The following is a 115,343-nucleotide window of genomic DNA, read 5'->3' on the forward strand; positions in this document are numbered from 1 at the left end:
GTCAGCCAATATCAATGGTGACTGACACGACGTCTTCGCGAGCAAGCTTCGCTCCTACAGGGGGGATTTTAGTGTGGCGGGGATTTTTGTTTCACTCCACGGAATTATCGCCCCGGCCCTCCACTCTGTTGCATGTCCCCCATCCCGACTATCTGTTCAAGGCTGCTGTGCATGCTCATCGCGTCGTTGATTTTTCTGCTGACCATTACCCTGGTGATCTGGCAACCCAAAGGCCTCGGCGTCGGCTGGAGCGCGGTGTTTGGCGCAGTACTGGCGCTGCTCTTCGGGGTAGTGCACCTGAGCGATATCCCGCTGGTGTGGCAGATTATCTGGAACGCTACCGGCACCTTTGTGGCGCTGATCATCATCAGTCTGCTGCTGGACGAGGCGGGGTTCTTTGCCTGGGCGGCATTGCACGTGGCGCGCTGGGGCAGGGGCAGCGGGCGCAAGCTGTTTGCCTTTATGGTGCTGCTCGGGGCATTGGTGTCGGCGCTGTTTGCCAATGACGGCGCGGCGCTGATCCTCACGCCGATTGTGATTTCGATGCTGCTGGCCCTGCGTTTCTCGCCTGCCGCGACCCTCGCCTTCGTGATGGGCGCCGGGTTTATCGCCGACACGGCGAGCCTGCCGCTGGTGGTGTCGAACCTGGTGAACATCGTCTCCGCCGACTTCTTCCACATCGGCTTCAACCGCTATGCGGCGGTGATGATTCCGGTCAACTTCGTCAGCGTTGCCGCCACGTTGGGCATGTTGATGTGGTTCTTCCGCAGGGACATTCCCAAGGCCTACGACCCCGAACAATTGGAAGACCCGGCCACGGCAATCCACGACAAAGCCACGTTTTATGCCGGTTGGGTGGTGTTGGTGATTCTGCTGGTCGGATGCTTCGCCCTGGAACCACTGGGTATTCCAATCAGTGCGATTTCTGCGGTGTGCGCGGCATTACTGCTGGCCATCGCCGCCCGTGGCCACAAGATTTCCACGCGCAAGGTGATGAAAGAAGCACCGTGGCAGATCGTGATTTTCTCCCTGGGCATGTACCTGGTGGTTTATGGCCTGCGCAACGCCGGGCTCACCGACTACCTGGCCGGTTGGCTGAACGGCTTTGCCGGTTACGGCGTATGGGGCGCGGCGATGGGCACCGGGGTGCTGACGGCGCTGCTGTCGTCGATCATGAACAATTTGCCGACGGTGTTGATCGGCCTGCTGTCGATTGATGCAAGCCAGGCTACGGGCGTGGTCAAGGAAGCGATGATCTACGCCAACGTCATCGGCAGCGATCTGGGGCCGAAAATCACCCCGATTGGCAGTCTGGCGACGTTGTTGTGGTTGCATGTGCTGGAGCGCAAGAACATCAAGATTGGCTGGGGGTATTACTTCAAGGTCGGGATTGTGCTGACGGTGCCGGTGTTGTTGGTGACGTTGGCGGCGTTGGCTTTGCGGTTATCCATTTAGACCGTGGCGGCCCCATCGCGGGCAAGCCTTGCTCCTACAGGGTTTGTGTCGTTCACGTCATTCCCAAACGGCACAAAACCCGTAGGAGCAAGGTTTGCCCGCGATGGCGTCCGCCCATGCGCTACATTTCTTAACCGGTACCCGGCACATTCGGCCAAAGATCCGCCACCAGAAACAACCGCTCAGCCTCTTCCCATTCGCCATTGGCATTCTCGACCAGCCGCACCATCAACTGCGCCGGCGCCAACGGCTCCAACCCACTGATCCACGCATCCAACTGCTCAATGCTCCAGGCCTGTTCCGCCGGATAGTGCGCCGGCGCGAGCCAGGCATGGCGGGGCAGGGGCTGCCAGCGCCCGGACGGCCGCTGCACGACAAAGTCCGCCCAGTCTTTCTGATGCAGCCAGCTACCGCGCAAATGCTGGGGATGTGCGCCATTCGGCGAGGCGGATTGCCCCGGCCACGGATACAACAGGTAACCGCCCAGCCACAAATGCGCACTGAATTCCTGAATATCCAGCGCTGCCAGTACTTCGCGGCTTTCCGGGCGGGCGGAAATCGGTAGTTGATGCTGGCTCAAGTGCGCCAGTTTGCGGTCCAGCCGATCGTGACAGCCCGGCCCCAGCCACATCGCCGTGTCGTGACCATCGCCGTTTTGTGGACCGAGGTAGAGCTTGATCGCCAGCTCCAGGTGATGCACGCCGTCGCGATCACGCAGCAGCATGTCCAGCTCACCCAACGTGTGGCCTTCGCGACGAATCGGCAGGTTGGCGGCGATCAACTCGATGCCCGGCGCATGCTTCACCGCGTATTGCCACAGGCGTTCGTAATACAGGCCCAGGCGCCGGGTCCGCGATTGCGCGAGCCAGTGCAGCAAGTCGTAACTGTCGCGATCCAGTTGCCGCAACCAACGCTCCAGACCTTCCGGCGCCTGCACCCAGTCGCTGCCGGCCAGCGGATGACGCTGCGGCCACGGCGGTTCCCCGAGCATCGGCGGTGCAAGAATGACCCATGCCAGGTCACGCACTTCCGGGTGGCGTAACTGGTGGGGTAACTGGAGCAAGTCCGGGAATAAGATCATTCTGCGAGCATAGCCTCTTAAGTCGCGGCTGAAAGGGTTTTGTCTACGCCGCGCTTTCGCCCATAATCGGGTTTTTCACCGTCGCGCAGGAACCTCATGGAGCAATTTCGTAATATCGGCATCATCGGTCGCCTGGGCAGTTCGCAGGTGCTGGATACCGTCCGCCGACTGAAACGGTTTCTGCTCGATCGTCACCTGCACGTGATCCTCGAAGACACCATCGCCGAGGTCCTGCCGGGCCATGGCCTGCAAACCTCGTCGCGCAAGATGCTCGGCGAAGTGTGTGACATGGTGATTGTGGTCGGCGGTGACGGCAGCCTGCTCGGCGCTGCACGGGCGCTGGCCCGGCACAATATTCCGGTGCTCGGGATCAACCGTGGCAGCCTGGGGTTCCTCACCGATATCCGCCCCGATGAGCTGGAAGTCAAAGTCGCCGAAGTGCTCGACGGCCACTACCTGGTGGAAAACCGCTTCCTGTTGCAGGCCGAAGTCCGACGCCATGCCGAGGCCATTGGCCAGGGCGATGCGCTGAACGACGTGGTGTTGCACCCCGGCAAATCGACGCGGATGATCGAATTCGAGCTGTACATCGACGGCCAGTTCGTCTGCAGCCAGAAGGCCGACGGCCTGATCGTCGCCACACCGACCGGTTCGACCGCGTACGCGCTCTCTGCAGGCGGCCCGATCATGCATCCCAAGCTCGACGCTATTGTGATTGTGCCGATGTACCCCCATACCTTGTCAGGCAGGCCAATTGTGGTCGATGGCAACAGTGAGCTGAAAATCGTCGTGTCCAAGGATATGCAGATCTACCCGCAAGTCTCCTGTGATGGGCAGAACCATTTCACCTGCGCGCCGGGCGACACCATCACCATCAGTAAAAAAGCCCAGAAGTTGCGGCTGATTCACCCCCTCGACCACAACTACTACGAAGTGTGCCGGACCAAGCTCGGCTGGGGCAGTCGGTTGGGTGGTGGAGGCGACTGATGCTCGATCCCGCGCGTAGCTACGACCTGATCGGTGACGTGCACGGTTGCGCTCTGACCCTTGAGCACTTGCTCGACCGACTCGGTTACCACAAACACGCTGGCGTCTGGCGGCATCCGTCGCGCATGGCGGTGTTCGTCGGTGACATCATCGACCGCGGCCCGCGCATTCGCGAGGCGCTGCACATCGTTCACGACATGGTCGAAGCCGGCCAGGCGCTGTGCATCATGGGCAACCATGAATTCAACGCCCTCGGCTGGAGCACCCCGGCGCCGCCCGGCAGCGGCAAGCAATTCGTGCGCGAACACACGCCACGCCATGCGCGCCTGCTGGGGGAAACCCTGACCCAGTTCGAAGATCATCCCGGTGACTGGCACGACTTCCAGCAATGGTTCTACGAATTGCCGTTGTTCGTCGATGCCGGACGTTTCCGCGTGGTGCACGCCTGCTGGGATTCGGGCCTGATCGAACCGTTGCGCGCGCTGTTCCCCGACGGTTGCGTTGATGAACACTTCCTCCAGGCCTCCGCCGTGCCCGGCAGCTTCGCTTGCACGGTGTTCGATCGCCTGCTGCGCGGTACCGACATGCGCCTGCCGGATGGCCAGACCATGACCAGTGGCGACGGCCTGACGCGTTCGTTCTTCCGCACCAAATTCTGGGAAGACGACCCGCAAACTTACGGAGACATTGTGTTCCAGCCCGACGCCTTGCCCGAGCCGGTGGCCCGCACGCCGCTGTCATCCACCGAGAAAAACACCTTGCTGCGCTATGGCATCGATGAGCCTTTGCTGTTCGTCGGCCATTACTGGCGCAGCGGCAAACCGGCGCCGATCCGGCCGAACCTCGCGTGTCTGGATTACAGCGCGGTGTTGTACGGCAAACTGGTGGCCTATCGCCTGGATCAGGAAACCCGTCTCGATCCGCATAAATTTGTCTGGGTCGATGTTGAACGGCCGGAGGCGTTGCAATGAGTACTGTTGCGGTTTTGCGTTTGCCATTGGCCGTGGATTTGAGCGGCTTCGTCAAACTGCTGCAACGCATGCAGGTGCCCCATCGCGTCAGCGAAGAGGCGGGCGAGCAGGTCCTGTGGGTACCGGCCAACATCAGCGAGGATGTGCGTTCGCTGTACGAGCGTTTTCCGGCGGGTGATCCCGATCAACAACTGGACATTCCGGTGGCGCAGACCCCGCGCCGTCCGGGTTTCGTCGAGCAGTTGCGCCACAGCAAGGCGACCGCCGGCATTCTGCTGTTGTGCCTGATTGTCGGCGCCATCACGGTGCTCGGCGAAAACCTCAACACCATGCACTGGTTCACCTTTCTCGATTTCCGCGTGATCGGCGACTACATCGAATTCACGCCCCTGGACGAAGGTCTGGCGGCGGGGCAGTGGTGGCGTCTGGTGACGCCGATGCTGATCCACTTCGGCTTCCTGCACCTGGCCATGAACGGTATGTGGTACTGGGAACTGGGGCGGCGCATCGAGGCGCGCCAGGGCAGCATCAACCTGATTGGCCTGACCTTGCTGTTCAGCCTGGTTTCCAACTACGCCCAGTATTGGTTCAGCGGTGCGACCCTGTTTGGCGGGTTGTCCGGCGTGCTTTACGGCTTGCTCGGGCACTGCTGGATCTTCCAGCTGCTGTCGCCGAACCCGGCCTATCGCCTGCCACGCGGTGTATTGGTGATGATGCTGGTCTGGCTGGTGTTGTGCATGTCCGGGCTGATCTCGATGATCGGTTTCGGCGAAATCGCCAACGCTGCCCATGTCGGCGGGTTACTCATCGGATGCTTCACCGGTTTGTTGGGCGGTTTGTACAACCGCCGTAAACTCGCCGTCTAAAACAGTTATTGAATAAAGAGCGCGGAGACCCTGATGTCCTCTTTTAACGAAATGATCAAAAACATCACCCCCGACATCTACCAGAGCCTGAAACTGGCGGTAGAAATTGGCAAATGGTCCGACGGCGGCAAACTCACCGCCGAACAGCGCGAATTGTCCCTGCAAGCGATGATCGCCTGGGAAATCCAGAACCTGCCCGAAGAACAGCGGACCGGCTACATGGGCCCGCAGGAATGCAGTTCCAAGTCGATCAGTGTGCCAAACATCCTGTTCAAGTCGGATGCCATCCATTGATCGAGATTGGCCGCGGTGCAATCAACAAAATGTCGGCACGCCTGGACGGGTCGAACGTGCAGTACGCTTTTCGTCTGGGCGACACCGAGGTGCCGGTCAATCCGTTGATCGGCAGCACAGTGCGCCTGGAATATTTGGGGGCGATTTTCTGCTCCCATTGCGGACGCAAGACCAAAACCAGTTTCAGCCAGGGTTACTGCTACCCGTGCATGACCAAACTGGCTCAGTGCGACGTCTGCATCATGAGCCCGGAGCGCTGCCACTTCGACGCCGGCACCTGCCGTGAGCCAGAGTGGGGCCAGACGTTCTGCATGACCGATCACATCGTCTATCTGTCCAATTCGTCGGGGGTGAAAGTCGGGATTACCCGCGCCAACCAGATGCCGACCCGCTGGATCGATCAGGGCGCCCGTCAGGCCTTGCCGATCATGCGCGTCTCGACCCGTCAGCAGTCGGGTTTCGTCGAAGATCTGTTTCGCAGCCAAGTGGCTGACAAGACCAATTGGCGTGCTTTACTCAAGGGCGACGCAGTATCGGTGGACCTGGCGGCTGTTCGTGATCAGCTGTTTGATAGCTGTGCCGAAGGTTTGCAAGGTTTGCAGGAACGATTCGGACTACAGGCAATCCAGACTATTGCCGATGTCGACGTCCTCGAGATCCGATATCCGATCGAGCAATACCCGGCCAAAATCGTCAGCTTCAACCTGGACAAGAATCCGATTGCCGAAGGCACGCTGCTGGGGATCAAGGGCCAGTACCTGATCTTCGACACCGGCGTGATCAATATTCGTAAGTACACGGCCTATCAGCTCGCCGTGCATAGTTAAGGACTCCAGTATGCGCACCGAACAACCGAAGATGATCTACCTGAAGGACTATCAGGCGCCTGAGTACCTGATCGACGAGACGCACCTGACCTTCGAGTTGTTCGAGGACCACAGCCTGGTCCATGCGCAACTGGTGATGCGCCGCAATCCTGAACGTGGCCCGGGCCTGCCGCCATTGGTGCTGGATGGTCAGCAACTTGAGCTGCTGTCCGTGAACCTGGCCGACATCGAACTGACCGCTGCCGACTATGTGTTGACCGATGACCACCTGACCCTGCACCCCAAGAGCGAACGCTTTACGGTCGACACCAGCGTGCGCATCCACCCGGAAACCAACACCGCGCTGGAGGGTTTGTACAAATCCAGCGGCATGTTCTGCACCCAGTGCGAAGCCGAAGGCTTCCGCAAGATCACCTATTACCTCGACCGCCCGGACGTGATGAGCAAGTTCACCACCACGGTGGTCGCCGAACAGCACAGCTATCCGGTGCTGCTGTCCAACGGCAACCCGATTGCCTCGGGTCCTGGCGAAGACGGCCGGCACTGGGCAACCTGGGAAGACCCGTTCATGAAACCGGCTTACCTGTTCGCGCTGGTGGCCGGTGATTTGTGGTGTGTCGAAGACACGTTCACCACCATGACCGAGCGTTCCGTGGCGCTGCGCATTTACGTCGAGCCGGAAAACATCGACAAGTGCCAGCACGCCATGAACAGCCTGAAGAAGTCGATGCGCTGGGATGAAGAGGTCTACGGTCGTGAATACGATCTGGACATCTTCATGATCGTTGCCGTCAACGACTTCAACATGGGCGCCATGGAGAACAAAGGCCTCAACATCTTCAACTCCAGCGCCGTGCTGGCACGGGCCGAAACCGCCACCGACGCCGCGCACCAGCGGGTCGAAGCGATCGTCGCCCACGAATACTTCCACAACTGGTCAGGCAACCGCGTGACCTGCCGCGACTGGTTCCAGTTGTCGCTGAAAGAAGGTTTCACCGTATTCCGTGATTCCGGCTTCTCCGCCGACATGAACTCGGCCACCGTAAAACGCATCCAGGATGTGGCTTACCTGCGCACCCACCAGTTCGCCGAAGACGCCGGCCCGATGGCCCACGCCGTACGCCCGGACAGCTTCATCGAAATCTCCAACTTCTACACCCTGACCGTGTACGAAAAGGGTTCGGAAGTGGTCGGCATGATCCACACCTTGCTCGGCGCCGAAGGTTTCCGTAAAGGCAGCGACCTGTACTTCGATCGCCACGATGGCCAGGCCGTAACCTGTGACGACTTCATCAAAGCGATGGAAGATGCCAACGGCGTTGATCTGACCCAGTTCAAACGCTGGTACAGCCAGGCCGGCACACCGCGATTGGCGGTGAGCGAGTCCTACGACGCGGCGGCGAAAACTTACAGCCTGACCTTCCGCCAGAGTTGCCCGGCGACCCCGGACAAGGTTGAAAAACTGCCGTTCGTGATCCCGGTGGAGTTGGGTCTACTGGATTCCAAAGGCGCAGCGATTGCGCTGCGTCTGTCCGGCGAAGCTTCGGCACAAGGCACTTCTCGGGTCATCTCGGTGACTGAAGCCGAACAGACCTTCACTTTCGTTGACATCGCTGAACAGCCGTTGCCTTCGCTGCTGCGCGGCTTCTCGGCGCCGGTGAAGCTGAGCTTCCCGTACAACCGCGATCAACTGATGTTCCTGATGCAGCACGACAGCGATGGCTTTAATCGCTGGGATGCCGGTCAGCAACTGTCGGTGCAAGTGCTGCAAGAACTGATCGCCCAGCAACAGAAAGGTGAAGCGCTGGTGCTGGATCAGCGTTTGATCTCGGCCCTGCGCACCGTACTGTCCGACGAGACGCTGGATCAGGCCATGGTCGCGGAAATGCTGTCGCTGCCGGGTGAGGCGTACCTGACTGAAATCACTGAAGTGGCTGACGTTGACGCCATCCACATCGCCCGAGAATTTGCCCGCAAGCAATTGGCGGAGGGGTTGTTCGAAGCGCTGTGGCTGCGTTATCAGGCCAACCGCGACCTGTCGAAGAAAACCCCGTACGTGGCTGAAGCCGAGCACTTCGCCCGTCGCGCGTTGCAGAACATTGCGCTGTCGTACCTGATGCTCAGCGGCAAGCCGGAAGTCTTGGCGGCGACGCTTGAACAGTTCGAAACCAGCGACAACATGACTGAGCGCCTGACGGCGCTGGCGGTGTTGGTCAATTCGTCGTTCGAAGACGAGAAGGCCACGGCCCTGGCCAGTTTTGCCGAGCACTTCAAGGACAATCCGCTGGTTATGGACCAGTGGTTCAGCGTTCAGGCTGGCAGTACGTTGCCTGGCGGTTTGGCGCGGGTTCGTCAGTTGATGGAACATCCAGCGTTCAACATGAAGAACCCGAACAAGGTGCGGGCACTGGTCGGCGCGTTTGCCGGGCAGAACCTGATCAACTTCCATGCGGCTGATGGTTCCGGGTATCGGTTCCTGGCGGATCTGGTGATTGAGTTGAACGGGTTTAACCCGCAGATTGCCTCGCGCCAACTGGCACCGCTGACTCGCTGGCGCAAATACGACGACGCGCGTCAGGCGTTGATGAAAGGGGAGCTGGAGCGGATTCGCGCTTCGGGTCAACTGTCCAGTGATGTGTTTGAAGTGGTCAGCAAAAGCCTGGCCTGAGTCTAGTGGTCCACTCGGACCTCTGTAGGAGCGAGGCTTGCCCGCGAAGGCGGCCTCACTGCTAACCCGCCTCTCGCGGATGTACATCGATCAACATTGTGGGAGCTGGCTTGCCTGCGAAGGCGGGCTCGTTGGCGACCTATCTCTTGCGGGTGTACATCGATCACATTGTGGGAGCGAGCCTGCTCGCGAAGGCTTTTTCGCGGCTGGTCGAGATTTTTGATCGCGTACATATCCATTGCTGCGGTAACGGCGACTTATGGTTTCGCCCTTACGGCGACTCACTTTTTTTTCAAACGCCAAAAAAAAGTAAGCAAAAAAAGGCTCGCCCCGAGCGTCCGGCCCCTCGCTTAGGCTCGGCGTTCCTTCGTTCCGGTATCCATCTGGGGGCATTGCCCTCCGGTCTGCTTCGCTACGACCTACATGCAATGTGTTCGACTGCGTCGAACGGCGCTGCGCGCCAATCCCCAGATGAACACCTCCACTCAGCCTTCCGAAGGGGCGGGTAGATCAAAAGCCAAAGCAACGGCAACGGCAAGATCAACAGCTTCGCGGGCAAGCCTCGCTCCTACAGGGGGGATTGATCGTTCCTACGCTCTGCGTGTGATCGTTCCCACGCTCCGCGTGGGAATGCCGCCGGGGACGCTCTGCGTCCCGCTGTCGACGCCAGGCTTGAGTCCTGCGCGCTGGTGACGCGGAGCGTCACGGGATGCATTCCCACGCGGAGCGTGGGAACGATCAGTAACTGGCGTACGCGCACAACCCCCGAGCCAGGCCGGCCGGTAGGCCGCCTCGCCGTGCGATGTACGCCCCCTCGAGAGGCCGAGTGGAGGTTCTGCGCAGTGGGCAACCCGGCATGGATGCCGGGTTAGCCGCCCCCGGCCATGGATGGCCGATGGCGGCGGGCCCACGGAGCAGGACCGGAGCGAGGGCATGCCGAGCCTTAGCGAGGCACCGAACGAAAGGGGCAAAAGCGCTTTGGTTACTTTCGCGCTTTTCGAAAGTGACCCGCTGTAAGAGCGGAACCAATATCCGCAGCGCCCGAAGAAACGGATATGTACACCGAACCCCAAAGCCCCAAACCCGCAAACCCGCAAACCCGCAAACCCGCAAACCCGCAAACCCAAATCACCCCACCTGATACCCAACCATTCACCGACACCCCATACCCCCTCCAGTTAACAAAACATAACGTGGCGTCGATTGTCAGACCTTTCCAAAGCCCGATAGGATAAGCCAGCTTCCGAAGGGGCTCTAGATTGCAGGTTTCAGGACTATGCTCCAACCAGCCAATCACCCAGAGCATCCTTACGGCGCCCTGAAAGGTTGAACGACCTAACAATAATAATGGGGGAAGGTCTATGAGTGAGCCTGTCATGGGTGTGGGTATCTGCCGCCCGCCGGCATTACGCAAGTACGCGTTGCTGGCTACAGCGCTCTCGCTGTTGGGCTGTGCCGTGTTGTCGGCACCGGTGCTGGCCGCCGATGCGCCGGCAGCCGACGTGGTGTATTCCGTTGAATCCGCCAAAGCCGCCAAAAGCCTGATGCTCGATGTGGTCCACGCTGGCAAGCGCCTGGTGGCAGTCGGGGATCGTGGGCACATTCTGTATTCCGATGACCAGGGCGCGACCTGGACCCAGGCCAAGGTGCCGACCCGGCAACTGCTCACCGCCGTATTCTTTGTCGATGACAAACACGGCTGGGCCGTCGGGCATGACGCGCAAATCCTCGCCAGCGAAGACGGCGGCGTCACCTGGACCAAGCAATTCGAAGACCTCAAACGCGAATCGCCGCTGCTCGACGTCTGGTTCAAGGACGTCAACAGCGGCTTTGCCGTGGGCGCGTATGGCGCGTTGATGGAAACCACCGACGGCGGTAAGCACTGGGAAGACGCCAGCGACCGCCTCGACAACGAAGACCAGTTCCACCTCAACGCCATCGCGGCGGTCAAGGATGCCGGCCTGTTCATCGTCGGCGAGCAGGGCAGCATGTTCCGCTCTGCCGATTGGGGCCAGACCTGGGAAAAACTCGAAGGTCCGTACGAAGGTTCGCTGTTCGGCGTGATCGGCACGGCTCAGCCCAACACCCTGCTGGCCTACGGCTTGCGCGGCAATCTCTACCGCTCCACGGATTTCGGCAGCACCTGGGAGCAAGTTCAGCTCCAGGCCGCACGCGGCACCCTGGAGTTCGGCCTGTCCGGCGCCACGTTGCTCGATGACGGCTCTATTGTGATCGTCGGCAACGGCGGCTCGGTGATCAGCAGCAGCGACAACGGCGAAAACTTCACCGTGTTCAACCGCCCGGACCGGATTTCCGTGTCGGCGGTCACCGCAGCAGGTAACGGCAATCTGATTCTGGCAGGACAGGGCGGCGTTCGCGCCACTTCGCCAACCGGCGCCGAGCTCAGCAAATAAGCCGGGCCACATAATAAGAAGGGCGGAGACATGACATCCATGACAAGTCATCACCAAGACAAGGCGACGTTTCTTGAACGCCTGATTTTCAACAACCGCCCGGCAGTGATCGTCATCTGCCTGCTGGTGAGTATCTTCCTGTTCTGGCAGGCGACGCTGATCCGGCCGTCCACCAGTTTCGAAAAAATGATCCCGCTGGAACATCCGTTCATTCAAAAGATGATGGAGCACCGCAACGATCTGGCGAACCTGGGCAACACCGTACGGATTTCCGTGGAAGCCACCGACGGCGATATCTTCTCCAAGGAGTACATGGAGACCCTGCGTCAAATCAACGACGAGGTGTTCTACATCTCTGGCGTTGACCGTTCCGGCCTCAAGTCGTTGTGGAGTCCGAGCGTGCGCTGGACTGAGGTGACGGAGGAGGGCTTTGCCGGTGGTGAAGTGATCCCGCAGAGCTATAACGGCTCCCAGCAAAGCCTCGACCTGCTGCGCAACAACGTACTCAAGTCCGGCCAGGTCGGGCGTCTGGTGTCCAACGACTTCAAGTCGAGCATCGTCGACATTCCGTTGCTGGAGTCCTACCCGGACCCGCAGGATCAAGGCAAGTTGCTGGCCCTGGACTACCGCAAGTTCTCCCACGAGCTGGAAGACAAGATCCGCGACAAGTTTGAAAAACAGAACCCCAACGTGCAGATCCACATCGTCGGTTTCGCCAAGAAAGTCGGCGACCTGATCGATGGCTTGGTGATGGTGGTGATGTTCTTCGGCATCGCCTTCGTCATCACCCTGATCCTGCTGTACTGGTTCACCAACTGCATGCGCAGCACCGTGGCGGTGTTGAGTACGACGCTGGTGGCGGTGGTCTGGCAGTTGGGTTTGATGCACTTCTTCGGCTTCGGGCTTGATCCGTATTCGATGCTGGTGCCGTTCCTGATCTTCGCCATCGGTATTTCCCACGGCGTGCAGAAGATCAACGGCATCGCTTTGCAATCCAGTGAAGCCGACAATGCCCTGACCGCCGCCCGGCGAACCTTCCGCCAATTGTTCCTGCCGGGAATGATCGCGATTCTGGCGGATGCGGTGGGCTTCATCACGCTGCTGATCATCGACATCGGCGTGATTCGTGAACTGGCCATCGGTGCGTCCATCGGCGTGGCGGTGATCGTGTTCACCAACCTGATCCTGCTGCCGGTGGCGATTTCCTACGTCGGCATCAGCAAACGCGCGGTCGAACGCAGCAAGAAAGACGCGCACCGCGAGCACCCGTTCTGGCGCCTGCTGTCGAACTTCGCCAGCCCCAAAGTCGCACCGATTTCGATTGTCCTGGCCCTGATCGCCTTCGGCGGCGGCCTCTGGTACAGCCAGAACCTGAAGATCGGCGACCTTGATCAGGGCGCGCCGGAATTGCGTCCGGACTCGCGCTACAACAAGGACAACAACTTCATCATCAGCAACTATTCCACCAGTTCCGACGTGTTGGTGGTGATGGTCAAGACCAAGGCCGAAGGCTGCTCGCGCTATGAGGCCATGGCGCCGATCGATGAGCTGATGTGGAAGATGCAGAACACCGAGGGCGTGCAGTCGGCGATCTCGTTGGTGACCGTGTCCAAGCAGATGATCAAGGGCATGAACGAGGGCAACCTGAAATGGGAAACCCTGTCGCGCAACCCGGACGTGCTGAACAACTCCATCGCCCGGGCTGATGGCCTGTACAACAACAGCTGTTCCCTGGCGCCGGTGCTGGTGTTCCTCAACGATCACAAGGCTGCAACGCTGGACCGTGCGGTGCATGCGGTGCAGGACTTCGCCAAGGAAAACAACAAGGACGGCCTGGAATTCATCCTCGCCGCCGGTAACGCCGGGATCGAAGCGGCGACCAACGAAGTGATCAAGGAATCGGAGCTGACGATCCTGATCCTGGTGTACATCTGCGTCGCGACCATGTGCATGATCACCTTCCGTTCCTGGGCGGCGACCCTGTGCATCGTGCTGCCACTGGTGCTGACCTCCGTACTCGGCAACGCCTTGATGGCCTTCATGGGCATCGGCGTGAAAGTCGCGACCTTGCCAGTGGTGGCACTGGGCGTGGGGATTGGCGTGGACTACGGCATCTACATCTACAGCCGTTTGGAAAGCTTCCTGCGTGCCGGTTTGCCGCTGCAAGAGGCGTACTACCAGACGCTGAAGTCCACCGGTAAAGCCGTGCTGTTCACCGGTCTGTGCCTGGCCATCGGCGTGTGCACCTGGATCTTCTCGGCGATCAAGTTTCAGGCCGACATGGGCCTGATGCTGACCTTCATGCTGCTGTGGAACATGTTCGGCGCACTGTGGCTGCTGCCAGCGCTGGCACGGTTCCTGATCAAACCGGAGAAACTGGCGGGGCAGAAGGGCAATTCGTTGTTCGCTCACTAAAACCCGGCAGATACACAGAAGCCGCAACCTCAGGTTGCGGCTTTTTTATGGGCGTCCGACAGGCTTAACGCGGTTCCAGTGGCAGGAAATACTGGTTGGCCAGGGTCGGGTTAATGGCGCCGTGGTAGATCTGGATTTTTTGTGCCGGGTTCGTCGCCTTGGCCAGGGCCGACTCGTAGGTTTCGAAGCGTTGCGCCTCGGTTTTCAAATGCGCCGTGGTGAACGTGGCCTTGTCATCCGTCAGCGCGGCGTAGTGAAAATGTGCGTACCACAGCGCCTGATCGTTGCGGTTGAACAAGGCATATTCCTGCATGAAGTTCTTGCGCCCGGTTTTCAGCTGGAGCCGACGGCCGATGGGCCTGACGTAGAGTTCCTGGTGTTGCAGGAGGAACTGCACACCATCGCTGGTCGGTGCCTGCGCGAGGGTCAGGCGGATGCGCGATTGTGTGGCCTGGTCCTCCAGGCTCTGGGCCTTATTGCGCAATTCGGCAATCAGTGCGGCATCCTTTTCACTGGCCGGCGAAGCGTCCTCGTGTTTGTCCAGACTGTCGGCATAGCGGCTGAGCGTTTGTGCCTCGCGTTGCAATTGTTCTTCGATTTCCCTGGGTGAACTCCCGCCCTGTGCGTAACCCTCGATCTTGCGTACCTGATCATCGACTTTTGCCAGCGCCTTGCGCGCATCACCCTTGAGTTGTGGCAGTGGAGTCGAGGCGGGCCTTGAGGCTGATGGCTGGGTGTCGACGATCTCGACCCAGACATTGGGCTCGTGTTCATGGAAGGACACCAGAGGCTTGTCGTCCATGGGGCCTTTGATGTCGATGATGTCTGCGCCCTGATCGGGAACACGCGGACGCAGATCACCGATCAATGCACCCTTGGGCGTTTTGATGACTCGCTTTTTGCCGGTGGGCGTGACGGGTACCTTGGGTTTTTTCTTGCTCGCCTCTTTGGACGTTCCGGGGGCTTGGGACGAGGCTTCATCGGCTGGCGGTTCCTGTTCCGAGGCGAGTCGCTCGATTTCCTCGACCAGGCGCTGCTCGGCGTCGACACGCAATTCGTCAATGAGTACCCGCAGGCGGTTGAACGCCGGCATCTGTAGCTCATCGGCATTGAAGATAGAGATACCGCCGAGCGCGCTCTGGGCGTTTTTATAGCGCTCGACCAGGTTGTCCAGCACGGCGATACGATCACCGCGCTCGTAGACGTGAGTCGTCTGCAACTCGGCATGGGATCGCGCCAGGATCTGCAATGGATTAATGACGGACTCCATGGCCGGGCTGACGTCGCTGGCTATGACCTTGACGCTCAGGATGCGCAGAATCACCAGGTGATAGACCTTGACCCGCAGCCCCGTCAGTTCGTTTTCCGGCCGGTCCTTGTTCAGCGCCTCCAGGGTTTTTGCGCCCAGAAGGGGGATTTGCCTGAGTTCTTCTACACGCCTCTCGATCTCCTCGAACGAGCTGATCATGGTTTCATTGATTTCACGGTTTTTCTCCATGAACTCAAAGTAACGGGTCACGACCACGTCGCCTTCAGCTTTCAGTAACTCATGGATTTTGTCCGGGCCGCTGCTGTAGTCGCTGTAGTCCGTATTCGCGGTGTCACGCTCCATGTCCGCGATGACGACCCGTTTGCGGGCATTCCTGATGATGTTCCCCAGTAATCCGCTGATCAATGTCAGGTCCAGAGGCAGGTCGGTCAGTGCGCTTTTTTCCCGGGTTCCGGCAATCAACGCACTGTAGCTTTGCGTCTGCTTATCCAGTTCTGCTACGTAGCGCTGCCGGAACGCGGTACGTTCAGCCGAGGAACTGGCCGGGCTGCTTTCTTTGATTATTCTGAGGTTGTCGGCGATGTCGACACGCTTTTGCACGTGCTCCTGCTGCGCGAAGAACTCAATGGATTGCAGCTTCAGTTCTTCGATGCGCTGGCGTCTTTTTTCCTTTTCGGCAGCGATTCGACTTTTGCGGCCACCGCCGACCAGTTTCAGCCCCTGGTCCAGGGACCAGCGGCCGCGGCCATCGGTTTTAAGCTTGATGCCGGGGTGGTCCGGGTGTTCAGGATGGACCAGGAAGACTTCGCCGAAGCCCGGCACGATCTGCACTCGAAATAGCAGGCCGGCAATGGTGGCGTGCCAGGTGTCGTTGATGCGATAGAGGCCTTTGAAGGGGCCGATGGCCAAGGGTTCCGGCAGTGTCGCGGGCCAGGCCACCCGTACGGCGCGCAGCTGTTCGAACAAGCGGGCGGATGCTGAATCTCGGGCGGTCGACAGGTTGAAGTCAAGCAAGGTGTGGCCACTGCCCGGTGGCTCGGACGGAAATCCGGGTGCGGCTTCGGTCACCGGGATCTCTCCCGGGACATGGGCCTGGGACAGGGCGCGGCGCAGTGGCGCAAGGGTGAGCTGGGGTTCGTTGGGCGCGTTCGGTGCACGTTGACTGTCGAGCCGGTTTTGCCCCACATGCAACAGCACCAGGCCCAGGTTCAGCAGCACATCGACCCAAGCCTGTTCCCGGGCGGTGACGTCGTCGCTGTCCAGGGCGGGCAGATCCTGGATCAGGCTGTGGGTGAGTTGCAGCATCCAGCCCACCAGCATGGCCGGGCCGCGCAACATCGGCAGCACCAGGTTGTTGAACACCAACCAACCACCCTCGAGGATGACCGCCCAGCGGCTTTCGGCGTTGGAGATCGACTGTCGGTCCGCCAGTTCCACCAGTGCCCGGGCGTTGCTGTCGAACAGTTGCTGCAGGAGCCGGCCCTGTTTCAGCGCCACGAGCCACTCACCGGTGGCGTCGTCGCCGGACAGGGTCGCGGGCGCTGGTTTGGTCGGGGGGCTGAACTCATCGCCCAGGTGCATGTGCACAATGTGCGGTTCGTTGAAACCGTTATTGGCGTAGATCGGGCGGGCGCGGTCCGGCAGCCAGGTCAGCACGCTGGTTTGCAGGGCCCCGGGTTGGGCGATGGCGTTAAACAGCGCTGCGCGGTCGGCGAATTGCTGCAACGCTGGCGTGTATTGCGGTCGGTAAAGAATGCGCGGGCCTGCGGCGTTCAGGTCCAGAGGCTCGATGATGAACAGGTTGCTCGCAACATCGCCGTCAGCGCCCGTTTTTCTTTGAAACGCCAATGGCCGCAGGACAATTGCCTGCTGATCGACACATCGTTCAGCCTGGGTGCGCTGCACCACGGCATCGACGTAGCGATAGCCCTGGCGGGTGAAGCCATGCTCAGCCTTGATCGATTGTTCCAGTGCCAACAATGGCAGGCGCACCGACAGTTCCAGGCCAAACAGGCGACCACGCTCGCGGGCCTGGTCGGTATCGGCCAGCAACTCGCGGCGAATCAGCTCGGGATAGTGTCGGCCAACGTCAACCCGGTGAACCAGGTCCAGCAGATAGGCCTCGGTGGTCCAGTCCTGGATCAATTGCCCGCCGGTATGACGGACCGTCATCCGGCCTTTGGGGCGACCGGCGAGGTTCTTGATGGCCAGTTCCGTCAAGGTCATTTTCACTGGTTCGAGGTATCCGCTGCCCAGGTCGCCGACGGGCACATGGAAGGTCAGCTCCAAATCATCGGCGTTGTAACCGGGGGCCAGTGGCTGATCGGCCAGCATCTGTTGGTGCAGGGCTTTTTTGGCGAAAGTATGCAGATCATCAAGGCCGGTCTGGAAGGTGCGACCACCGGTGCGTTGCTTGATGCCCGCGAGCGTCAGCACGTGCTTGCGGTACGCCATGCGATCAATCGCGTCGGCGGTTTGCAGCCATTCGGGCATCGTTGTCTGGATGCGTTGAACGTGCGTGTGCACCCCGGCGGCTTGAGCACCGACGAACAGCGCCGCGACATCGGTGATCGACTGGAAGCGTTGCTCCAGCACGTCAAGGCGCTGGTCGGCGGGCAGTTTCAGCGCGGCCAGGTCTTCCAGTTGCTGGTTCAACAGCAGGGCGGCCTGGGTGTCGAAGATATTGCCGTCAGGTTCGTAGCGTTTCCAGGAAATGGTGTCGGCCATGAAGACCTGTTCGAACCGCTCGCCCCAGGCCTGTCCGAACGCCTCCAGGGACGGGAACCACTCGATGCTGCCGGTCACGCTGCACAACAACACCGTTTCACCACAGATCAGCAGAATGTCCGGACTTTGCAGATTGACCGATAGCTCTCCGATGTTCAGGGTTGTTTGAAGCGTGCAGGCCTGGATCAGGCCTTTTGTCCAAGGTGCCTCAAGGCGCTGCTGTTTATCGGGGTGTTGGCACAGCTCAGTGAGAATCTCGGCGTGCAGCGGATTGATGGCCGCTTGGCGTACTGCCGAGGTTTTCAACACGCCGCCCAGCAAGTCGCCCAGCCATTGCCAGCGACTGTCGCCGAGTAATCACTTAGCACTTCCTGGAAAGCGACAAACACAATGGCCGGCAGCTCACGGATGATGTCGGCGATGAGCTGCATGTCCGGTTCATGTTGGCCGGTGCTATCCAGGGTCAGGTGGGTGGGGGGATTGTTGGTGAGGAAACAGGCACGGCCAAATTGTTCGTTGAGCGCCGGCGGTTTACCGCTGGCCAAATAATTGAGCGCCACGTCCAGTAATAACGTGAGACGCCAGCCACCGTCAGGCAGCGGTTGGGCGACTTGAGTGCGGTACGGGTCAAAATCCAGCGGCGGGTATTTTTCCAGCAACTCGTCCTTGAGCAGGCTGGCGGTGACCGAACGCAGGGTCGGGCGGGTGCTGAAGCGGGCACTGATGGAGTGCGCAATGATGTCGGCGTACCCGGCCGGGGCGGTCGACGATGAAGCGGTTGGCATGTTGCAGTCCTTTGCATGGTTGATGCGTGGACCATAACGCCTGGATAAATGAGGTGTGCGGTATATAGATACCGCACATTTTTTGATTCACACCGAACCCACTGTGGGAGCGGGCTTGCTCGCGAAGGCGGCCTGACATCCAGCATCGATGTTGACTGACCCTCCGCTTTCGCGAGCAGGCTCGCTCCCACATTGGGGGTTAGTGGTTGTTCGTGGGATCGCTGCCCAGTACCACATTCAGCGCACTGCGCGCATCGTCGAGCTGCACGAGGGTCGCATGCCGCGCACCCAGCGCATCGCGATTTTCGATGGCGGTGAGAATCGCTTTGTGCCGTGGCAGCGCCAGTTCATGCAGGTTCGGTCGCTGGTTGGAATGCTTCAGCGCCTCGGCAATCGCCACCGAGAGCATGTTGCACAGGTTGGCCAGCAAGTCGTTGTGGGTCGCGTCGGCGATGCGGCTGTGGAAGTCCAAGTCAGGTTGCAACAGGGCTTCCGGCGTCGGTGCGGCTTCCATCCGTTGGTAGGCTTCGCCGATGGAGGCGATGTCCGCGTCGGTGGCGTACTGCGCGGCGAGGGCGGCGGCGGCCGGTTCGATGATGCTGCGCACGCTGGTCAACAGGCCGAAGAATTCATTCTGCGGGCTGCTTTGCATCAACCAGTGCAGCACGTCCGGGTCGAGCATGTGCCATTGCTTGCGCGCCTTGACCACCGTGCCGACTCGCGGACGGGAATACACCAGGCCCTTGGCGACCAGTACGCGAGTGGCTTCGCGCAACACCGGACGGCTTACCGCGTACTCTTCGCACAACAGGGCTTCGGCGGGCAGTTTGTCGTCGGGCTTGAAGCGTCCGGAGACGATCTGCATGCCCAGTTCCTGGACGATGCGCGAGTGCATGCTTTTGCGGTCGGAGGGTTTGCGGTAATCCATGGGGAACGGCGCGATCCTGGGCGGGTGGGGTGGGGCGCATGATAGCAGGCGTGCAGTGATCGTTCCCACGCTCTGCGTGGGAATGCCTCTAGGGACGCTCCGCGTTCCAATGGGACGCGGAGCGTCCCGGGCTGCATTCCCACGCAGAGCGTGGGAACGATCGGGCGAAGGGGTCAGTGGGAGTGGCGCGGGACTTCGGAGCCGCGGCATCCGACCAGGAAGTCGAAATCGCAGCCCTGATCCGCTTGCAGCACATGATCAATGTAGAGCTGACGATAGCCGCCCACGATCAACTTCTCTGGTGGCCGCAGATCCGCCATTCGCGCCGCCAGTTCAGCGTCCGGAATGTCCAGGTGCAGACGCCCGCTGGCGCAATCCAGCTCAATAAAGTCACCTTCCTGCACCACCGCCAAAGGTCCACCGGCCGCAGCTTCCGGCGCCACGTGCAAAACCACCGTGCCATACGCCGTGCCGCTCATGCGCGCATCGGAAATCCGCACCATATCCGTCACGCCCTGGGCCAGCAGCTTGGCCGGCAAACCCATGTTGCCGACTTCAGCCATGCCCGGATAACCCTTAGGCCCGCAGTTTTTCATCACCAGGATCGAGTTGGCATCCACGTCCAGTTCCGGGTCGTTGATCCGTGCCTTGTACATGTCGAAGTTCTCGAACACCACGGCCCGCCCGCGATGTTGCATCAACTCGGCACTGGCGGCGGAGGGTTTCAACACCGCACCCAGTGGCGCGAGGTTGCCACGTAGCACGCAGATGCCGCCGTCAGCGCGGATCGGGTTGTCGAGGGTGCGGATCACTTCGTCCTGGCCGTAGATCGGCGCGTCCTTGGTGTTTTCGCCAAGGGTCTTGCCGTTGACGGTCAAGGCGTTCGGATGCGGAATCAGATTGGCTTCGCCGAGGCGACGCAGCACCGCCGGCAAACCCCCGGCGTAGTAGAACTCTTCCATCAGGAAGCGCCCGGACGGTTGCAGATCGACGATGGTCGGCATGCCGCGACCGATGCGGGTCCAGTCGTCGAGCTCCAGTTCAACGCCGATGCGCCCGGCGATGGCTTTCAAGTGAATCACCGCGTTGGTCGAACCACCGATGGCGGCGTTGACCCGAATCGCATTTTCGAAGGCTTCTTTAGTGAGGATTTTCGACAGCCGCAGATCTTCGCGAACCATCTCCACCGCACGCATGCCGGACATGTGCGCCAACACATAACGTCGTGCATCCACCGCCGGAATCGCCGCGTTGTGGGGCAGGGAAGTGCCCAGTGCTTCTGCCATGCAAGCCATGGTCGAGGCGGTGCCCATGGTGTTGCAGGTGCCGGCCGAGCGGGACATGCCGCCCTCGGCCGCGAGGAAATCGTCGAGGGTGATCGTGCCTGCTTTCACTTGCTCGCTGAGCTGCCACACCACCGTGCCCGAACCGATGTCCTGGCCCTTGTGCTTGCCGTTGAGCATCGGTCCGCCGGTGACAACGATCGCCGGCACGTCGCAACTGGCGGCGCCCATCAACAGCGCCGGGGTGGTTTTGTCACAACCGGTCAGCAGCACCACGCCATCAATCGGGTTGCCGCGAATGGCTTCTTCAACGTCCATGCTCGTCAGGTTGCGGGTGAACATGGCGGTGGGGCGCAGGTTCGATTCGCCGTTGGAGAACACCGGGAATTCCACCGGCCAGCCGCCAGCCTCGATCACCCCGCGTTTGACGTGCTCGGCAATCTGGCGGAAATGCGCGTTGCACGGGGTCAGTTCCGACCAGGTGTTGCAGATACCGATGATCGGTTTGCCGTGGAACTGATGGTCGGCGATGCCCTGATTCTTCATCCAGCTGCGGTACATGAAGCCGTTTTTGTCGGCAGTGCCAAACCATTGGGCGGAGCGCAGGGTGGGTTTCTTATCAGACATGATCGATTCTCTTATTGTATGACTATATTGTTGCATCTGACGGATAACATAAGCGCAAAACTGACGCTTTGGAAGCGTTGTTGCTTAATTAGTAATACTATATAGTCGGTTTCAACGGAGGGATTGGCCCTGGCGGTTTTCCGCGAGAGGCGTCCCCCGAGGTTCTATAACAACAACAATCGGAGACCGATCTCATGAGCCAGGAACTGCGGCTTATTCGCCGCATCACGTTGAAACTGATTCCCTTCCTGATCCTTCTGTACCTGATCGCCTATGTGGATCGCTCCGCCGTCGGCTTCGCCAAGCTGCACATGGGCGCCGACATCGGTATCGGCGACGCGGCTTACGGCCTCGGTGCCGGACTGTTTTTCATTGGCTACTTCCTGCTGGAAATCCCCAGCAACCTGATGCTCGAACGCTTCGGCGCCCGGCGCTGGTTTGCGCGGATCATGGTCACCTGGGGCGCGATCACTATCGGCATGGCGTTCGTCCAGGGGCCGCACAGCTTCTATGTCATGCGCTTCCTGCTCGGCGCCGCTGAAGCCGGGTTCTTTCCGGGCGTTCTGTACTACATCACCCAATGGTTCCCGGTGCGCCATCGCGGCAAGATCCTCGGGCTGTTCATCCTTTCCCAACCCATCGCGATGATGATCACCGGCCCCGTGTCCGGCGGCTTGCTCGGCATGGACGGCACCCTCGGTTTGCACGGCTGGCAGTGGTTGTTCATCGTCATCGGTACCCCGGCGATCCTGCTGACATGGCCGGTGCTGCGTTGGCTGCCGGATGGTCCGCAACAGGTGAAATGGATGGATCAGGCCGAGAAGGACTGGCTCACCGGTGAGCTGAAAAAAGACCTCGCCGAGTACGGCCAGACTCGCCATGGCAATCCGCTGCATGCGTTAAAAGACAAGCGGGTTCTGCTGCTGGCGCTGTTCTATCTGCCGGTGACGTTGAGCATCTATGGTTTGGGACTGTGGTTACCGACCTTGATCAAACAGTTCGGCGGCACGGATCTTGTCACCGGTTTTGTGTCATCGGTGCCCTATATCTTCGGGATCATCGGTTTGCTGATCGTGCCGCGCAGCTCCGACCGCTTGAATGATCGCTACGGCCATTTGGCGGTGCTTTATGTGCTGGGCGCCATCGGCCTGTTCCTCAGTGCCTGGCTGACCCTGCCGGTGGCGCAACTGGCGGCGCTGTGCCTGGTGGCGTTCGCGCTGTTTTCCTGCACGGCGGTGTTCTGGACCTTGCCGGGGCGTTTTTTCGCCGGCGCCAGTGCGGCGGCGGGGATTGCCCTGATTAATTCGGTGGGCAACCTTGGTGGCTACATCGGTCCGTTTGTGATTGGCGCGTTGAAGGAATACACCGGCAACCTGGCGTCGGGGTTGTACTTCCTGTCCGGGGTGATGGTGTTTGGATTGGTGCTGACGGGTGTGGTTTATCGGTTGTTGGAGCGCAAGCACGTATTGCCGGCGGATCAGTTTGCGGCGAGTGCCCGAGGTGCGACCCGTACCTGAGGCATCACCCAAATCCCCTGTGGGAGCGAGCCTGCTCGCGAAAGCGGAGTGTCAGCCGCCAGAGATGTTGGCTGTGAAGACCTCTTCGCGAGCAAGCTCGCTCCCACAGGGGCCTGCATTGGATTTGAGATTTGTTACAGGAGAAAATCATGCATTTAGTTCAGTTCGAATTGATTAACGGCGAGCGCCGGGTGGGCGTGGTCGAGGAAGGTCTGGTGCGTGAAGTGCAGGACGCGCGCTCGGTCCGGGATCTGGCCCTGGCGGCGATCGAGGCCGGCGTCAATCTTGAGCAACAGGTGCAAACCCTCGGCCTGGGCATCAGCCACGACTATGCAGAACTGCTCACCCACCTGCGCATCCTGCCGCCACTCGATCACCCGGACCCGGCGCACATGCTGGTCAGCGGCACCGGCCTGACGCACCTAGGCAGCGCTTCGGCCCGGGACAAAATGCATCAACAGGTCGGCGACGAAGCGGCGATGACCGACACCATGCGCATCTTCAAGTGGGGCGTGGAGGGCGGTAAACCCGCAGTCGGTCAGGCTGGCGTGCAACCGGAATGGTTCTACAAGGGCGATGGCAGCATTGTCGTGCGTCCGGGCCAATCGTTCCCGCTGCCACCGTTCGCCGAAGACGCCGGAGAAGAACCTGAGCTCAGCGGCCTCTACGTCATCGGCCACGACGGCAAGCCCTATCGCCTCGGTTACGCGGTGGGTAACGAGTTCTCCGACCATGTGATGGAACGCAAGAATTACCTGTACCTCGCGCACTCTAAATTGCGCAGTTGCAGCTATGGTCCGGAACTTCGCGTCGGTGAGCTACCCCAACACTTGGCAGGCACCAGTCGCATCCTGCGGGATGGCGAAGTGTTGTGGCAGAACGAGTTCCTCAGTGGCGAGGCCAATATGTGCCACAGCCTGGCGAACCTCGAGTATCACCATTTCAAGTACAGCCAGTTCCTGCGCCCGGGGGATGTGCACATTCACTTCTTCGGCACCGCGACCCTGTCCTTCGCCGATGGTATCCGCACCCAACCGGGTGATGTGTTTGAAATCAGTCAGGCCGAATTCGGCGCGCCGTTGATCAACGGCATTACGCCGGCAGAAGCGGCATTCGAACCCGGCACCGTCGGCATCCTTTAAGGAGATTTGCATGACCCAGATTCTTGGTCACAACTACATCGGCGGCCAGCGCAGTGCGGCCGGCGACCTCAAACTGCAAAGCGTTGACGCCAGCACTGGCGAGAACCTGCCTGGCGATTTCTACCAGGCGACACCGCAAGAAGTCGACGCCGCCGCCAAGGCTGCCGCTGCTGCTTACCCGGCGTACCGCAGTTTGAGCGCTGAGCGACGGGCGCAGTTTCTCGACACGATTGCCGATGAACTCGATGCCCTGGGTGATGACTTCGTTGCCGTGGTCTGTCGCGAAACGGCGTTGCCCGCCGGTCGCATTCAAGGTGAACGCGGTCGTACCAGCGGCCAGATGCGTTTGTTCGCCAAGGTCCTGCGTCGCGGGGATTTCTATGGTGCGCGGATCGATCAGGCCTTGCCCGAGCGCCAACCGTTGCCACGCCCGGATCTGCGTCAATACCGCATCGGCCTCGGCCCGGTGGCGGTGTTCGGCGCGAGCAACTTTCCGTTGGCGTTCTCCACGGCGGGTGGCGATACCGCATCGGCACTGGCCGCCGGTTGCCCGGTGGTGTTCAAGGCCCACAGCGGCCATATGGCGACCGCTGAATGGGTGGCCGATGCGATCATCCGCGCGGCGGAAAAAACCGCGATGCCGGCCGGTGTGTTCAACATGATTTATGGCGGCGGGGTCGGCGAGGCGCTGGTCAAGCATCCGGCGATCCAGGCTGTAGGGTTTACCGGTTCGCTGAAGGGCGGTCGCGCGTTGTGCGACATGGCCGCTGCACGGCCGCAGCCGATTCCGGTTTTCGCCGAGATGTCGAGCATCAACCCGGTGATCGTCTTGCCCCAGGCGCTGGCGGCTCGGGCTGAAATCGTCGCCCGTGACCTGACCGCTTCGGTGGTGCAGGGCTGTGGTCAGTTCTGTACCAATCCGGGGTTGGTGATCGGGATTCGTTCGCCGCAGTTCGGTGAATTTGTGCAGCAGGTCGCGGCGTTGATCGCGGATCAACCGGCGCAAACCATGCTCAATGCCGGGACGCTGGGCAGCTATGGCAAAGGCTTGCAAAAGCTGCTGGCGCATCCGGGGATCGAGCATTTGGCCGGCAGTGCGCAACAGGGTAATCAGGCACAACCGCAGTTGTTCAAGGCGGATGTGAGTTTGCTGATTGAGGGCGATGAAGTCTTGCAGGAAGAGGTGTTCGGCCCGACCACGGTGTTCGTCGAAGTCGCGGATCAGGCGCAACTCAGCGCCGCGTTGAATGGCCTGCATGGGCAGTTGACGGCGACGATCATTGGCGAACCGGCGGACTTTGAACAGTTCGGCGAGCTGACGGCGTTGCTGGAGCAGAAGGTTGGGCGGATCCTGCTCAATGGTTACCCGACCGGCGTGGAAGTGTGTGACTCGATGGTTCACGGCGGGCCGTATCCAGCGACTTCAGATGCGCGGGGCACCTCGGTGGGCACCCTGGCCATCGACCGCTTCCTGCGCCCGGTGTGCTTCCAGAACTACCCCGACAGCTTGTTGCCGGAAGCGCTGAAAAACGGCAACCCGCTGCGGATTCAGCGTTTGGTGGACGGCAAACCCTCCCGCGACGCGCTCTAACGGCCAACCACTACCGATCGTTCCCACGCTCTGCGTGGGAATGCCTCCACGGACGCTCCGCGTTCGGCTCTGGAGGGGACGCGGAGCGTCCCGGGCCGCATTCCCACGCGGAGCGTGGGAACGATCACAAGGAGAGGGCGGTGTGATGAGCTATCATTGCGTCTTTCCATTTGAATGATTGATTGCCATGACTGCCGTAACCGATACCTTGCTCAACGCCCTCGAAACCTGCGACATGCTGGAAATCGATGGTTTGCACGCCTCCGAGTTCTACATCGCTGAAGAGGACGACAGTCTGAACATCAAATGCATGGACGGTCGAGCACTGAAGCATTGGGAGTTCACCAAGGCCCAAATCGAGGCAGCGACTTTCGATCCAACCCTGCAGAGCTGGCTGATCACCGGGGATTCCGGCGAGCACCGGCTGGTGTGCATGGCCGCTTTCGGCGCCCATGACGACGAGGAAGACGAGCATGAAGATGCGTAATTTCTGGCCATTGTTGATGGCCGGCAGTGTCGGCGCCATGGGCGTTCAGGCGGCGACCGTCGACGATTATCAATTGCTGGTTGGTTCCTACACGGCAGGCCAGAGCCAGGGGATTTATCGTCTGGACTTCAACAGCGCTACAGGGCAGATCAACCCCAAGCCGCTGCAAGTGGTCAAGAGCGAAAACCCGTCCTGGCTGACGATCTCCAAGGACCAGCAGCACCTGTTCGTGGTCAACGAAAACGGTCCGGGGCAGGCCGATCCGGTGGGCAAGGTCAGCAGCTATGCGATCAATCCCAAGACCTTTGAGTTGAAGCTGATCAATCAGGTCCAGAGCCTGGGCAACGAGCCAACCCATTCGAGCCTCAGCGGTGATGGCAGCCACTTGTTCGTCAGTAACTACTCGGTGGTCGAAGATCCGGGCGGCACCCTCGCGGTGTTGCCGGTGGGTGCTGACGGCAAGCTCAAGTCTGTGGTGCAGATGAGCAGCCACCCGTCGAGCCGGGTCAACCCGGAGCGGCAGGCCTCGGCGCACGTGCATTCAACGATTTCCTCGCCGGATGGCAAGTACGTGTTCTCCAATGACCTGGGCGCCGACAAGATCTTTGTCTACCGCTTCAATCCCCAAGCCAACCCGCTACTGCCATTGACGCCTGCCACCCCGGCCTCGGTGTCGTTGCCGGCGGGCAGCGGGCCGCGTCATTTGCTGTTCAGCGCTGATGGCAAACATGCCTGGCTGAGCATGGAGATGAGCGCTCAGGTGGCGGTGTTCGATTACCAGGACGGCACGCTGAAGCAGACTCAAATGGTCGACTTGGCGGCGGGGCAACCCACCTCTGACAAGGCTGGCGCTGCACTTCACGCATCAAAGGATGGCAAGTTCCTCTACGTCAGCAATCGTGGCACTGCCAATCAGCTGCTGGTATTCGCCATCGACCCGGCCACCGCCCAGCTCAAAGAGTTGCAGCGCCGCTCGGTGGAGGGTGATCACCCGCGCGAGTTCAGCCTCGACCCGAGTGGCAAGTTCCTGTTGATTGCCAACCAGAAGAGCAACGAGATTGTCGTCGTCGAACGCGATGCCAAGACCGGTCTGCTGGGCAAAACCGTGCAGAAACTGCCGATGGACGCCCCGAGCGACCTCAAGTTCCTGGTGCGTCAATAGGCCGCAGGCCCCGGTTGATGGGGCCTGCAACCTTCTATTAATGAGACTGATATCCGCTAATGCTACAAAGCATTTCAAGGCGCGGACCTCGGGCGTTAAGTTTGCTCCACGGCCCAACCGGGCAAGCAAGCCAACTGACTCCGAGGAACACCGCCATGAACTTCAATCTCTTCTCCATCATCGCCGCATCCGCTATCTCCGCCACCGTTGCCCTGCCAGCCAGCGCCAACGTTGAAATCAACAGCAAAAAATCCCACACCCAGAGCTACACCCAAAAATACCTGCAACAAAGCGCCAACTTCTACGCAGCCCTGGATCACAAAACCCAGGCCTGAGATTCACGGAGTCCGACGCTCCCTGTAAAGAGCTGCCGAAGATTGCGATCTTTTGACTTTCAACAGCAAAAGATCACAGCCTTCGGCAGCTTTTTTGTGGGTGTGTATTTTCATGGGTCATAGGTTTTCTTTTGCGCCGGCATAGAGGGCTTTAATGATCAAGCAAGCTGATGGTCACTATGGAAAACCCTGAGTGGTTACACCGGTTTTTTTGATCGATTCTGTGGGCACTGAAACATGCCCACGGAGAACACCATGGCCAGCGCAATCCTCACTTCTGCCAAACGCGGCGCCTACCTGGCCATCGGTCTCTACGTGGCCATGGTCTTGGTGGTCAGTCTTTCGGCCCAATCGCAACACGACCGGCAAGCGCCGGTTGATGTCGCCTATCCCGGCATTCAGTTTGAACACCGCTCGCAAAACGCGGCGGCTGATCACTCGGTTATCGAGGAGGCTGTCGGCGCATGAAAGGCAGCAGACTCGGGGTCATCGCCTTCTTGGCGGTCATGACCAATGGCTCATCATTATTGGGAATGGGACAAGGCTCGGCGGGATCGGTGGCGCGGTCCATCGAATGCAACCACAGCATTGCCCACAATATTCAGACGGCCAAGGCGTTGGGCTTGTTGGTGGGGAATCCACCGCTGAAGGAACGAGCTGGATTTCTTGGGCCGTTCCAGGTGGATTGCTCGGCGTTGGGGATGTGTTCCGTATTGGCCTGACACCGCATAACCCTGTAGGAGCATGGCTTGCCCGCGATGGCGTCTTTGAAATCGCCATCGCGAGCAAGCTTTGCTCCTACAGAGGTGGCTTGCGCATGATGGCGATGAACAGGTCGGAGTCGAGGACGCGTTGTAGCCATGTCTGCAACCGGACATACGGCGTCTGCCCGAACCATTCCCGATCCACATGGGCGAATTGCCGTACAAACGGCATCAACGCGACATCGGCCAAGCTGATGTGCCCGGCGAGCAAATAATCACGCCCCTCCAGCAACTCCTCCAGCCTGCGCAAGAACATCTCACCCTCGCTTCGATAATGCTCCATCGTCTGTTCGGGGTAGCGCTCGGCGTATTTGTAGCGATTCAAATGCACCTTGAACACTTGATCGTTTTCTTCGATCAGGTCAGCGATCAACGATTGCCCGGCCAGATCATCCTTGAGCAACCAATCCTCAGGATCGTTCTGCGCCAAGGCCCAGCGCATGATCGCCAGGCTTTCATCAATCACCCGACCCTCGACCTCCAGCACCGGCACCGTGCCCTTGCTCGACAGCGCGAGCATTTCGGCTGGCTTGGCTTTCAGGCTGACTTCGACAATCTGCACCTCAACCCCGGAATAACGCAGGGCCATGCGCGCACGCATGGCGTAGGGGCAGCGGCGGAAGGAGTAGAGCGTGGTCATTTCACCTCCAGGGTACTCAGGCCATTGCCCTGGCGACGGACCTGAATCTGCACCGGGATCCGCTCATGCATTTCCTGAACGTGGGAAATCACCGCGACCTTGCGCCCTTGGGCCTGCAAACCGTCGAGGGCGTCCATGGCCAGTTGCAGGGATTCCGGATCGAGGCTGCCGAAGCCTTCATCGATAAACAGCGATTCGATCTTCAGCGTGCTCGACGCCATCGACGCCAGGCCAAGCGCCAAGGCCAGCGACACCAGGAACGTCTCGCCGCCGGACAGCGAATGCACCGAGCGCAATTCGTCGCCCATCTCCGTGTCCATCACCAGCAAGCCAAGCATGCTGCCACCGCGTTTCAGGCGATAGCGTCGCACCAATTGCCGCAGTTGCACGTTGGCGTGATGCACCAGTAAATCGAGGTTGTAGGCCTGGGCGATCTTGCGGAAGGTGTCGCCGGTGGCCGAGCCGATCAAGGCATTCAACCGCGCCCAGCGCTGATACTCGGTGTAGGCGTCGGCGATTTGCTGGGCCAGGGCCTGGTTGGCGTTTTGCCGACGCTGATCTTCGGCCTGTTCGGCGCGCAGTTCGGCGCAACGGTGTTCGCTGGCGGCAAACAGGTTTTGCAGTTCTGTCAGCGCCGTCGCCAGTTGTTCTGCATCGAGGTTGCCGTTGCTTTGCGCTTGATGTTTGAGCAGGCGCTCATCCCGCTCCTGCAACAACACCTTGGCCTGTTCGATGGCTTTTTCGCTGTGCTGCAATTGCTGGCGCAGGTCGCTGACCTGTTGATCGTCGACACTCAGCAACTCCTCCAGACCGCCGTCATCCAGCTCCGGATGCCGCGCGCGCCAGTCGGTAATCTTGCTGCTCAACTCGCGGTCTTCATGCTCCAGCGCCTGTGAACGTTCTTGCTGCGCCTTGAGTTCAGCAGCCAATTGCACCAGCCGCGTGCGCACGGTTTGCAGTTCCTGATTGGCCGCCGCTTCGGCATGGCGTGCCTGTTCCACGGCTTGATCGAGTTGCTGCTGCCACTGCTCGGCGCTGCTGTGTTGGCCAAGCAATTGTGCGAGTTTTTGCTGACAGGCCTGTTGCTGCTCGGCCAACACTGTGAACTGCTGTTGCGCGGCTTCCAGTTGCTGGACGCGGGTCTGCTGGCGGTCCTGCTCTTTCTCAAGCGTCTGCTGACGCTGTTGCTGTTCGCCGAGTTCGTCACGTCGCTGGTCGAGTTGTTCCAGGCGCTGGGCGATCTGCCGGTCGAGCTGCATAAAGGTCGCAGCCGGCTCGTTGCGCAAGGCTTCCAGCGTCTCGGCGGGAAGCAAGGTGCTGAACGCCGTCAGCTCTTCGTCCAGGCGCTGACGATCACTGCTCAAGGCCTGCTGCTGATTGCTCAGGTGCTGGGTCGCTTGCTGGTTCGCGGTTTCGGCGCTGCGCAGCTGTTGCGCCAGGCGCGCGGCATCCTGTTGCAGGGTGAGCAGGGCGGTCTGGCGTTGTTCGTCCTGGGTGATGCTCTGGTTCAACTGGCTGTTTTGTTGGGTCAGCCAGGCGTCACGTTTGGCCGCGTCCTGGTTCAGCAATTGGGCCGACAACGGATGCGCATCGAGGCTCGGCGTCAGGCCTTGTTGCTGATTGGCGAGGTGTTCCTGCTGTTGCAGCAGTTCCTTTTGCTGCGCAATCAAACCACCGACTTCGGCCCGCAGGTCGGTGAGTTTTTCCTTCAACAGGTCAACGGCTTTCTGCGCGTTGGTCAGCTCACTTTCATCATGCCGGCCGAGACTTTGCAGCAGCGCTTCGGGCTGATGATAGGGATGATCCGGGCTGCCACATACCGGGCACGGTTGGTCGTCCTGCAATTGCGCGCGAAGCTCTTCGACGCTTTCACTGCGGGCCAGGCGTTGGCGCTCCAGCAGCTCCCGAGTGACGGTCAGGGTCTGTTCGGCGACGGTCAGTTCGGCCTTGGTTTTCACGCCGTCCTGAGTCAGGCGTTCGCGTTCCTGTTGGGCTGCGAGTTGGCGCTGTTGCAGCTCGGCACCGCGCTTGTCCAGTTCCTGCTGACTGGCCCACAGCCGCGTCAGCTCTTCGAAGGCGCGCAGTTGTTTGCGGTTGTCCTGCAACAACGTACTCAGCAACTGGATTTGCTCGGCCACCGCTTCGGGCTCGGCACCGGCCTCTTTGTAGAGCACTTCCAGATTCTGCTTTTGCGCGGCCAATTCTTCGGCGGCGCGGGTGGCGCTCTGTTCCAGCACAGCCAGTTCGTCCTGACCCTTGTTCAGGCGATTGCCGATCAGCATCAACTGTTGCAGACGATCACGGTAGGCGTTCCACGCATCGCTCAGCGGCGCCAAATGGGCGCTTTGCTCAAGCTCCCCGGCGATGCGCTGCAAACGTTCGGCGACCTGTTTTTGCTGGTCGAGCAGACCTTGAATAGTGTTCTGACCTTGGGTGCTGGCCAGCTCCGCTTGTTGCTTGAGGTCGGCACTCAGGCTCGCCTCACGCACCAGACGGGCGAGGGTGCTTTGCTCTTCGAAGGCCTGACGCAGCAACGGCGCACCGGCGCTGTGCTGGTTTTGCGCTTCGGTCAGCGCGGTGTGGGCGTTGCTCAGGCTTTGTTCGAGCTGAGTCTGGCGCTCGGTCAGTGCCTGTTGCTGTTGCGTGTGCTGCTGAATCTGTGCGGCCAGCGGCGTGAGCTGCGCCGTGAGTTCAGTCTTGCGCGCAAACTGATGCCGCTGCGGCGCCAGTTGCTCCAGACGCGTCAGCTTCAGGCGTTCCCCGGCCAGGCTTTCCCAATGTTGCTGGGCGGATTGCAGTTGCTCGGTGGCGCTCTGCTTATCGTCCTGCAACTGGCGCAGTTGTTTGAGCCAGGTGTGCTGTTCTTCAAGCTGCTTGAGCTGCGCTTGCTGGGTCTTGAGTTGCTGCTGGGCCTCGTTGAAGCGCTCATCCAGTTCGGCGCGGGCTTCGGGGGACAGCGGCGTGACGCCGGTGGCCTGATCCTGCAGCAACTTGTGGGCTTCGCGGGCCTCTTTGGTCTTGTCGAACGCGCGGCGACCGAGGCGCGTGTACAGCGCGGTGTCGGTGAGTTTTTCCAGCAATTCGCTGCGGTCGTTGTCATCAGCCTTGAGGAACGCGCTGAACTCACTCTGAGCCAGCAATACGGCGCGGGTGAACTGTTCGAAGTTCAGGCCCAACGCGGCTTCAAGCGCGGTTTTGTACTCGCCTTTCTGACTGGCCAGCAATTGATCCTGATCGATATCCCGCAGGCTCTGGCGACTGGCTTGCAACTTGCCGCCAGCCTTTTCCCGGGCGCGATTGGCTTCCCAACGCGCACGATAGCGACGGCCATCGATGCCGACAAAATCCACTTCGGCATAGCCTTCGCCAGTGCCGCGACGCAACAGGGTACGCGGGTCGCCGGTGCCGATTTCGCCGTCGGCATCCGGGACTTTGGCATCGCGTCCGGTGTTGTTCAGGCGTGGTACGGCGCCAAACAACGCCAGGCACAAGGCATCCAGAAGAGTACTTTTACCGGCGCCGGTCGGCCCGGTGATGGCGAACAATCCGGCGCTGGCCAGGGGCTCGGCGGTGAAGTCGATTTCAAAGGGCCCGGCCAGGGAGGCGAGGTTTTTCAGGCGGATCGCGAGGATCTTCATGGCTGTTCGCTCTCCATCTGCACGTCTTGCAACAGCTCGGCGAAGTCCTTGAGAGTTTGCTCGTCGACCTCGCTGCCGTAGTTGTCCTGCCAGGCGCGACTGAACAGTTCCTGGGGTGAGAGCTGGTCGAGTTCGATCAGGGTGGCGCCGTCATCGGTGCCGTCCTTGCTGCCATTGCCAGCGTATTCGGCGGCGATTCGTACCAGTCGCACGGCTTTGCCTTCCAGTGCGGTTTCCACTTGAAAACGCAGGTCCGGTTGCGGCTCGTCCAGGCGCACCCGAACCTCCAGCCACGGTTGGCGTTGCAGATCGGCCAGCAGATCAATGTTCGGCAGATCCGCCAGTAGCAGCAACACTTCCGCCAGCGGCGCAGGACCGACCCGTTGCAGATTGACCGCCCGGGGAATCAGTTTCGGTTCGACGCTGACCAGGGTTTCGCCGTCGAGGATGACGTCGAGCAGCTGATGCTGATAATTGATTTCGGAGAACGACAGCGGAATCGGCGAGCCGCTGTAGCGGATACGTTCTTCACCGTTGACCTTCTGCGGCTTGTGCAAATGACCGAGGGCCACGTAGCTGATGCTCGGCCCAAACAGGCTGGCGGGCAGGGCTTCGGCGTTGCCGATGATCAGGCTGCGCTCGGAATCTTCCGACACCGAACCGCCGGCCATGTGCGCGTGGCTGATGGCGATCAGCGCCTGGCCCGGTTTGCGCTTGGCATTCGCCGCTTCGATCAGCCATTCATGCACTTGGCCGATACCGCGCAAATAGTTGTCGCCCAACTGCGCACCGGTCACCTCGGCCGGGCGCAGGAACGGCAGCGCCAGGCACCAACCGGCAATCTCGCCGCTGGCGTCGGGCAGTGGCAATAGCAGACGCTCGGCGTCCAGTTGCCCGTCATCGAGCCACAGCACCCGGCCCAAGGCGTGGGTGCGCAAGCGTCGCATCAACGGCGCCGGCAGTTCGATCCGCGAGCCGGAGTCATGGTTGCCGGCGATCATCACGATGGTCAGCAACGGCTGCTGCTCGTGGGCGCTGACGATGAAGTCGTAGAGGCGTTCCTGGGCTTTGACCGGCGGGTTGACCGTGTCAAAGATATCGCCGGCGATCAGCAGCACGTCGGGCTGGTCCAGCTTCAACTGGCGCAACAGCCACTCAAGGAAACAACCGTGCTCGAAATCGCGGTCCTGGCCGTGCAGGTTCTGCCCAAGGTGCCAGTCGGAGGTGTGGAACAGACGCAAGGCGTACTCCGTAGGAAATAAGGTGATGGCCGCGTGGGAATGATGGCGGCTAAAGGGGAGGGAGTTTACTGGCAAATGCCAAGGATGTGGTCAGGCATCACCTTGTGGCGAGGGAGCGTGCTCCCGCTGGGGCGCGAAGCGGCCCTCCGAATTCCTTCACATGCACCGCGTTGGCAGGATTGACGACTGCTGCGCAGCCGAGCGGGAGCAAGCTCCCTCACCACAAAAAGCTCTTTTATCCTCTTACTTTGCAGCCAGCGTTCAAACGCCGCACTTCAGCAAAAATCTCGGTAATCGGTCGACGAGGCTGGCGTTTGTGCAGCTTTCGAACCTGTTCGCTCATTCGCACCAGTTCTTCGCTCGGTTTCGCCCATTGCTCCTTCGGCAATGGCTCGGACCATTTCTGCATCACTTCGGGCATGGCCTGCGGGCCCAACTTCTGGATACGGCGGACTTCCCATTCGGTCAGGTGGTTGGGGATCGTCCATAGGGTCATGACGTGGTACAGGTACCAGAAGAATCCCGAGAGCCGGTTGCGTGAGCCGTCGCGAATCTCCTGATGCATGCGCGCTCGGGCGTTGCGGAAGGTGTGCAGGCCTTCGTGGGGCGGGTCGCCGGGGAGTTGCAGGTCTTCGAGGTCCTGGATGGTTTTGAGGTCGTTGACTTCGTATTCCATGTAGCCACGGATGGCTTCCCAGTGGCTGATGGCGAGGGGCAGGCCGAAGCAGGGGAACTCGACGCTGGTCAGGGTTTCACCATGCTGGAAACCGATACCCATGCCGTATTGGCGGTGGATGCCGTATTGAGTCGCGCCCTGAGCTTCGATGACCCAGGCGGAGAGGGATTCCCAGGGGACGAAGAGCGGTTCGGTGGCGCCTTCGGGGTTGAAGCAGACTTCGCGGCGTTGGCGGTTGAAACGGGTGGGGATGATTTGGAGGCGTTTTTTGTGGTTGTGGTGCCAGGTGCAGAGGCCGATGAGTATTGAAAAAAAAGCGGCTAAAAGTCCAGGTTCCGAAGCGGCATAAAAAACATCTATCGTAAATTCCCATGAGTACAACCACTCGTACCCCGACATGAGACCAAAACAAAAACAAAACAATGGAAAAAGGAAAATGAACATACAGGTCCCACTGAATGGGAGGCCTAAGATGACCTGCCATGAAAATATCTGAGGCCATCCCAGCCCGAATTCCATATACACATCATTTAGCTCCCCAATATGAGGACCGTGCGGCGGCATCGGTGTAGGCAATGGCAAAGGTGCGAGATAAGTAATTTTTCCGCTTGGAAACGGCTCAACATCCCCAGCCTTCCGCTGTTGTTCGAGGTGCGGAAGAGGCATCGCGCTATTGATCTTGTTGGGCATGGTCGGCCAACTCCAGAAGATGGGCTTCAACCAGCAACATCGGTGGATGCTCCGTCACGGATTGAGAAGGTGATGCAGGGAAACGGTCCTCAGCATGAGGGTCAAGACGAATGACCCTCGCGTGAGAAACCCATACTCCGTTGGCGTTCAAGGTCTGCACGTTGCCACCCAGACAGAACATGTCATGCACGACGTTTGTCCGTCGGATTCAACCGCCGCACTTCAGCAAAAATCTCGGTAATCGGTCGACGAGGCTGGCGTTTGTGCAGCTTTCGGACCTGTTCGCTCATCCGCACCAGTTCTTCACTCGGTTTCGCCCATTGCTCCTTCGGCAATGGCTCGGACCATTTCTGCATCACTTCGGGCATGGCCTGTGAGCCCAATTTTTGGATACGGCGAACTTCCCATTCGGTCAGGTGGTTGGGGATCGTCCATAGGGTCATAACGTGGTACGGGTACCAGAAAAATCCCGAGAGCCGGTTACGTGAGCCGTCGCGAATCTCCTGATGCATGCGCGCGCGGGCGTTGCGGAAGGTGTGCAGGCCTTCGTGGGGCGGGTCGCCGGGGAGTTGCAGGTCTTCGAGGTCCTGGATGGTTTTGAGGTCGTTGACTTCGTATTCCATGTAGCCACGGATGGCTTCCCAGTGGCTGATGGCGAGGGGCAGGCCGAAGCAGGGGAATTCGACGCTGGTCAGGGTTTCACCGTGCTGGAAACCGATGCCCATGCCGTATTGGCGGTGGATACCGTATTGGGTCGCGCCCTGGGCTTCGATGACCCAGGCGGAGAGGGATTCCCAGGGGACGAAGATCGGTTCGGTGGCGCCTTCGGGGGTGAAGCAGACTTCGCGGCGTTGGCGGTTGAAGCGGGTGGGGATGATTTGGAGGCGTTTTTTGTGGTTGTGGTGCCAGACGGCTAGGCCGATGGCCAGCATCGAAAATCCGGTTACTAGGGCATATCCAAAAATCGCGAAAAATAAATCAATGACAAACTCCCATACGTATGCGAAGTCATATCCGAACATGAGGCCCATGCAGCCAATTGCTGGAGGTATTAGGAAGGTGATCATGAAGGCAACACTAAATGCTCCCCCCAATATGACTTGCCATGAAAATACTTGAGGTAATCCCAACCCGAAGTCCATGTACACGTCATTTAATTCCCCAATGTGAGGACCATGAGGTGGTAGAGGTGTCGGCAACGGCAAAGGCGCCAAATAAGTGATCCTCCCTCCAGGGAAAGGCTCGACATCGCCGGCATTCCGGGATTGCTCAAGGTGCGGGGTCGGCACGAGACTATCAGTCTTGATGGGCATGGTCGGCCAGCTCCAGCAGATGGCTTTCAACCATCAACATTGGTGGATGTTCGGTCACGGCTTGAGAAGGCACCGCAGGGAAATGGCCCTCAGCATGAGGGTCAAGACGAATGACCCTCGCGTGAGAAACCCATGCTCCGTTGGCGTTCAAGGTCTGCACGTTGCCACCCAGACAGAACATTTCATGCACGACGTTTGTCCGTCAGATTCAACCGCCGCACTTCAGCAAAAATCTCGGTAATCGGCCGCCTCGGCTGGCGTTTGTGCAGCTTTCGGACCTGTTCGCTCATTCGCACCAGTTCTTCACTCGGTTTCGCCCATTGCTCCTTCGGCAACGGCTCGGACCATTTCTGCATCACTTCGGGCATGGCCTGCGGGCCCAATTTTTGGATGCGGCGGACTTCCCATTCGGTCAGGTGGTTGGGGATCGTCCATAGGGTCATGACGTGGTACAGGTACCAGAAAAATCCCGAGAGCCGATTGCGTGAGCCGTCGCGAATCTCCTGATGCATGCGCGCGCGGGCGTTGCGGAAGGTGTGCAGGCCTTCGTGGGGCGGGTCGCCGGGGAGTTGCAGGTCTTCGAGGTCCTGGATGGTTTTGAGGTCGTTGACTTCGTATTCCATGTAGCCGCGGATGGCTTCCCAATGGCTGATGGCGAGGGGCAGACCGAAGCAGGGGAACTCGACGCTGGTCAGGGTTTCGCCATGCTGGAAACCGATACCCATGCCGTATTGGCGGTGGATGCCGTATTGGGTCGCGCCCTGGGCTTCGATGACCCAGGCGGAGAGGGATTCCCAAGGGACGAAGACCGGTTCGGTGGCGCCTTCGGGGTTGAAGCAGACTTCGCGGCGTTGGCGGTTGAAGCGGGTGGGGATGATTTGGAGGCGTTTTTTGTGGTTGTGGTGCCAGGTGCAGAGGCCGATGAGTAGGGAGCAGAGGCCGGTTATCAGTGCGTAGCCGTAGCCTACATCGAATACACCCGTAACTGAGTCCGATATATCCTCCCAATCGTAACCAAAAACGACTCCTAGAAAACCAGTAAATAACGGGAAGAGAAATAGAACCATAAAGGTGCCGCTGAATGGCAGGCCTAATATTACCTGCCATGAAAATATCTGCGGCCATCCCAACCCGAAGTCCATATACACGTCATTTAATTCCCCGATGTGGGGACCATGCGGAGGCATTGGTGTCGGCAATGGCAAAGGCGCGAGATAAGTGATTTTTCCGCTTGGAAATGGCTCAACATCACCAGCCTTTCTCTGATGTTTGAGTTGAGGATCAGACATGGCGCTATCAATCTTTATGGGCATGATCAGCCAGGTCTAACAAATGGGTTTCAATCAACAACATCGTTGGGCTCTCGGTAACGGACTGGGCAGGCAGCGCGGGGAAGCGGCCCTCTTCGAGTGGGTTGAGGCGAATGACGCGATTGCGAGAAACCCAAGCACCGTTGTTGGCCAAGGTCTGTATGCAGACAGTCAATTCCAGTGTTTCGGAAGAGGGCGTAAATTCGGAATCAGCATCCATTGGGTATCGCAGACATAGCACCAGACAGTCTGGTCCTGCTTGTACGATGCGCAGGCTGTTCGCAATTTCATCGCTGATGACGTCCTTTCGTTCTCGCGGCGCGCCGCGACTGTGAAGGGGTGTGGAAATACGGTGAGCGCCGATTCCTAGACGTTGGGCTGATTGACCGTTCAAGGGCGGCTGGAGCTCATTGAGCTTGAGCCCTGGTAGCACCAGATGGATGTCCTTGGGTTTGGCCTTTAACAGCAGGTTTTTTAGCCACGAGTCATGCTCGTTTGGACCCAGTTGGACGTAAGGAGCATGAAGCAAATAGGCCAGGCAGCGTTGATACTCATCCAGCGTATGGTCGCCACGCTCATCGGCATCTAGGCTCCATGGTGTGGTTTTCAGCCATTTGTCGTGAGCACTGATGTTGTAGCGGTTGAAGAGCCAAGTGCCACCTAGTTCCAGTACGGTGAACAGTGCTCCAGCCAGGTTGAATCGAAAAAATACGGTTGAGAGTCGTGTACCTGCAGCAGCCCATGCGGCAGTTCGTGCTGTTGCATTCTTAGCAGTAAGTACTTTGATCGTCGCGTGGAAGGTGTGACTAAGTCCGTAGGCGTTAACAGTCACCATGCCGCTAGACCCCAATGTGGCAAGAGCAGCGCTGGTTTGCGCCGAGCGGTTGCCGCTACGAGTAGCCTGCTGCCAATTCTGGTGTTGGGTATTCAGGCTGAACAACGAAGCTAAAAAACCAAAAAAGTAGGTAAAACCACCCAGCCCGATATGCATCTTCCCCATCTGCACATGCACATTCTGCAAGGCATGCCGTTGAAGTCCTGCAACTAACTCTGTACTTCTCGCCTTCAAAGCTGTGTCAGCCAGGCTCTGCGCAGCTGTAAAACCTGCCGCTCCGGTAGCCGCAAACGCGGCAAAAAAGGTGGCCCGTTTCTTTGGATCTTTGGTCTGATTCATCATCTCTCGATAAACCCCCACCAAATTCACCCCCTGCACCAAAAACACCACCAACCCCATCCCCTCACTCCGAATCAACCCCGCATTCGGCACAGCCCCCACCCCCATCCGAATATTCCTCAACAACCCCCGAACTTCCTGCTGTTGCGCCGGCGGAAACACCACCGTCACTCCCGCCCGTGCCTGGGTCGCGCCATACAGCCGCGCCGATTGATCCGGCAGTTCGGCAATCGGGCTCAGCGCCCCCGCCAACCGACCTTCCAGTAGCGTCAACTCGCCACGCACCCGGGCAATCTCACCCTGCAACTCCATTGCCCTTGGCGTTTTGTGCCCCTGGCGGTTTTTGTTGTGGGTGAGTTGGTTGCGTTCACGCATCAGGGTTTTGAGGTAGTCACGCTCCCTGAGCAATTCCTTGAGGTTGGTTTGCAGCGCCGCCTGTTCTGCCGGGGTGGCGACGGTGAAGGTCACGCCGGTGGTTTTCGCGGCATCGAGTAGTCGGGTGTAAATCGCTTTAGGCAGGCGTTGGAACAGTTCGTCGAGGTCGGGGATTTTCTCTCCCTTGAGGTCGAAGCCCTCCAGCGCCTGGCTCAGGCCCAGGTTCAGCGCGGGGCTGAGGCTGTGCTGGGCGGCGTCAGCGACGGCGCGGGTGTGGTCGGGCAGATCGTCGAGGGCAGGGAGGTGCGGTTGTTCGATCTTCTTTAGCTCGGCCAGCCAGCTCGGCAAGTTGTTGAACAGGGCCATGCCGGCGTTGAACAGCGTGCTGTACTGCGCGGCCTGTTCCTGTTGAAGGCGCAAGGGCAAGGTGTAGAACAATGGCCGGGTCAATTCCGGGTGGTTTTCCAGATAGGCCAGTATTTTTTCGCTCGCATGATCGCTGCGGCAGATGTCTTTGATGCAGGCGTATTCGGCGCTGAAGGCCTGACCCAGTTGCGATGGCTCGTGCCCGTCGTAGTACCAGGCCGAGCAGTGGTAGCGCCCGGCACACACCAACGTCGTGCGGTCGGTGGTGATGCGTTCAAGCACGCGGTTCCAGCGACCGAGGTCGGCGCGGTACTGCAACAGTTCGTTGTCCATGGCCGGGCGGTCGATGAAATCGTTGATCCCGCGTTTGCCGCTGAAACGGGGGCCTTCTAGCGCGTCCTTGATGCGTTTGTTTTGCTCCCTGCCGAGATTGACCAGGGTGTCGAGGTGACGTTCGACGAAGTCGTCCGGGGCCACTGAAAAGTGTTGGCGAGCGTAATATCGGCGGTCTGCATCATCACTGGCGCGGCTGTGCGCGGTGAAATCGGGATCGGCGCCTTGGTACTTGGCCATTTCGAACGCTTCGGTGTGGGCCTGCTTGCGCAGTTGCTCCAGTTCCGGCGTCACGGGTGCATCCGGCGGCTCAACCTTGCCGCCCTTGTTCAGGTAGTCGAGCAGGGCTTTGCGGGTGTCTTCCCGGTCCGGCTCGGGCAACTGCTCCAGGTCAGCGAATAACGCCTTGTGTCGCGGGTCGTTACTGGCCTCGGAGAGTTTTTCGATATCCGCCGGGCTGAGCTGACTCAGCGACTCGATGTAGCAGGCCAGCAGGTAATTGCGCTCGTTGTGACCGGCATTGGTCCAGTCGTCGACCCAGCCGACCACGCGGTCTTGATACTCGGCCAGGTCGCGCAACACGCCGAGGTCGTCCTGCACCACGAGGAACAACGTGTCGTCCTGATAGGGTGCACGCACCTGACCCAGAAACTCGCCAATATGCGCCTCGCGAAAGCGCTGAGGCTGTTCCCATAGATACGGCTCGCGCTCGTGCTCGGGGGCATCGCTGACGTGTACCGTCGGCAAAAGAGCGGTGCCTGGCTCGACACCGTCCTGTGCGGCGGCTGCCTGCTGAGGCGCAAGCGTGGCAACCTCCGCCAACCACTGCTTGCCTTGCTCGACCGTCAGCAGATGCTCGCCACCGCTTTTGCAATCCACCGGGGCGAGGTCAACGGCTTGCATGAAGTGTTCGCGCTCTTCACGACTGTCTGTCACTTGAGCGCATTTGGCGGCGGTCCATTGCACTTCGGCGAAGCACACGTGCAAGAGGCTAAGCCTGGAAAACACTAGCGCCGGACGCTCTTCGATGGGCGTGCGCTGATCGCCATTGACCTTGCCACCCTTGTGCAACAAGGCACTGATCAGTCCGTTGAGGACGCGGTATTCATGCAAATGGCCGGTCACACTGTCGATCACATACAACCAGCCATCGCGCATCAGGCGAATGCCCAGTGGACGGGTTTCAAGGGTGTAAGGCAGTTTTAGCGCTGCGCTCGGATCGAGAGGCTTTTCTACCAGGCCGTAGCGCAACGGCAGAAGCTGCACGTGGGCTTGCTGCAAAGGGCAGGCGCCGGGCGAGCCGATAGCGGACTTGGGTGCCGCAGCGGCGGCGAGGTTGGCTGGTGCGTTCATGGGCGGCCCCGTTGGATGGCCCACTGGTGGGCGAGGTCAGCGGCCAGCGCAACGCGCTCGCCGGGTGATTGCAGCGATGGCGTATGGAGTAATCGATCGATGTGCGGATGCTGGTCGAGCGGCGATCCGTCCAGCCAGGCCATGACATTGGCGTAAAAAAACAGCTCGGACTGGCTGCTTAACCCCAGGGCCTGGGCCTCCTCGAAAAGCCGTTGAAGCGTCGGCCAACGCAGGGCCACGGTTTCGCCGCCGTGACGTTCGGGGAAGTAAGTGAGCAGATGGACGTCGAGTTCGAGCAGTACGCGGCGCCGATCAGCGCGGTCCAGCGCTGAGTTCTGCTCAGGGCTAAGGCGGTAAGGCGTTGGTAGTTCCGGGTGTTCGGAAATCAACGGCTGGTCGCGATGCCAATTCGCGCTGACGCTGTCGGCCGTCACCACACAGGACAGTGGACCCAACAAACGTTGATCGCCGCTGCCGAACAGCGTCCGCGCTACAGCGGCGTCGGCCAGTCGCAGCATCACCGGCAGGCCCTCTGGCATTTCAACCATCAGCAGTTTTCGCAAATGCTGAGTGACGTCATTCATAGACGCGGAGCTGAACAACAGCACGCCCCATTCCTCGTTCGCGTGCTCCAGATAGAACTGAAAAACCGCTGCGTCAGGATGTTCGATCAGCACCAACAGCGGTGAGATATCCCGCAGCTCGGTGAAGGGTGGATGGTCGTAGAGCGCAACGCTGCTGACCCCGGGGCTTAGCTGCTTCAAACGCTCTGGCAAATGACTGACGGTCGCGCCGTCCAACAACACAAAAGCCTGTTGCGTGTTCCAGGGCAGGTCGGCAGGTAACGTGGTTGAGAATTTCATGCGAGGGCCGCCTCGCAAATCAGGCAGCGTGAGCTGCGGTTTGACACCAGTGCATGGCGTTGCCGCGCGGGGTCGAAATTCACCTTTGACAAAGGCAATACCCCTGGCATCAGTGGCTCTGCCAGCAGGCCCATGGCCGGGGTGCCGCCTTCCACAATCGCCACGCTGCTGAAAATGCCTTCCGGCCCCAGCGTCAGCCAATGACCGCCAGCCTTGACCGTCAGGTGTGCTCCGCCATCAATGACGACTTGTTGCCCGGCACCGAGGTGGATTTGCTGAGTGGCGCTGAGTCGGTGACTGGTGACGCGAATGTGTTGCTCACCCTGGACCAACAAGTGATCGTCCTGTTTGAGTTCAGTGAGGCGGTTGCCGTGGGTGAGGTGGTGTTCTTCGCCGCGCAGGTCGTGGCTTGCGATGCCCCCGACAACGACCGTTCGTTGGTGGTTGACTTCAATGCGTTCGTCGTTGAGTACGAGCTGTACGAAATCACGCTGGGCTCGCAGGGCAATTTCTTCTGCGCCAGTTTTGTCCTCTATGCGCAATTCGTTGTAACCGCCGCCACCCGGGCTGCTCTGGCTGCGAAAAATGCTTTGCGTATGTTCGGTTGGAAGGTCTAGCGGCACGGGCGTTGCCCCGTTAGGCAAGCCACCCAGAACGAAGGGTTTGTCGGGATCGCCCTCGCTGAAACCCACCAGCACTTCCATGCCGACTCGCGGAATCAGCACGCTGCCATAGTGGTCATTCGCCCAACCAGTGGCGACTCGCAGCCAGCAGCTTGAATGTTCGTTGAGCTGACCGTCACGGTCCCACAGCAACTGAACCTTTACCCGACCGTACTCATCGCAATGGATCTCTTCACCGGGCGGTCCAGTAACTACCGCGTGCTGGTTACCCGTCACTCGGGGCTTGGGATGTTCAAGGGCCGGTCTAAAAACCACATCCCATGGTGTCGCGACGAAGTGATTGCGGTAGCCCTGGCTGAAGCCCTCTTCAGGGTTGCCGTCGGTCATTGACTCTTCCAGAACCTGAGGCTGTTTGCCGACGTGCTCAACCTCAGTCAGCAACCACAGACCATTCCAGTCGCCACGCGGGTGTTCGGTCATGTCAACGAAGTGCCCGCTGCGCAGGGCGCTTTGATCGCTGCGACCACGGGCTTGCTGATAGTCAGCGCGATGGCGTTCCAGAGTCCGCCTGGCCAGATGTTTGCCGCGCTCACGTTCGGTGAATTGCCCCGGGAAGGCGTAATCCTCCAGGTGGGGTAACTGCGGGCTCTTGCTTTCGCTATCCAGCGGCAGGCGTGGTTTTTCGAAGTGGTAATCACGGCGGCTGACGTGGGTCGTGCGGGTTTCCAGGCTGACCTGGAAGCGATCAATCACCGGGGCTTCGGCGACCATGCCGCTGCCCTGGGCATACGCTGTCGGGCCTGCGGGTTTGCGGAATACTGTCTGATCGTCGCCAAATACCAACACATGCCCGGAGGCGTTGTGTTGAAAATGAAAGTGCAGGCCTTCCTCCTCACACAACCGTTGAATGAAGTGCAGGTCGGACTCGTTGTATTGCACGCAATAGCGTCGTGGCCGGTACTCGGTGTTGAGTTGGAAGCGCCAGGTGTCCGCTTGTACCCCGTGATCGGTCAGTACTTTGCCGATGATCTGCGGCACGCTCAGATGCTGAAAAATACGCTGGTTGTGGCGATGCGCGAGATAGGCGAGGCGGGGCGCCAGGGTGATTTGATAGCGGGTCAGGCGTTTGCCCGAATCACCTTGGGCGACTCGATAGACGTGGCCGTGAATGCCGCCGTTGTCGGAGCCGAATGTCAGAAATGCCGGGCGATGCAGCAGCGACTCAAGATCCAGATCGGGCCGTTCGCTGACCAGTTCGAGTTTGACCTCGTAGGGCCGGTTCAGCGCTTCCCTGGCCTGAAACTCCAGAACCTGAAGGTCGTAGGAAAAACCTGCAATGTCGAGTCTGAAAACGACTTCGTTCGCCGTAGTAAACATCCGCGCATCCCTGTGTCTTTAAGGCACGGGACTTTGCGTGAAGCTACGTGTAGGCGAAGCCAGTCGATTCGATATCTTCTGTAGGACTTATCCGCAAGATGCGATCGCGGTCGAAATGTCAGGCGTTTCTGACAGCTATTTCGGATAAAGCGGCGGCAACCCGCTATCACCCACCGGATCCTGAACCCGCTCCGCCAGCGGAATAGCCCGGGTCGCGCGCCACAGGTCTTCACCTTGCCAATGCTGGCCGGTTTCGCTGTACAGCGCGCCGTTCAGGCCGTCGAGGGCATCGGACAACGGCACAAACCGCGCCGCCATGTCCGCCAAGGTTTCCGGTTGTTGCCGAGCCCAGGCGTCGAGGGCCTGGCGGGTGGCGTGGGGGTCGTTGGCCTGGCAGGCGCGCTTGAGTTCGTCGAGCACGGTGCGCGGGCTCGGGCCGGTTTGCGCGGCACGCAGGATCGCCGGCTGCCAGCGAGCGCGCCACCACAGGCCGAAGCCGAGGAGGGTGGTGCAGGCCAGGATCACCGTGCTGAGTTTCCACCACCACAGGGCTTCGCTGTCTGCGGCGTAATTCACTTGTGCGCTGCCCGTCGGAGTGTCGACCATCAGGCTCGGATTGTTGCTGACTTGCAGGGTCCGGGCCGGCAGGCTGCTGTGTTCCAGGTGATCTTCGAACGTGTTCCACCACACCACGTCGACCGTGGGCAGTTCGATGGCTCCACTGTGGGCGGGCACCAGGGCTTCGCGGTCTTCACGGCTGCCGATCAGCCCACGCTCGCTGTTCTGGTTGCCCAGCACCGGTTGGTCCGGGTAGCGGCGCAAGCCGTTGATATCGGTGGCGGGCAGCGGCGGTAATTGCGAACTGGCCAGGCCTTCGGCTTTCAGGGTCAGGCTGCGGGTCAGGGAATCACCGACCTGCGTGTGATCCGGCTCCGGGCTCCAGCTCTCGCTCAGGCTCAGGCTGCGTGCCGGCAGCCACGGCGCATCGGCCGGGTAAGTCTCGGGCTTGGCCTTGACCGTCAGCGGAATCTCGGCGGAGCTGACCCGCAGCAACTTGCCCGGTTTCGGCCCTTGGGAGGCGACGTCCGGGGACGGTTGCACGTCCACCAGCGTGGCGCTGAACGTCTGCGTCGGAATGCTCAATACGCCGCTGTGCTGGGGAAAGATGGCGTAGCGCATCTCGATCACGCCATGGCGCAAGCCATTGATGACCTTTTCATAGGTGCGCGACTCGCCCAGTTGCTCGATTCGCGCATCGGGAATCTGCAACGGCGTCAGACTGCTGTCGTCGTACAGCGACACCGAATGGTAGATGCGCAGGGTCAGAATCGCCTGGGCCTGCACGTACACGCTGCTCTGATCGAGGCTGGCTTCGATAAACACCGGCGCCAGGGTGTTCTGGGTGTCTTGGGTTTCGCTCTCGATCACTTGGAGAGTAATTGGCTGACTGCGGACCTCGCCCAGTTGCAGCGACGGAATCTCCACGCTGCCGTTTTGCTTGGGCAGCAGGGTGATGATCCAGCGCGTGGTGGCCTGGTTGTTGCCATTGATCGTGGTCAACTGGTTGATCTGGCGGGTGCCGCGCACTTCGAACGCAGGCTCTAGCGGTGTCAGGTCGGGTTTGCCGAACAGCGTGACGTCGTTGGATTCCAGGGTCAGCTCGACGGTTTCGCCGGAACTCAGGCGACTGCGATCGACACTGGCGACCAGCCCCGCAGCCTGGACCTGAACAGTCCAGAACAGCAGCGCGAGCAAGAAAGCGGTGAAGCGGGTCATCGAGTTTTTCCCTGATCCTGATGTTGTTGCTGTTCGTACCAGAATTTGCGCCGCAGCAGTTCTCCCGGATCATCCGGGATCTTGCGCAGCCATTGCTCCAGCGCCTGGGCCTGTTCGCCTTCAAGGCTATCGTTGGCCGGGCGCCGGGGTGGCGTGGTGCTTTGCTCGTCCCCGAGTTCGCTGCCCGGCACCTCGTTAGCCCCCGGTTTCGGCGGCGTGGTGGACGGTTGATCGGTGTCCGGCGCGTTGGGCTGGGCATCGGTTTTCGCTTCGCCACTGTTCGACGGCTGGGTGGCGGCGCCGGGCGCGGGGCTGTCGCTGGCCGTTCCGGGCTCGTCGCCATTGGACTTGTCCGGTTCAATTGCCGGTGGCGTAGCTTTCTGCTTGATCAGGCTTTCCACCAACGCCTTGTTGGTCAGCGCCGGACGCAAATCCGGCTGGCGTTCCAAGGCTTGATCGTAGGCGTCCAGTGCGGCTTCCAGTTCCCCGCTCTTGGCCAGGGCATTCCCCCGATTGTAGTGCGCCCGCGCGTCGTTGCCCTGGGCGAAGCGCTGGGCGGCGCCACTGTAGTCGCCGGCCTCGTACAGCGCCACGCCTTGCCATTGCAGGTCTTCGAAATGTTGCGCGGCCTCGACCGGATGCTCCTGATTGAGCAAATGCAGGCCCCGTTGATCGGGGCGCAGCCACAAGTCTTCAAAGTCGAAGGCGTAACTCGGTTGCGGCAGCAGGAACAACAGCGGCAGGCAGAACAACCAGCCCCGGCGCCCGGCAAAGGAGGCGAGTAACAGGAGGGGCAATAACAGCCAGTAACCCTGATCGGCCCAAGTGTCGAGGCGCAGGGTCTGACCGTCGTTGCGCAAATTGCGCGGACCGTCGAGCAGGCCGAGGGCGCCGAGGTCGGCGTCGTCCAGCCGTGACGCGTGATAGCGGCCGCCCAAGTCACTGGTGAAGGCTTTCAAGCCCGGGTTGTCCAGATGCGGCACCAGAATCGCGCCCTGAGCATCCTTGAGGAAACTCCCATCCTCCTGAGCCACCGGCGCACCTTCGGGCGTGCCGATGCCGAGCATCAGAAACTCCGTGGACTTGCCGTTCAGCGCCCGCTCAATACCGAAGCGTTCCTGTTCAGTCAGGGATGAACCGATCAGCAGGATTCGCCCCTGGCCGAGTGCGCCCTGATCCAGCAGCGCCAGTGCCTTGATCACCGCCAAATCAGCGCGATGACCCGCCTCGGGCATCAGCGAAGGTTTGAGCGCGTCCAGCAGATTGCGGCTGGTGGACAGGTCATCCGACAGTGGCACCAACGTGTGGGCGCTGCCGGCGTAGACGACGATGGCGGTCTGTGCATCGCTGCGACTTTGCAACAGGTCGAACAGTTTGCGTCGTGCCTGTTCCAGTCGGGTCGGCGGGCTGTCGGTGGCGAGCATTTCCGGGGTCAGCTCCAGCAGCACCACCAGCGGGTCGGCGGGTTTCTGACTGATTTGTTCGACCCGCTCCCAACTCGGCCCGAGCAGCGCACCAATGCTCAGCACCCAAGCCAGGCCCAGCACCACCCACGGCAATTTGCTGTCGTGACCTTTGCCACCGCTGAGCAGCGCGGCGTGAAAGGCTGGCGGCAGGATCATCTGCCAGCGCCCGGCGCGTTTCTGACGGTGCCAGAGTTGCCAGAGCAACCAGCCGAGCAACGGCAACAGCAGCAGCCACCAGGGCCGGAACCAGTAAGGCCAGAGCGCACTCATCGGCGTCTCCGCAGGCGCAGGCGTTTGAGTCGCTGGCGCCAGTCTGGCAGTTGGCTTTGCAGAAACAGGTCTTTGGTCAGCAACCGTTGCAATGGGTTATCCGGCCAGCGCTCGCGCATCACCAGCAACATGCTTAATAGCAGCGCCAGCGCCAACGGCCAGTGATACAACGCCTCGGCCGGGCGGGCCTGGGTCGGTTGCTGGGTCACCGGTTCCAGTTTGTCGAGGGTTTCCTTGATCGCCTGCAATTCTTTGCCATCGCGAGCGCGGAAATACTGGCCGCCGGTGGCTTGGGCGATGGCCTTCAGCGCCGGTTCGTCGAGGTCCAGGCTCGGATTGACGCCGAGAAACCCGAGGGTGCCGCTTTGCTCCGGATCGGCGCCGATGCCGATCGGGTAGATTTTCACGCCTTCGCTGGCGGCCAGGCGCGCAGCGGTCAGCGGGTCGATTTCGCCGCCATTGTTGGCGCCGTCGGTGACCAGAATCAGCACGCGGCTTTGCGCCGGACGCATCCGCAAGCGCTTGAGGGCCAGGCCGATGGCATCACCGATGGCGGTGTTCTTGCCGGCGATGCCGATCCGCGCTTCATCGAGCCAGACCCGCACCGTGCGGCGGTCGAAGGTCAGCGGCGCTTGCAGATACGCCTGGCTGCCGAACAGGATCAGACCGACTCGATCACCTTCGCGGCTTTCCAGAAAGTCCCCGAGCAAATGCTGAACCAGCGACAAGCGGCTGACGTCTTCGTCCTGCCACTGCATGTCGGGGAAATCCATCGAGCCGGATACGTCCACCGCCACCAGCAAATCGCGGCCACTGGCGGCAATCGGCAGCGGCTCGCCGAGCCATTGCGGGCGCGCAGCGGCAATCAGCAGCAACAGCCACAGCAGAATGAACGGTGCCTGTTGGCGCCAGGCCGGCAGGTTGGCGCGGGCACGGCGGCGGGCCAGGCCTTCGAGATCGCTGAGGAAACTGACTTTGAGCGCCGGCTCGCCGCTGTCCGCCACCGGCAGCACCAGGCGCATCAGCCACGGCAGCGGCAGCAGGGCGAAAATCCACGGCCAGGCGAACTCAAACATGTTTGCGAATCCAGGTGTCGACGGCTTGGGTCAGGCCGGCAATGGCCTTGTCGTCGAGTTTGCATTCGGGTTTGTACGCGCCTTCCACCAGGACCATCCAGCGCGTCAGGCCGGCGGCCGGGCAGCGGTTGTCGAGGAACGCCAGCCATTTGCGGCCATTGAGCGTATGGCTCTGGCTGTAGGGGTAATGGTTGCGGCACAGGCGTTTGAGCAAACCGTTGAGCTGCTGCAACCAGGCACCGGCCGGTGCGCCATCGTAGGGCTTGGGCATTTGTGCCAGTTCGGCCAGGGCGGCTAGGCGCACCGGGTCCAGCGGTTGTTCGGCACGCACGATAGGGCGCTTGTTCGGAATGAAACGGCGCAACTGCCACAGGCCGAACCCGATCAGCGGCAATAACAGCAGCAATAGCCACCAACCCGGCGCCGGCGGCCAAAAACCGATGGGCGGCGGGGTCATCAGCGGTTGCAGTTGTTCGAGGCTGCTCATCGAGCTTTCCCCGGCTTCTGTGGGTTCAGGTATTCGCGCAGTTGCTCGACCATCTCGCTCTGGGTGCTCAGGGGCATCAACAGTACCCGCAGCTTTTGCGCGAGCAATTCCCAGCGGGCGATACGTTCTTCAGCCTGGGCGCGGTAGGTCTGGCGCAGGTCGAAATTCAGTGTGTCGAGTTCCAGTTGCGCACCGCGTTCGGCGAAACGCAACAACCCGGCGGCGGGCAGGGCGTGGTCCAGCGGATCGGACAGCGGCAGCAATAACAAGTCGCAATGACGCGACAACAGGCTCAGTTGTTGCTCGGAACCTTCGGTCAGGGCGCGTTCGTCGCAGATGACGATCACCAGACTGCCAGGGCGCAACACTTCCCGGGCACGGCGCAGGGCCATGTTCAGGGAATCGCGGTTCTGCTCGCTTTCGGTGTGCAGCGACTGGTTGACCCGCACCAGCCGGTTGAGCAATTGCAGCAGGCTTTGCTTGCTGCGCCGGGGTTTGATTTCGTAGTGCTCGTTGTCGCCGAACACCAGTCCGCCCACACGGTCGTTATGCCCCAGGGCGGCCCAGCCGATCAAACTCGCGGCTTGGGCGGCGAGTACGGATTTGAACATCAGTCCCGAGCCGAAAAACAGCCGACGGCTTTGCTCGACCATGATGAAAATCGGTCGCTCGCGTTCTTCATGGAACAGCTTGGTGTGCGGCTCCTGGGTGCGGGCGGTGACGCGCCAGTCGATGGTGCGCACGTCGTCGCCGGCCTGATAGACCCGCACCTGATCGAAATCGACGCCACGGCCACGCAGCTTGGAGTGGTGCAGGCCGATCAACGGGCTGCGTTGGCTCGGTGTGGAGAACAATTGGACTTCGCGCACCCGATGGCGCATCTCGATCAGCTCGGCGAGGCTGACACGGATGCCCGGCTCGGGCGGCAGGAGGGCGTTCATCGGGGTCAAGCGACGGCTACGACGTCGAGAATCCGCTGGACCACCCGGTCCTGGTCGATGCCCGCCGCTTCGGCTTCAAAGGACAGGATGATGCGGTGACGCAACACGTCGAACAGCACGGCCTGGATGTCTTCCGGGCTGACGAAGTCGCGACCGGCCAGCCACGCGTGAGCCCGGGCGCAACGGTCGAGGGCAATCGAACCGCGGGGGCTCGCGCCATAGGCGATCCATTCAGCCATTTCCGGGTCGAACTTGGCCGGGGTGCGGGTGGCCATCACCAGTTGCACCAGGTATTCCTCCACGGCGTCAGCCATGTACAAACCGAGGATTTCCTTGCGCGCGGCGAAGATTGCTTGCTGGCTGACCCGACGCTCGGGCTTGGTTTCGCCGTTGAGCGCTTCGCCACGAGCCTGTTGCAGGATCCGCCGTTCGACCGCAGCGTCCGGGAAACCGATTTTGACGTGCATCAGAAAACGGTCGAGCTGGGCTTCGGGCAGTGGATAGGTGCCTTCCTGCTCGATCGGGTTTTGCGTGGCCATCACCAAAAACAGCGGCGACAACTCGTAGGTGCTGCGCCCGACGCTGACCTGACGCTCGGCCATGGCTTCAAGCAACGCCGATTGCACCTTGGCCGGGGCGCGGTTGATTTCGTCCGCCAGCACCAGGTTGTGGAAGATCGGGCCTTGCTGGAATACGAAACTGCCGGTTTCCGGGCGATAGATCTCGGTGCCGGTGATGTCGGCCGGCAACAGGTCGGGGGTGAACTGGATGCGATGGAACTGCGCTTCGATGCCTTCGGCGAGCTCTTTGATGGCCTTGGTCTTGGCCAGCCCCGGAGCGCCCTCGACCAACATGTGGCCGTCGGCGAGCAAGGCGATGAGCAAGCGCTCGATAAGTTTTTCCTGGCCGAGAATCTGCGTTGAAAGAAAGGTTCGCAGCGCGAGCAGCGCTTCACGATGTTCCATCGATGACTGTTCCTGGAAAGGGTGACCGAAGACGTTCGAATAACGCCAGGGCTGGGGGCGTTACTTTAATGCATCGCGGGGGGTGGCGACTAACGGCATTTTGTTCAAAGTGTGGGAAAGGGTTGGGGAAATTGTGATCGTTCCCACGCTCTGCGTGGGAATGCAGCCCGTGACGCTCTGCGTCACCTCTTTAAAGCGGGACGCAGAGCGTCCGGTGATGCATACCCACGCGGAGCGTGGGAACGATCATTGCTGGACCTGTAGGAGCGAGGCTTGCCCGCGAAGGGGCCGGCACAGGCGCCGGAAAATCAGAGCTCGCTGATATAAGTCCCGGTCCCCTTGAGAATGTTCTGCAAGGTTTCCTCCACTTCCGCCAGATCACTGGCATCGGTGGTGTGGGTGATTTCCAGCGAATCATCACCATTGAGCGCATCTGCATCCCCTGCCGCGATTTCAATCAGCAGGCGGGTAGGGCTGAGGGTGACTTTGACCCCGTCCAGGGTCGATGGCTCGCCGTCGAGGGTGATGTCCAGTGCGTCCTCGTCCGGGTAGCGGGTCATCAGGAACATATCGCCCTGATCACTGTGGCAGCAGAGCATGGCCATGTTGTCTTCTTCGTCATCGCACGGGTTGACGATCAAGAGGGCGGTGGTCATTTGCATGGGGAATTCCTGGCTCGAGGAGCATTGTGAAGACGAACAAAGGGCGATTCTGCCAGCCGGCGGGAATTTCTGCTCGTCTGAGTGTCAGAGGATGTGTCGTGAACATCCGGTGTGTTGCCGGTCATTTCGGGTACGGACGTGCCGCAAAACCGGGGTTAAACTCCCGGTTTCGTCGTGTGGCTGCTAGTGTTATCCGGTGCACAAGGCGCAAGCTGCGTGCCGATGACCGAATATGTCGCAGCGCCGCAAGCAGGCACGTTGTCGCACTCGTTAAGCTGCGCATCGAATGGATACCCGTAAAGGCATTGTGCAATTCATCGTACAGTCGCTTTTGCCGATAGCCATTCTTGGAAGGTGAATGTGACCTGAGTGTCTCGTCCAGCTTCACCCACCTGTCTCCCTGTTTCCTCTGCCCGAGAATCAGGAACAGGGTGACGGATCGCCCCGAAAGGGGTTTTGCACGCGACGCTTCCATCAATAACAAGCCCAAGCGGAGTACCACAGATGGCGTTCTTCACCGCAGCCAGCAAAGCCGACTTCCAGCACCAACTGCAAGCGGCACTGGCGCAGCACATCAGTGAACAGGCACTGCCACAAGTGGCGCTGTTTGCTGAACAATTTTTCGGCATCATTTCCCTCGACGAGCTGACCCAGCGTCGGCTGTCCGACCTCGCCGGCTGCACCCTTTCTGCGTGGCGCCTGCTTGAGCGCTTCGATCACGCGCAACCGCAAGTGCGCGTCTACAACCCTGATTACGAACGCCACGGCTGGCAGTCGACCCACACCGCGGTCGAAGTGCTGCACCACGACTTGCCATTCCTCGTGGACTCGGTGCGTACCGAGCTGAACCGTCGCGGCTACAGCATCCACACCTTGCAAACCACTGTGCTGAGCGTGCGTCGCGGCAGCAAGGGCGAGTTGCTGGAAATCCTGCCGAAGGGCACCCAGGGCGAAGGCATCCTGCAAGAATCGCTGATGTACCTGGAAATCGACCGTTGCGCCAACGCGGCCGAACTGAATGTCCTGAGCAAAGAGCTGGAACAGGTTCTCGGTGAAGTCCGCGTCGCGGTCGCCGATTTCGAGCCGATGAAAGACAAGGTCCAGGAACTCCTGACCGGTCTGGACAACAGCCAGTTCAAGGTTGACCCGCAAGAAAAAGCCGAAATCAAAAGCTTCCTGGAATGGCTGGTGGGCAACCACTTCACGTTCCTGGGCTACGAAGAGTTCGTGGTCAGCGACCAGGCCGATGGCGGCCACATCGAGTACGACCAGAGCTCCTTCCTCGGCCTGACCAAACTGCTGCGCACCGGGCTGACCTACGAAGACCTGCGCATCGAAGACTACGCCGTGAACTACCTGCGCGAACCGACCCTGCTGTCGTTCGCCAAGGCTGCGCACCCAAGCCGTGTACACCGTCCGGCTTACCCTGACTACGTGTCGATCCGTGAAATCGACGCCGACGGCAAGGTCATCAAGGAATGCCGCTTCATGGGCCTGTACACCTCCTCGGTGTATGGCGAGAGCGTGCGGGTCATCCCGTACATCCGCCGCAAGGTCGAAGAAATCGAACGCCGCTCCGGCTTCCAGGCCAAGGCTCACCTGGGCAAGGAACTGGCGCAGGTGGTCGAAGTGCTGCCCCGCGACGATCTGTTCCAGACCCCGGTGGACGAGCTGTTCAGCACCGTGATGTCGATCGTGCAGATTCAGGAGCGCAACAAGATCCGCGTGTTCCTGCGCAAAGACCCGTACGGTCGCTTCTGCTACTGCCTGGCCTACGTGCCGCGCGACATCTACTCCACCGAAGTGCGCCAGAAGATCCAGCAAGTGCTGATGGATCGCCTGAAAGCCTCGGATTGCGAGTTCTGGACCTTCTTCTCCGAGTCCGTACTGGCCCGTGTACAGCTGATTCTGCGGGTTGATCCGAAGAATCGCCTGGACATCGACCCGGTGCTGCTGGAAAAAGAAGTGGTCCAGGCCTGCCGCAGCTGGCAGGACGACTACGCCAGCCTGGTGGTGGAAAGCTTCGGCGAAGCCCACGGCACCAACGTGCTGGCCGACTTCCCGAAAGGCTTCCCGGCCGGTTACCGCGAGCGTTTCGCGGCGCATTCGGCCGTGGTCGACATGCAGCACCTGCTGAGCCTGACCGAAAAAAATCCGCTGGTGATGAGCTTCTATCAGCCGCTGGGCCAGGTATCCGGTCAGCGCGAGCTGCATTGCAAGCTGTACCACGCCGATACCCCGCTGGCGTTGTCCGACGTATTGCCAATCCTGGAAAACCTCGGCCTGCGCGTGCTGGGTGAGTTCCCGTATCGCCTGCGTCACAACAATGGCCGCGAGTTCTGGATTCACGATTTCGCGTTCACCGCCGCTGAAGGCCTGGAACTCGACATCCAGCAACTCAACGACACGCTGCAGGACGCTTTCGTCCACATCGTGCGTGGCGATGCCGAGAACGATGCGTTCAACCGTCTGGTGCTGACCGCCGGCCTGCCATGGCGCGATGTGGCGCTGCTGCGTGCCTACGCCCGTTACATGAAGCAGATTCGTCTGGGCTTCGACCTGGGCTATATCGCTACCACCCTGACCAACCACACCGACATCGCTCGCGAGTTGACCCGGTTGTTCAAGACCCGTTTCTACCTGGCGCGCAAGCTCGGTACGGACGATCTGGAAGACAAGCAGCAACGTCTGGAACACGCGATTCTGGCTGCACTGGACGACGTTCAGGTCCTGAACGAAGACCGGATCCTGCGTCGTTACCTTGACCTGATCAAGGCCACCCTGCGGACCAACTTCTACCAGACCGATGCCCGTGGTCAGAACAAGTCCTACTTCAGCTTCAAGTTCAACCCGCACCAGATCCCTGAGCTGCCCAAGCCTGTACCGAAGTTTGAAATCTTCGTTTACTCGCCTCGCGTTGAAGGCGTGCACCTGCGCTTCGGCAACGTTGCGCGTGGCGGTCTGCGCTGGTCCGACCGTGAAGAAGACTACCGCACCGAAGTGCTGGGCCTGGTAAAAGCCCAGCAAGTGAAGAACTCGGTGATCGTGCCAGTGGGCGCGAAGGGCGGCTTCCTGCCGCGTCGCTTGCCACTGGGTGGCGGTCGAGACGAAATCGCGGCCGAGGGCATCGCCTGCTACCGCATCTTCATCTCGGGCCTGTTGGACATCACCGACAACCTGAAAGACGGCGCGCTGGTACCGCCGGCCAACGTCGTGCGTCATGACGACGATGACCCGTACCTGGTGGTCGCTGCGGACAAGGGCACTGCAACCTTCTCCGACATCGCCAACGGCATCGCCATCGACTACGGCTTCTGGCTGGGTGACGCGTTCGCTTCCGGTGGTTCTGCCGGTTACGACCACAAGAAAATGGGCATCACCGCCAAAGGCGCGTGGGTGGGCGTACAACGCCACTTCCGCGAGCGCGGCATCAATGTCCAGGAAGACAGCATCACGGTCGTGGGCGTCGGCGACATGGCCGGTGACGTGTTCGGTAACGGTTTGTTGATGTCCGACAAGCTGCAACTGGTCGCAGCCTTCAACCACCTGCACATCTTCATCGATCCAAATCCGCAACCGGCCAACAGCTTCGTCGAGCGTCAGCGCTTGTTCGACCTGCCGCGTTCGGCCTGGACCGATTACGACACCAGCATCATGTCCGAAGGCGGCGGGATCTTCTCCCGCAGCGCGAAAAGCATCGCGATTTCCCCGCAGATGAAAGAGCGCTTCGACATCAAGGCTGACAAGCTGACCCCGACCGAACTGCTGAACGCCTTGCTCAAGGCGCCGGTGGACCTGTTGTGGAACGGCGGTATCGGCACTTACGTCAAGGCCAGCACCGAAAGCCACGCCGATGTCGGCGACAAGGCCAACGATGCGCTGCGCGTGAACGGCAACGAACTGCGCTGCAAAGTCGTGGGCGAGGGCGGTAACCTCGGCATGACCCAACTGGGTCGTGTGGAATTCGGCCTCAATGGCGGCGGTTCCAACACCGACTTCATCGACAACGCCGGTGGCGTGGACTGCTCCGACCACGAAGTGAACATCAAGATCCTGCTGAACGAAGTGGTTCAGGCCGGTGACATGACCGACAAGCAACGTAACCAGTTGCTGGCGAGCATGACCGACGAAGTCGGCAACCTGGTACTGGGCAACAACTACAAGCAGACCCAGGCACTGTCCCTGGCGGCACGCCGCGCCTTCGTGCGGATTGCCGAATACAAGCGCCTGATGAACGATCTCGAAGGCCGTGGCAAGCTGGATCGCGCCATCGAGTTCCTGCCGAACGAAGAAGTGCTGTCTGAACGTGTTGCGGCAGGCCATGGCCTGACCCGTGCCGAACTGTCGGTACTGATCTCCTACAGCAAGATCGACCTGAAAGAAGCACTGCTCAACTCGCAAGTGCCGGATGACGATTACCTGACCCGCGACATGGAAACCGCTTTCCCGCCGAGTCTGGTGAGCAAGTTCTCCGAAGCCATGCGCCGTCACCGTCTGAAGCGCGAAATCGTCAGCACCCAGATCGCCAACGATCTGGTGAACCACATGGGCATCACCTTCGTTCAACGACTCAAAGAGTCGACCGGCATGAGCCCGGCGAACGTGGCTGGCGCTTACGTGATCGTGCGTGACATTTTCCATCTCCCGCACTGGTTCCGTCAGATTGAAGCCCTGGACTACCAGGTCTCCGCTGACGTGCAACTGGAACTGATGGACGAGCTGATGCGTCTGGGTCGACGCGCTACCCGCTGGTTCCTGCGTGCCCGCCGCAACGAGCAGAACGCTGCCCGTGATGTTGCGCACTTCGGTCCGCATCTGAAGGAGTTGGGTCTCAAACTCGACGAACTGCTGAGTGGCGAGATCCACGAAAACTGGCAGACGCGTTACGAGGCGTATGTCGAAGCCGGTGTGCCTGAGTTGCTCGCACGCATGGTGGCGGGGACTTCGCACCTTTACACCTTGCTGCCGATCATCGAAGCAGCCGACGTGACCGGTCAGAACCCGGCGGACGTGGCCAAGGCGTACTTCGCCGTGGGCAGCGCGCTGGACATCACCTGGTATCTGCAACAGATCAGCGCTCTGCCGGTTGAAAACAACTGGCAGGCCCTGGCCCGTGAAGCGTTCCGCGATGATGTGGACTGGCAGCAACGTGCGATCACCATCTCCGTCCTGCAACAGGGCGACGGCACCCAGGACGTGGAAACCCGCCTGGCGCTGTGGATGGAAGAGCACGAAGGCATGATCGAACGCTGGCGTGCCATGCTGGTGGAAATCCGTGCCGCCAGCGGCACTGACTACGCCATGTACGCGGTGGCCAACCGCGAACTGCTGGACCTGGCGTTGAGCGGTCAGGCGGTTGTGCCTGCCGTTGTTGCGCTGGAGTTGGAACCGGCGGCCTGATTTAGGCGCTGAATGAAAAAACCCCCGTGTCGTGAGATGCGGGGGTTTTTTTATGCCTCAGGGTTTTGTGCTGGCTGGGCGGGCCTCTTCGCGGGCAAGCCTCGCTCCTACAGGATTGATGGGGTATCACGTTATTTGCGAACTACACTAACCCCTGTAGGAGCGAGGCTTGCCCGCGAAGGGGCCATCCGCCTCAATACAACTTCTGACCCGTTTTACTATCAATCATCGACACACTACTTGTCGGCCTGGTCAATAAATTACTGAGCGACTGGTCAAAATTCTGCAACGCCCGAACTTGCACATCCTGTTGCTGGTTAATATCAGCGACAATCTCTTCGCTGCGTTTAAAGTCTGCCCAGACTGGACTCAACGACTTGGCATCATGCCCCTGTGCAGTGCCGATGTAGTTGAACTTCCCATCATAAAAATCCGCACTGACATCGGCCTTGATATCCGAACTGCGCGAGGTCATCAGTTGGCTGTGGGTGTCGACAATGGCCACCACGTCCGGCCGGGCGGCGCGCAGGCTTTGCAGGTCCGGATAGACCGTCACCGAGCCGAACTGGCGCTGTAACGATGCCTTGACCCCATCCACGGCAAAGTCCGGGTTGGACGTCGCCACGTAGGCATCGTGGATCGGCTGCATCAGCAGGCTCTGGCCGAAGCCGGTGCCGGCGTTGGCCTGGTAGTGGCGCAGGTAGTCGCGGTTGGCCTGGGTACTCGGGCTGTAGACGATGCCCAGGGAAACTTTGCCGCCATTGGCAACGCTGGTGGCGCTGGAGCGGCCGACCGGCGCGGTGAACATCGTGTCCAGGGACGAAACGGCGTTGGGGGCGGTGGGGACCGAGCAGCCGGCTAACAGCGCGGCAATCGTCAACGTACTGACAAGCGCAAGTTTCATGGTGTTTCTCCAGTGAAACAACTTGAGTCGAAAAGTTGATAGTTGCCGGCAGTGTCCGGCAGTGGCTCCAGACTAAACCTCTATGGGCTAAATGAAATCGTCCATAAATACACTTATAGACTGATCCATAGTTTTGTTTGATGTAAAAGTTTTCATCTAAGTGCACGGAGTAATAAAAAGGCCCGAATCTTCGATTCGAGCCTGTTTATTTATGGCTGATGCAACAACGATCAGTTTTTCAAGGGGATCAATATTTTCTCATCCGGCGACAACACCATGAACACCAGCAGTTTGGCCGGTTTGGTGGCGCTGGCGTTTTTCGACACCAAATGCTCGGACCCGGCCGGTTCATACCAGAACTCGCCAGTCTTGTAGGTGATCGCTTTCTGGCCCTTGACCTGGGAAGTGACTCGGCCTTGCAGCACGTAAGCCATGGCGGTGCCGTCGTGTTTGTGGGCGATGGAAGATTGGCCGGGCTTGTAGTCGACCTCGATCATCATGGCCTTTTTGCCGGGCACGTTTTGGAGCAGTTCATCTTGCAGCACCGTGACCTTCTCCGACGGGTCGTGGGCGAAGGCCGAGGCGGAAACAGTCAGGGCCAGGGCGGCCAGTACATGCAGAGCTTTCATGGGTGATCACCTGGGGGTTGTGAGTCGTCAGGGACCACAGTAAGCCGCGGGTTGGTGTAACAAAACGGCCAATTTTCGGGAAGGTGAGGGGACCAATCCTCCCCTGGTCGATTGCTCCCACTCTCCGCGTTATGATCGTTCCCACGCTCTGCGTGGGAATGCAGCCCGGGACGCTCCGCGTCCCAAGAGCCGAACGCGGAGCGTCCGTTGACGCATTACCACGCGGAGCGTGGGAACGATCATCGGGCAAAAGTGTTTTTTTAAACAATCGGGAAGCTGTTGAAATCCACGGCATTCGCCAGTCGGCTATCAATCAACCCAATAAAACCCTGCACTTCGGGGCAGTTGAAGTGCGATTGCATGGCCGCTTCCGATTGCCAGCGGGCGCTGACGGTCCAGCGGTTGCTGTCCTCCGGGCAGCGGTCGACCATATAGGAATCACAGCCCGGAAGTTCGCGCAGGGTATCGACAATCTTTTGCAGTTGCTTGCCCAGTTCTTCCGAGCGGCCGGCGGCGGCCTGCACCTGTACGGTGTTGATCACTTCGTTGGACATTACTCACACTCCTGAATCAGGCCGGACGAATCCTGCTCATTGAGGGATAACGCCCATGCAGAATAGGCCTGCGGGGCGGGACCGCCAATAGCCAATCGCCGGATAAACCCACAGACCAATCCCTCAGGCAACCTGCTGCAAAATGTCGCGCACACGGTCCAGTGCGGTGTCGATGTCCAGGGTTTCTATCGCGCCAAAGCCCAGGAAAAGCCCGGCCCGCGGCGCTTGCTGATAGAAAAAGCTGTCGATGGCATAGAGCCCGACTTCGACCTTTTTCGCCAGTTCGATCACCAGCGGGATATCGATTGGCACCTTGCACAGCACCACCATGTGAAACCCCGCCGTGGTCGGCACGGCTTCCAGCCACGGTGAAAGGTCACCAGCCATGCGCGCCAGGATCCGCTCGCGACGCCCGGCGTAGATGGTGTGACAACGGCGGATGTGTTTGAGCAGGCAGCCTTCGGCGATGAACTTGGCCAGCGCCCATTGCGGCAGGGTCGAGGTGTGCAGGTCGGTGAGTTGCTTGGCGCGGATCACCGCTTCGAGGATCGCTGGCGGCAGGATCGCGTAGCCCAGCCGCAGCTCCGGCAGCAGGGTTTTCGAGAAGGTGCCGACGTAGGCGACGATCCCGCGCTCGTCCATGCTTTGCAGCGAATCGGTAGGCCGGCCTTCGTAGCGGAATTCACTGTCGTAATCGTCCTCGATAATGATCGCGCCCAGCTCGTAAGCCCGCTCCAGCAGGGCTTCACGCCGTGCCTGGCTCATCGGCATGCCCAACGGGAATTGGTGGGACGGCGTGACATAAATCAGTCGTGTGCCATCGGGAATCAGCTCGACCTGAATGCCTTCGGCATCCACCGGCACGCCGACCACCGTGGCCCCGTGGCTGCCAAACAACAGCCGCGCCGGCGGATAACCCGGGTCTTCCATCGCCACCAGGCTGCCGGTCTGGATCAGCACCCGGGCAATCAGGTCCAGGGCTTGCTGCGCACCGTTGCACACCACCACGTCTTCGTCCTGGCAATTGACCCCACGGGAAAATGCGATGTGCCGGGCAATCGCATTACGCAGCGCCGGCAGGCCCTCGGGCAGGCTGTAGAAGCCCTTGGACCCGGCAATCTGGCGCAACGCGTGAGAGGTGCAGCGCCGCCAGTCGTCCTGGGGGAATTGGCCCTTGCTGGTGGCGCCGCCGATAAAGTCGTAACGCAGCGAGCCTTCGAGCGTCGGGTGGCGCAGGAACACCGGCAGGTTGCGCCAGGACTCTATGACCTCGCTACTGGCCAGCTCCGAATGGCTTTGCTTGCGCTGGATTTTCGCCGGACGCGCGTTGACGTAGGTGCCTTTGCCAGTCACGCCGGTGAGGAAGTTTTCGTAGGTCAGTTGCGAGTACGTGTCGGAAATAGTCTTGCGCGAAATCCCCAGCTGTTCGGCCAGCAAACGGCTGGGCGGCAGCTGCGTGCCGGCTGCCAGGCGACCGGTTTCGATGGCACTGCGCAGTTGTTGGTACAACTGGCCTGCCAAGTCCTTGCGGCCGTTGATGACAACGTGAAGTTCCATACCGACGGGGCTCCTGGGGCGATGAGGCGACTGGGGGTCGCGCCAGATTACCTCCATTGCGCCGCTGCATAGAAGTTGCGTGGGCAAAAAGCGCCAGATTGGTCTTCTGCAGGATGGTCCACGGGTTTTTCGTGGAATTGGATCTGTAACGCTGCTGCATCAGCGCCTAACGTGGTCATACACATTCGCGCTTCGAGGCCCCGCCATGAATCCCCGCCTGGACTACTACAGCGCGTCGCCCAAAGCGATGAAAGCCATGATTGCCATGGAAGCGCTGACCAGCAACCTGAGCATCGAACCGGCCTTGCTGCACCTGATCAAAATCCGCGCCTCGCAACTCAATGGCTGCGCGTTCTGCACCGACATGCACTCGGTCGATGCCCGACGCCTCGGCGAAACGGACCGGCGTTTGTATTCGATCGTGGTCTGGCGCGACAGCGGCTTCTTCAATCCGCGGGAACGCGCGGCGTTTGCCTGGACCGAGGCGGTGACCATGCTCTCCGAAAGCCACGTGCCCGACGATGTCTATGCGTTGGCGCGCGAGCAATTCAGCGAATGCGAACTGGTCGACCTGACCATCGCTGTTACCACCATTAATAGCTGGAACCGCCTGGCCGTGAGCTTCCGCCAGACTCCCAGCGACTGAAACTTGCGATATCCCCTGTGGGAGCGGGCTTTCATTCAACATCAATGCTGACTGATCCGCCGCTATCGCGAGCAAGCTTTGCTCCTACAGGGTTGGCGCCGAACATAAATCCTGTGCCCACCAAAGTCCTCCCTGCGGTGTCCCGTGTCAAAGTGGCAGAACGGTCTAAGCTTCAGGCGCAATCGGCTGAACGTCACACCCACGGTCAGTATCAGCAGATGGCGCCACAGCGGCGCTCGCTCACTCAATCCAAGGATGAACCACATGACTCAATTGATCAGCCACGTATCGCCGCAATCCCTGACCGACGTACTGCAAGCCGCCGGTTACCGGGTCAACCAGACCGAACAGAACGGCATCGTGCAACTGCTCAGCGCCAGCCAGGGCATCGGCTACGCCGTGCGCTTCGGCAACCCGGCAACCGAAGCGGGCAGCTACGTCGACTTCACCTTCAGCTGCGCCTTGCGCGTGCAGGGCGAATTGCCGGCCGGCCTGGCGGAACTGTGGAACGCCTCGCGCCGCTTTGCCCGGTTGTCGGTACAGGGCGAATTCCTGGTCATGGAAATGGACGTAGTCGTAGCCGCCGGGGTCAGCGCCGATCACCTGAAGGGCAACCTCGAATTGTGGGATCGCCTGCTCCAGGAATTCATCGTCTACCTGCGCGAATACAGCCAAAACGCCGCGAACCTGCAAGCTCAGGCGCACACCGCCGAAGCGACGGCAGATGAGGTTGCGGCACTGTAAAGGTGGCCAGTCGATATCTTCGCTGACTGTGAAACCGCCATCGCGAGCAAGCTCGCTCCCACACTGATTTGGCGCCATGCACAACATGTGCGTACACCGCCAATCCCTGTAGGAGCGAGGCTTGCCCGCGAAGGCGTCCTGTCAGCCACCCTCAATCTTGAATGTGAAACCGCCTTCGCGAGCAAGCCCGCTCCCACAGTTTGATTCTGGTGTTATCCGTCAAAACGCATAGGGAATGCTGATCTTCGCCCAAAGCATTTCACCTTCTGGCCGGTTCTCTACATCAAACTCCTTGGCCCAGCGAATCTCGGCGCTGGCGTATTTGAGGAAGGTCAGGTGCAGCGCCGGGCCGATGGCGAATACCTGGCCGCGCACGCCGTCGTTCACGTCTTCGCCGTTGAATTGCACGGTGCGGCCGAACTGTTTGTCGTCGGTGGTTTGTTTCAGGTAGTAGCCGTTCAAACCGAGCATCACGTTGTCGGTGATTTTGTAGCTGGCGGAATAATCGAAGTGGAAAATCTGCCCCGATTTGTAATCGGTGTCCTTGTTCTTTTCGTTGAAGCTGTAGGTGGTCTTCATCGACACCTCGGTGCGCTCCGTCGGCAACCAGGTGAAGGAAAACAACGGTTTGTAGGTGTAGAAATTGTTGCTGGTGTTGGCCAGGCGATCGGTGCTGTATTCGCCGGTGGGCACGGTGATTTCCACGGCGGCGCCGAGGGTCAGGTTCTTGCCCATGTCCCAGAGGATGATCGGCGCGATGGTGGTGTCGCCCATGCCTTCACGGGTGTCCTGCAAGCCGAACACCGAGATTTCCTGCTTGAGCCAGGGTTGCGCGATGTAGCCGGCCAACCGCCCACCGAAAATGCGCACCGGGCTCAGGTAGTCCAGGCGCGGGATGACGGCGGTGGATTCGATTTCGACGTTCGGTACTTTGCCGCCGAGGGAGCTGATGTTGAATTTGGTGGCTTTGTAGTGGTTGTAGTAGATATTGAACGCCACCATGTTGTCCGGAAGGCTGTCGACTTCCAGCGGCAGCATGAAGAAACCATCGGTGCCGGTGCCGATATTGTCCACGCCGGTTTCGGTGGCCAACGCCGGCAAATGAATGGCGCAGACGCCGGCCAGGCTGACGGCCAGTCGCAAGCAGAATGTCGTGCGGGTCGGGTTCATATGTGTGCTCATTATTATTGTTAGGGGCCAACCGCCGGCCGTTGCATAGAAATAAGCGGTTCGGGCCTGGCCGGGCAGGGTATTGGCGGCCACATAGGGGGACTTCTGCGGACAGCCGTAAAACCCTGTGCTAACTTCTTTCGACATAACCGGTAACAAAAATAAGAATTCAGCTTGATCCGGGATGTCCTGCCCCATGCAAATGAAAGTCGTCGATCCTACCTACGAACTGGCGCTCGTTTCGCCGTTCCTCCTGCAAACACTGGCCGAAGTCGCCGAGCTTAAAGGCATCGATCCCGAAAGCCTGTGCCGAGGCCTGGGCTTTACCCTGGAAGATCTCCAGGACCCGGCGCAGCGCATTTCCTATCGGCAAGCCGTGGCGATGATCCAGCGCGCGCTCAAAGTGCTGCCCAATCGCGGGCTCGGTTTGTGGGTCGGCGCGCAGAACGTGCTCGGCACCCTGGGTTTGCTCGGACATGTGCTGTCGTTGTGCAAGACCCTGCGCGATGCGTTTGAGCTGGGCATCCGCCACCAGCACACCTCCGGCGGCATCGTGGTGTCGAGCGTCGAAGAGGCGGGGGATCGGGTGTTTGTCGACATCGAATGCCGCTTGCCGTTTGCTGACGTGCAGTTGTTCGGGGTGGAGGAGTTTTTCGCCAGCCTGTTGGTGTATGGGCGGGCGTTGGTGGGTGCAGACTTCAAGCCGATGGCGGTGGAGTTCGTCCACGCCGCGCCGGATTACGTTGCCGAATACGCGCGTTTGTTGGGGCCGGATGTGCGTTTTGGTTGCCTGCAAAACCGCATGGTGATCGCGGCGCATTGGCTGGATGTGCGACTGCCTAACCATCACTCGTTGGCGTTGCGTCAGGCGGTTAAATTGCTGGAGCTGGAAGCGGCGCAGGTGCATCAGAAGATTGATCTGATTCAAGCGGTGGAGCGGGCGATTGCCCGGGACCTGACGCGGGGCAGTCATATCGAAAAGATTGCCGGTGATTTGAACATGAGTAGCCGAACGTTGCGCCGGCGCCTGACTGAACATGCCCTGACCTTTGAAACGTTGCTGGAACAAGTGCGCCAGGCGCGGACGTTGAGTCTGTTGGCCAATCCCGAGATGTCGATCGAGCGGATTACCGAGGAAGTCGGCTACAGCGATGTGCGCAGCTTTCGCCGGGCGTTCAAGCGCTGGACCGGGATGAGCCCGACGGCGTTTCGGATCAGTTCATAGCTCGAACACCACCAACCCCTGTAGGAGCAAGGCTTGCCCGCGATGGCGATTTCAAAGGCGCCATCGCGAGCAAGCTGTGCTCCTACGGGTGATCTTTTACCGTGAAAACACACAACAGCCTTTGCCCCGGTTAAACTCCGCGCTTCTTTCCCAAGGAGTTCATATGAGTTACTACCAGCCGGGCATTCTCGCCACCCCTGTTCCGCCTCAAGCCCGTCATATGTTCTTCGCCCTCGAATCCGCCGCTGCGCTGCCGGCCGCGCTGGACAAGTTGATGCAACTGGTGGACGGCCAGTCGGCGGTGGTCGGTTTCGGTGAATCCCTGGTCAAGGCCCTGCACGTTCAGATCGAAGGCCTGCGCGCATTCCCGGCCATGACCGGCGTCGGCGTCGACAACCCGTCGACCCAACACGCTCTCTGGTGCTGGCTGCACGGCGTCGATCGCGGTGAACTGCTCAACCGCAGCACCGCCATCGAAGCCGCGCTGGCCCCGGCCCTGCGTCTGGTGCAGATGAACGAAACCTTCCGCCACCTCACCGGCCACGACCTGACCGGCTATGAAGACGGCACCGAAAACCCCCACGACGAAGCCGCCGTGGCCGCCGCATTGGTGGGTGAGGGCGCTGACGGCACGGTCGGCGGCAGCTTCGCCGCGATCCAGCAATGGCAGCATGATTTGAAAGGCTTCAACGCCATGCCGCCCCATGAAAAGGACAACATCATGGGCCGTCGCCTGAGCGATAACGAAGAACTCGACGACGCGCCGATCTCCGCCCACGTCAAGCGCACCGCCCAGGAAAGCTTCGCCCCCGAAGCCTTCGTGGTACGCCGCTCGATGCCGTGGATCGAAGGTGATCGCGCCGGTTTGATGTTCCTCGCGTTCGGTTTCTCCCTGGACGCCTTCGAAGCGCAATTGCGGCGCATGAGCGGTCTGGAAGACGGCATCACCGATGGTTTGTATCGCATGAGCCGGCCGATCACCGGCGGCTACTACTGGTGCCCGCCGCTCAAGGACGGTCACCTGGACCTGCGCGCATTGCGCATTGGCTAAACCTCAAGGAGTGAGTATGAACGTGGTGCGTTGGGGCATGATTGGTTGTGGCAGCGTCGCTGAACGCAAGAGCGGACCGGCCTTCTACAAGGCGCCGGGCTCGGCGCTGGTGGCGGTGATGGGGCGACGGCTGGAGGCTGTGACTGACTATGCCGCGCGTCATGGCATTGCCCGGGTCTACACCGATGCCGAATCGCTGATCAACGACCCCGAGGTGGACGCGGTGTACATCGCCACGCCACCCGACAGTCACCACGCTTACGCCCTGTTGGTGGCCGCCGCCGGCAAACATTGCTGCGTGGAAAAACCGATGTCACTGAATGCCGGACAAAGCCGTGAGATGCAAAAGGTCTTCGCCGATGCCGGGCTGCACCTGTTCGTTTCCTACTACAGACGTTCGCTGCCGCGCTTCCAGCAAGTGCGGCAATGGCTGGAGGAGGGGCGGATCGGCGAGGTGCGGCACCTGACCTGGACCCTGACCAAGGCGCCGTCACCGGCAGACCTGGGCGGCACGGATAACTGGCGCACCGACCCGGCGATTGCCGGCGGAGGCTACTTTGCCGACCTGGCCAGTCATGGCTTTGATCTGTTCCAGTACTTGCTGGGCGATATCAGCGAAGTCGCCGGTTTCACTGCGCGGCAGGCCGGGTTGTATGCCGCTGAAGATGCCGTCACCGCCAGTTGGCACTTTGCTTCGGGCGCTACAGGTATGGGCTGCTGGAATTTTGTCGCGGATCGGCGTGAAGATCGGGTCGAAGTGATTGGCAGCAAAGGGCGGATCAGTTTTTCGGTGTTCGATGAGCATCCGGTTCAGCTCGAAGCCGATGAACACATCAGCCTGACCATCGAGCATCACGAACATATCCAGTGGCATCACGTGTTGGGCATGAGCGCGCATATCCGTGAGGAAGCGCAGCATCCGGCAGTGGCTGGGGAAGCCGTGAAGACCGATTGGGTGATGGACCAAATCCTCAAGCGCACCTGAAACCTGTGGGAGCGAGCCTGCTCGCGAAAGCGTCGGTACGGTGAACAGTGATGTTGGCTGACCCACCGCATTCGCGAGCAGGCTCGCTCCCACACTGGATCGCTGCCAGACACAAATACTGCACCTAACCCAAATCCCCTGTGGGAGCGAGCTTGCTCGCGATGACGTCGTGTCGATCTATATTTTCGGTAACTGACCCACCGCTTTCGCGGGCAAGCCCGCTCCCACAGGGAATGCGGTCGCGAATCTAACCTTATGCATAAACAATATTTCTCAATCCCCGCATCACCTCTCTAAGATCACGTCATAACTCGTTATAACAAGTGATCCCAGATGACCGATAACGTTCTCTCCCTAAGCAGCGTGCCCTTGCACACGCAACTGCGCGACGTACTCCGCGCCCGCATCCTCGACGGCGAATACCCGCAAGACAGTCAGATGCCTTCCGAAAGCGAACTTGGTGCGCTGTTCAAAGTCAGCCGCATCACCGTGCGCCAGGCCCTCGGTGATCTGCAGAAAGAAGGGCTGATCTTCAAGATCCACGGCAAGGGCACCTTCGTTGCCAAGCCGAAAACCTTCCAGAACGTCAGCACCCTGCAAGGCCTGGCCGAGTCCATGACCGGTCGCGGCTACGAGGTGATCAACCGCCTGCGCAGCTTCAAATTCATCGCCGCCGACAAACTGGTCGCCGAGCGTTTGCAGGTGGCCGAAGGCGAAACCGTGGCGCAGATCAAACGCGTCCGCCTGATCAACCGCGAGCCAATCTCCCTGGAAATCACCTACCTGCCCAAAGCCATCGGCGAACGGCTGGAGAAGGCCGACCTGGTGACCCGCGACATCTTCCTGATCCTCGAAAACGACTGCGGCCTGGCGCTCGGTCATGCCGATCTGGCCATCGACGCGGTGCTGGCCGACAGCGACCTGACCCAGGCCCTCAACGTCGAAGCCGGTTCGCCGATCATGCGCATCGAGCGTCTGACCCACGACGACAGCGGTCAACCCGTGGACTTCGAACACCTTTACTACCGTGGCGATGCCTTCCAGTACCGCTTGCGGATCGACCGGCAAAAAGGGGATCAGGCATGACCCGAACGACTTTGGAACAGGAATACGACATCGTCGTGATCGGCGGCGGCACCGCTGGCCCGATGGCGGCGATCAAGGCCAAGGAACGCAACCGTGACTTGCGCGTGTTGTTGATCGACAAGGCCAACGTCAAACGCAGCGGCGCGATCAGCATGGGCATGGACGGCCTGAACAACGCGATCATCCCCGGCCACTCGACGCCGGAGCAGTACACCAAGGAAATCACCATCGCCAATGACGGCATCGTCAATCAGGCAGCGGTCTACGCCTACGCGACCCACAGCTTTGAAACCATCGAGCAACTCGACCGCTGGGGCGTGAAGTTCGAGAAGGATGAAACCGGCGATTACGCGGTGAAAAAGGTCCACCACATGGGCGCCTACGTGCTGCCGATGCCGGAAGGGCATGACATCAAGAAAGTGCTGTATCGCCAGCTGAAACGGGCGCGGGTCAGCATCACCAATCGCGTCGTGTGCACCCGTTTGCTGACGGACGAAGAGGGCACGGTCAACGGCCTGATGGGCTTCGATTGCCGCACTGCCGACTTCCATGTGATTAAGGCCAAGGCTGTGATTCTCGCCTGCGGCGCTGCCGGACGTCTGGGTTTGCCATCCTCGGGCTACCTGATGGGCACCTACGAAAACCCGACCAATGCCGGCGACGGTTACGCCATGGCCTATCACGCCGGGGCCGAACTGGCGAACCTGGAATGCTTCCAGATCAACCCGTTGATCAAGGATTACAACGGCCCGGCCTGCGCCTACGTCACCGGTCCGTTGGGCGGCTACACCGCCAACAACAAGGGCGAGCGCTTTATCGAGTGCGACTACTGGAGCGGCCAGATGATGTGGGAGTTCCACCAGGAACTCGAAAGCGGCAACGGCCCGGTGTTTCTCAAGCTCGATCACCTGGCCGAGGAAACCATCCAGAACATCGAAGAAATCCTGCACAGCAACGAACGCCCGAGTCGCGGCCAGTTCCACGCTAATCGCGGCACCGACTACCGCACGCAAATGGTCGAAATGCACATCTCCGAGATCGGGTTTTGCAGTGGGCATTCGGCGTCCGGGGTGTGGGTTAACGAAAAAGCCGAAACCTCTGTCAAGGGCTTGTACTCGGCGGGGGACATGGCCGCCGTGCCGCATAACTACATGCTCGGCGCGTTCACGTATGGCTGGTTTGCCGGCACCAACGCGGCGGATTTTGTCGCTGGACGCGAGTTTTCGGCGGTGGATACTCAACAAATCGAGACGGAAAAACAGAGGGTCTACGCACCATTGGATCGCGAGCACGGTCTGCCGCCCGCGCAAGTCGAATACAAACTGCGCCGCTTCGTGAACGATTATCTGCAACCGCCGAAAGTGACCAAGAAGATGCAAATCGGCCTGCAACGCTTCAGCGATATCCAGCGCGATCTCGATCAGATCAAGGCCCACAACCCCCACGAACTGATGCGCGCCATGGAAGTCAGCATGATCCGCGACTGCGCCGAAATGGCCGCCCGCGCCTCGTTGTTTCGCGCCGAGAGTCGCTGGGGGCTTTACCACTATCGGGTTGATCACCCGCAACGCAACGACAGTGATTGGTTCTGCCATTGCCACCTGAAGAAGGGCGACGATGGCCAGATGACCAGTTTCAAGAAAGCCGTCGAGCCTTACATCATCCCGCTCGATGCCGAAGAAATGCAGGCCTACGACCGGCTGCGGGTCGGCGCGTTTGCGGCCTGAGTCTGATCCCAAAAAAGAGACCGAAAAAATGGCCTATCAACCCCAGGAAATCTTCTTCCGCTCCAACGCACCGGTGACGGTCGATGAGGACCTTTGCATCGCCCACAAAGGCTGCACCGTGTGCGTCGACGTCTGCCCGATGGACCTGCTGGCGATCAACCCGGCCACACAAAAGGCCTACATGGCCTTCGACGAATGCTGGTACTGCATGCCCTGCGAAAAGGACTGCCCGACTGGCGCGGTGAAAGTCGAAATCCCGTACCTGTTGCGCTGAAACACAGCCCCACAGGGGGATTTGTGTCCACCCGAGGTCAAATTGTGGGAGCGAGCCTGCTCGCGAAGGCGTCCTCTCAGTCAATGGAGATGCAAGCTGTGCCGGCCTCTTCGCGAGCAGGCTCGCTCCCACAGGGGATTTGTGCCGGGCACAGGATTTGTGGCCGCCCGAGATCAAATTGTGGGAGTGAGCTTGCTCGCGAAAGCGGTGGTTCAGCTACATCGATGTTGAATGTGATACCGCCTTCGCGAGCAAGCCCGCTCCCACAGGGGATATGTGCCGGGCACAGGATTTGTGGCCGCCCGAGATCAAATTGTGGGAGTGAGCCTGCTCGCGAAAGCGGTGGTTCAGCTACATCGATGTTGAATGTGATACCGCCATCGCGAGCAAGCTCGCTCCCACAGGGGATTTGTGCCGGACACAGGATTTGTGGCCGCCCGAGATCAAATTGTGGGAGTGAGCCTGCTCGCGAAAGCGGTGGTTCAGCTACATCGATGTTGAATGTGAAATTGCCTTCGCGAGCAAGCCCGCTCCCACAGGTTTTGTGGTGTTGGCAGGATTTGCGACTGGCCCCGATCCCCTGTGGGAGCGAGCTTGCTCGCGATGAGGCCAGCCCAGACAACAAAAAAGCCATCCGGCCACCCCCGGACGCCCGTTTCAAAACACCCCTCGTTTCCCACCACGCCCTGATCGTGGCGGAGACGAATATCCAATAAATGATTCGAGGGGATTCACCCATGTCTTTGCAAACATCGCTGCGTGCAACGTTAGCCAGTCTGGTACTGGCCACATTCACCCTGTCGGCCTCGGCCGATACCATCCGCATCGCCATCGGCACCCAGGACACCACCATCAACTGCGCCGCTGGTGGCCTGTTGATTCGCGAGCTAGGCCTGCTGGACAAATACCTGCCCCACGACGGCCCCTACAAAGACGCAAAATATGAAGTGGAGTGGAAAAACTTCACCAGTGGCGCGCCCCTGACCAACGAGATGGTGGCCGGCAAACTCGACTTCGGCGCCATGGCCGATTTCCCCGGCGCGTTCAACGGCGTGGCGTTCGAAACCGCCGGCAAGCACAGCCTGTTTATCAGCGTGCTCTCGGGCAGCATCAAGGGCAGCGGCAACGGCATCGTGGTGCCGAGCGCGTCGGGCGTGCAGTCGTTGGCGGAGCTCAAGGGCAAGACCATTTCCGTGCCGTTCGCCTCCACGGCCCACGGCATGTTGTTGCGCGCAGTGGCGGCTCAGGGTTGGGACCCGCTGAAAGACGTGAACATCATCGCCCAGCCACCGGAAGTCGCCGGATCGGCTTTGCAGGCCGGGAAGATCGATGCCCATGCCGACTTCGTGCCGTTCGCTGAACTGTTCCCGAGCCGTGGCTTTGCTCGCAAAATCTACGACGGCGCCCAGGCCAACGCGCCAACGTTCCACGGTGCGCTGGTGGATCAGGCTTACGCGAAGAAGTACCCGGAAATCGTCGTGGCCTACCTGCGGGCGAGCATTGAAGCCAATCAACTGCTGGCGGCGGAACCGGAGAAATACAGCGAGTTGATCGCCAAAGTCACCGGGGTCGATGCCGAGGTCAACTACCTGTTCCACGGTCCGCTGGGCGTGCAAACCCGCGACCTTAGTTGGAAACCGGAATACCGCCAGGCTGTCGGCACGGCCATCGACACACTGAAGTTGTTGAAGAAGGCTGATCGCGGCCTCGACCTCAATACCTTTATCGACGACCAATACATCCGCGCTGCGTTCAAGGCCTCGAACCTGGATTACACCGCGCAACTGGCCAACTACGCGCAGACACCGCTCAGCGCGGTGGATGCGGTCAGCGGCAAAGCCATTACCGATGTCAGCCATGTGGCGGAAATCTGGGTGCGCGGCGAGCCGAAAGTCCGGCAGTACGCCTCGGCGGAAGAGGCGTTCACGGCGTTGGCCGGTTTGAAGGCGCAAGGCAAAAACATCCGCGCGGTGTATGCCCAGGCGAGTGACAGCGGCATCAAGTTGCTGGCGGATCAGGCGTGGTTTGCCAGTGATGCGAAGGGGCGACTCAGCGCCTTCCTGCTCAAAGGCCAGGCCCAACAATTCGCCACGGCCCAGGGCGGCAAAGTCCTCGACTTCACCGACGCCACCACCCAGGCAGTGGCCAGCCGTTGAGTCAGATCGTTCCCACGCTCTGCGTGGGAATGCCGCCAGGGACGCTCTGCGTTCCGCTCTTGAATGTGACGCAGAGCGTCACGGGATGCATTCCCACGCAGAGCGTGGGAACGATCAGAGGTGACACATGAATTCACGCTGGCTCCCCCGAGCCGCCTCCTTGCTGCTCTGCCTGCTGTTCTGGCAATTCGCCGCAAGTGGCCACTGGAACCTCGGCCTGGTGACCTTCGCCAACGTCCCGACGCCACTGTCGGTAATCCACGCTGCGTTGGGCCTCGGCGACTCGGGCAAACTTGGCCAACACTTGAGCGCCAGCCTCAGTCGGGTGTTCGCCGGTTACCTCGCGGCGCTGCTCATCGGCATCGCCCTGGGCCTGGCCATCGGCCGTTCGAAATGGGCCGAAGACTTGCTGCTGCCGCCTCTTGAAGTCTTAAGACCGATCCCCGCCGTCGCGTGGATTCCGTTGGCCATCCTGATGTTTCCATCGTCAGAACTGTCGATGGTCTTTATCACCTTCACCGGCGCGCTGTTTCCGATCCTGCTCAACACCATCCACGGCGTCGAAGGCGTCGATCCACGCCTGATCGCTTCGGCCCGGAGCCTCGGGGCAGGGCGTCGCGCCATCTTGCTGGAAGTGATCCTCCCCGGCGCCGCGCCGAGCATCATCACCGGCCTCGCCATCGGCATGGGCACCTCGTGGTTCTGCCTGGTCACCGCGGAAATGATCTCCGGCCAGTTCGGCATCGGCTATTACACCTGGGAGTCCTACACCATCCAGAACTACGCCGACATCGTCGTCGGCATGCTGCTGATCGGTGTCCTCGGAATGGGCAGCAGCTTGCTGATCAAACGCCTGGGCGGGCTGTTCACGCCTTGGCATCGACCTAAAGGAAAAGCCTGATGAGCGTTTTTCAACACCCGGAAGGGCACATTGATATTCGCGATTTGTCGATCAGCCTGGGCGAGGGCAATGCGGCGTTCGAAGCCGTCCAGGGCCTGGATTGCCAGATCGAACCGGGGCAGTTCGTGTGCATTCTCGGGCCGTCCGGTTGTGGCAAATCCACCTTGCTCGGTGCCTTGGCCGGCCATCTGCAACCGCGCACCGGCACCCTGAACGTCGATGGCGCACCCGTGTCGGGTCCGTCACCGCAACGGGGCATGGTGTTCCAGCACCACACGTTGTTCCCCTGGCGCACAGTGCGCGACAATGTGGCCTTCGGCCTGAAAATGCGCGGCATCGGCAAGACGGAACGCCACAAAGCCGCCGACGAAATCCTCGCCCTGGTGGGCCTCGAAGGCTTCGCCGAGCGCTGGCCGGATCAGCTCTCCGGCGGCATGCAACAACGGGTCGAAATCGCTCGAGTGTTGATCAACCGCCCACGCCTGTTGCTGATGGACGAACCGTTCGGTGCCCTCGACGCGCTTACCCGTCTGAACATGCAGGAGCTGCTGCTGGACATCTGGACCCGAATTCGCACCACCGTGGTGTTCGTCACCCATGACATCGACGAAGCGCTGTTCCTCGCCGATCGCCTGTTGGTGATGAGTTCGCGACCCGGTCGAATCATCGAAGACCTGCGCCTGGACTTCCCTCGGCCACGTACGACCGAACTGGTCACAAGCCATGATTTTTCCCGCTTGAAGCGTCACTGCCTCGAGTTGCTGCGTCACGAGGACGGTCGGCAGTTACCACGCCTGAATCCCCTCGGACTTCCCCTAGAAAACAAACTGCCGCGATTTGCCCTATGACCTCATTATTTGATGCAACCGAAAACGACGACATCCTTGCCCTGCAACCACGCCTGACCGATGAAGACCCCGGCGTGCGTCGCATCGCCCTGATCGAACTGGCCGACCTCGAAGAGCCGGACGGTTTGCTCTGGCTGGTCAATCGCCTGGCTGAAGACCCGACCGAAGAGGTCCGTGCCGAAGCTGCGCGATTGCTGGAAGCCTGGGAGGATGAGCCGGTGGTCGAGGCGCTGTGCCAGGCACTTACTGATCCATCGTCGGCCGTGCAAGCCGCCGCCGCACAAAGCTTGAGCCTGTTGAAAAGCGAAGCGGCGGGCCGGGTGATTCTGCCGTGGGCCGGGCATGCGGATATCAGCGTACGCGTTGCAGCGTTCCGGGCCTTGCGCGAGTTGCGTTTCCCCGATGCGGCAGCCGCTGCACTGGTCGCGCTGAAGGATGAAGACGCCAGCGTGCGCCGCGAAGCCGTTGGCGTGCTCGGGTGGCTCAAGCAACTCGATGCATTGCCGGCGTTAGCCCGATTGGCCAGCGACGACCCGGACACCGAAGTCCGCCGCGCCGCCACCGGCGCCCTTGGCCTGGCGTCCGACATTCAAGTCCTGCCGGCCCTGCGCCAGGCCTTGCAGGACCAGGCCTGGCAAGTGCGCGAAGAGGCCGCCACCACGTTGGGCAAGGTCGGTCACACCGATGCCGGCCCGGCATTGGTCGAAGCCTTGAGCGACGATTACTGGCAAGTCCGTCTGCGCGCCACCCGCAGTCTTGGCCGCTTGCGCTATGCCCCGGCCCTTGAAGCGTTGATCGAAACCCTCGGCCACCGCATCAGCAACCTGCGCAAGGAAGCGGCCCTGGCCCTCGGTGAGTTGAATGATCGAGGCGCGGTTGCAGCCCTGCAGGCCGCGCAAGACGACGGCGACCCGGAAGTGCGCAAAGCCGTGCGCATCGCCTTGAGTCAACTGCAATGAACCCGTTGGCGGTGGGTAATTCCCAGAGCAAGCAGCAACTGCGGCTGAACTGGCCGGATGGGCGCGAGCAGTTGCTTGATCACGCCGAATTGCGCCGCCAATGCCCGTGTTCGCAATGCCAGGCGTTTCGGCTGCAAGGGCTGACGGTGAAGGTGGATTCGCGCATCCGCGTGGTCGAGTTGAATGCCCAGGGCTATGGCCTGCAACTGATCTTCAGCGACGGCCACGAACGCGGCATCTACCCGTGGCCCTACCTCTCAGGATTGACACCCCCCCTGTAGGAGCGAGGCTTGCCCGCGAAGCTTTTAGCGTCAGTGAGGACGCCTTCGCGGGCAAGCCTCGCTCCTACAGGATTTGCGCCGGACACATGATTTGTATCCACCTGAGATCAAACTGTGGGAGCGGGCTTGCTCGCGAAAGCGGTGGGTCAGTCAACATCTTTGCTGAATGTGCCGGCCTCTTCGCGGGCAAGCCTCGCTCCTACAGGATTTGCGCCGGACACATGATTTGTATCCACCAGAGATCAAACTGTGGGAGCGGGCTTGCTCGCGAAAGCGGTGGTTCAGTCAACATCTTTGCTGAATGTGCCGGCCTCTTCGCGGGCAAGCCTGCTCCCACAGGGGAAGTGGTGTGGGGTCAGAAGGATTTGCTGATGCTGGCCACTACCGTCGCCGTGCACACGTCCTTGAAACCCCAATTGCTCTCGCATTGGCTTTGCGAAAGGTCAGTGTCGACGTAACTCAACCCCAACATCACCCCGGCCAGTTCATGGCTCAGTTTCACTTCCCATTCGTGGTACGCGTCGTCGGCGTGGCCGTTGGATGAGTACAAGTGCGGGTCCTTGAAGTCCATTTCGCCGTAGCGCAGTTTCAGGCCCAGCCCATAGGGCAATTCGGTTTCGTAGCCGACGTAGGTGTAGAGCGAACTCTGCTTGCTATCAATCCCCGGCGCATCCGCCGAGTAATAGGCCGCGAGTTTCACCCCATAAACGCTGAGAATCCCGTAGGTCTCACTCTGATTGAACTGGCTTTCCTTCGGGTAGGCGTATTTCAAATAACCGAGGTCCAGGCTGATGGCATCGGTCGCCTGCCACAGCCAACCAGCGTAGTAGTCGATTTCCTGCCGGGTTTTCAGGCCCCCGCCGAAATCGACATTCGAACTCCATGCACCCGCGTACAAACCGCTGCTGTGGGCCAAGGTGACACCCGCCTGCACGGCGGGGTCGTTCTGGGTTTGCGAGATGCCGCGAGTGCGGTAATCGCTGGCCAGGGTCAGGTCCACCAGCACGTTGAAGTCGTCATTCAAGGGGATGGCCTGGCTGCTCAAGGGCAGCACGCTCAAGGATGCGAGGGCGAACAGGGTGAGAGCTTTCATGGGTCAGTGCCTTTGTTTTGATTGTTTTGGGCAGATGTCGGGCAAGGCTGCGCCGCACCCCGGCGATAAGCGCAGGGGCGGGCAGCAAAGAAACGCTTATAAAAGGGGCTTATAGGGTGGGGGCGTAGACCTGGCGCCCGGCGAACCAGGTTTGCAGCACTTGGGTGTCGTGCAGGGCTTTGTTATCGACCTTGAACACATCGCGATCCAGCACGATGAAATCCGCCTGTTTGCCCGCAGTCAGCGAGCCAATCTGCTTCTCCAGCCCGATGGTCCGCGCAGCGTTGAGGGTATAGGCGTAGAACATCGTTTCCCGGTCGAGACGTTCATCGCCATTCAGCACCCCCAGTGGGCCGACACGGGTGATGGCCTGGGCCATGGCGTTAAATGGATTGGGCGAAGACACCGGCCAATCGCTGGCCCCGGCAATGGTCGCGCCCTGTTTGAGCAGCGAGTGCGCCGGGTATTGATAACGGAAGGCCAGGGCGCTGACATAGGGCTTGATCATGTCCGTGGTGTAATCGTCGGCGCTGGCCCACAGCAACTGCATCGAGGCGATCACGTTCAGCGGTTTGAACCGCGCAAACTCTTTCGGGTTGACCATTTGCAGGTGCGTGATCGAGTGGGTCACGCCGCTCTGGCGATCCTTGCGCGCCTGCTCGATGCCGTTCAGGGATTCGCGCACCGCGCGGTCGCCAATGGCGTGGATGTGTACCAACCAGCCGCGCTTATCGATGGCGCTGACCAGTTCGCCGAAATGCTTGGGATCGATCAGCAATTCACCTTGTTTGTGCGAGTTGCTGTACGGATCGATCATCGCCGCGCTCTGGGCCGGGAACTCGATCACACCGTCGGCGAAGATCTTGATCCCCGGCAGCGTCAGGTTGGGAATGCCCTGGAACTGCTGGCGAACCTTGTCCAGCACATCGAGATCGGCCGGCACGCTTTTCGGATTGGCCACCAGCAGCGCCGCGACGTGGACCGTCATGCCACCGGTTTCGGACAGGGCTTTGTAGGCCGGCAGCACACCGACGGTTTTCTCCGTGGGCTTGAGCGCGAATACCGGCTCGCCGGGCGCGGCGTTGGCGGCGGGGTCCATCCACGCGGTGATGCCGAGGCTGTTGTTGTAGCGCACGGCGGATTGCGCGGCTTTGAGCATGTCGACGGGGCTCGGCACCGGCATTTTCGAGGCGACCCGGTCCCAACCGGCGTCCACCAGAAAACCGTTGGGGCTGCCATCGGCGAGTTTGCCGATCGTGTCTTTTTCGGCATCCGGCAGGCTTTTCAGCAGCGCGGCATCAATGCCGGCGCGTTCCAGCATCACGTTGTTAGCCCACGCGGTGTGGTGATCGCTGCCGGTGAACACCACGGGCACCTTGGCCCATTCGCCGCTGTTGAATTTTTTGCCAAACGCTTCGGCCTGCGCCCAATACGCCGAACTCATACCGGCCACGCTCAACACATCGCCATGTCTGGCCTTGCCGTCATCACGCCAACCGCGCAGGCGTTTTTCCAGATCGTCGAGGTTGACCACCTCGTCTTCCATATTGGCCGAGACCATTTCCAGACCGCCGAAAATCGCGTGGGAATGGCTGTCGATCAGGCCGGGCATCAGGGTCTTGCCGCCGAGGTCGATGACTTGAGTACCAGATTCGATCAGGGCCTTGATCTGTGCATTCGTGCCGACTTTCAGCACCTTGCCGTTTTCTACCGCCAGGGCCTGCACCTTGGGTTGGGCACGGTCGGCGGTGAAAATCTTGCCATTGAGCAACACCAGATCGGTGGCGGCCATGGCTTCCATCGAGGCAAAACCAACAGCGGCCATCAATAGATTCGGGATGAATCTTTTCATTGAATGTTTCCTTGTTATTGCGTCTGATGGCCAGATTAGTGGCTGCCCGCGTTCAGCAGAACGCCTCCCTTACGAAAAACGTTTTTGCCGGAATGGAAAAAGCATGGACAAGTTGGGTGCATTGAAAATGTTCGTGGTCACCGCGCAATTGGGCAGTTTCAGCCGCGCCGCCGAGCAGTTGGGCAAGACCCCGTCGGCCCTGACCAAAGCGGTCAATCACCTTGAAGCCGAGCTCGGTGCGCGGCTGTTCGAACGCAGCACCCGGCGGATTCTGCTGACGGAAGTGGGGCGGCTGTACCTCGAAACTGCGCGCCAAGTGTTGCAGCGGCTGGAGGAGGCCGGCGAAGAGATCGAGCAAATGCAGCATGGCCTGCGCGGCAGCCTGAAAATCACCGCGCCGCTGGCGTATGGGCAGGCGTTTCTGGATCAGGTGTGTGGCGGATTCCTTGAGCAATACCCACAGATCAATCTGCAAGTGGACCTGTGCGACGAGTTCGTCAATCTGCTGGAAAGCGGCTACGACCTGGCCCTGCGTGAGGGTCACGACGACTTGCCGGGACTGATTGCTCGGGTGGTCGGCAGCAATCGCCTGGCGCTGTGCGGCAGTCCGGCCTATCTGGCGCGCAAGGGCGTGCCGGTGACGCCGCAAACCCTTGATGAACATGAATGGCTGTTGTATCGCCACCCATTGCTCAGCCGCGAATTCTGGTGGGCCGAGCGCGATGGCCAGCGCTTGAGCCTGCCGCAACCCCAGTCGCCACGCTTGCGCAGCGACAATTACGACTTGTTGCTGGCCAATGCTTTGGCTGGACGGGGTTTGCTGCACACGCCGTTGTGGAGCGCCGCGCCGTACATCGCTGACGGGCGACTGGTGCGGCTGATGGCGGACTACGACATCGACCCGGACAGCTTTGGCGCGCACATTTTGGCGGTGTACCCGAGCCATCGGCGGGCGACGGCCAAGGTCGTGGCGTTTATCGATTACATCGCCGATTTCCTGGATGGCCTGGCCCCCTGTAGGAGCAAGGCTTGCCCGCGATAGCGATCTCAAAAACGCCATCGCAAGCAAGTCTGGCCCCCTGTAGGAGCAAGGCTTGCCCGCGATAGCGACCTCAAAAACGCCATCGCGGGCAAGCCTTGCTCCTACAGTCAGCAGTCAGCCGTCAGCACCAACCTGATTAGCGGTCGTTGCCAGGAAAATGCCAAAAGAGTACAAATGTACTCCATGACGACTCTCACTCCCCGCCGTACCGCCATCCTGACCTTTATCCGTGATCGAATCGCGGAGCACGGTCAGTCCCCGAGCCTCGCTGAAATCAGCGAGGCCTTTGGTTTCGCCTCCCGCAGCGTGGCGCGCAAGCATGTGCTGGCGCTGACTGAAGCCGGTTTTATCGAGGTCAACCCGCACCAGGCCCGGGGCATTCGTTTGCTCGGGCAACCGCCGCGCCCCGAATTGCTGGACATCCCGGTGCTCGGCCGGGTGGCGGCGGGGGCGCCGATTGGTGCGGATGCCGAGGTGCATAGCCGCTTGCTGTTCGACCCGTCGATCTTCTCCCGGGTGCCGGACTACATGCTGCGGGTCCAGGGCGACTCCATGATCGAGGACGGCATTCTCGACGGCGATTTGGTGGGCGTGCACCGCAACCCCGAGGCGCTTAACGGCCAGATCGTGGTGGCGCGGCTCGACGGCGAAGTCACCATCAAGCGCTTCGAACGGGTTGGCGACACTGTGCGGTTGCTGCCGCGCAACCCCGCCTATAAGCCGATTGTCGTTCAGGCCGATCAGGACCTGGCCATCGAAGGTGTGTTTTGTGGCTTGGTGAGGCAAGGGTGATGGGCGCCGTCGTTGCGTTGGATACGCTGTTCAATGGCGGCCAGGTCTGGAAGGGCCGGCCTGCGCCCCCGGCCGTCAGCCCGCAACCCACCGGGCATGCGGCGCTGGATGCGGCGTTGCCCAGCGGTGGCTGGCCGGAAGCGGCGCTGACCGAAATCCTCCTGGCCGGGCAGGGCGTGGGCGAGTTGCAACTGGTGTGGCCGGCCCTGGCGCGGCTGTCGGCGGCGGGCGAGCGCATCGTGCTGATCGCGCCGCCGTACGTGCCGTACCCCCAGGCCTGGCAGAACGCCGGGGTCGATCTGCGCCAGTTGTCGATCATCCAGGCCAGCGAACGCGATGCGTTGTGGGCGGCGGAACAATGCCTGCGTTCGGGCAGTTGCGGCGCGGTGCTGTGTTGGCCGCACAAGGCTGATGACCGGGCGTTGCGGCGCTTGCAGGTGGCGGCGGAAACCGGCTCGACCCTGGCGTTTGCCTATCGCTCGATGGCCGAGGCGGTGAATCCTTCGCCGGCGGCCCTGCGCATTGCCATCGATGCCAGGCCTGCGCAGTTGCGGGTCTTGAAGTGCCGGGGCGGATTGGCCCGTACGGCGCCGATTGCCTTTGCCATGGGACATTGAGGTTGCCATGCGTTGGGTATGCATTCTGTTCCCGCAATTGGCACTGGACGCGGTACTGCGTCAGCGCCCCGACCCCGACGAGCCGTTGGCGCTGTTGACCGGCCCGGCCCAGCGCCGGGTGCTGCAAGCGGTCAATGGCCCGGCCCGGGCGCTTGGCTTGCGCCCCGGCCAGTCGATGACCGCGGCCCAGGCCTTGAGCAAAGGCTTTGTCACGGCAGAGTACGACGCCGCCGACATCGAGCACTGGCAGCAGTTTCTCGCCGCCTGGGCCTATGGCTTCAGTTCCCAGGTCAGCGTGCATTACCCGCGGGCGGTGGTGTTTGAAATCGAATCGAGCCTGGGCCTGTTCGGCGCCTGGCCGCAGTTCGAAGCGCGGTTGCGCAGCGAACTCACCGGGCTGGGTTTTCGTCACCGGATCGTCGCCGCGCCCAACCCGGTGGCGGCGCGGGTGCTGGCGAACGTCTATGACGGGTTGGTGGTGCCGGACGATCAAGCCTTGCGCTATCACCTGGGGCAATTGCCCGTCGACCGCATCGCCCTGGAACCCACGGTGGCCACGGCGTTGTCGCGCATGGGCCTGCGCACCTTGAGCCAGGTGCAAGCGTTGCCGCGACATACCCTGGCCCGGCGTTTCGAGGCCCAGGTGCTCAAGCATCTGGACGCCTTGTTCGGCTTGCGTCATCTGGCCCTGGCGTTCTACCTGCCGCCGGATCGCTTCGATGTGCGCATCGAGCTCAACTTCGACGTGCAATCCCATCAGGCGCTGCTGTTTCCACTGCGCCGGTTGACCGGCGATCTGTCGGCGTTCCTCTGCGGCCGGGACAGCGGTGTGCAGCGTTTCGACCTGCACCTGGAACACGCCGGGTTGCCGGACACGGTGATCAAGGTCGGGCTGCTCAGCGCCGAGCGCGATCCGGCGATGCTCTTCGAACTGGCCCGGGGCCGTTTGGAGCAAGTACAGGTCGAGGCCCCGGTGCGTGGTTTTCGCCTGCGCGCCGAAGACCTGCCGAGCTTTGTGCCCCAGCGCCAGGAACTGTTCGACGACCGCCCGCAGCAGTCTTTGCCCTGGGAGCAATTGCGCGAACGCCTGCGGGCACGGCTGGGGGACGAGGCGGTGCAGGGGTTGCGTTTCCAGGCTGATCACCGTCCCGAATGTGCCTGGCAGACCAGTGTCGATAGCCAGTTTTGTGGCGGCCTGCCGGGTGTGCAACGACCGGGTTGGCTGCTGACCGAACCGCTGGCGGTGCACGAAGCGTCGACGCGCATCCTCATGGGCCCGGAACGCATCGAGTCCGGTTGGTGGGACGGCGCCGATGTGCGCCGGGATTACTACCTGATCCAGACCCGCGCCGGCCAACAGGGCTGGGCCTATCGAGTGGTGGGTGAGGACGGCCCCTTGTGGCTGCAAGGCTGGTTCGCATGAGCGTCGAGTATGCCGAGCTGCATTGCCTGTCGAACTTCAGTTTCCAACGTGGGGCTTCCAGTGCGCTGGAGCTGTTTCAACGGGCCAAACAACTGGGTTATCAGGCCCTGGCGATCACCGATGAATGCACATTGGCCGGCATCGTTCGTGCCTGGCAGGCGGCCAAGTCTGTCGAGCTGCCGCTGATCATCGGCAGCGAAATCCGCATCGAAAACGGGCCGAAACTGGTGCTGCTGGTGGAAAACCTTGAGGGCTATCAGGCGTTGTGCCGTCTGATCACCCGCGCGCGGCGCCGTGTGCAAAAGGGTCAGTATCAAGTGCTGCGCGAGGACTTCAGCGAACCCTTGCCGGGGCTGTTGGCGTTGTGGGTGCCGGACGCGGTGGATGATTTTGCCCAAGGACACTGGCTCAAGCAGACCTTTGCCGAACGCCTGTGGCTGGCCGTCCAGTTGCATCGTGGGCAGGACGATAGCCGGCGGCTGAACGACCTGATGACGTTGGCCAGGGAACTGCGAATTCCGGCAGTGGCCAGCGGCGATGTGCACATGCACGCCCGTGGCCGGCGTGCCTTGCAGGACACCATGACCGCGATCCGCCATCACCTGCCGGTGGCCGCGGCCGGGTTGCGTCTGCATCCCAATGGCGAGCGGCACCTGCGCTGCCTCGACGTCGTGGGCGAGATCTATCCGCAAGCGTTGCTCGATGAAACGCTGATCATCGCCCGGCGTTGCACCTTTGATCTGAAGCAGTTGCGTTATCAATATCCTCGGGAACTGGTGCCGCAAGGGCATACCGCCACGTCCTGGCTGCGGCATTTGACCGAAGAGGGCATCCAGTGGCGCTGGCCGGAGGCGCCGCAGGCCAAGGTGTTGAAGCAGATCGACGCAGAGTTGAAGCTGATCGCCGAGCTGGGCTACGAAAGCTATTTCCTCACGGTTCACGACATCGTGCGCTTCGCCCGCGAGCAAAAAATCCTCTGTCAGGGCCGGGGCTCGGCGGCCAACTCGGCGGTGTGTTATGCCTTGGGCATCACCGAAATCGATCCGGATCGCACCACGTTGCTGTTCGAACGCTTTCTCTCGAAGGAGCGCAATGAACCGCCGGACATCGACGTGGATTTCGAACACGAGCGCCGCGAGGAAGTCTTGCAGTATGTGTTCCAGCGTTATGGCCGTACCCGCGCCGCGTTGACGGCGGTGGTCAGCACTTACCATGCGGCCGGCGCGGTGCGTGATGTGGCCAAGGCGTTGGGCCTGCCGCCGGACCAGGTCAACGCCCTGGCCGATTGCTGTGGTCATTGGAGCGACAAGACTCCACCGGTCGAGCGCCTGCTGGAAGGCGGGTTCGACCCCCAGAGCCCGGTGCTGCACCGGGTCTTGAGCCTGACCGGGCAACTGATCGGTTTCCCTCGGCACCTGTCCCAGCACCCCGGCGGCTTCGTGATTTCCGAGCAGCCGCTGGACAGCCTGGTGCCGGTGGAAAACGCGGCGATGGCCGATCGCACCATCATTCAGTGGGACAAGGACGACCTCGACGCGGTCGGGTTGCTCAAGGTCGATATCCTCGCGCTGGGCATGCTCAGCGCGATTCGCCGCTGTTTCGATCTGCTGCGCCGTCACCGCCACCTTGACCTGAGCCTGGCGACGATCCCGTCCGAAGACAAACCCACCTACGAAATGATCGGTCGTGCGGACACCATCGGCGTGTTCCAGATCGAGTCCCGGGCGCAAATGTCGATGTTGCCCCGGCTCAAACCGGTGAACTTCTACGACCTGGTGATCGAGGTGGCGATTGTCCGTCCGGGGCCGATCCAGGGCGGCATGGTGCATCCGTACCTGCGCCGGCGAAACAAGGAAGAGCCCGAAGTCTATCCGTCCCCGGCACTGGAAACCGTGCTCAAGCGCACCCTGGGCGTGCCGCTGTTTCAGGAGCAGGTGATGCAGATCGCCATCGTCGCCGCCGACTACAGCCCTGGCGAAGCTGATCAGTTACGCCGCTCCATGGCCGCGTGGAAACGTCACGGGGGGCTGGAACCGCACAAGGATCGCCTGGCTGCCGGGATGAAGAAAAACGGCTACACGGCAGAGTTCGCCGCGCAGATCTTCGAGCAGATCAAAGGCTTCGGCAGCTACGGTTTCCCCGAGTCCCACGCCGCCAGTTTCGCTTTGCTGACCTACGCCAGTTGCTGGCTCAAATGCCACGAGCCGGCGGCCTTCGCCTGTGCGCTGATCAACAGCTGGCCCATGGGGTTCTACAGCCCGGACCAGATTCTGCAGGACGCCCGCCGGCATCATTTGCAGATTCGCCCGGTGGATGTGCGCGCCAGCGACTGGGATTGCAGCCTGGAACCGATCACCGGGGCGCAACCGGCGATCCGCATGGGGCTGCGGATGATCAAGGGCTTTCGCGAGGACGATGCCCGGCGCATCGAAGCTGCACGTTCGAGGGGCGCGTTTGCCGACATCGCCGACCTTGGCGAACGGGCGCAACTCGACGCCCGCGCCCAGGAGCAACTGGCCGATGCCGGGGCTTTGCGCGGGCTGGCCGGCGATCGCCATCGGGCGCGTTGGGAAGTGGCGGGGGTGCAGAAGCAACTCGGATTGTTTGCCGGGTTGCCCCGTCAGGAGGAACCTGAGGTGTCGCTGCCCAAGCCCACCGTGGGCGAAGATTTACAGGCTGATTACGCGACCGTCGGCACCACCCTCGGCCCGCATCCGCTGGCGTTGTTGCGTGCAGAATTGAAAGCCCGGCGTTGCCGCAGTTCGAAGGAATTGCTCGACGTCGAGCACGGCCGGCCCGTCAGCGTCGCCGGGCTGGTGACCGGTCGCCAACGACCCGGCACCGCCAGCGGCGTAACCTTCGTGACCCTCGAAGACGAGTTCGGCAACGTCAACGTGGTGGTCTGGCGCGACCTCGCCGAACGGCAGCGCCAGGTCCTGGTCGGCTCGCAACTGCTCAAGGTCGACGGACGCTGGGAAAGGGAAGGCGAGGTGCGGCACCTGATTGCCGGACGCTTGAGCGATTTGAGCTTCTTGCTCGACGGCATCAGCGTGCGCAGCCGGGATTTCCGCTGATGTGCATTCCCTCTGTAGGAGCTGCCGAAGGCTGCGATCTTTTGATCTTGATCTTCGACAATCTTAAGGCCGCCAAAAGATCGCAGCCTTCGGCAGCTCCTACTGATCAGCAGGAGGTCAACGATCTGACGCCAAATTATTTAAACACTGTTACAGATGATGGCACTTTGGCATAATGCCCGCCGCCGACGTCCTGCACGTCGATTATCGATTACATCCCCATCGCTGTTTCATCGCTGCAACCCGCAGCGGTTGGCCATTGCCGTGCCGGGATCAACAGCTTTTAAGAAGGAATGCACAGTGAGAATGATCTCTCGGATGTTGGTATCAGGGGCCGCGATTGCCGTTCTGAGCGTGATTGGCGGGTGTGCGACCGAAAGCTCCCGGGCATTGCCGGTAGAGAAAGTCGAAAGCGCCACCCAGGCCTGGACGGGTGTTCGCGTACCGATGGCGGTGGGCAAGTTCGATAACCGTTCGAGCTACATGCGCGGGATTTTCTCCGATGGCGTGGATCGTCTCGGCGGTCAGGCCAAGACCATTTTGATCACGCATTTGCAGCAGACCAACCGCTTCAGCGTGCTGGACCGCGACAACATGGGCGAGATCCAGCAGGAAGCGTCGATCAAGGGCCAGGCCCAGCGCCTCAAGGGGGCTGACTTTGTGGTGACCGGCGATGTCACCGAGTTCGGCCGCAAGGAAACCGGCGATCACCAACTGTTCGGCATTCTCGGTCGCGGCAAGACCCAAGTGGCCTACGCCAAGGTCAACCTGAACATCGTCAACATCAGCACCTCGGAAGTCGTCTATTCGACCCAGGGCGCCGGTGAATACGCGTTGTCCAACCGTGAAATCATCGGCTTCGGCGGCACCGCGGCCTACGATTCGACCCTCAACGGCAAAGTGCTCGACCTGGCCATGCGCGAGGCGATCAATCGCCTGGTCGACGGCATGAATTCCGGTGCATGGAAACCGGGCAACTGATCAAGGAGCGATAACCGATGAACAAGTTTCTATCGTGGCCATTGATGGCATTGGCCCTGTCGGGCAGCGTGCTGTTGACGGGTTGCAACGGCGGCCCGAAAACCCTGTACCAATGGGAAAGTTACCAGCCGGAAGTCTACGAGTACTTCAAGGGCGAAACCCCCAAGGAAGCACAGGCCGAAGCCCTGGAGCGCGATCTGCAGAAGATCGCTTCGACGGGCAAGACCCCGCCGCCGGGTTATCACGCTCACCTGGGCCTGTTGTACCTGAGCATGGGCAAGGACGACCAGATGGTTCAGCAGTTCCGAACCGAGAAGACGCTGTTCCCCGAGTCCGGGCAATACATGGATTTTCTGCTCAAGAACGCTAAAACCGGAGACGTCAAATGATCCCGCGCGCATTGAAACTGATGGCCGGCCTGCTGGCGCTGGCCGTCCTTGGCGGTTGTGTCAGCCCCAAGACCGTGGACTATTCGGCGTACAAGCAAGCGCGCCCGAAAACCATTTTGGTGCTGCCGCCGCTGAACGACTCCCCGGATGTCAAGGCGTCCTACGCCATGCTGTCCCAGGTGACTTTTCCGTTGGCTGAAGCCGGTTACTACGTGTTGCCGATCGCTCTGGTCGACGAAACGTTTCGCCAGAACGGCCTGACCACCCCGGCGGACATTCACCAGGCACCGGCCGACAAACTGCGGGATATTTTCGGTGCTGACGCGGCGCTGTACATCACCGTGACCGAGTACGGCACTCGCTATATGGTGATCAGCAGCGAAACAGCCGTCACGGCTACCGCCAAACTGGTGGACCTGAAAACCGGCACCACCCTGTGGACCGGCGCGGCACGTGCGTCGAGCGAAGAGGGCGGCAACAACAGCGGTGGCGGTTTGATTGGCATGCTGATTACCGCAGCGGTGAAGCAGATCATCAACAGCTCCACCGACGCCGGTTACCCGATTGCCGGAGTTGCCAGCAATCGGCTGCTGTCGGCAGGACAACCAGCGGGTTTGTTGTACGGACCACGTTCGCCGAAATACGGCACTGACTGAAACCCTCCCCTGATCGTTGTGATCGTTCCCACGCGCAGCAAAGGAATGCAGCCCAGGACGCTCCGCGTCCGATTGGAACGCAGAGCGTCCCTTGAGGCATTCCCACGCAGAGCGTGGGAACGATCTTCAACGCCCAAGCCCACTCCCACAGGGTCTTGCGCTAATCAGCTATACCTCTATGAAACCATTGGCATCCGCCGTGCTCGAAAGTTGAGCTTGAAACAATCGGACGCCATTACAGGACGCAGAGTCAGTCAATGCAGTTTCTATCAGATAGCCACGGATGTGCCGGCTGGACTGGCGAAATGGCCGGACGCATTCGCGCGTTCGACTGGAGCCAGACCGAACTCGGCACCATCGATGACTGGCCCCGCAGCCTGGGGAGTACGGTGCAGCTGATGCTCGCTTCGCCGCTGCCGATGGTGATGCTCTGGGGCCGGGCGGGCTACATGATTTACAACGACGCCTACTCGGTCTTTGCCGGCGGCCGCCACCCTTACCTGCTGGGTTCGCCGGTGGAGCTGGGTTGGCCGGAAGTGGCCGAGTTCAACCGCCACGTGGTCGATACCTGCCTGGCCGGCGGCACGCTGTCCTATCGCAACAAAGAACTGGTGCTGCTGCGCGATGGCGTGCCGGAAGACGTCTGGATGGACCTCTATTACAGCCCGGTCGCGGATGACGAAGGCCGGCCGGCCGGGGTCATGGCGATGGTGGTCGAGACCACCGCCCATGTGATTTCCGAACGCCGTCGCCAGGAAGCCGAGAACGCCTACCGTGCCGACAACGAACGGGTGCGCCTGGCGCTCAATGCCGGGGCGTTGCTCGGCTCGTTCGTCTGGGATATCGAGGCCAATGTGCTGTCCGGGGACGAGCGTTTCGCCCGCACCTTTTCCTATCCCGCGAACCGGGACCTGGCCGACCTGCCCACCGCCATTGCCGAGTCGCGGATTCACCCCGACGACTTCGCCTGGGTTCAGGAACAAGTCAATCAGTCGGTGACCACCGGCGCTCCCTACAACGCCGAATACCGCGTCTTGCGCCCCGACGGCACGTATCTGTGGGTGCTGGCCAGCGGCTGCTGCGAGTTCAACGAACAGGGCAAGCCGTTTCGCTTTCCGGGGGTGTTGATCGACATTCACGAACGCAAAATCGCTGAAGAATCCCTGCTCAAATTCACCCGCAACCTCGAACAGCGCGTCGCCGCTGAAGTCGATGCGCGGCTGGCGGCGGAAGAGCAATTGCGCCAGGCACAGAAGCTGGAAGCCATCGGCGGCCTCACCGGCGGCGTGGCCCATGACTTCAACAACCTGCTGCAAGTGATCGCCGGCAACCTGCATTTGCTGGCCCGGCATGAACCGGACAATGCCAACGTGCAGCGTCGGGTCAGCGCCTCGATTGCCGCCGTCGAGCGCGGGGCCAAACTGTCTTCGCAACTGCTCGCGTTCGCCCGCCGCCAGCCACTCTCGCCGGATGTTTGCGAACCCCGGCAGATCTTCGACGGCTTGGGGGAGTTGCTGCAACGGGCGCTGGGGGAAACCATCCAGATCGACGTGGCTGTGGCCGACGATGCCTGGCGCATTCATGTGGATCGCAATCAGCTGGAAAACGCCATTCTCAACCTGGCGATCAATGCCCGCGATGCCATGAAGGGCGAGGGCACCATTGGCCTGAGCGCCGAGAACATCGTTCTGGACCAGCGGTTTTGTGTGGGCAAAGACATCGTCGCCGGTCAGTACCTACGCGTGACGGTGACCGATGCTGGCGCCGGCATGGCGCCTGAGGTCCTGGCCCAGGCGTTCGAACCGTTTTTCACCACCAAGGCCGACGGCCACGGCACGGGGCTTGGCTTGAGCATGGTGTTCGGGTTCGTCAAGCAAAGCGGCGGGCATATCGAGATGTCCAGCGTGGTCGGCGAGGGCTCGCAGGTGCAGCTGTATTTCCCGCGCAGCCTGCGACCGTTGGCCAATGAGACGCCACTGCCGCAACCTCAGCAACGGCGCGGGCATGAAACCATTTTGGTGGTCGAGGATAACGAAGCGGTGCGCGTTTCGGCGGTGGAGTTGTTGCGCGAAGAGGGCTACCAAGTGCTGACCGCCAGCAACGGCGACACGGCCATGCAGATGTTGCTGGAGGGCGTGGCCGTGGACATGATCTTCACCGACGTGGTCATGCCCGGCCTGATCAAAAGCTCGGACCTCGCCGCCTGGGCCAAGGTGCAGAACCCGCCGGTGGCAGTACTGTTTACCTCGGGACACACCCGCGACATTATTTCGCGCAATCACCAACTCAGCCCGGAAACGCATTTGCTGAGCAAACCGTACGGGCCAGAGGCACTGACCCAAATGGTGCGCACGGTCCTAAATGGCTGAACACATAACCCACCTGTAGGAGCAAGGCTTGCCCGCGATAGCGATTTCAAGGACGCCATCGCGGGCAAGCCTTGCTCCTACGGGGATTTGTATCCATTCCCAGAAATGCATCTTGAATTAAGGTTGGTCCATGACTTCAAAGCGCACCTCAACCCCACCTTCCGGCATGGTCAGGGTGCGTGGCGCCCGGGAACATAACCTCAAGAACATCGATGTGGACATTCCCCGGGATGCCCTGGTGGTGTTCACCGGTGTGTCCGGTTCGGGCAAGTCGTCGCTGGCGTTTTCGACCCTATACGCCGAAGCGCAACGACGCTATTTCGAATCCGTGGCGCCTTATGCCCGGCGGCTGATCGATCAGGTCGGGGTGCCGGATGTGGATTCCATCGAAGGCCTGCCGCCCGCCGTGGCCCTGCAACAGCAGCGGGGCACGCCGAGTACCCGTTCTTCGGTGGGCAGCGTGACGACCCTGTCGAGCCTGATCCGCATGCTCTATTCCCGGGCCGGCAGTTACCCGCGGGGGCAGGCGATGCTGTATGCCGAGGACTTTTCGCCGAACACGCCCCAAGGTGCCTGTCCTGAATGTCATGGTCTGGGGCGGGTTTATGAGGTGACCGAAGCGCTGATGGTCCCGGACCCGAGCCTGACCATCCGCCAACGGGCAGTCGCCTCGTGGCCGCTGGCCTGGCAGGGGCAGAACCTGCGGGACATCCTGGTGACCATGGGCATCGACGTCGATATTCCCTGGCGCAAGTTGCCGAAAAAGCAGCGCGACTGGATTCTCTTCACCGAAGAAACCCCGACCGTGCCGGTGTACGCCGGGCTCACCCCGGAAGAAACCAAAGTCGCCCTTCAGCGCAAAATGGAACCGAGTTACCAAGGCACGTTCACCGGCGCCCGGCGCTACATCCTGCACACCTTCAGCCAATCCCAAAGCGCATTGATGAAGCAGCGCGTCTCGCAATTCATGCTCGGCAGCCCTTGTCCGTTGTGCGACGGCAAACGCCTCAAGCGCGAGGCATTGTCGGTGACCTTTGCCGGGTACGACATCGGCGAGTTGTCGCAGATGCCGTTGCTGCAAGTGGCCGAAGTGTTGCGCCCGGTGGCGGCTCACAGCTACCTCGATCATGCCGATGAGCCCGGTGAAGTGCTGACCCATGAGCAGACTCGCGAAGCCCGCGCACAACGCGTCGCCCACGGTGCCAGCGGTCATACCAACGCGCCGGATGTGCGCCACACGCCGAACCTGTCGGTGGAAAAGCGCCTGGCGGCGCAACGCATCGCCCAGGACTTGCTGGAACGGGTCAGCACCCTGACCGATCTGGGCCTCGGTTACCTGGCCCTGGAGCGCAGCACGCCGACTCTGTCTTCCGGCGAGTTGCAACGCCTGCGCCTGGCAACGCAATTGGGTTCGCAACTGTTCGGCGTGATCTATGTCCTCGACGAACCGTCCGCCGGTCTGCACCCGGCAGATGGCGAGGCGTTGTTCGAAGCCCTGCAACGCCTGAAAGCGGCGGGCAATACCTTGTTTGTGGTCGAGCACGATCTGGAAACCATGCGCCGCGCCGACTGGTTGATCGATGTCGGGCCGGCGGCGGGTGAGCATGGCGGGCACATTCTCTACAGCGGACATCCTTCAGGGCTGGAGCACATCGCCGATTCCCAGACCCGCGCCTATCTGTTCGCCGAGCAAGTCACCGCCACCCGCGCTACTCGCAAGGCGAAGGACTGGCTGAAACTGGAAGGCATCACCCGCAATAACCTGAACAACCTCAGCGCCGAGTTTCCCTTGGGCTGCTTCACGGCGGTGACTGGCGTCTCGGGTTCCGGCAAGTCGAGCCTGGTCAGCCAGGCGCTGTTGGAACTGGTGGGCGCGCATCTGGGCCGTGCGACCACGGCCAGCGAACCGGAAGAGTTGAGTCTTGAAGACGACGCGCCGCAGGTCAGCGGTGGTCAGGTGACGGCGGGGCTGGAGTCGATCAAGCGCCTGGTGCAAGTCGATCAGAAACCCATCGGCCGCACGCCGCGTTCGAACCTGGCGACCTACACCGGGTTGTTCGACAACGTGCGCAAACTGTTCGCCGCCACCCCCGAGGCGCAAGCCGAGGGTTACGACGCCGGGCAGTTTTCCTTCAACGTCGCCAAGGGCCGTTGCCCGACTTGCGAAGGTGAGGGGTTTGTCAGCGTTGAATTGCTGTTTATGCCGAGCGTCTACGCGCCATGCCCGACCTGCCACGGTGCGCGCTATAACCCGCAGACCCTGGCCATCACCTGGCAGGGGCTGAGCATCGCCCAAGTGCTGCAACTGACGGTGGACGACGCCGTCACGGTGTTTGCCGAGCAACCGGGCATCCGCCGTTCGCTGGAGGTGCTGCGGGATATTGGCCTCGGTTACCTGCGTTTGGGGCAACCGGCGACCGAACTGTCTGGCGGCGAAGCCCAGCGGATCAAACTGGCGACAGAGCTGCAGCGTAACCAGCGTGGCGCGACCCTGTATGTGCTCGACGAGCCCACCACCGGATTACATCCGCGGGATGTGGATCGGTTGCTGGAGCAGTTGAATACCCTGGTGACCGCGGGGCACACGGTGATTGTGGTCGAACATGAAATGCGCGTGGTGGCCCAGAGTGACTGGGTCATCGACATCGGGCCGGGGGCGGGGGATCAGGGTGGCAGGATTGTCGTGGCAGGCACGCCGCAGACCGTGGCCAAAAACAAAAAGAGCCGCACGGCGCCGTTTTTGGCTCGGGTGCTGCGGTAATGATCGTTCCCACGCTCCGCGTGGGAATGCAGCCCGGGACGCTCTGCGTCCCATTGGAACGCGGAGCGTCCCTTGAGGCATTCCCACGCAGAGCGTGGGAACGATCAGATCGATCAGCGCGGAGCGTGGGAATGATCGGGGGTTAGGCGCCGTCGAGGCTGCGCCGAACTTTGTCCAGCAATTCGCTGATCTGGAACGGCTTGATCAGCATGTCCATGCCTTCCCCCAGGAACACCTGGCGATTCAGGGCATTCTCCGCGTAGCCAGTCATGAACAGGATCGGCAAACCTTCGCGCCAGCCCCGGGCGACGTCCGCCAGTTCCCGGCCGCTCATGCGCGGCAACCCGACGTCAGTCAGCATCAGGTCGATCGTGGGGTCGTTCTGCAACCGCTCCAGCGCCGTTTCGATGTCTTCCACCTGAGTGCAGCGATAACCGGCATCCACCAGCACTTCGGCGACGAACATGCGCACCGACGGCATGTCTTCAACGATCAACACATGCTCCCCAGAGCCCTGGGAGTCCACCACCACGGTTGCCGTTTCAGCCCCCAGAGGATCCGCGCTGGCTGGCAGCATGATGGTCACTTCGGTGCCGCGCCGGGCCACGCTGCGGATGTGCGCGTCGCCACCGGACTGCCGTGCAAAACCGTAAATGGTCGACAGCCCCAACCCCGTGCCCTGGCCGAGGGGCTTGGTGGTGAAGAACGGGTCGAACACCTTGTCGATCACACTGTGTTCGATGCCCGTGCCGTCATCGCGCACGGCCAGCGCAATGTAGGCGCCGTCCGCCAGATTCGGGTCGCCGTGGGAATAGGAGGTGTAGGTGCTGACCCAGATATTGCCGCCCTGAGGCAGCGCATCCCGAGCGTTGATCACCAGGTTAAGCACGGCGCTTTCCAGTTGGATCGGATCGACCAGGGCGATGGCAGCCTTGGTGGTCAGTTCCAGCCTCAGGGTGATGCGCTCGCCGATGGTGCGAATCAACAGTTCTTCAAGGGAGCGGATGTTTTCGTTGATGTCCACCGGCCGGGTATCCAGCGGTTGCTGGCGGGCGAAGGCCAGCAGGCGATGGGTCAGGGACGCGGCGCTCATGGCTGAGTTCAGCGCGGCTTCGGCGTAGAACTGAACCTTGTCGGTGCGCCCATCGACGACCCGTTTCTGGATCAGCTCCAGGCTGGTGATGATGCCCGTCAGCAAATTATTGAAGTCATGGGCAATGCCCCCGGTGAGCTTGCCCAGCGCATCCATTTTCTGCACTTGCAACAGTTGCGCTTCGGTGCGAACCCGCTCGGCGACTTCCTTGGCCAGTTGCGTGGTGGCGTCATCGAGCCGGGCCAGGTGCGAGCGTTCGCGATGGCGGTGTTCGGTAACATCTTCGACGAACACCAGGCTCAATTCCGGGGTGCGATACGGCGAAATCTGCCACTCGGTTTCCCGCACCTGGCCTTCGACCCGCATGTTCAGCGTGCCTTTCCAGCGTTCGCCATAAGCCAGGCGCAGACGCAACTCGTCAATCACCGCGCATTGATCGTCGGCAAAGCATTCGCGCAGGCTGTCGGGGTCGAGGTTGTCCTGAATCAGTTGGGCAAAAGCGTGATTGCATTCGTGGACTTTCAGGGTCGCGTCCATCACCGCGATAGGCGCCGAGACGTTAGTGAAAATCTCGCGGAACCGCGCCTCGCTTTCGCGCAAGGCGTTCTCGGTGTCGCGCACCCGCAGTAGCGTGCGCAAGGTCGCCAGCAGCACGTCCGGGTCCACGGGATGGATCAGATAGGCGTCGGCGCCGGCATCGAGGCCGGTGATGATGTCGCCGGTCTGGATCGAGGCCGCTGACACATGAATCACCGGCAGCAGGGCGGTGGCCGCATCGGCGCGCAATTTGCGTACGATGTCGAAGCCGCTCATGTCCGGCAGGTTGACGTCGAGGATCAGTGCATCGATCAGTTCGCTGTCGATCAGCGCCAGGCCTTCGCTGCCGGTGCCGGCTTCGAGTATGTCGTAGCCGTGGCTTTCCAGGCGCCGGCGCAGGGCGTAGCGGGTGGCGACGTTGTCGTCGACGATCAACAAGCGAATGTCACGTTTCATCGGCAGGCTCCACGGCGATGGCCAGCGGGATGATCACGAAAAAGGTCGAACCGGTGCCCGGCGTGCTCTGCACCCCGACTTCGCCCCCCAGCAGCGCGGCGAAGCGTTTGCACAGGGAAAGACCCAGCCCGGTGCCGCGCAGGCGTTTCTGCAACGGCGAATCGACTTGGGAGAAGTCCTCGAACAATGCGCCATGTAGCTCCGGGGCGATACCTATTCCGGTGTCGCTGACCGCGAAGCGCACGTGATCTTTATTTTCCAGCTGTGCCGAGACCCGCACTTCACCGCGTGTGGTGAACTTCAGCGAGTTGGAAATGAAGTTGCGCAGGATCTGCGCGAGTTTCTTGTCATCGGTGTACAGCCGTGGAATGCCCACCGGTTCTTCGAAGATCAGGTCCACGGCGCTGCCATCGACAATCGGCCGGAACATGCCGCGCAGGGCGGCGAACAGGTCGAGCATGTCGAACCAGGCCGGGGAAATACTGATGCGCCCGGCCTCGATCTTCGCCAGGTCGAGCAGGTCGTCGACCATGTCGCTCAGTTCCCGCGCAGCCCCGCTGACGAACGCCACTTGTTTGTGTTGCTCGGGGCTCAAAGGGCCGTCGAGTTCATCGGTCAGCAGCCCGGTAATGCTCAGGATCGAGCCCAGCGGCGTGCGAAACTCATGGCTCATGTACGACAGGAAACGGCTTTTCAGGTCCGAGGCCTGGCGCAATTGCTCGGCTTGCTCATCGAGTTCGGCGTACAGCGCCAATACGCCCTGGTTGGTTTCATCGAGTTCATCGCGCAGGGCGCTGGCTTCGCTCTGCAATTGGGCGATCAGTGTCGCTTGTTCGTCTGGCGTCAGGTTGGGTGACTCAGCCATGGGCGGTCTCCAGAGCAACGACCAATACCGTTACATCGTCCCGCCCGCGACAGAAGTCACGGTGCAGGACGGTGGCAATCACGGCGGGATGACGGTGCACCAGGCCGGGGTAATCTTGCAGGTTCCAACGGGACTGCAGTCCGTCGCTGTACATGATCAACAGGTGTCCGTTCACTTGAGCATAGTCAAAGGGTTGTGCGCGCCGGTATTGGCCGCCCACGATGCCGGGGTGGGAAGCCAGACCACGGGATTTGTCCGGGCCGATCAGGCTGGCGCCAATGTTGCCGATACCGACGAACTTCAAGGCATCGCCGTTGAATTGCGCGAAGGCCCCGGCGCCGCCACGGGTGCCGGTCATGGCTTGATGCATGTCCTCCAGCAACAGCGTCGGCGAGGCGAACGGCGCCAGGGCGAAGACTTTCTCACCGGCGCGAGCGGCGCGTTCGGCTTCTTCGCCATGGCCGAGACCGTCGATCACCAGGGCGCTGATGCAGGCCCCGTCGAAGGCCAGGTGCCAGACATCGCCGCACGCCGGGTCGTGGTGCAATGAATGCTGAGTGACGCCGAACCGTCGATCCGGCGCCTTGTCGCTGCGCGGGTACAAACGCGTCAGCAGCACGGCGCCACGGTGATCGGCATACACATCAAATACGTCCGCCTGGCGTGATACCGCGCCCAGCCCGATGCCTTGGGTGCCGCCGGTAGAAAAGCCATCGGTCAGGCAGGCCTGTAAATCAAAGCCTGCGGCGCGGTCCACCGCGAGTATCTCGATGCCGAAGCCTGATGGACGAGGCAAGGTTCGCAGGTGCAGCTCGCCCCGGGTCGCATGCTTGAGCACGTTGCTGGCCAGTTCCGTGACCACCAGCGCGACACGACCGGCATCGGTGGCGTCGAAGCCGTTTTTTTCCGCCAATTGTTGCGCGGTGCGCCGGGCGTGACCGATCTGACTGCTGTCTTCAATCGGCAGTACGAGGGTCACTGTGCCGCCAATGTTCATGTCCATCGGGTGATCGTTATGCGAGTGCCTTTGCCAGGCTCGGTTTCCAGCTCGAATTCTTCCACCAGCCGCTTGGCGCCGGTCAGTCCGAGTCCAAGTCCGCTGCCGGAGGTCCAGCCGTCGGTCATTGCCAACTTGATGTCGGGGATGCCGGGGCCTTCGTCACGGAAGGTCAGGCGCAGGCCGGTGCGCGCGTTTTCATCGAGAATCTGCCAGTCCATATCGCCGCCACCGCCATAGACCATGGTGTTGCGCGCCAACTCGCTGACGGCGGTCACCAGTTTGGTCAGGTCGATCAGGCGCATGCCGCATTCCTGGGCAAGTTTGCGCGCAGTCTGCCGAGCCAGGACCACGTCCTGCTCGATTTGAATCGGTTGGCTGCCGCTGCTGCGCACGGTCATTGTTCGCGTACTCGGGCCTGCAGCAGTTTCATCCCACGCTCGACGTTCAACGCCGTGCTGACGCCGGGCAGGGTCAGGCCCAGTTCGACCAGGGTAATCGCCACGGCCGGTTGCATGCCGACCAACACGGTCTCGGCATCCATGATTTTTGACAGGCCGGAAATGGTCCCGATCATCCGGCCGATAAATGAGTCGACCATGTCCAGCGCCGAGATATCGATCAGCACGCCCCGGGCCGAGGTATTGCTGATGCGCTCGGACAGGTCATCCTGAAGGGTGAGGGCGAGCTGGTCATGCATGTCGACCTGGATGGTCACCAGCAGGAAGTGGCCCATTTGCAAAATCGGGATGCGCTCCATCGCCTCATACCGCCTTGCTGACGGTGATTCCCAGGCGGGTCAGGGCCAATTTCAGGGCATCGGCCAGGTTGGCCTTGGTGACCACGCCTTGCAGGTCCAGGCCCAGGTGCACGATGGTTTGCGCGATCTGCGGACGCACGCCGCTGATGATGCAATCGGCGCCCATCAGGCGAATGGCGGTGACGGTTTTGAGCAGATGTTGCGCCACCAGGGTGTCGACGGTCGGTACGCCGGTGATGTCGATAATGGCGATTTCCGAGCCGGTGTCGACGATCCGTTGCAGCAGCGATTCCATCACCACTTGGGTGCGTTGCGAGTCGAGGGTGCCGATCATCGGCAGCGCCAGTACGCCATCCCAGAGCTTGACCACCGGGGTCGACAGCTCCAGCAGTTCTTCCTGCTGGCGCTTGATCACCGCTTCCCGGGATTTCTGGAAGGTGCGGATGGTGTGCATGCCCAGGGCATCGAGCAGCTCGGAGATTTCCCAGAGTTGTTCGGCCAACATCGCTGGATCGTCGCGGTAGTGAGCTTGCAGCAAGGTAAACAGCGGGCCTTTGAGCGCGAAGATGAAACTGGCGGTCTGTTGCGAGTCGTGGCCGAGCAGGGCGCGGCTATGGGAGAGCTTTTCGAGGGACTGGCGAATCTCGTCCCAGCCGGAGGCGGCGATGTTCTGCCCGTTGCCTTGTTCCAGCCCGGAAATGATCAGATGAAGGAAGTCCGACGTTTGTTGCTTGAGGTCGTGTTCCTTGATGTTACGCGTGGCACCACTGGCCTCGAGGCTGTTCGTCCATTCGGCGAGCAGTTGCGCCTGGTTGTTTTTGATCGCTTCGAGTGTGTTGCTTTGCAGTGCCGCCATGTGTCTTGACTCCCTGAAAATGATGGGCCGATTCCCTGAAAATCGATCGGCGCAGATCAGTGACATTTGCCGTGCGAAATAGTTGTTCGCTACCGGAAGGATTTTTCATCCTTGAGCACAACTCTAGTAGGCGCTGGGCTTCATGCAATGGAACGTTGGGCGGGGGATGGCTTCGAATCTTCAAGGCCCGACTGTTTCAGCCGCGCTTGAATAGTGACGAATGAGGTGTTTATGAAAGACGACTCAATGAGCCAGCAGCAGGACCAGGCGATCAACCGCAACGATCCGGCGATCGACCCGCAAACCCCGGGAGAAGGTGACAGCGAAACCCCTGAACCGGACAGCGCCAACAGCGCCGTCGACCAGAAAAATCGGCACACCGATAATGACAACGAGTTCAGTCCCGGCTTCAAACCGAACCCTGACCGGCCGAAGCCTGGCGATGACACGGATGCTGATATCGATACCGATGGCGGCTAACCGACCAGCACAAAACAACTGTGGGAGCGAGCCTGCTCGCGAAGGCGGCGGATTAGTCAACATCATCATTGACTGATTCACCGTTTTCGCGAGCAGGCTCGCTCCCACAAGGAAGGTGCTACGTTTATTTGCTTGGATGCGCCGCCTGCAGAGCTTTCGCTGCGTCCAGGTGTTTCTCCAGCGCTGGCAGCATTTTCTGCGCAAAGCCTTTTAGCTCAGTGGCGCCCGGTTTTTTGTCGTCGGTTACCGTGTCGGCTTCTTTCTTGAACAGCGCGATGGTTTCTTCGTGGGCCTTCACTTGGTTGTTGGCGTAGGCCGCATCGAAGGATTCATCGCGCAGGTCGAGGATTTTCGCCTTGGCCTGCTTGACCAGCGTCGTGCTGTCCGGCACCTCGATGTCATGCTTTTTCGCCAGGGCCGCCAGTTCATCGTTGGCCTTGGTGTGGTCGGCGACCATCATCTTGGCGAACGCTTTGATATCCGCCGATGAGCTTTTTTCCAGGGCCAGTTTGCTGGTTTCGACCTCAGCGATGCCGCCCGCGGCTGCGTTATCGACAAAGTCATTGGAAGTGGCCGCAAACGCGGTGCCCATGCTGGTACTCAAGGCAACGGCCAGGGTGAGGTGGCGCAGGGTGAATCCGTCCATTGGTTATTCTCCACACGGGTTGTAAAAGTGATCGATGTGATCGTTATTCAATGGAGGCGGGCACTCGACGAAAGGTTTGATCGCAAATGCAAATGGACGACGAACGGACACCGCTGGTCTGACAGGAGGTCGACAGAACCGGGTAACGGAGGCCATTCTGGAGGTTAGTGAACGCAATTGATCGCGTTTGCTACCGATTAACAAACGGAGGTGTTCCATGCCGGTGCCACACAACCTTTATCTGGATCTGAATATTCCAAAGGAAGTTATCCAGCAAAAACGCACCAAGGATCCGTTACTGGATTCACTGATCAACAAGTATTCGCAAGCCGACGCCGAGGTGGTGAAGGCTGAAACCGCCCAATCGGACGCCCCCAGCGACGACACACTGAAAAAGCTCAAGGAGCAGCGATTGCAGGTCAAGGACAAGATCGTCAAACAACTCCAGGCGTCGTCCTGAGTCACCGACGATCGGTGACTGAATAATTGGAACGGCGATTAAGCCCGGCACCTCGAAAGTACAGAGTCTTACCCTTCATGACTCGCTTCTCAGAGGTGCCCTTATGACACAGCCAAAATTCCCCAGTGAAGAGCAGGGCGGGTACGACCCGATTCCGACTCACCCTGAACCGCTTAGCCCGCAGCGCAATACCGTCAAGCCTGAAGAGCCGGACACCGATGACATTCCGGACGATGAGAAGGGCAAGCCAGTGAACCCCGAAAACCCCGACGCATAATTCCCCTTGTGGGAGCGAGCCTGCTCGCGAAAGCGGTCTGCCTGACCCATCAATGTTGGATGTGCCGGCGCTTTCGCGAGCTGGCTCGCTCCCACATTTGATTGGTTATCGCCACCTATTCTCGATAAACGCCACATCCCCTGTGGGAGCGAAGCTTGCTCGCGAAGGCGTCGTGTCAGGCGACATCATCTTTGCCTGATACACCGCTTTCGCGAGCAAGCTTCGCTCCTACAGGTTGATCTGTTATTGCAGTGCTTTGGCCAGCGGTAACCGCACCATGTGCTGCGCTTTCAACGAGCCGAAGTACAGCCAGTCGCCATACTCGCGCACGGTAGTGATCGGCGAGTAATTGCCGCTGCTCGCATCCTGCAGATTGGCAATCACCTTGCCGTCCAGATCCAGGCCCAGCGCAAACCCCCGTTTCTCCACCGGTTCGGGCAAGACCATCAGCGCCCGAACGATCATTTTGCGTACGAACGGATGCTGCGCCGTGGCATCGAGCAATGTGTTGCGCGGCGCATACAGCGCCACCCAGAAACGGTCACGGCCGTTGAACGCCAGGTTGTCCGGCAACCCCGGCAAGTTGTCGATAAACACGTCATGGGTCCCGGCTTTCGGCCCGGTCAGCCAATAACGGCTGATGCGATACGCACCGGTTTCGTTGACCAGCACAAACCCATCGTCCGGCCCGAGGGTCACGCCGTTGGCGAACTCCAGTTTGTCCAGCAACGTCGTGGTCTTGCCAGTCTGGAAGTCATAACGCAGCAAACGCCCGTCGCCGCCATGCTCGATGATCGCCGCGCCATCCTTGCCGTAACCCCAACGACTCGACGCATCGCTGAAGTAGGCGTAGTGCCCGGGCTTGTCGATGGCCACGTCATCGGTGAAACCGAACGGCACGCCATTGGCCGCGGTGGTCAATGGAATCACCCGACCCTGGGCATCAAGGGACAGCAAACCCTTGACCCCGTCCGCGATCACCAGCAATCCGTTGGGATGTCGAGCCAACCCCAAAGGCCGGCCACCCGTGTCCGTCAGCACTTTGGTGACCTTGCCGTCGAGGCTGGAGCGAATCACCCGGCCGTCATGCAGGCCGGTAATCAGCGCATCGTTTTCCAGCAGCAACGCCTCTGGCCCGTCGATGTCCGAAGCACCGACACGCTCCACATCCTTGAGCCGTTGATTCTCGGCATACACGCCGCTGGTCAGGGACGGCGCCGGTGGGGGTGTCCAGGCCACCGGTTGCACCTTGTTCGGCATCAGCAGCAAAAAAGCAGCAATGACGATGATCAGCAGCAACAGAAACCTGAAGACTGCTCTCACGCGATCACTCCTGCCGGGGCCAGGTGCCGTTGCGCCATGTCGCGCAAGGCCCGCATCGACGCCGCCGACTCATGCTCGATTCGCCGTTTCAGGAGCAATTGATTGGCAATGCGCATGCCCAAACCACTGAATTGATACTCCAGGGTGCGAACGAACCGCGTGCCGTCACCCAGGGCCTCGCATTCGTAAGTCACCACCAGCGACAAACCATGATCGCCCCTGGCCTGGGCACTCCAACGCCGGCCCGGCAGATACTCCTCGACTTCCCAGCTCAAGTGCCCGTCGCGCCCGCCCGCGCGGATGTCTTCCTCGAACCGTGATCCGGCATGCAGCGGGCCTGCCTGGCCATCGACTTTGAGCGAGGACGGATGCCACTCCGGCCAACGGGTCACGCTGCTGGCGTAGTCGAGCACGGCAATCGGGTTGCCGGCAATCTCGATCTGATGTTGCATGCGGGTCATGGGCGTTCTCGTCGGATGCGGGTTGGCGTGCTCCGGTTCCCAATAGAGGGTGCCGAACAGGTAATCCATCAGCGGAAACACGATATTGAAGTTGCGCTCCTGCATCACTTCGCGGCGGTGATGCAGCTCATGCAGGCGACGCATCTGGCGGATCCACGGCAGCTTCGTGACGGGATTGCGCGGCGGCAAATGCTCGCAGGCGTGAAACACTTCATAGGTCAGGTAACCCAGGACCATGCAGCCACCGAACAACCCGGCGACATTGGCGTTGACCCGTGAAAACAGCCACCACAGGGGCAGGGTGATGACGACGGTATGCACCACGATCAGCCAGGCCGGAAACAGAATCACCCGCCAGTCCCGGGCGTTGTCGTAGGTCATGTGGCCGGGGGCGAAAAAGCTGTGATGATCGCCGGCATGCCGGGCGTAGAACATCCGCGCGAAGCTCTTTTTGTGGTGCCCGAGGTGGCGATGCACCATGTACACGCCGAAGTTGAAGAACAACAGCGTCAGCGGCACTGCCAGCCATTCCAGCGGTTGCACTTGCTGCACGGTGCGCCAGAACCCGCCGATGGCGACAATCCCGAACAACAGCACAAACGCGCCGTGCAGCCAGGGGTTGTACAGCCGATGAATGTCGGCGCGATAACGGGTGCGAAAAGCCTGGGTGGTCTGCCTCACTGCGCTCACCTGTGATTGTTGTTATCACAGCAGATTAGCCGATCCGGCCGCGCAGGCTCGGCGAACGTTGAGGGCACAAGCGCCACTTGATGGACTCAGCCCAACGGGTTCCAGCGCTGGGACCAGTCATCGTCGGTTTTGATCACTTCCCGCAGCAGATCGAATGCCTGTTGCAGAGTCGCCGAATCCCGGTCCCGAGAGTAAACCAGGTAAGTCGGGTAACTGAATTCCGGGGCCTTGGCCACGGCTTCCAGTACGCCGCTTTCCAGGTAACTTTGCACCACCCGCGTGCGGAAATAACCGCTGCCGCCGTGCTCCAGCAGGTACTGCAACGCCAGTGGCCCGAGATTGAAACTCAGCGCAGCCTTGGCCTTTTCCGGCAGGGCCGCATCGTGCTGGCGACGGAAGTCCGGGCCCCAGTCGATGTACACGTACGGGTCGGGTTGGCCGGCCAGGCGCACCAGGATGAGTTTTTCTTCCAGCACTTGTTCCACTTGCAGGCGCGGCCAGTATTCGGGCTGGTAAACCAACGCCGCGTCGAGCACGCCCAGTTCCAATTGGCGCAGCAGGTTTTCGCCGTCGCGGATTTCCATGCGCAGGGCGTGGCTGGGGATTTTCTCCCGCAGCTCGGCGGCCCAACTGAGCATCAGCGGATTGCACAGGCTGACTTCGCCACCGATGTGCAACACGTCACGGTAGCCTTCGGGCAGTGGCAGATCGCGGCGCGCGGCTTCCCAGGTTTGCACCAGTTGATTGGCGTAAACCACAAAGGCTTCGCCGTTCGGCGTCAGGCGCGCGCCGGCGCGGTTGCGCACGAACAAGGTGCTGCCCAATTGGCTTTCGAGTTTCTGCACCCGGGCGGTGATCGCGGTCTGGGTCACGTGGAGTTTTTCCGCAGCGGCGGCGAGGCTGCCGTGACGGACGATTTCCAGGAAAGTGCGGGCGAGATCGATGTCCATGGGGTGGCCGGTGCTAAAGGTGTCCGCATTGTAAGAGCCCCAAGTCTTACTGAACACCGCAATCCCTGTGGGAGCGAGCTTGCTCGCGATGACGGCGGCACATCCTGCATCAATGTTTACAGACAGTCCGCTATCGCGAGCAAGCTCGCTCCCACAGGGTTCGGTGGTGTTCGGTCCTTAGTGACAAGGTGTCAGAGTTTTCACATTCCCCCCAACCCCCGCGCACTACACTGCAACCGTCTCCCGCCCCAACGGACCAACCCATGCCGGCAAAACCCGCAACCAAGCTCCTCGACACCCCTGAAGGCCAGCGCCTGGCCGGCAGCGAGGCCCCGGACTGGCGCGAGTGGGGGCCTTACTTGAGCGAACGCCAATGGGGCACGGTGCGCGAGGACTACAGTCGCGACGGCGATGCCTGGCGCTATTTCCCCCATGAGCACGCCCGTAGCCGCGCCTATCGCTGGGGCGAGGATGGCCTCGCCGGATTCTCCGACAAGGCCCAGCACTGGTGCCTGGGCCTGGGCTTGTGGAACGAGCGCGACCCGATTCTCAAGGAGCGTCTGTTCGGCCTGAACAACAGCGAAGGCAATCACGGCGAAGACGTCAAGGAGCTGTATTTCTTCGTCGATGGCGTGCCGAGCCATGCCTATATGCGCATGCTCTATAAATACCCGCAGGCCGAATTTCCTTACGCCGACCTGGTCAGTGAAAACGCTCGTCGTGGCCTGGCCGATACCGAGTACGAAATCCTCGACACCGGTGTGTTCGACGACAACCGCTATTTCGATGTGACGGTGGAATACGCCAAGCACACGCCCGACGACATTTTCATGCGCGTCACCGTGCACAACCGCGCCGATCAGCCCGCGCGCCTGCGCGTGTTGCCACACCTGTGGGCGCGCAACACCTGGAGCTGGGTGTCCGACGGGCAGAAACCGAACCTGAGCCTCAGTGGCGATCGGGTCCTCGCCCAACATCCGCAAATGCCGGATCGCCAAGCCACCGCGTGGGGCGAAGCCGATTGTGAATGGCTGTTCTGCGAAAACCAGAGCAACTTCCCCAAGCTCGACGGTGTGCCGGCGCAGGGGCCGTTCAAGGACGGGATCAATGATTTTATTGTCGACGGCGCCGCCGACGCGGTCCGGCATGACAGCGGCACCAAGGTCGCCGCGCATTTTGTGCTGAGCTTCGACGCCGGCCAAACCCGCAGCGTGTTCCTGCGTTTTGCCCCGGCCGGTTCGCCGCAGGTCAATGCGCGGACGTTGTTCGAACACCGCCGGGCCGAAGCCGATGAATTCTACGCCGCGCTGCAAAGCGGCATCACCGACGCCGATGCGCGCAATGTGCAACGCCAGGCCCTGGCCGGGTTGCTTTGGTCGAAACAGCTTTACTATTTCGACGTCAATCAGTGGCTCGACGGTGATCCCACCCAACCCGCACCGCCGCCCGAGCGCACGCATATTCGCAACACCCATTGGCGGCACCTGTCGAATTTCGACATCGTCTCGATGCCCGACACCTGGGAATACCCGTGGTACGCCTCGTGGGATTTGGGCTTTCAAGCGGTGGCGTATGCGCTGATTGATCCGGGGTTCGCCAAGCATCAATTGTTGCTGCTGGTCAAAGACCGCTTCATGCACCCCAACGGCCAGTTGCCGGCCTACGAATGGCGCTTCGACGATGCCAACCCGCCGGTACACGCCTGGGCCTGTTGGCGGGTGTATCAGCAGGACAAGGCGCTGACCGGGGCAGGGGACATGGATTTCCTCGAGCGGATCTTCCACAAACTGCTGCTGAATTTTTCCTGGTGGGTCAACCGCAAGGACGCCGAGGGTCGCAACCTGTTCCAGGGCGGTTTTCTCGGGCTGGACAACATTGCACTGTTCGACCGCTCGGCGATTTTGCCGCCCGGTTATCAACTCGATCAGGCCGACGGCACCGCGTGGGTCGCCGCGTATGCGCTGGACCTGATGCGCATCGCCCTGGAACTGGCCAAGCGCAACAGCGTGTACGTCGATATCGCGGTGAAGTTCTTCGAACACTTCCTCTACATCGCCGGGGCGATCAATAAGATCGACTCTGACGCCGAAGGCTTGTGGGACGAACAGGACCAGTTTTTCTACGACGTGCTGCACCGTCCCGACGGCGTCAACGAACCCCTGCGCCTGCGCTCGATTGTCGGCCTGATGCCGCTGTTCGCCGTGCAAGTGCTGGAGCAGCACGAACACGAAGGCCTGCCCGGTTTGCGCGAGCGTTTGCTGGGTTTTATGCGCCATCGCCCGGACCTGGCCAGCCTGGTGTCACGCTGGACCGAACCCGGCGAAGGCAATCGCATGTTACTGGCGCTGCTGCGGGGCGAGCGGACCAAGGACCTGCTCAAACGCATGCTCGACGAGGACGAGTTTCTCTCGCCGTTCGGCATTCGTTCCTTGTCCAAGGCCTTCGCCGAACAACCGTTTGGCATCCGCATCAACGGCGACAGCCTGTGCGCCCATTACGAACCGGCGGAGTCCGAGTCGCGGCTGTACGGCGGCAACTCCAACTGGCGCGGGCCGGTGTGGATGCCGATCAACTACATGCTGATCGAATCCTTGCGCGAGTTTCACCGTTACTACGACCAGAATTTCTCGGTGGAATATCCGACGGGCTCGGGGTTTCTGGCGTCACTGGAAGAGGTGGCAGACAGCTTGAGCCAGCGCCTGACCAAGCTGTTTCTGCGGGATGAAGAGGGCAATCGACCGTCGATGGCCGGCTATGCACAATTGCAGGCCGACCCGGCGAGTCGCGATCTGGTGCTGTTCCATGAGTACTTTCATGGCGAGACCGGACGCGGGTTGGGGGCCAGCCATCAGACCGGGTGGACGGCGTTAGTCGCGCTTTTGTTGCAACCTTGAGACCGCGTTGATCGTTCCCACGCTCTGCGTGGGAATGCCTCAAGGGACGCTCCGCGTTCCAATGGGACGCAGAGCGTCCCGGGCTGCATTCCCACGCGGAGCGTGGGAACGATCACTCTGCCAATTCAGCCTCCCGTGCCCAATCGGCCACCAACCGCGACGGCGTCCCGCACGCCTTGCGCTTCATCACAAAATTGCGGCACTTCTCGGCAAACTGTTTGCGGTTTTGCACCATGTCCAGATACATCTCTTCCAGCTCCGCATTGCGGCAATGCTGCATCAGTTGCGTATCGCTGCGGCCCTTGCGCTCGCGAATCGCCGCGTACGCCGGATCGTTCAACGCGCCATTGGCTCGCTGCAGCAACCACAATCCAAACTCATCCGGGCAACGCGGGCCGATTTCCTGGACCATGCCCAGTTGCAACGCCTGGGTGGCGCTAACCGGCAGGCATTCCTCGGTGAGTTTTTCCGCCATGGCCTGGCCCACGGCGCGGGGCAGGCTGTAGGTCCAGTATTCGGAACCGTACAGACCCATGGTTTTGTAGTGCGGGTTAAGCACGATTTCGGCGCGGGCGAACACGATGTCGGCCGCCAGCCCCAGCATCACGCCGCCAGCCCCGGCGCTGCCGGTCAGGCCGCTGATCACCAGTTGCCGGGCGGTGAGCAGTTCCTCGCAAACATCATCGATTGCCTGAATATTCGCCCAGGCCTCCAGCCCCGGCACCTCGGCGGCTTGAATCACATTCAGGTGCACGCCATTGGAAAAACTGCCGCGCCCACCCTTGATCAACAAAACCTTGGTGTCCCGAGCCTTGGCCCAGCGCAGCGCGTCCACCAGGCGCTGGCACTGCTCGGTGCTCATGGCGCCGTTGTAGAACTCGAAGGTCAACTCGCCGACCTGCCCGGATTCGCGGTAGCTGATCGGTTGATAGGCTTCGGTGTTGAACGGGTTCGAGGCGATTGACCAATCAAGGGTCGGCACTTCCCTCAATTGTTGCGCGAGCACATGCCGCGCCGGACGTTTGAAGGTTTCTTCGCCGGGCAGCGGCTTGCGGCGCAGCGAACCGATCCAGACGCTGTGATCACCGGTGGCTACCAGCACCGCGTCGTCATGCACTGCCAAAATCTCTCCCGGCGTACCGCTGCGTTCATCCAGATGGGCGTCATACAGGTAGTACTGACTGCCCGCCAGACTGGCCAACACACCGGGTTGCCCATCGGCTGCCTCGATGCTGCGTTTGATAAAGCGCGAGCAGTCGTGCCAGCTAAAGGCGCGATCGGCCTGTTTCATGTTCGGCTGCAAGCGCCCCAGCACATGGCGCTGGCTGTAATCCACTGGGACCGGCACGAAACCGGCGACACATTTTTCCACCACTTCGCGGATGCAAAGAATCGCCGCATCGCTGACCCGCCCGTTGTACAACTCGGATTTGCGCAGGCCCTGGGGCAGGTTGAATTCGCACGTGGCCCAGACCGGCCCGGCGTCCATGTCTTCCACCGCTTGCAACGCGGTGACGCCCCAACGCTCAAGTTCGTGGGTGATGGCCCAGTCCAGGGCGCTGGCGCCGCGATCACCGACGATGCCGGGATGGATGATCACCACCGGGCGCCGGGCATTGCTCCACAGTTGGTGCGGCACCCGGTCCTTGAGAAACGGGCAAATCACCAGGTCGGCGGCGGACTGTTCGATTTGTTCGCACACAGCGTCTTGGTCGGTAAACAGCACCACGCTGGGGGAATGCCCGGCCTGGCGCAATTCCAGCCAGGCCCGTTGGGTCAAGCCGTTGAAGGCCGATGACAGCAGAATGATCTTTAGTGAACGCATGAGCGCCTCTTCCTTGAGAATGTTCAGCCGCGGGCTCCCAATGAGCCGTCCCTGGCTTTCGATGGAAGCGCGATAGTAGAGAGTGTGGGAGGGCGGCCTACTGACCGGGGTCAAACTTGTGGCAGCGAGTGTTCATTGTGGGAGCGAGCCTGCTCGCGAAAGCGGAGTAACAGTCAACATCAATGTTGAATGTGAAATTGCTTTCGCGAGCAGGCTCGCTCCCACAGGGGAAGAGAGTTGGTCAGAAGGCGAAACAGGAGCAGCCAAACGCGCCCCAGAACCCTTGGAAGTCACTGACCGGCGCCGACGACATCCGCGCCCGCTGGTGGCTGTGGGCATGCACCGCACACGCTCCGACACACTGGTGAATTTGCGCCGTCAGCGGCGCCAGTGGTTGCCAGTGCCCCGGCACTTTGGTCACCGGTGACCACTCGGGCACGACCGGGATCGGTGGCGGCGAGAGTTTTTCAAACTCGACGCTGCCATAGACAATCTTGCCATCCACAATCGTCAGCACCGATTCGATCCACTTGATCGCTTCGTCCTCGATGTGAAAATAGTCCGCCGACAGCGCAATCAAATCCGCCAGTTGCCCGACCTTGATCTGGCCCTTCTTGCCTTGCTCGGAGGAGAACCAGGCACTGCCGTGGGTGAACAGTTCCAGCGCAGTGTCGCGGCTCAAGCCTTGCGGATACAGTTCCAGGCCACCCACGGTGCGGCCGCTGACCAGCCAGTACATCGAGGTCCAGGGGTTGTAGCTGGACACGCGCGTGGCATCGGTGCCGGCGCCGACCGGGATGCCTTCAGCGAGCATGCGCGCGATGGGCGGGGTGTGCTCGGCGGCTTTGGCGCCGTAGCGATCGACGAAGTATTCACCCTGGAACGCCATGCGATCCTGAATCGCAATCCCGCCGCCCAAGGCTTTGACCCGCTCGATGTTCTGCGGGGTGATGGTTTCGGCGTGGTCGAAAAACCATGGCAGGCCATCGAACGGAATGTCGCGGTTGACCTTCTCGAACACGTCGAGCATGCGGCTGATCGATTCGTTGTAAGTCGCGTGCAAGCGGAACGGCCAGCGCTGCTCGACGAGGTGGCGCACCACCGGTTCCAGTTCCTGCTCCATGGTTTGCGGCAGGTCGGGACGCGGTTCGAGGAAGTCTTCGAAATCCGCCGCCGAAAACACCAGCATTTCCCCAGCACCGTTGTGCCGCAGGAAGTCGTCGCCCTGGCCGTAATGCGAAGTGTTGGTCCAGTTCTTGAAGTCGGTGAGTTCTTCCTTGGGTTTCTGAGTGAACAGGTTGTAGGCGATGCGCACGGTCAGCTGCTGGTCTTTGGCCAGTTGCTGGATGACTTGATAGTCGTCCGGGTAATTCTGATAACCGCCACCGGCGTCGATGGCGCTGGTCAGGCCCAGGCGATTGAGTTCGCGCATGAACTGGCGGGTCGAGTTGACCTGATATTCCAGCGGCAGCTTCGGCCCTTTGGCCAACGTCGAGTAGAGGATCATTGCGTTGGGACGGGCGATCAGCATGCCGGTCGGGTCGCCGTTCGAATCGCGGACGATTTCTCCGCCGGGTGGGTTCGGCGTGTCACGGGTGTAGCCGACCACTTTCAGCGCGGCGCGGTTGAGCAGGGCGCGGTCGTAAAGGTGCAGGACGAATACCGGCGTATCCGGCGCAGCCTTGTTCAGTTCTTCAATCGTGGGCAGGCGTTTTTCGGCGAACTGGAATTCGTTCCAGCCACCGACCACGCGCACCCATTGCGGGGTGGGTGTGCGGTCGGCCTGGTCCTTGAGCATGCGCAAGGCATCGACCAGTGACGGCACGCCTTCCCAGCGCAGTTCGAGGTTGTAATTGAGCCCGCCGCGTATCAGGTGCAAGTGCGAGTCGTTGAGGCCAGGGATCACCGTGCGGCCGTGCAGGTCGATGATCTGCGTACCGGGACCTTGCAGGGCCATGGCCTGGGCATCGCTGCCGACCACCACGAAGCGTCCGTCCTTGATCGCCACCGCGCTGGCCTGGGGCTTCTTGCGGTCAACGGTGTGCAGGCGTCCGTTGTACAGAATCAGATCGGCCGGGGCATCGGGCATGGTTTTACTCCCTGCGAAAAGTGGGCTGACCCAGGCACCGACGGCGCCTGCCGAAAGGCCTTGCAGTACACGGCGGCGATTGAATCCGTCGTGGTCGTCAGGTGGGCTCATGGCAGTGTTCTCCGCTCGGTTGCTCATCAAAGAACAGCCGATGACTGACGCATGCGGCCAGAAGGAATATAGACCGCAAAACCTTGGGCGGCCTGTTTTAACTGCCGGGCAGATCGGTTAGATTCGCCGCCCGCCCAAACAAGGATGTAGACGATGATTAAACTCAGTCACCCGAAAGGTATTTTGATCGCGGGGCTGATCGCCGTCGGTCTGGCCGCGACGTATCTGTATGCCGGCCAGGGCAGCAGCATCGCCGTGCCCGATACGGTGATGATGACGTCACGGGAAAAAGGTCCCATTGGGCCGAGGTTCGATGCCACGAAATGGTTTCGAAGTGGCATGTACGTACCCCAGGAACTCGACGGCCAGATTAATCCGTACATCATGACCCGCAGCGAGCCGTTTGTTTTCAAGGCCAAGGACAACGTATTCCTGGTCCAGGAAGCCCTTGAGGCGCTGAAAGATGTTCAGCCCGAAGTGAATACCCAACTCATCTGGGATACATGGCCGGTGCTGACCCGGCGCGTGCGTTACGAATCCAGTTTTTTCCTTGCCCCGGATAAGCCGGCGGATCTTTATAACCTGTATCTGCAAGTGAGCTATCGCCGATTTGTCATCCCCCTCAGGCTCGAAGGCGATGAAGGTGAGCTCAAGTTTGATGGCGATGTGACCGAGGTCAACAGGGTCGACGCGCTGGAAGAAGAACACACCCAAATCTTCGAAGAAATGGATGACGCCGGTACGCGATAAGCCCTGAAACGACGAATCCCGCCATATAGACGGGATTCGTGTGCAGCCAGAGAGGCTCCCCAGTGCGAGGAGCCATCATCTTACGACGGGAACAGCTCGGACAGTTTCATTGCCAGCATCATGTCGCCTTCAGCGCGCAGTTTGCCGCCCATGAACGCTTGCATGCCGTCGGTCGAACCGTCGACGATACCTTCCAGGGTTTCACCGTCCATGACCAGGGTCACACCAGCGTCCGGGTTTTCGCCTTCCAGCAGTTCGCAAGTGCCGTCTTTGACGACCAGCGAGAAGTTCTTGGTGTCGTCGATGCGGAAACCGAAGACCAGGTCCAGACCGGCAGCGGCGGCTGGGTTGAACTTGGCTTTCATTGCTTGTACGGCATCAGCTACGGAGGTCATGGTTTGATCCTTTCTTGGGTAATAAGAGCTGGTTGATTACAGCCAGGGTCACAATAATCCGGACTCAGCGAAACGTGATGAGTTCCGGGGCCTTCAGCAGTTGCAGATGCGCATGACTGTTGAAGGAAGCCAGAGCCACCTCGCGACCACGGAACTTCAGTAGGTTGAGCGAGGTGTTGACGATTTGCCAGTTGAGCTCAAAGGCCTGGCGGGCAGGCATTTGCGTGATGAGGTGAAGCAGGGCAGTGATGGTGCCGCCGGAGGTGAACACGGCGATTTTCTGGGTGTTGTCGGCCAGTTCGAGGATACGGTTCAGACCGGCCTGGACACGCTCGACAAAACCCAGCCAGCTTTCGAGCCCCGGCGTGTCGTAGGTGCCGGCCAGCCAGCGTTCGATGATCAGGGCGAAGATGCGCTGGAATTCGGCACGGTTTTGCGCGGCGTTACGCAGGACTTCAAGCGCTTCGGGCTCGTCTGCCAGCATGGCCGGGAGCAGGGCGCGGATCACTGCGTCAGCGTCGAATTCGTTGAAGGCGGAATCGGTTTCCAGGGTCGGCACCGGCAGGCCCACGGCGGTGAATTGCTCCAGCGCGGTGGTGGCAGTGTGCTGCTGGCGACGCAAGTCCCCGGCAATGCAGCGATCGAAGCTGACACCCAGCTCAGCAAGGTGCTGGCCGAGGATTTCTGCCTGGCGCACACCGGTCGGCGAGAGGACGTCGTAGTCGTCTGCACCAAAGGAGGCCTGGCCATGTCGAATCAAGTAGATGCTGCCCACGTCCGCGTCATCCCGGTACGTTGAAGGTTCGGCGAGGTTATGAGGATGGCTGCGGGCTGTCAATGAAAAAACATACGCTTGTTTGAAATGCCCGTTACAGGCCTGTTGCCAAAGGTTTCATGGCTGGCCCCAAAGCCGGGGCATGGGTATGCTGGAGCCATCCCGCGCGAGTGTTTCAGCGGCGCATCAGTATTGAAGGAGTCCTGTGTGGAGTTTTTTGCCGAGTACGCCAGTTTCCTGGCCAAGACCGTGACCCTGGTGATCGCCATTCTGGTGGTCCTGGCCAGTTTCGCGGCATTGCGCAGTAAAGGTCGGCGCAAGTCGGCCGGCCAGTTGCAGGTCAGCAAACTCAATGATTTCTACAAAGGGTTGCGTGAACGCCTGGAGCAGACGTTGCTCGACAAGGATCAGCTCAAGGCCTTGCGCAAATCCCAGGCTAAAACCGAGAAAAAACAGAAGAAAAAACCCGAAGCCAAGGGTCGGGTGTTCGTGCTGGATTTCGATGGCGATATCAAGGCGTCGGCCACTGAAAGCCTGCGTCACGAAATCACCGCGCTGCTGACCCTCGCCACGCCCAAGGATGAAGTGGTCCTGCGCCTGGAAAGCGGCGGCGGCATGGTCCATAGCTATGGCCTGGCCTCTTCGCAACTGGCGCGGATCCGTCAGGCCGGCGTGCCGTTGACCGTGTGCATCGACAAGGTCGCGGCCAGCGGCGGCTACATGATGGCGTGCATCGGCGAGAAAATTATCAGTGCGCCGTTCGCCATTCTCGGCTCCATCGGCGTGGTCGCGCAGTTGCCCAACGTCAATCGCCTGCTGAAGAAACACGACATCGACTTCGAAGTGCTGACCGCCGGCGAGTACAAGCGCACCCTGACCGTGTTTGGCGAAAACACCGAGAAGGGCCGGGAGAAGTTCCAGGAAGACCTGGACATCACCCACGAACTGTTCAAGAACTTCGTCGCTCGCTATCGCCCGCAACTGGCCATCGATGAAGTCGCCACTGGCGAAATCTGGCTCGGCATCGCGGCGCTGGACAAGCAACTGGTGGACGAACTCAAGACCAGTGACGAATACCTGGCCGAACGGGCCAAGGGCGCGGAGCTGTACCACTTGCACTACGCCGAACGCAAAAGCCTGCAAGAACGGATCGGCATGGCCGCCAGCGGTTCGGTGGATCGCCTGCTGCTGAGTTGGTGGAGTCGATTGACTCAACAACGCTTCTGGTAAGTCGCAAACAATAACCCGGTCAATTCGCTGGCCGGGTTTTTTATGCCCGTTGTTTATCAATGCATTAATCGATAAGTGTGTGGTGGTATTTGTATATATCTGATGTTCATATAGTTGATGAGTTTGCCATTGTTCTGATCGGATATTGAAGCTTTTAATTGAAACTTCGAGCTTTAGACTGAAGGCTCTTATTGTGAAAAGAGTTATGCCTTCATGTCTTCTGAAATAACGTCATCCTCGTCCACAACTAACGCAACGGAAATGACGCCTGAACAACAAGGCGTTTTTTACGCATTATTCAAGGATCATCCCATTCCGTCCTGGCTGTCCGAGGCCGACGGCCCGGCCCGCACGTCGCTGTACGCGCGGGTAGTGGCCAGCCAGAAATCCCGGGTCGAAGCCGCCATGGCGATGGCCGCACTGAAAAGCCCGCAACAGTTTTGTTCACCGTTATTGGCCAAAGCCATAGAGGACAAGTTGGGCGAGCCGCTGGATATCAGGGGCGTGGTGTTTCAGCATGTTCGTTCAACCTCGAGCCTGCTTGGCCTGCGCAAGAAATTGGTACTGCCGATTGATCGTGACTTGTTAGTCGCCGCGTGTGAGAACTTCGAGGCCTCTGAAACACTCGAGAGTAACTATGACGACAAGTCACTTATTTATCAGCCGGAACGTATTAACGGCACCTCCAACAAAATACTCGCGCTCAAACCCCATGAGTTTGCCCAGTTGTGCCGCACCCTGGACTTGGGCAAGCAGTACCAGACCCACCTGAACAGCGTGTTTGAACCGCACGCCGACACGGGCGCCGTGCGTCAGGCTTGTGTCCATCACTCCCAGCGTGTGTTCGACGTGGACCGGTACCAGGCGCTGATGAAGAAAAACATCACTGAACCGTTGTTCCAAATGCTGGATGAGGTAATGGCCAATACCGCGTCGATCAAGTTGGGTCAGCGCACCGTCGCCTATAAGCGCCTGGAATTGCTGGGCTACAAGCTGTGCGGCGCGATGCTTATCGTGACGGTCAGTGACGGGGCCTATGTCGATAATCCTTGCGTGCTGTATTTGCCGGGGGATACCGAGCAACCGCTAAAAGAGTACGCCAGCGTCACCGCGCTGGAAGTGGACCTCGGTTCGCGCTTGCTCGACAAGACATTCGAATCCCTGCTCATGCGCTTTGTCTCGCTGAGGGATCGCCCCGGATTCCATTCGGCGCTCGCGGCAAGGGATATGCGACCCGCCAGCCACTGGATGCAACCCTCGCAGCGGGCTTCCTTGCCCGTGACGACCCTCGCGGTGACAAGCAATCTGTTTGCCGACCTTTACCTGCAACGCGCCGAGCAGGTCATGGCCGATGCGCGTCTGCTGGTCGTGCCCACCGACGATGAAGACGAAAAAAGCCGACTGGCTCGGATGGACACTTACACGACCATCGGCCTCGATCTGGTGCTGTTCGGCGTTTCGTTCATCCCGATGGTGGGGGAGGTGATGATGGCGTTGACCGTCGCCGATTTGCTGCTGGGGGTCTACCACGGGATCGAGAGTTGGGCGGCGGGCGAGCAGGAACAGGCGGCGGATTATTACTTCGATACCCTGGAAAACCTGATCGTAATGGGGGCTTTGTCTGCCGGGGCAGGTGCCGCCAGAGTCGCGTTCAGACGTGTGCGCACCAGCCCGTTTGTCGAAAGCCTGCGGGAGATAAGGTTTTCCGAGGACAGGGTCCGTTTGTGGAAGCCCGATCTGGCGCCTTATCGCCGCAACATCTCGCTGCCGCGCTGGCTCAAACCCGACGAACGCGGCCTGCGCTGGTTCGAAGACCAGGCATACGTGGCGCTGGACAAGGACGTCTACGCCGTTCGCCCGCAAGCGGACACCGACCTGTGGGAGATCGAGGGGTCGAACCTGGGCGAAAACTATGCGCCGGCCCTGGAAACCAACAACGTCGGCGCATGGCGCCATGACTCCGAGCTGCCGTTGGAGTGGGATCGCCTGACGCTGTTCCGGCGCCTGGGCTATTTGGAGCAGGACATCCCCGATGCGCGGGCGTTGCAAATCCTGCTGGTCAGCGC

At 60.7% G+C, this 115,343-nt stretch carries 91 protein-coding genes (1 of these 91 running past the window's edge); 48 read left to right on the forward strand and 43 right to left on the reverse strand.

The window, feature by feature from the left end; all coding sequences use genetic code 11:
* Positions 1 to 171: 171 nt before the first annotated feature.
* Positions 172 to 1,455, forward strand: coding sequence for an arsenic transporter (locus tag BK667_RS11815; protein WP_123597687.1), 1,284 nt, complete (start codon positions 172 to 174; stop codon positions 1,453 to 1,455).
* Positions 1,456 to 1,585: 130 nt separating this feature from the next.
* On the opposite strand, the gene BK667_RS11820 is transcribed toward BK667_RS11815, so the two are convergent.
* A complete protein-coding gene (locus BK667_RS11820; RefSeq protein WP_123597688.1) occupies positions 1,586 to 2,536 on the reverse strand; it encodes a DUF1853 family protein in 951 nt (316 codons plus the stop codon).
* Positions 2,537 to 2,632: 96 nt separating this feature from the next.
* On the opposite strand from BK667_RS11820, the gene BK667_RS11825 reads away from it, so the two are divergent.
* The 8 genes from BK667_RS11825 to BK667_RS11865 all read left to right on the forward strand — a co-directional run bounded on the left by BK667_RS11825 (position 2,633) and on the right by BK667_RS11865 (position 13,978).
* Entirely contained in the window at positions 2,633 to 3,523 is an 891-nt protein-coding gene (locus BK667_RS11825; protein ID WP_010459816.1) for an NAD(+) kinase, read from the forward strand.
* Positions 3,520 to 4,494 carry a metallophosphoesterase gene (locus tag BK667_RS11830; protein ID WP_375538772.1) on the forward strand — a complete coding sequence of 325 codons (975 nt, stop codon included), beginning with the start codon at positions 3,520 to 3,522 and terminating at the stop codon, positions 4,492 to 4,494. The genes BK667_RS11825 and BK667_RS11830 overlap by 4 nt, the downstream gene beginning before the upstream one ends.
* Positions 4,491 to 5,360 (forward strand): rhomboid family intramembrane serine protease, encoded by an 870-nt coding sequence (locus BK667_RS11835; protein WP_123514432.1) that lies wholly within the window; start codon positions 4,491 to 4,493, stop codon positions 5,358 to 5,360. The genes BK667_RS11830 and BK667_RS11835 overlap by 4 nt, the downstream gene beginning before the upstream one ends.
* A 33-nt stretch (positions 5,361 to 5,393) precedes the next feature.
* Positions 5,394 to 5,654, forward strand: coding sequence for a YeaC family protein (locus tag BK667_RS11840; protein ID WP_054047564.1), 261 nt, complete (start codon positions 5,394 to 5,396; stop codon positions 5,652 to 5,654).
* Positions 5,651 to 6,481, forward strand: a complete 831-nt coding sequence (locus BK667_RS11845) for a DUF2797 domain-containing protein (RefSeq protein ID WP_123514430.1) — start codon at positions 5,651 to 5,653, stop codon at positions 6,479 to 6,481. Before BK667_RS11840 ends, BK667_RS11845 begins: the two co-directional genes overlap by 4 nt.
* A gap of 10 nt (positions 6,482 to 6,491) precedes the next feature.
* Complete coding sequence (gene pepN, locus BK667_RS11850; protein ID WP_123597689.1) at positions 6,492 to 9,149, forward strand: aminopeptidase N; 2,658 nt, start codon at positions 6,492 to 6,494, stop codon at positions 9,147 to 9,149.
* A 1,361-nt stretch (positions 9,150 to 10,510) separates the two neighbouring features.
* Positions 10,511 to 11,563 (forward strand): WD40/YVTN/BNR-like repeat-containing protein, encoded by a 1,053-nt coding sequence (locus BK667_RS11860; protein WP_123514428.1) that lies wholly within the window; start codon positions 10,511 to 10,513, stop codon positions 11,561 to 11,563.
* A 39-nt stretch (positions 11,564 to 11,602) separates the two neighbouring features.
* A complete protein-coding gene (locus BK667_RS11865; RefSeq protein WP_123514427.1) occupies positions 11,603 to 13,978 on the forward strand; it encodes an efflux RND transporter permease subunit in 2,376 nt (791 codons plus the stop codon).
* Between the two features lie 64 nt (positions 13,979 to 14,042).
* Here the strand turns inward: BK667_RS11865 and BK667_RS11870 are convergent, their stop codons facing one another.
* From BK667_RS11870 to BK667_RS11880, 4 genes are all read right to left on the reverse strand, one after another.
* A complete protein-coding gene (locus tag BK667_RS11870) occupies positions 14,043 to 18,281 on the reverse strand; it encodes a dermonecrotic toxin domain-containing protein (protein ID WP_259698008.1) in 4,239 nt (1,412 codons plus the stop codon).
* On the reverse strand, positions 18,278 to 18,760 hold the full coding sequence (locus BK667_RS33530) for a hypothetical protein (protein WP_259698009.1): 483 nt from the start codon (positions 18,758 to 18,760) through the stop codon (positions 18,278 to 18,280). The genes BK667_RS11870 and BK667_RS33530 overlap by 4 nt, the downstream gene beginning before the upstream one ends.
* 199 nt (positions 18,761 to 18,959) lie before the next feature.
* Positions 18,960 to 19,688, reverse strand: coding sequence for a FadR/GntR family transcriptional regulator (locus BK667_RS11875; protein ID WP_123597691.1), 729 nt, complete (start codon positions 19,686 to 19,688; stop codon positions 18,960 to 18,962).
* Between the two features lie 173 nt (positions 19,689 to 19,861).
* A complete protein-coding gene (locus BK667_RS11880) occupies positions 19,862 to 21,598 on the reverse strand; it encodes an IlvD/Edd family dehydratase (protein WP_123597692.1) in 1,737 nt (578 codons plus the stop codon).
* Positions 21,599 to 21,792: 194 nt separating this feature from the next.
* Here BK667_RS11880 and BK667_RS11885 point away from each other — a divergent pair, with 194 nt between their 5' ends.
* The 8 genes from BK667_RS11885 (at position 21,793) to BK667_RS11920 (ending at position 28,554) form a co-directional block, all read left to right on the forward strand.
* A complete protein-coding gene (locus BK667_RS11885) occupies positions 21,793 to 23,115 on the forward strand; it encodes an MFS transporter (protein WP_123597693.1) in 1,323 nt (440 codons plus the stop codon).
* 149 nt (positions 23,116 to 23,264) lie between these two features.
* Complete coding sequence (gene araD1, locus BK667_RS11890) at positions 23,265 to 24,257, forward strand: AraD1 family protein (protein WP_123597694.1); 993 nt, start codon at positions 23,265 to 23,267, stop codon at positions 24,255 to 24,257.
* 10 nt (positions 24,258 to 24,267) lie between these two features.
* The gene (locus tag BK667_RS11895) at positions 24,268 to 25,848 is read left to right on the forward strand and encodes an aldehyde dehydrogenase (NADP(+)) (RefSeq protein WP_123597695.1); all 1,581 of its coding nucleotides are present in this window, start codon (positions 24,268 to 24,270) and stop codon (positions 25,846 to 25,848) included.
* A 187-nt stretch (positions 25,849 to 26,035) separates the two neighbouring features.
* A complete protein-coding gene (locus BK667_RS33250; RefSeq protein ID WP_185058207.1) occupies positions 26,036 to 26,335 on the forward strand; it encodes a DUF5629 family protein in 300 nt (99 codons plus the stop codon).
* Entirely contained in the window at positions 26,322 to 27,497 is a 1,176-nt protein-coding gene (locus BK667_RS11905; protein WP_123514419.1) for a lactonase family protein, read from the forward strand. Before BK667_RS33250 ends, BK667_RS11905 begins: the two co-directional genes overlap by 14 nt.
* 155 nt (positions 27,498 to 27,652) lie before the next feature.
* A complete protein-coding gene (locus BK667_RS11910; RefSeq protein WP_123514418.1) occupies positions 27,653 to 27,832 on the forward strand; it encodes a hypothetical protein in 180 nt (59 codons plus the stop codon).
* 255 nt (positions 27,833 to 28,087) lie between these two features.
* The gene (locus BK667_RS11915; protein WP_123597696.1) at positions 28,088 to 28,300 is read left to right on the forward strand and encodes a hypothetical protein; all 213 of its coding nucleotides are present in this window, start codon (positions 28,088 to 28,090) and stop codon (positions 28,298 to 28,300) included.
* Complete coding sequence (locus tag BK667_RS11920) at positions 28,297 to 28,554, forward strand: hypothetical protein (RefSeq protein ID WP_123597697.1); 258 nt, start codon at positions 28,297 to 28,299, stop codon at positions 28,552 to 28,554. The genes BK667_RS11915 and BK667_RS11920 overlap by 4 nt, the downstream gene beginning before the upstream one ends.
* A gap of 76 nt (positions 28,555 to 28,630) precedes the next feature.
* Here the strand turns inward: BK667_RS11920 and BK667_RS11925 are convergent, their stop codons facing one another.
* From BK667_RS11925 to BK667_RS12005, 17 genes are all read right to left on the reverse strand, one after another.
* Positions 28,631 to 29,236, reverse strand: a complete 606-nt coding sequence (locus BK667_RS11925; RefSeq protein WP_123597698.1) for a glutathione S-transferase — start codon at positions 29,234 to 29,236, stop codon at positions 28,631 to 28,633.
* Positions 29,233 to 32,874: an AAA family ATPase gene (locus BK667_RS11930; RefSeq protein WP_123597699.1), complete on the reverse strand. Its 3,642-nt coding sequence runs from the start codon at positions 32,872 to 32,874 to the stop codon at positions 29,233 to 29,235. Before BK667_RS11930 ends, BK667_RS11925 begins: the two co-directional genes overlap by 4 nt.
* On the reverse strand, positions 32,871 to 34,115 hold the full coding sequence (locus BK667_RS11935; protein ID WP_123597700.1) for an exonuclease SbcCD subunit D C-terminal domain-containing protein: 1,245 nt from the start codon (positions 34,113 to 34,115) through the stop codon (positions 32,871 to 32,873). The genes BK667_RS11930 and BK667_RS11935 overlap by 4 nt, the downstream gene beginning before the upstream one ends.
* Before the next feature lie 235 nt (positions 34,116 to 34,350).
* Entirely contained in the window at positions 34,351 to 35,481 is a 1,131-nt protein-coding gene (locus BK667_RS11940; RefSeq protein ID WP_259698010.1) for a hypothetical protein, read from the reverse strand.
* Positions 35,482 to 35,663: 182 nt separating this feature from the next.
* On the reverse strand, positions 35,664 to 36,413 hold the full coding sequence (locus BK667_RS11945; protein WP_259698011.1) for a hypothetical protein: 750 nt from the start codon (positions 36,411 to 36,413) through the stop codon (positions 35,664 to 35,666).
* Positions 36,414 to 36,777: 364 nt separating this feature from the next.
* A complete protein-coding gene (locus BK667_RS33050; protein ID WP_148060134.1) occupies positions 36,778 to 36,984 on the reverse strand; it encodes a hypothetical protein in 207 nt (68 codons plus the stop codon).
* The gene (locus tag BK667_RS11950) at positions 36,977 to 38,083 is read right to left on the reverse strand and encodes a hypothetical protein (protein ID WP_123597702.1); all 1,107 of its coding nucleotides are present in this window, start codon (positions 38,081 to 38,083) and stop codon (positions 36,977 to 36,979) included. Before BK667_RS11950 ends, BK667_RS33050 begins: the two co-directional genes overlap by 8 nt.
* A gap of 7 nt (positions 38,084 to 38,090) precedes the next feature.
* Entirely contained in the window at positions 38,091 to 41,705 is a 3,615-nt protein-coding gene (locus tag BK667_RS11955; protein WP_123597703.1) for a toxin VasX, read from the reverse strand.
* On the reverse strand, positions 41,702 to 42,568 hold the full coding sequence (locus tag BK667_RS11960; protein WP_123597704.1) for a DUF4123 domain-containing protein: 867 nt from the start codon (positions 42,566 to 42,568) through the stop codon (positions 41,702 to 41,704). Before BK667_RS11960 ends, BK667_RS11955 begins: the two co-directional genes overlap by 4 nt.
* Positions 42,565 to 44,568, reverse strand: coding sequence for a type VI secretion system Vgr family protein (locus tag BK667_RS11965; RefSeq protein WP_123597705.1), 2,004 nt, complete (start codon positions 44,566 to 44,568; stop codon positions 42,565 to 42,567). The genes BK667_RS11960 and BK667_RS11965 overlap by 4 nt, the downstream gene beginning before the upstream one ends.
* 135 nt (positions 44,569 to 44,703) lie before the next feature.
* Positions 44,704 to 46,344: a BatD family protein gene (locus BK667_RS11970; RefSeq protein ID WP_123597706.1), complete on the reverse strand. Its 1,641-nt coding sequence runs from the start codon at positions 46,342 to 46,344 to the stop codon at positions 44,704 to 44,706.
* Positions 46,341 to 48,080, reverse strand: coding sequence for a tetratricopeptide repeat protein (locus tag BK667_RS11975; protein ID WP_123597707.1), 1,740 nt, complete (start codon positions 48,078 to 48,080; stop codon positions 46,341 to 46,343). The genes BK667_RS11970 and BK667_RS11975 overlap by 4 nt, the downstream gene beginning before the upstream one ends.
* Positions 48,077 to 49,156, reverse strand: a complete 1,080-nt coding sequence (locus BK667_RS11980; RefSeq protein WP_123597708.1) for a vWA domain-containing protein — start codon at positions 49,154 to 49,156, stop codon at positions 48,077 to 48,079. Before BK667_RS11980 ends, BK667_RS11975 begins: the two co-directional genes overlap by 4 nt.
* Complete coding sequence (locus BK667_RS11985; protein ID WP_123514395.1) at positions 49,149 to 49,643, reverse strand: DUF4381 domain-containing protein; 495 nt, start codon at positions 49,641 to 49,643, stop codon at positions 49,149 to 49,151. The genes BK667_RS11980 and BK667_RS11985 overlap by 8 nt, the downstream gene beginning before the upstream one ends.
* Positions 49,640 to 50,584 (reverse strand): DUF58 domain-containing protein, encoded by a 945-nt coding sequence (locus tag BK667_RS11990; RefSeq protein WP_123597709.1) that lies wholly within the window; start codon positions 50,582 to 50,584, stop codon positions 49,640 to 49,642. The genes BK667_RS11985 and BK667_RS11990 overlap by 4 nt, the downstream gene beginning before the upstream one ends.
* Before the next feature lie 5 nt (positions 50,585 to 50,589).
* Positions 50,590 to 51,549, reverse strand: coding sequence for an AAA family ATPase (locus tag BK667_RS11995; RefSeq protein ID WP_003218556.1), 960 nt, complete (start codon positions 51,547 to 51,549; stop codon positions 50,590 to 50,592).
* A gap of 308 nt (positions 51,550 to 51,857) precedes the next feature.
* Complete coding sequence (locus tag BK667_RS12005) at positions 51,858 to 52,211, reverse strand: hypothetical protein (RefSeq protein ID WP_123597711.1); 354 nt, start codon at positions 52,209 to 52,211, stop codon at positions 51,858 to 51,860.
* A gap of 504 nt (positions 52,212 to 52,715) precedes the next feature.
* Here BK667_RS12005 and BK667_RS12010 point away from each other — a divergent pair.
* The gene (locus BK667_RS12010; protein ID WP_123597712.1) at positions 52,716 to 57,611 is read left to right on the forward strand and encodes an NAD-glutamate dehydrogenase; all 4,896 of its coding nucleotides are present in this window, start codon (positions 52,716 to 52,718) and stop codon (positions 57,609 to 57,611) included.
* A gap of 193 nt (positions 57,612 to 57,804) precedes the next feature.
* On the opposite strand, the gene BK667_RS12015 is transcribed toward BK667_RS12010, so the two are convergent.
* The 4 genes from BK667_RS12015 to pdxR all read right to left on the reverse strand — a co-directional run bounded on the left by BK667_RS12015 (position 57,805) and on the right by pdxR (position 61,255).
* Positions 57,805 to 58,515: an ATPase gene (locus BK667_RS12015; protein ID WP_123597713.1), complete on the reverse strand. Its 711-nt coding sequence runs from the start codon at positions 58,513 to 58,515 to the stop codon at positions 57,805 to 57,807.
* Between the two features lie 230 nt (positions 58,516 to 58,745).
* Positions 58,746 to 59,144: a cupin domain-containing protein gene (locus tag BK667_RS12020; RefSeq protein ID WP_123597714.1), complete on the reverse strand. Its 399-nt coding sequence runs from the start codon at positions 59,142 to 59,144 to the stop codon at positions 58,746 to 58,748.
* 260 nt (positions 59,145 to 59,404) lie between these two features.
* Complete coding sequence (locus BK667_RS12025; protein WP_123514380.1) at positions 59,405 to 59,698, reverse strand: antibiotic biosynthesis monooxygenase family protein; 294 nt, start codon at positions 59,696 to 59,698, stop codon at positions 59,405 to 59,407.
* Between the two features lie 123 nt (positions 59,699 to 59,821).
* Complete coding sequence (gene pdxR, locus BK667_RS12030; protein WP_123514378.1) at positions 59,822 to 61,255, reverse strand: MocR-like pyridoxine biosynthesis transcription factor PdxR; 1,434 nt, start codon at positions 61,253 to 61,255, stop codon at positions 59,822 to 59,824.
* Between the two features lie 205 nt (positions 61,256 to 61,460).
* Between pdxR and BK667_RS12035 the strand changes: the two genes are divergently transcribed.
* The gene (locus BK667_RS12035; RefSeq protein ID WP_123514376.1) at positions 61,461 to 61,901 is read left to right on the forward strand and encodes a carboxymuconolactone decarboxylase family protein; all 441 of its coding nucleotides are present in this window, start codon (positions 61,461 to 61,463) and stop codon (positions 61,899 to 61,901) included.
* A 264-nt stretch (positions 61,902 to 62,165) separates the two neighbouring features.
* The gene (locus BK667_RS12040) at positions 62,166 to 62,645 is read left to right on the forward strand and encodes a YbjN domain-containing protein (RefSeq protein WP_123597715.1); all 480 of its coding nucleotides are present in this window, start codon (positions 62,166 to 62,168) and stop codon (positions 62,643 to 62,645) included.
* A 219-nt stretch (positions 62,646 to 62,864) separates the two neighbouring features.
* Here the strand turns inward: BK667_RS12040 and BK667_RS12050 are convergent, their stop codons facing one another.
* Entirely contained in the window at positions 62,865 to 63,815 is a 951-nt protein-coding gene (locus BK667_RS12050; protein ID WP_123514790.1) for a SphA family protein, read from the reverse strand.
* Between the two features lie 196 nt (positions 63,816 to 64,011).
* Here BK667_RS12050 and BK667_RS12055 point away from each other — a divergent pair, with 196 nt between their 5' ends.
* From BK667_RS12055 to BK667_RS12110, 11 genes are all read left to right on the forward strand, one after another.
* On the forward strand, positions 64,012 to 65,040 hold the full coding sequence (locus BK667_RS12055; RefSeq protein WP_123597716.1) for an AraC family transcriptional regulator: 1,029 nt from the start codon (positions 64,012 to 64,014) through the stop codon (positions 65,038 to 65,040).
* Positions 65,041 to 65,203: 163 nt separating this feature from the next.
* On the forward strand, positions 65,204 to 66,091 hold the full coding sequence (locus BK667_RS12060; protein WP_123597717.1) for a Dyp-type peroxidase: 888 nt from the start codon (positions 65,204 to 65,206) through the stop codon (positions 66,089 to 66,091).
* Between the two features lie 16 nt (positions 66,092 to 66,107).
* Positions 66,108 to 67,076 carry a Gfo/Idh/MocA family protein gene (locus tag BK667_RS12065; RefSeq protein ID WP_123597718.1) on the forward strand — a complete coding sequence of 323 codons (969 nt, stop codon included), beginning with the start codon at positions 66,108 to 66,110 and terminating at the stop codon, positions 67,074 to 67,076.
* Positions 67,077 to 67,409: 333 nt separating this feature from the next.
* Complete coding sequence (locus BK667_RS12070; RefSeq protein WP_123597719.1) at positions 67,410 to 68,162, forward strand: GntR family transcriptional regulator; 753 nt, start codon at positions 67,410 to 67,412, stop codon at positions 68,160 to 68,162.
* The gene (locus BK667_RS12075; RefSeq protein ID WP_123597720.1) at positions 68,159 to 69,889 is read left to right on the forward strand and encodes a fumarate reductase/succinate dehydrogenase flavoprotein subunit; all 1,731 of its coding nucleotides are present in this window, start codon (positions 68,159 to 68,161) and stop codon (positions 69,887 to 69,889) included. The genes BK667_RS12070 and BK667_RS12075 overlap by 4 nt, the downstream gene beginning before the upstream one ends.
* A gap of 28 nt (positions 69,890 to 69,917) precedes the next feature.
* Complete coding sequence (locus BK667_RS12080; protein WP_007946457.1) at positions 69,918 to 70,163, forward strand: 4Fe-4S dicluster domain-containing protein; 246 nt, start codon at positions 69,918 to 69,920, stop codon at positions 70,161 to 70,163.
* A 737-nt stretch (positions 70,164 to 70,900) separates the two neighbouring features.
* A complete protein-coding gene (locus BK667_RS12090) occupies positions 70,901 to 72,319 on the forward strand; it encodes an ABC transporter substrate-binding protein (RefSeq protein ID WP_123597721.1) in 1,419 nt (472 codons plus the stop codon).
* 127 nt (positions 72,320 to 72,446) lie between these two features.
* The gene (locus BK667_RS12095; RefSeq protein WP_123597722.1) at positions 72,447 to 73,220 is read left to right on the forward strand and encodes an ABC transporter permease; all 774 of its coding nucleotides are present in this window, start codon (positions 72,447 to 72,449) and stop codon (positions 73,218 to 73,220) included.
* The gene (locus BK667_RS12100; RefSeq protein ID WP_123597723.1) at positions 73,220 to 74,068 is read left to right on the forward strand and encodes an ABC transporter ATP-binding protein; all 849 of its coding nucleotides are present in this window, start codon (positions 73,220 to 73,222) and stop codon (positions 74,066 to 74,068) included. Before BK667_RS12095 ends, BK667_RS12100 begins: the two co-directional genes overlap by 1 nt.
* Positions 74,065 to 75,027 carry a HEAT repeat domain-containing protein gene (locus BK667_RS12105; RefSeq protein ID WP_123597724.1) on the forward strand — a complete coding sequence of 321 codons (963 nt, stop codon included), beginning with the start codon at positions 74,065 to 74,067 and terminating at the stop codon, positions 75,025 to 75,027. Before BK667_RS12100 ends, BK667_RS12105 begins: the two co-directional genes overlap by 4 nt.
* On the forward strand, positions 75,024 to 75,308 hold the full coding sequence (locus BK667_RS12110; RefSeq protein WP_123597725.1) for a DUF971 domain-containing protein: 285 nt from the start codon (positions 75,024 to 75,026) through the stop codon (positions 75,306 to 75,308). Before BK667_RS12105 ends, BK667_RS12110 begins: the two co-directional genes overlap by 4 nt.
* A 355-nt stretch (positions 75,309 to 75,663) precedes the next feature.
* On the opposite strand, the gene BK667_RS12115 is transcribed toward BK667_RS12110, so the two are convergent.
* Positions 75,664 to 76,401 (reverse strand): TorF family putative porin, encoded by a 738-nt coding sequence (locus tag BK667_RS12115; RefSeq protein WP_123597726.1) that lies wholly within the window; start codon positions 76,399 to 76,401, stop codon positions 75,664 to 75,666.
* Between the two features lie 109 nt (positions 76,402 to 76,510).
* A complete protein-coding gene (locus tag BK667_RS12120) occupies positions 76,511 to 78,253 on the reverse strand; it encodes an amidohydrolase (protein WP_123597727.1) in 1,743 nt (580 codons plus the stop codon).
* Between the two features lie 103 nt (positions 78,254 to 78,356).
* Here BK667_RS12120 and BK667_RS12125 point away from each other — a divergent pair, with 103 nt between their 5' ends.
* The 10 genes from BK667_RS12125 to BK667_RS12170 all read left to right on the forward strand — a co-directional run bounded on the left by BK667_RS12125 (position 78,357) and on the right by BK667_RS12170 (position 92,357).
* Positions 78,357 to 79,295: a LysR family transcriptional regulator gene (locus BK667_RS12125; protein WP_123597728.1), complete on the forward strand. Its 939-nt coding sequence runs from the start codon at positions 78,357 to 78,359 to the stop codon at positions 79,293 to 79,295.
* Between the two features lie 174 nt (positions 79,296 to 79,469).
* On the forward strand, positions 79,470 to 80,087 hold the full coding sequence (gene lexA, locus BK667_RS12130; protein ID WP_123597729.1) for a transcriptional repressor LexA: 618 nt from the start codon (positions 79,470 to 79,472) through the stop codon (positions 80,085 to 80,087).
* Positions 80,087 to 80,704 carry a translesion DNA synthesis-associated protein ImuA gene (gene imuA, locus BK667_RS12135; protein WP_123508495.1) on the forward strand — a complete coding sequence of 206 codons (618 nt, stop codon included), beginning with the start codon at positions 80,087 to 80,089 and terminating at the stop codon, positions 80,702 to 80,704. The genes lexA and imuA overlap by 1 nt, the downstream gene beginning before the upstream one ends.
* 7 nt (positions 80,705 to 80,711) lie before the next feature.
* The gene (locus BK667_RS12140) at positions 80,712 to 82,127 is read left to right on the forward strand and encodes a Y-family DNA polymerase (protein WP_123597730.1); all 1,416 of its coding nucleotides are present in this window, start codon (positions 80,712 to 80,714) and stop codon (positions 82,125 to 82,127) included.
* Entirely contained in the window at positions 82,103 to 85,201 is a 3,099-nt protein-coding gene (locus tag BK667_RS12145) for an error-prone DNA polymerase (RefSeq protein ID WP_221179161.1), read from the forward strand. The genes BK667_RS12140 and BK667_RS12145 overlap by 25 nt, the downstream gene beginning before the upstream one ends.
* A 306-nt stretch (positions 85,202 to 85,507) precedes the next feature.
* On the forward strand, positions 85,508 to 86,182 hold the full coding sequence (locus tag BK667_RS12150; RefSeq protein WP_185058216.1) for a CsgG/HfaB family protein: 675 nt from the start codon (positions 85,508 to 85,510) through the stop codon (positions 86,180 to 86,182).
* A 44-nt stretch (positions 86,183 to 86,226) separates the two neighbouring features.
* The gene (locus BK667_RS12155; RefSeq protein WP_375538740.1) at positions 86,227 to 86,571 is read left to right on the forward strand and encodes a DUF4810 domain-containing protein; all 345 of its coding nucleotides are present in this window, start codon (positions 86,227 to 86,229) and stop codon (positions 86,569 to 86,571) included.
* Positions 86,568 to 87,227: a DUF799 domain-containing protein gene (locus tag BK667_RS12160; protein WP_123597732.1), complete on the forward strand. Its 660-nt coding sequence runs from the start codon at positions 86,568 to 86,570 to the stop codon at positions 87,225 to 87,227. The genes BK667_RS12155 and BK667_RS12160 overlap by 4 nt, the downstream gene beginning before the upstream one ends.
* A 257-nt stretch (positions 87,228 to 87,484) precedes the next feature.
* On the forward strand, positions 87,485 to 89,596 hold the full coding sequence (locus tag BK667_RS12165; RefSeq protein ID WP_123597733.1) for a hybrid sensor histidine kinase/response regulator: 2,112 nt from the start codon (positions 87,485 to 87,487) through the stop codon (positions 89,594 to 89,596).
* 130 nt (positions 89,597 to 89,726) lie between these two features.
* Entirely contained in the window at positions 89,727 to 92,357 is a 2,631-nt protein-coding gene (locus tag BK667_RS12170; RefSeq protein ID WP_123597734.1) for an excinuclease ABC subunit UvrA, read from the forward strand.
* 142 nt (positions 92,358 to 92,499) lie between these two features.
* Here the strand turns inward: BK667_RS12170 and BK667_RS12175 are convergent, their stop codons facing one another.
* Genes BK667_RS12175 through BK667_RS12200 form a run of 6 tightly spaced genes read right to left on the reverse strand, consistent with a single transcriptional unit; the run spans position 92,500 to position 97,921 of the window.
* Entirely contained in the window at positions 92,500 to 94,443 is a 1,944-nt protein-coding gene (locus tag BK667_RS12175) for a PAS domain-containing hybrid sensor histidine kinase/response regulator (RefSeq protein ID WP_123597735.1), read from the reverse strand.
* Positions 94,433 to 95,308, reverse strand: a complete 876-nt coding sequence (locus BK667_RS12180) for a sensor histidine kinase (protein ID WP_123508487.1) — start codon at positions 95,306 to 95,308, stop codon at positions 94,433 to 94,435. Before BK667_RS12180 ends, BK667_RS12175 begins: the two co-directional genes overlap by 11 nt.
* On the reverse strand, positions 95,301 to 96,305 hold the full coding sequence (locus tag BK667_RS12185; RefSeq protein WP_123598010.1) for an ATP-binding protein: 1,005 nt from the start codon (positions 96,303 to 96,305) through the stop codon (positions 95,301 to 95,303). Before BK667_RS12185 ends, BK667_RS12180 begins: the two co-directional genes overlap by 8 nt.
* The gene (locus BK667_RS12190) at positions 96,302 to 96,706 is read right to left on the reverse strand and encodes an anti-sigma regulatory factor (RefSeq protein ID WP_123508486.1); all 405 of its coding nucleotides are present in this window, start codon (positions 96,704 to 96,706) and stop codon (positions 96,302 to 96,304) included. The genes BK667_RS12185 and BK667_RS12190 overlap by 4 nt, the downstream gene beginning before the upstream one ends.
* The gene (locus BK667_RS12195; RefSeq protein ID WP_123508485.1) at positions 96,703 to 97,065 is read right to left on the reverse strand and encodes an STAS domain-containing protein; all 363 of its coding nucleotides are present in this window, start codon (positions 97,063 to 97,065) and stop codon (positions 96,703 to 96,705) included. The genes BK667_RS12190 and BK667_RS12195 overlap by 4 nt, the downstream gene beginning before the upstream one ends.
* A gap of 4 nt (positions 97,066 to 97,069) precedes the next feature.
* On the reverse strand, positions 97,070 to 97,921 hold the full coding sequence (locus BK667_RS12200; protein ID WP_123597736.1) for an STAS domain-containing protein: 852 nt from the start codon (positions 97,919 to 97,921) through the stop codon (positions 97,070 to 97,072).
* A 231-nt stretch (positions 97,922 to 98,152) separates the two neighbouring features.
* On the opposite strand from BK667_RS12200, the gene BK667_RS12205 reads away from it, so the two are divergent.
* Complete coding sequence (locus BK667_RS12205; protein ID WP_123597737.1) at positions 98,153 to 98,401, forward strand: hypothetical protein; 249 nt, start codon at positions 98,153 to 98,155, stop codon at positions 98,399 to 98,401.
* A gap of 124 nt (positions 98,402 to 98,525) precedes the next feature.
* Here BK667_RS12205 and BK667_RS12210 read toward each other — a convergent pair whose 3' ends face one another.
* Positions 98,526 to 99,047 (reverse strand): DUF4142 domain-containing protein, encoded by a 522-nt coding sequence (locus tag BK667_RS12210; RefSeq protein ID WP_123597738.1) that lies wholly within the window; start codon positions 99,045 to 99,047, stop codon positions 98,526 to 98,528.
* Positions 99,048 to 99,264: 217 nt separating this feature from the next.
* Between BK667_RS12210 and BK667_RS12215 the strand changes: the two genes are divergently transcribed.
* Together BK667_RS12215 and BK667_RS33255 are read left to right on the forward strand one after the other, a co-directional pair.
* Entirely contained in the window at positions 99,265 to 99,507 is a 243-nt protein-coding gene (locus tag BK667_RS12215) for an HP1242/YdcH family protein (RefSeq protein WP_123410673.1), read from the forward strand.
* Positions 99,508 to 99,610: 103 nt separating this feature from the next.
* Positions 99,611 to 99,784 carry a hypothetical protein gene (locus tag BK667_RS33255; RefSeq protein ID WP_185058208.1) on the forward strand — a complete coding sequence of 58 codons (174 nt, stop codon included), beginning with the start codon at positions 99,611 to 99,613 and terminating at the stop codon, positions 99,782 to 99,784.
* A gap of 243 nt (positions 99,785 to 100,027) precedes the next feature.
* Here BK667_RS33255 and BK667_RS12220 read toward each other — a convergent pair whose 3' ends face one another.
* The 3 genes from BK667_RS12220 to BK667_RS12230 all read right to left on the reverse strand — a co-directional run bounded on the left by BK667_RS12220 (position 100,028) and on the right by BK667_RS12230 (position 103,208).
* Positions 100,028 to 101,107 carry an SMP-30/gluconolactonase/LRE family protein gene (locus BK667_RS12220; RefSeq protein WP_259698015.1) on the reverse strand — a complete coding sequence of 360 codons (1,080 nt, stop codon included), beginning with the start codon at positions 101,105 to 101,107 and terminating at the stop codon, positions 100,028 to 100,030.
* Positions 101,104 to 102,249, reverse strand: coding sequence for a sterol desaturase/SRPBCC family protein (locus BK667_RS12225; protein WP_123597739.1), 1,146 nt, complete (start codon positions 102,247 to 102,249; stop codon positions 101,104 to 101,106). Before BK667_RS12225 ends, BK667_RS12220 begins: the two co-directional genes overlap by 4 nt.
* Positions 102,250 to 102,344: 95 nt before the next feature.
* Positions 102,345 to 103,208, reverse strand: coding sequence for a LysR family transcriptional regulator (locus tag BK667_RS12230; RefSeq protein WP_123508480.1), 864 nt, complete (start codon positions 103,206 to 103,208; stop codon positions 102,345 to 102,347).
* A 263-nt stretch (positions 103,209 to 103,471) separates the two neighbouring features.
* Here BK667_RS12230 and BK667_RS12235 point away from each other — a divergent pair, with 263 nt between their 5' ends.
* Positions 103,472 to 106,102 carry an MGH1-like glycoside hydrolase domain-containing protein gene (locus tag BK667_RS12235; RefSeq protein ID WP_123597740.1) on the forward strand — a complete coding sequence of 877 codons (2,631 nt, stop codon included), beginning with the start codon at positions 103,472 to 103,474 and terminating at the stop codon, positions 106,100 to 106,102.
* Positions 106,103 to 106,214: 112 nt separating this feature from the next.
* On the opposite strand, the gene BK667_RS12240 is transcribed toward BK667_RS12235, so the two are convergent.
* Positions 106,215 to 107,927 carry a hydrogenase maturation protein gene (locus BK667_RS12240; RefSeq protein ID WP_123597741.1) on the reverse strand — a complete coding sequence of 571 codons (1,713 nt, stop codon included), beginning with the start codon at positions 107,925 to 107,927 and terminating at the stop codon, positions 106,215 to 106,217.
* A 241-nt stretch (positions 107,928 to 108,168) separates the two neighbouring features.
* Positions 108,169 to 110,016 (reverse strand): amidohydrolase, encoded by a 1,848-nt coding sequence (locus BK667_RS12245; protein ID WP_123597742.1) that lies wholly within the window; start codon positions 110,014 to 110,016, stop codon positions 108,169 to 108,171.
* A gap of 264 nt (positions 110,017 to 110,280) precedes the next feature.
* Here BK667_RS12245 and BK667_RS12250 point away from each other — a divergent pair, with 264 nt between their 5' ends.
* Positions 110,281 to 110,877 carry a hypothetical protein gene (locus BK667_RS12250; RefSeq protein ID WP_123508476.1) on the forward strand — a complete coding sequence of 199 codons (597 nt, stop codon included), beginning with the start codon at positions 110,281 to 110,283 and terminating at the stop codon, positions 110,875 to 110,877.
* 80 nt (positions 110,878 to 110,957) lie between these two features.
* Here the strand turns inward: BK667_RS12250 and BK667_RS12255 are convergent, their stop codons facing one another.
* Together BK667_RS12255 and BK667_RS12260 are read right to left on the reverse strand one after the other, a co-directional pair.
* On the reverse strand, positions 110,958 to 111,272 hold the full coding sequence (locus BK667_RS12255) for an SCP2 sterol-binding domain-containing protein (protein ID WP_123597743.1): 315 nt from the start codon (positions 111,270 to 111,272) through the stop codon (positions 110,958 to 110,960).
* Between the two features lie 64 nt (positions 111,273 to 111,336).
* Positions 111,337 to 112,047: a histidine phosphatase family protein gene (locus BK667_RS12260; RefSeq protein ID WP_123597744.1), complete on the reverse strand. Its 711-nt coding sequence runs from the start codon at positions 112,045 to 112,047 to the stop codon at positions 111,337 to 111,339.
* Positions 112,048 to 112,254: 207 nt separating this feature from the next.
* On the opposite strand from BK667_RS12260, the gene sohB reads away from it, so the two are divergent.
* Together sohB and BK667_RS12270 are read left to right on the forward strand one after the other, a co-directional pair.
* Positions 112,255 to 113,277, forward strand: coding sequence for a protease SohB (sohB, locus tag BK667_RS12265; RefSeq protein WP_123508473.1), 1,023 nt, complete (start codon positions 112,255 to 112,257; stop codon positions 113,275 to 113,277).
* A 261-nt stretch (positions 113,278 to 113,538) separates the two neighbouring features.
* Positions 113,539 to 115,343, forward strand: the 5' end (the start) of a protein-coding gene (locus BK667_RS12270) for an NEL-type E3 ubiquitin ligase domain-containing protein (RefSeq protein ID WP_123597745.1). It continues 3,103 nt past the right edge of the window; 1,805 of the gene's 4,908 nt are visible here — the first part of the coding sequence; the start codon lies at positions 113,539 to 113,541; its stop codon lies beyond the right edge, outside the window.

This window comes from Pseudomonas frederiksbergensis, from assembly GCF_003732705.1.
GTDB lineage: Bacteria > Pseudomonadota > Gammaproteobacteria > Pseudomonadales > Pseudomonadaceae > Aquipseudomonas > Aquipseudomonas frederiksbergensis_F.

What these genes read in the sequence shown, in the direction of transcription:
- BK667_RS11815 (WP_123597687.1), top strand. Translation starts at nt 172, where the DNA reads ATGCTCATCGCGTCGTTGATTTTTCTGCTGACCATTACCCTGGTGATC.
- BK667_RS11820 (WP_123597688.1), bottom strand. Translation starts at nt 2,536, where the DNA reads ATGATCTTATTCCCGGACTTGCTCCAGTTACCCCACCAGTTACGCCAC.
- BK667_RS11825 (WP_010459816.1), top strand. Translation starts at nt 2,633, where the DNA reads ATGGAGCAATTTCGTAATATCGGCATCATCGGTCGCCTGGGCAGTTCG.
- BK667_RS11835 (WP_123514432.1), top strand. Translation starts at nt 4,491, where the DNA reads ATGAGTACTGTTGCGGTTTTGCGTTTGCCATTGGCCGTGGATTTGAGC.
- BK667_RS11840 (WP_054047564.1), top strand. Translation starts at nt 5,394, where the DNA reads ATGTCCTCTTTTAACGAAATGATCAAAAACATCACCCCCGACATCTAC.
- pepN (WP_123597689.1), top strand. Translation starts at nt 6,492, where the DNA reads ATGCGCACCGAACAACCGAAGATGATCTACCTGAAGGACTATCAGGCG.
- BK667_RS11860 (WP_123514428.1), top strand. Translation starts at nt 10,511, where the DNA reads ATGAGTGAGCCTGTCATGGGTGTGGGTATCTGCCGCCCGCCGGCATTA.
- BK667_RS11865 (WP_123514427.1), top strand. Translation starts at nt 11,603, where the DNA reads ATGACAAGTCATCACCAAGACAAGGCGACGTTTCTTGAACGCCTGATT.
- BK667_RS33530 (WP_259698009.1), bottom strand. Translation starts at nt 18,760, where the DNA reads ATGCCAACCGCTTCATCGTCGACCGCCCCGGCCGGGTACGCCGACATC.
- BK667_RS11875 (WP_123597691.1), bottom strand. Translation starts at nt 19,688, where the DNA reads ATGGATTACCGCAAACCCTCCGACCGCAAAAGCATGCACTCGCGCATC.
- BK667_RS11880 (WP_123597692.1), bottom strand. Translation starts at nt 21,598, where the DNA reads ATGTCTGATAAGAAACCCACCCTGCGCTCCGCCCAATGGTTTGGCACT.
- BK667_RS11885 (WP_123597693.1), top strand. Translation starts at nt 21,793, where the DNA reads ATGAGCCAGGAACTGCGGCTTATTCGCCGCATCACGTTGAAACTGATT.
- araD1 (WP_123597694.1), top strand. Translation starts at nt 23,265, where the DNA reads ATGCATTTAGTTCAGTTCGAATTGATTAACGGCGAGCGCCGGGTGGGC.
- BK667_RS11895 (WP_123597695.1), top strand. Translation starts at nt 24,268, where the DNA reads ATGACCCAGATTCTTGGTCACAACTACATCGGCGGCCAGCGCAGTGCG.
- BK667_RS33250 (WP_185058207.1), top strand. Translation starts at nt 26,036, where the DNA reads ATGACTGCCGTAACCGATACCTTGCTCAACGCCCTCGAAACCTGCGAC.
- BK667_RS11905 (WP_123514419.1), top strand. Translation starts at nt 26,322, where the DNA reads ATGAAGATGCGTAATTTCTGGCCATTGTTGATGGCCGGCAGTGTCGGC.
- BK667_RS11910 (WP_123514418.1), top strand. Translation starts at nt 27,653, where the DNA reads ATGAACTTCAATCTCTTCTCCATCATCGCCGCATCCGCTATCTCCGCC.
- BK667_RS11915 (WP_123597696.1), top strand. Translation starts at nt 28,088, where the DNA reads ATGGCCAGCGCAATCCTCACTTCTGCCAAACGCGGCGCCTACCTGGCC.
- BK667_RS11920 (WP_123597697.1), top strand. Translation starts at nt 28,297, where the DNA reads ATGAAAGGCAGCAGACTCGGGGTCATCGCCTTCTTGGCGGTCATGACC.
- BK667_RS11925 (WP_123597698.1), bottom strand. Translation starts at nt 29,236, where the DNA reads ATGACCACGCTCTACTCCTTCCGCCGCTGCCCCTACGCCATGCGTGCG.
- BK667_RS11930 (WP_123597699.1), bottom strand. Translation starts at nt 32,874, where the DNA reads ATGAAGATCCTCGCGATCCGCCTGAAAAACCTCGCCTCCCTGGCCGGG.
- BK667_RS11940 (WP_259698010.1), bottom strand. Translation starts at nt 35,481, where the DNA reads ATGCCCAACAAGATCAATAGCGCGATGCCTCTTCCGCACCTCGAACAA.
- BK667_RS11945 (WP_259698011.1), bottom strand. Translation starts at nt 36,413, where the DNA reads ATGCTGGCCATCGGCCTAGCCGTCTGGCACCACAACCACAAAAAACGC.
- BK667_RS11950 (WP_123597702.1), bottom strand. Translation starts at nt 38,083, where the DNA reads ATGTCTGATCCTCAACTCAAACATCAGAGAAAGGCTGGTGATGTTGAG.
- BK667_RS11955 (WP_123597703.1), bottom strand. Translation starts at nt 41,705, where the DNA reads ATGAACGCACCAGCCAACCTCGCCGCCGCTGCGGCACCCAAGTCCGCT.
- BK667_RS11960 (WP_123597704.1), bottom strand. Translation starts at nt 42,568, where the DNA reads ATGAAATTCTCAACCACGTTACCTGCCGACCTGCCCTGGAACACGCAA.
- BK667_RS11965 (WP_123597705.1), bottom strand. Translation starts at nt 44,568, where the DNA reads ATGTTTACTACGGCGAACGAAGTCGTTTTCAGACTCGACATTGCAGGT.
- BK667_RS11970 (WP_123597706.1), bottom strand. Translation starts at nt 46,344, where the DNA reads ATGACCCGCTTCACCGCTTTCTTGCTCGCGCTGCTGTTCTGGACTGTT.
- BK667_RS11975 (WP_123597707.1), bottom strand. Translation starts at nt 48,080, where the DNA reads ATGAGTGCGCTCTGGCCTTACTGGTTCCGGCCCTGGTGGCTGCTGCTG.
- BK667_RS11980 (WP_123597708.1), bottom strand. Translation starts at nt 49,156, where the DNA reads ATGTTTGAGTTCGCCTGGCCGTGGATTTTCGCCCTGCTGCCGCTGCCG.
- BK667_RS11985 (WP_123514395.1), bottom strand. Translation starts at nt 49,643, where the DNA reads ATGAGCAGCCTCGAACAACTGCAACCGCTGATGACCCCGCCGCCCATC.
- BK667_RS11990 (WP_123597709.1), bottom strand. Translation starts at nt 50,584, where the DNA reads ATGAACGCCCTCCTGCCGCCCGAGCCGGGCATCCGTGTCAGCCTCGCC.
- BK667_RS11995 (WP_003218556.1), bottom strand. Translation starts at nt 51,549, where the DNA reads ATGGAACATCGTGAAGCGCTGCTCGCGCTGCGAACCTTTCTTTCAACG.
- BK667_RS12005 (WP_123597711.1), bottom strand. Translation starts at nt 52,211, where the DNA reads ATGCAAATGACCACCGCCCTCTTGATCGTCAACCCGTGCGATGACGAA.
- BK667_RS12010 (WP_123597712.1), top strand. Translation starts at nt 52,716, where the DNA reads ATGGCGTTCTTCACCGCAGCCAGCAAAGCCGACTTCCAGCACCAACTG.
- BK667_RS12015 (WP_123597713.1), bottom strand. Translation starts at nt 58,515, where the DNA reads ATGAAACTTGCGCTTGTCAGTACGTTGACGATTGCCGCGCTGTTAGCC.
- BK667_RS12020 (WP_123597714.1), bottom strand. Translation starts at nt 59,144, where the DNA reads ATGAAAGCTCTGCATGTACTGGCCGCCCTGGCCCTGACTGTTTCCGCC.
- BK667_RS12025 (WP_123514380.1), bottom strand. Translation starts at nt 59,698, where the DNA reads ATGTCCAACGAAGTGATCAACACCGTACAGGTGCAGGCCGCCGCCGGC.
- pdxR (WP_123514378.1), bottom strand. Translation starts at nt 61,255, where the DNA reads ATGGAACTTCACGTTGTCATCAACGGCCGCAAGGACTTGGCAGGCCAG.
- BK667_RS12035 (WP_123514376.1), top strand. Translation starts at nt 61,461, where the DNA reads ATGAATCCCCGCCTGGACTACTACAGCGCGTCGCCCAAAGCGATGAAA.
- BK667_RS12040 (WP_123597715.1), top strand. Translation starts at nt 62,166, where the DNA reads ATGACTCAATTGATCAGCCACGTATCGCCGCAATCCCTGACCGACGTA.
- BK667_RS12050 (WP_123514790.1), bottom strand. Translation starts at nt 63,815, where the DNA reads ATGAACCCGACCCGCACGACATTCTGCTTGCGACTGGCCGTCAGCCTG.
- BK667_RS12055 (WP_123597716.1), top strand. Translation starts at nt 64,012, where the DNA reads ATGCAAATGAAAGTCGTCGATCCTACCTACGAACTGGCGCTCGTTTCG.
- BK667_RS12060 (WP_123597717.1), top strand. Translation starts at nt 65,204, where the DNA reads ATGAGTTACTACCAGCCGGGCATTCTCGCCACCCCTGTTCCGCCTCAA.
- BK667_RS12065 (WP_123597718.1), top strand. Translation starts at nt 66,108, where the DNA reads ATGAACGTGGTGCGTTGGGGCATGATTGGTTGTGGCAGCGTCGCTGAA.
- BK667_RS12070 (WP_123597719.1), top strand. Translation starts at nt 67,410, where the DNA reads ATGACCGATAACGTTCTCTCCCTAAGCAGCGTGCCCTTGCACACGCAA.
- BK667_RS12075 (WP_123597720.1), top strand. Translation starts at nt 68,159, where the DNA reads ATGACCCGAACGACTTTGGAACAGGAATACGACATCGTCGTGATCGGC.
- BK667_RS12080 (WP_007946457.1), top strand. Translation starts at nt 69,918, where the DNA reads ATGGCCTATCAACCCCAGGAAATCTTCTTCCGCTCCAACGCACCGGTG.
- BK667_RS12090 (WP_123597721.1), top strand. Translation starts at nt 70,901, where the DNA reads ATGTCTTTGCAAACATCGCTGCGTGCAACGTTAGCCAGTCTGGTACTG.
- BK667_RS12095 (WP_123597722.1), top strand. Translation starts at nt 72,447, where the DNA reads ATGAATTCACGCTGGCTCCCCCGAGCCGCCTCCTTGCTGCTCTGCCTG.
- BK667_RS12100 (WP_123597723.1), top strand. Translation starts at nt 73,220, where the DNA reads ATGAGCGTTTTTCAACACCCGGAAGGGCACATTGATATTCGCGATTTG.
- BK667_RS12105 (WP_123597724.1), top strand. Translation starts at nt 74,065, where the DNA reads ATGACCTCATTATTTGATGCAACCGAAAACGACGACATCCTTGCCCTG.
- BK667_RS12110 (WP_123597725.1), top strand. Translation starts at nt 75,024, where the DNA reads ATGAACCCGTTGGCGGTGGGTAATTCCCAGAGCAAGCAGCAACTGCGG.
- BK667_RS12115 (WP_123597726.1), bottom strand. Translation starts at nt 76,401, where the DNA reads ATGAAAGCTCTCACCCTGTTCGCCCTCGCATCCTTGAGCGTGCTGCCC.
- BK667_RS12120 (WP_123597727.1), bottom strand. Translation starts at nt 78,253, where the DNA reads ATGAAAAGATTCATCCCGAATCTATTGATGGCCGCTGTTGGTTTTGCC.
- BK667_RS12125 (WP_123597728.1), top strand. Translation starts at nt 78,357, where the DNA reads ATGGACAAGTTGGGTGCATTGAAAATGTTCGTGGTCACCGCGCAATTG.
- lexA (WP_123597729.1), top strand. Translation starts at nt 79,470, where the DNA reads ATGTACTCCATGACGACTCTCACTCCCCGCCGTACCGCCATCCTGACC.
- imuA (WP_123508495.1), top strand. Translation starts at nt 80,087, where the DNA reads ATGGGCGCCGTCGTTGCGTTGGATACGCTGTTCAATGGCGGCCAGGTC.
- BK667_RS12140 (WP_123597730.1), top strand. Translation starts at nt 80,712, where the DNA reads ATGCGTTGGGTATGCATTCTGTTCCCGCAATTGGCACTGGACGCGGTA.
- BK667_RS12150 (WP_185058216.1), top strand. Translation starts at nt 85,508, where the DNA reads ATGATCTCTCGGATGTTGGTATCAGGGGCCGCGATTGCCGTTCTGAGC.
- BK667_RS12155 (WP_375538740.1), top strand. Translation starts at nt 86,227, where the DNA reads ATGGCATTGGCCCTGTCGGGCAGCGTGCTGTTGACGGGTTGCAACGGC.
- BK667_RS12160 (WP_123597732.1), top strand. Translation starts at nt 86,568, where the DNA reads ATGATCCCGCGCGCATTGAAACTGATGGCCGGCCTGCTGGCGCTGGCC.
- BK667_RS12165 (WP_123597733.1), top strand. Translation starts at nt 87,485, where the DNA reads ATGCAGTTTCTATCAGATAGCCACGGATGTGCCGGCTGGACTGGCGAA.
- BK667_RS12170 (WP_123597734.1), top strand. Translation starts at nt 89,727, where the DNA reads ATGACTTCAAAGCGCACCTCAACCCCACCTTCCGGCATGGTCAGGGTG.
- BK667_RS12175 (WP_123597735.1), bottom strand. Translation starts at nt 94,443, where the DNA reads ATGAAACGTGACATTCGCTTGTTGATCGTCGACGACAACGTCGCCACC.
- BK667_RS12180 (WP_123508487.1), bottom strand. Translation starts at nt 95,308, where the DNA reads ATGGCTGAGTCACCCAACCTGACGCCAGACGAACAAGCGACACTGATC.
- BK667_RS12185 (WP_123598010.1), bottom strand. Translation starts at nt 96,305, where the DNA reads ATGAACATTGGCGGCACAGTGACCCTCGTACTGCCGATTGAAGACAGC.
- BK667_RS12190 (WP_123508486.1), bottom strand. Translation starts at nt 96,706, where the DNA reads ATGACCGTGCGCAGCAGCGGCAGCCAACCGATTCAAATCGAGCAGGAC.
- BK667_RS12195 (WP_123508485.1), bottom strand. Translation starts at nt 97,065, where the DNA reads ATGGAGCGCATCCCGATTTTGCAAATGGGCCACTTCCTGCTGGTGACC.
- BK667_RS12200 (WP_123597736.1), bottom strand. Translation starts at nt 97,921, where the DNA reads ATGGCGGCACTGCAAAGCAACACACTCGAAGCGATCAAAAACAACCAG.
- BK667_RS12205 (WP_123597737.1), top strand. Translation starts at nt 98,153, where the DNA reads ATGAAAGACGACTCAATGAGCCAGCAGCAGGACCAGGCGATCAACCGC.
- BK667_RS12210 (WP_123597738.1), bottom strand. Translation starts at nt 99,047, where the DNA reads ATGGACGGATTCACCCTGCGCCACCTCACCCTGGCCGTTGCCTTGAGT.
- BK667_RS12215 (WP_123410673.1), top strand. Translation starts at nt 99,265, where the DNA reads ATGCCGGTGCCACACAACCTTTATCTGGATCTGAATATTCCAAAGGAA.
- BK667_RS33255 (WP_185058208.1), top strand. Translation starts at nt 99,611, where the DNA reads ATGACACAGCCAAAATTCCCCAGTGAAGAGCAGGGCGGGTACGACCCG.
- BK667_RS12230 (WP_123508480.1), bottom strand. Translation starts at nt 103,208, where the DNA reads ATGGACATCGATCTCGCCCGCACTTTCCTGGAAATCGTCCGTCACGGC.
- BK667_RS12235 (WP_123597740.1), top strand. Translation starts at nt 103,472, where the DNA reads ATGCCGGCAAAACCCGCAACCAAGCTCCTCGACACCCCTGAAGGCCAG.
- BK667_RS12240 (WP_123597741.1), bottom strand. Translation starts at nt 107,927, where the DNA reads ATGCGTTCACTAAAGATCATTCTGCTGTCATCGGCCTTCAACGGCTTG.
- BK667_RS12245 (WP_123597742.1), bottom strand. Translation starts at nt 110,016, where the DNA reads ATGCCCGATGCCCCGGCCGATCTGATTCTGTACAACGGACGCCTGCAC.
- BK667_RS12250 (WP_123508476.1), top strand. Translation starts at nt 110,281, where the DNA reads ATGATTAAACTCAGTCACCCGAAAGGTATTTTGATCGCGGGGCTGATC.
- BK667_RS12255 (WP_123597743.1), bottom strand. Translation starts at nt 111,272, where the DNA reads ATGACCTCCGTAGCTGATGCCGTACAAGCAATGAAAGCCAAGTTCAAC.